This is a genomic window from Synechococcus sp. MIT S9220 (assembly GCF_014304815.1).
GTDB lineage: Bacteria > Cyanobacteriota > Cyanobacteriia > PCC-6307 > Cyanobiaceae > Synechococcus_C.
In genome coordinates, this window is record NZ_CP047958.1 from 669,112 (window position 1) to 777,620 (window position 108,509).

Genomic DNA, 108,509 nt, shown 5'->3' on the forward strand with positions numbered 1-108,509 from the left:
CTTCTTCAGTTTGGGATGAGCGCTCTTGAGGCTTTTTTGCATCAATTTCTAAGGCGCCTCCTGAAAGTTGAATTTTGCATCTGCGGGATCAACTGCAAATGCATCTGCTTCGTAGACTCGGCTTAGATTCTGCTTTGAAACGGTTTTCCCCTACGTTGATGTCTACATGACACGGAGGTTACAGCTGCAATTTGCCAAGCGTTAAAATCTTCCTGTTCAAACTATCTTGTTGCCAACAGGCTTACACCCCTATCCATGATTGTTCTGAAGATCTCCAACTCATCAGAGGTTGTGGCGTCCAAAGTTGGCAAGTTTCTGGAAGCGCTGACTCCTGACAACGTCGATCAGGCCGCTGTTGAAGACCAGGTCATCAAGAAGCTGGTGGAGAACCTTTCAGCTGAGGGGATCAAGGGTGAGATTGCCTCCGTTAACGGTGTTGATATAGAAGGAGCCGAACTCATTCTCCACAATGGGTTGAAAGTCCGGAAGCATGCCAGTTTCTGAGGTGAATCAGCTTCAGGATTCCGGCGTCGATCTGATCACCAGTCGTCGCAATCCTCTTGTTCGGCGTCTTCGCTCTCTGGCGGCGTCCTCAGGGCGTCAGCAGGACGGACATCTTCTGCTCGAAGGCACGCATCAACTGCAAGAGCTGCTGTCTTTGCCGCGTCGGCCGACCATGCCAATCAAGGTGATTGCGACGCCAGCCTGGCTGGACTCTCATGCGGATCTGATCGATCTCTCGGCGGCTGACATCGATCTGCAGCCGATGGCTGATGAAGCCCTCAGAGCAGCTCTCTCCACGGTCAACCCCGATGGGGTGGCCTGTCTCTGGCCTGTCGACCAGCTACCGGAGTCTGCAGAAGCCCCATCGTTTGTGTTGGCCCTTGATCGTGTGCAGGATCCCGGCAACGTCGGCACCTTGCTGCGCACCGCGCTGGCTGCCGATGTTGAGGAGGTCTGGCTTGCTGCAGGTGCTGACCCCTTGGCTCCGAAAGTGGTGCGCTCAGCCGTTGGAGCAGTGCTGCGACTACCGCTCAGACGGTTGGGGCCTACGGATGTGGTTGGTGTCGAGCAGTTGACCGACAAGCTCAGCGCAGCCCGTGATCGTGGTCTTCAGGTGGTGGCGGCGCTGGTGCCTGACTCAGGAACTGGGATGCCGGTGATTCCTTACTGGCAGCTGGACTGGTGCCGTCCCACCGTGTTGGTGCTCGGTAATGAGGCAGCAGGTCTTCATCCAGCCCTGCAGGCCTGCTGCAGCCATGGGGTCACGCTTCCCCACAGCAGTCAGGTTGAGTCTCTCAATGTCGCCTCAGCAGCCGTTCCTCTCCTTTTGGAACGTCGACGGGCGACAATGACGGCCTCCTTGCAGCTGTCCGGGTGAGCGACGCCAGTTTCGACTTCGATGTGATCGTGATCGGTGCCGGTTATGGCGGTTTCGATGCGGCCAAACATGCCGCTGATCACGGACTGAAGGTGGCGATCATCGAGTCTCGCGATATGGGCGGGACCTGCGTGAATCGTGGCTGTGTTCCGTCTAAAGCCCTGTTGGCAGCCTCCGGCCGGGTGCGAGAGCTTGCCGATGCCAAGCATCTCTCCAGCTTTGGTATCCACGCGGCACCTGTTCGCTTTGAGCGCCAAAAGATCGCTGATCACGCCAATGAACTGGTGGCCACGATCCGCAGCAACCTCACCAAGACGCTTGAGAGGGCTGGTGTCACGATCATCCGTGGTCAGGGACGCCTGGATGCCCCACAGAGGGTGGGAGTCCGTGAAATCAGCGGTGTCGACAGGGTTCTCTCGGCTCGTGATGTGATCCTCGCCACCGGTTCTGATCCCTTTGTTCCGCCTGGTATCGAGACGGATGGACGCAGTGTGTTTACCAGTGATGAGGCCGTGAACCTGGAATGGCTTCCACGCTGGATCGCCATCATCGGTAGTGGATACATCGGCCTGGAATTCGCCGATGTTTACACCGCGCTCGGATGTGAGGTGACCATGATTGAGGCCCTAGATCGGGTGATGCCCACCTTCGATCCAGATATCGCCAAGCTTGCTGCGCGCAAGCTGATCGACGGTCGTGACATCGATGCCCGTTCAGGCGTTCTGGCCAAGTCGATCAAGCCTGGTTCCCCCGCAGTGATCGAACTGGTTGATATGCAGACCCGTGAACCCGTTGAGACTCTGGAGGTTGATGCGGTGCTGGTTGCTACGGGCAGGGTGCCGAGCAGCAAAGGTCTCAACCTTGAGGCCTTGGGTGTTGAAACCAACCGCGGATTTGTGCCCATCGACGACGGCATGCGAGTGCTCTCTGGCGGTCAGCCCGTACCCCACCTCTGGGCTGTCGGCGATGTGACCGGCAAGCTGATGCTGGCCCATACCGCCGCTGCTCAGGGCACGGTGGCTGTCGACAATATCCTCGGCCACACCCGTGAGATCGACTACCGCAGTATTCCTGCAGCCACGTTTACGCACCCTGAAATCAGCTCAGTGGGGCTGAGCGAAGCCGATGCCAAGCAGCAGTCTGCTGATCAGGGGTTCGAGCTCGGCGTGGTTCGCAGCTATTTCAAGGCCAATTCCAAGGCTCTGGCTGAACTGGAAAGTGATGGCCTGATGAAATTGCTTTTTAACAAGGTCACTGGTGAGGTGCTTGGTGCCCATATCTATGGACTGCATGCCGCTGACCTGATTCAGGAGGTCTCCAATGCGGTGGCCCGTCGTCAGAGTGTGCGTCAGCTGGCCACCGAAGTGCACACTCATCCGACCCTCAGCGAAGTGGTTGAAGTGGCCTACAAGCAGGCTGCCGCTTCTCTCACCGCCGCTGCCTGATCACCTCCCACGTTTGCCGCTATGGAGTTTCGTCGCCGTCCACCCAATCCCAAGGTTCAGGTAGCTCATCTCGAATATGCCATCCCTCATGAGGAGAGTGAGCCCCGCAACATCCTCGAAAAGATCGTCTGGGAGAAAGACAAGGAAATTGAAGTCGCGCGTCAGCGCATGCCCTTGGCGCAGCTGAAAGCACGTGTTGCTGAACTCCCCAAGGCAAGAGATTTTCTGGCCACGTTGCGATCGGCACCTGTTCTGCCGGCTGTGATCGCTGAGGTTAAAAAGGCCAGTCCCAGTAAGGGTGTGATCCGTGAGGATTTCGATCCCGTTGCGATCGCACGTTCTTATGTGTCCGGTGGTGCCAGCTGCCTGTCCGTGTTGACGGACAAGACCTTTTTCCAGGGTGGTTTCGATGTGCTGGTCGCCGTCCGCGAGGCCGTGGATGTGCCTTTGCTCTGCAAAGACTTCATCCTCAGTCCACATCAGCTCTATCAGGCGCGTGCGGCCGGTGCTGATGCAGCACTGTTAATCGCTGGAATTCTTTCGGATCAGGATCTGTCGTATCTGCGCAAAGTAGCCGCGGCGATCGGACTCACGGTTCTGGTGGAAGTGCACGACGCGCAAGAACTGCAGCGGGTTCTGGCTCTTGGCGGTTTCCCATTGATTGGAGTCAACAACAGGGATCTCACCAGTTTTGAGACCGACCTCTCCACCACAGAGCAACTGGCCGAACAGTTTGCAGACGAACTCAAAGCCCAGGGCGCGCTGCTGGTGAGTGAGTCGGGTCTGTTCGCTCGAGCTGATCTCGATCGCGTTCAGGCCGCAGGTGCTGCTGCGGTGTTGGTAGGTGAAGCCTTGATGCGTCAGCAGGATGTGGAGCAGGGTCTGCGCACGTTGATGTCCGGCTGAGTCAGGTCCCTTCGCTGGACCGACCTGTCGGTGGGATCACAGCAGTCACTTCACCGATCACTTGCTCCAAGGCCACCTGCCCAAACTGGCGGCTGTCTGTGTTGGCTGTTGGATTATCGCCTCTGAGCTCTAGCCAGCCATCGTTCGACTGCCAGACGCGCTTTGTGATCACCAGATTGAGGTCGCTTGGGTGATGGCAGACCACAACGGTCCCCGGTGATGGCGATCTGCCGTCATGGGGCCGCAGCTTCACCAGCATCCGTTGCTTGGGTTGAAGAGCGGGGAGCATCGAGTCTCCCTCCACCTGGAACAGCCTGCGTCGCCCCAAAAAAAACAGCAGCAGATCCTTTAGACCCGCTGCTGGAAGTGGAGTGTTCACAGTGGTTCACCCAGTAGGTGATGCACTCTGGAGGCGGTGACCCAGGCGTCGTTGCGGCCTTTGGACTGCCAGAACATGCCATGGATTTTTTCAACGGCTGCCATCAGCTCCTCTGCCTTGCCCTGATCGATGTTGACCTTGCAGGCGCTGCAGAGTTTTGCTGCTTTCCAGAAGGTGTCGTGCAGGTCGGGGAACGTGGCGAGGTGATCGGGCTTGAAGTAGTCCGTCCAGAGGATCATCAGCTCTTTCTTGGCCTTGGTTGCTTCCTCTTCCTTGATCGCCACGTAGCGCGAAAACGTGTTGTTGTAATGCGCGAGAGCTGACGCGTCGCCTGCTGCAGGCGCTTCGATGGCCTTGAGCTTTTTGGTCATTGAGAGAACAGCTTCCGCTGCAACACGCGCTGAAGCAGGGTCGTAGACCCCACAAGGACCATCGCAGTGGGCTTGTGCTGCTTCAGCAGGTAGTGCGCGAAAGATGGCTGAGAGTGCCGAGCGGAACATGTGGGTTGATGGTCAACTGCCGTCCGCTCAGCCTAACTGGCGCTCAAGACTTGATGTCGAGCAGCTCGACATCAAAAATCAGCGTTGCGTTCGGCGGAATGACGCCGCCGGCCCCTCGGGTGCCGTAACCGAGCTCAGGTGGGATCACCAGCTTGCGCTTGCCTCCCACTTTCATGCCCTGGACACCTTCATCCCAACCTTTAATCACTTGGCCGCGTCCCAGGGGGAACGTGAAGGGCTTACCGCGGTCATAGCTGGCATCGAATTGTTTGCCGTTCTCGAGCGTTCCTCGGTAGTGCACCACAACGGTCTGACCGGCGACGGCTTCAGGGCCGCTGCCGACCTCGATGTCGGTGATGCGCAGGCCGCTGGCCAGGATCTGGGTTTTATCGGCGCTCATGGGGCCTCCGAGTGCCGAGGCGTCGGCTTGGTTGGAATCGGGGGCCATGGCGAAAAGAGTGGGATTGGTCTCATCGGGATCCAGTTCCATCGGACTGGATGCGCTGTTCAGACCAGCGGTCTGAACGATGGCAGCTTGCGCTGCCGGAGCTGCTGCGATCACGGTGGAAGGAGCCACGATCTGACTGACGAGAGCCACGATCAGGCAGGCCACGCAGACAGCAGAACTGATCAGAATGTCGCGCACTGGAGGTCCGTTCGTTCCTGCTGATTCTGGCAGGGCTCACTCCTGTCGATCGCGTTGGCGCAGCTGTTGCTCGAGTCGGTCGATACGACCGCGCAATTCATCGAGCTCCTTCTGGCTGGCGAGACCGAGATCTTGGAGCAAGTTGTCGCGGTTGCGTTCGAGGTTGCGCCCCATCTGCTGCTCCAGTTCCGGTGTTTCACCTCGCAAAGCCTTCAGCACGTCATCCACAAGTGCGGAGGCATGAGTTGCATCGAGGCGTCCACTGCTCACCCATTCCTGGGTCACGTAACGGAGACGGTCAGCCACCAGGGTGGTGGTTCCGAGACCTCGGAGCAACAGCTGCTGAAGAGGGTTGGCGGTCTCCATCGAGAATCGCAGTCAGTCTGAATTCAGGATGACGGCATCCAATGGTGCTGACCATGGGCAATGACCGATCCCTGTCCTTGCTCAGGGGACTGAGCGGAGGAGCTCTGGCAGGACTCGGCCTGTGTTTTTCAGGCCCGTGGTGGATGGTCCCTGCCCTGGCGTTGCTGTGGTCGGTCGTTCGATCACCTCTGGCTGCGGCGCTCTGGGCTGCAGTGGCGATTGCCATCAGCCATCGCTGGTTGATTGCCTTGCATCCGTTGACCTGGCTGGGAGTGCCGGCACCCCTGAGTCTTCCCCTTGCCCTGCTGGTCTGGTTGGCCTGTGTTCTGTCTGCAGCACTGCTTGTGGCGGGATGGAGTCTGTTGGCGCGCTGGCTGCCTGGTCGCGGCGGCTTTCTGCAGGCCTTGATTTTGTCCCTGGTCTGGGGCCTGAGCGAGACGCTTCTCGCCAGGGGGCCGCTCTTTTGGATTGGTGTTGGTGGCAGCGTTCTTCCAGCTGATCGCTGGCTTGCAGGTCTGGCCGGTTGGTTCGGTGCCGGAGGACTGGCCGTTGTTCAGCTGCTGCTGGGCTGGTGGCTCTGGCAGTTGTGGTGCGGGGTTCGCGTTGAAGCAGAGCAGCGCTGGCGGCTTCTGCGCTGGGGTGTTCTTGGCCTGGTGGTTGCCCATGGTCTTGGTGCCGTGGCCATCACGGGAGTTGCTCAGGGCACGAAGGACGACGAGGTGTTGCCAATGGCCCTGTGGCAAACGGCGATTCCCACCCGTGAGAAGTTCAGCGTTCGTCGACAGACAGAGCTGCCCTGGCGATTGCGTGAGGCCATGGAGAGCGCCGACCGAGACGGGGCCCAACTGCTGCTCGCTCCTGAGGGCACGCTCCCCGTGAAGTTTGGGCTGGAACATGGTGGCGGAATTCCCCTGATCAGTGGTGGCTTCCGTTTCGTGGCGGGCCAGCAGCGCAGCTCGCTCCTGCTGATGACATCAGAGACAACAGGGCCGTCCAGCAGCATCGATAAGCATCGCCTGGTGCCGCTGGGGGAATGGGCTCCCTCCTTGCCCGGTCTTGCCGGCTTGTCGGCAGTTGGAGGCCTGCAGTCCGGTGAGCCCTCCAGGCTCTGGAGCTGGGGCGGCCCACCCGCGGCGGTGGCCATCTGTTACGAGATCAGCAATGGAACCGCTCTGGCCGAGGCGGTGGCGAATGGCGCGCAATGGATCCTGGCAGCAGCCAATCTCGACCCTTATCCACTGCTCTTGCAGCGGCAGTTCCTGGCACTGGCACAACTGCGCAGCCTGGAGACCGCCCGGCCCCTCGTTTCGGTTGCCAATACAGGCCCCACGGCTCTGATTGCCGATCGCGGACTCGTTGAGGCAAAACTGCCTGCCATGCTCCCGGGGCTGCTGCCGGTTCGGGTGGAATCAGTGCAAGGCATGACCCTGTATGCGGTCTGGCGTGAGTGGCCGCTCTGGGTGATGGTCCTGGTCGCGTTCGGTGCTCTGCTTAAGACGAGGTCTGGATCAGGCCCCCTCCCAGCACGGACTCGCCTTCGTAGAACACCGCCGCCTGGCCAGGAGTGATCGAGAACTGAGGCTCGTCGAATCTCAGTCGGCAACGATGGGGACGTTGTCCAGCGATGTCGGCATCTGTGGCCTCGATGCAGGTGAGATCGGCCATCACCGGGCCGCTGCGGTAACGAACCTGCACTTCCACTCTGCGGCTGAAGCCTGCAGCCGGCGGTGCGATCGAGACCCAATTAATGGCTCCCACCTCACAACAGGCTCGACCTGCCTCAGCTCGGGGCGCCACCACCACACGATTCATCGCCGCATCCAGGCGCACGACATGCAGAGGTTCGCTCCATGCCACACCCAGTCCCTTGCGCTGGCCAATGGTGAAGTGCTCGATGCCATCGTGATGGCCCACAATCGTGCCGTCCTGAAGCACGATTTCTCCCTGTCGCGGTGGCAGATAGGCGTCGAGGAACGCACGCATGGAGCCGTGATGATCCGCAAGGCAGAGGTCCTGACTCTCCGGCTTCTCCGCAGTGCGCAGTCCATGGCGGCCCGCTTCCAGTCGGGTATCGGGTTTGGTGAGTTCGCCCAGTGGAAACACCACCCGGGAGAGCACATCCTGGTTGAGGTCGTAGAGGAAGTAGCTCTGATCCTTGCGGGTGTCCAGACCCCTTAAAAGTTTCCAGCGTCCTGTGGACTCATCCAGGCGTATGCGCGCGTAATGGCCGGTGGCAACCCGTTCAAGTCCCCGTTCCTGCCGTGCCCAGTCGAGCATCGGGCCGAATTTCACCGACCGGTTACAGCGCGAACAGGGCAGGGGTGTGATTCCAGCCTGATAGCCCTCGATCAAGCCTTCCACAATTTCGCGCGCGAAGTTGTCGCGCGAATCGACGATGTGATGGGGGACGCCCAGTTGCTCGCAGATTCCTGCCGCATCCACAAGGCCTTCGGCGCAACAGGCGCCTTTGCCGCTCATCAGCCAGAGCGTGAGCCCTTCAACCTCCCAGCCTGCCTCCACCATCAAGGCAGCGGTGAGAGAGCTGTCGACTCCACCAGATAGGCCCACCGCTACTCGGTGCTCACCTGGCCAGGTCTGCAGACGCTCCAGGGCCTGGGCACCGGCTGACGTGGCGGCAATGCTGGGCGTCGTTGCCGACATGGATGGGCGGGCATCAACGGGATTCTCTTTCCATAGTGAGGTGCCATGGGCCCCGGTAGTGATCTGGCCACCCGCTGATGCCGACCATCTCTTGGTCTCCGCTGATCAGATGCTCACTCTGGAGCGGCAGTGGCTGGCCAGCGGTCTGCCGGTTGCGGCTCTGATGGAAACGGTGGGCCAGCGCATGGCTGACTGGTTTCTGGCGCGTCGGCCATTACTGGATTCCGGCGTGCTTGTGCTGGTGGGACCAGGCCACAACGGCGGAGACGGGCTGGTGGTGGCTCGCAAGTTGCTGGAGGCAAATGTGGATGTGAGGGTTTGGGCGCCCTTACCTCTGCGTCAGCCCCTCACTGAGGAGCATTGGCGCCATTTGCTTTGGCTTGGCGCTGCTCCCTTGCAGTCGTCTCCTGACCCTGCTGAACAGGGGCTCTGGATCGAGGCACTCTTTGGTCTGGGTCAGAAACGGCCATTGCCTGGCGATCTGGCTGATCTGCTCCAACGCAGACAGTGTGAGGCGCCAGGGCGTTTGGTGAGCCTGGATCTTCCCGCGGGCCTGGACTCTGATTCTGGCTGCCCCATGCAAGGCGGCGCCGCGATTGCTGCGCACACTCTCTGCGTGGGATTGATCAAGCGTGGACTCATTCAGGACGCGGCTTTAGAGCATGTGGGCCACCTGCACCGCATTGATCTGGCTGTGCCTGTGCGGCTCACTGAGTCGCTGTCATCACCGGCGGAGCTGCGCCTGCGGGCTGATGATCTTGCTGGACTTCCGCGTCCACCGGAGTTGCCGGCGGCGATGAAATATCAGCGGGGGCGTTTGTTGCTCATTGCCGGCAGTGAGCGCTATCGAGGTGCAGCCCACCTGGCGCTGCGTGGCGCCCTGGCCTCTGGTGCCGGCAGTGTTGAGGCCTGTGTTCCCGAAAGCGTCGCAGAGCATCTCTGGCAGCAGGCGCCTGAGGTGGTTCTGAGGGCGGGTCTCTCGTCGGATCACCAAGGATCGCTGGAATGGGGAGAGGCTTTGGCGCCGTGTGATCTGGCTCGCCTGGATGCCGTCTTGCTCGGGCCGGGTCTGGGAATGGTGCAGGGGTGCTGGCAGCGATGGGCGGAGCCCCTGTTGGACTTCGCCGGCCTGCTGGTGATTGATGCTGATGGCCTCAATCAGCTAGCCGCTGCTGAGGGTGGTTGGCGCTGGTTGTTGAAACGCTCCGGACCGACCTGGATCACGCCCCACGGCAGTGAATTTGAGCGCTTGTTCCCTGAATGCCTGCAGGACTCTCCGCTGCAGAAGGCCGCGGCAGCGGCGGATTACTCGGGGGCCGTGGTGCTGCTGAAGGGTGCTCACAGCGTGATTGCTTCTCCTGGCGGCGACTTGAGGCAGCTCACAGACACTGATCCTCAGGTGGCTCGTACCGGCCTGGGTGATCTTCTGGCTGGTCACGCCACTGGCTGGGGTGCCCGCTGTCTGGCAGCTAAGGGAAACCTCAGTTTCGAAGACCTTGCCGCATCTGCCTTGATGCACGCCGTTGCAGCTCGGCGATGCGATCAAAGCAGTGGTGCAATGGCGATTTCAGATCAATTAGCGAGTCTCACGCGTTTCATGTTGCGATCTTGACTTGATCTGCAATTGAGGTTGACTTTTTTGCATTTTTTACACGATTCGCTGGGTTTTGTGTCGTTTTCCACGCACGAATCTGAAGGGTTGCTGAAAACACATCGCTGATCGTGAAATTCATAGGAAAGTCACTCAACGAAAATATTCTTCCCCATGGTCTCCGCGGCAGCAGGGGTTTCAGAAACCCAAAAACGACGAAGTAGCGATCCGATCAGTTGGTACCTCGCCACGATTGGCAGGATTCCATTGCTGACTCCAGCTGAGGAGATTGAGCTGGGCAATCAGGTGCAGCAACTGATGCAACTCACCGAGGATGGAACGATTTCATCTGACAGTGAGACGTTTTCAAACAAGCAGAAGCGCATGATCCGTGTGGGCCTGCGTGCCAAGCAGCGGATGATGAAAGCCAATCTGCGTTTGGTTGTCAGTGTTGCCAAGAAATATCAGGGAAAAGGTCTTGAACTCCTCGATCTGATTCAGGAGGGTTCCCTCGGCCTTGAGCGTGCTGTTGAGAAGTTTGACCCCACCCGTGGTTACAAATTTTCGACTTATGCCTTCTGGTGGATTCGCCAGAGCATGACGCGCGCCATTGCTTGTCAATCGCGCACCATCCGCTTGCCAGTGCATCTGAGTGAGCGCCTCACCACGATTCGCAAGGTGAGCCTTGATCTCGCCCACAAGCTCGGTGCGATGCCCAGTCGACTCGAGATTGCCGAGGCGATGGATATGCCGGTTGCAGAGCTCGATTCGCTGTTGAGGCAGTCGCTCACAACCAGCAGCCTGGATGCACCCGTGAATGGGGAGGAAGGTCGCAGCTTCCTGGGCGATCTCATTGCTGATGCTTCATTGGGAGAGCCGCTTGACAAGGTGGAGCAGCGGATTCATCACGAACAGCTCGGGCGCTGGATGAGTCATCTCAGTGATCAGGAGCAGCACGTTCTCACGCTGCGTTTCGGCTTGAACGGCCATGAGCGGCACACACTGGCCGAAATCGGTCGTCTGCTTGAGGTCTCGCGAGAGCGTGTTCGTCAGGTGGAGCTCAAGGCATTGCGCAAACTGCGTAACTTGACTCGCCGCGTTGCACCCAGCTTCTGATTGTTCAGAGGTGAGTAGCCCTTTGAATCGTTGAAACCACCACTCGTTTATCACGAGGTTTACAGCGCCCCGCTACCCAGTAGTCATCGGTTCCCGATGGCGAAGTTTCGCCAGCTCGACAGTTGTCTCAGGGAGACAGGGCTGGCCAGTGATGTTCAGATGCATCGACCACTTCCAGTTCCTCGTCGTTTGCTGGAACTGGTTCATGACCGTGACTATCACGAAGCGTTTGCCAGGGACCGGCTGGATCGTCAGGCTCAGCGGCGTATCGGACTCCCTGTCACCACGCCTTTAGTGCAGCGCACGTTTCTTGCCGTTGGCGGTTCGTTGCTGACTGCCCAACTGGCTTTGAAGCATGGTCTGGCCTGCCACCTCGCGGGTGGGACGCACCACGCCTTTCCTGCTTACGGCAGTGGGTTCTGCATCTTCAATGATCTGGCGATCTGTGCGCGCACGTTGCTGGAGCAGGAAGGCCTCACGCAGATCATGGTGGTGGATCTCGATGTGCACCAGGGCGATGCCACTGCGCTGATCTTTCAACACGAGCCACGGGTGTTCACCTTTTCAGCGCATGCTGCGTCTAATTTCCCTGCGCGTAAGCAGAGCAGCGATCTCGACCTGCCGATCAGCGATGGGGTGGAGGATCAGGAGTACCTCGCCTTGATTGGCGACCATCTGCCTGATCTGCTGGACCGGTTGAATCCGCAGATCGTGCTGTACAACGCCGGTGTTGATCCCCATCGCGATGATCGTCTGGGACGACTGGCCTTAACGGATGTCGGCCTGCTGCAAAGGGATCATCTGGTGTTGGATGCCTGTCTGCGCCGCAAGATTCCTGTGGCCACTGTGATTGGCGGTGGATACGACGCCATGACGCCCTTGGTGAAGCGGCACGCCCTGGTTTTCAGGGCGGCAGCTGATCAGGCCCGTTTGCATGGGCTCTGATCAGCTTGATGTCAGTCTTCAGCCCAGATGTACCGCGTCAGCTCAGATCCATCAGGTTCGGGTGCACTGAGGGCGAAGTCGACACAGTCCTGCACGATGCCATCGATTTCCTTCTCGATCGCCCGCAGGTCCTCGCTGCTGGTCAGGCCGGAGCCGACGAGGTCGCGTTCAAGCGCTTTGAGTGGATCGCGTTTGGCCCAGAACTGTTTTTCTTCTTCGGCACGCAGTTCATCAGGGTCAGCCAGTGAATGGCCTCGGAATCGGTAGGTCAGGCACTCCAAAACCGTTGGTCCTTCACCAGCCCGGGCCCGTTCAACGGCCCTCTGGGCGGCGGCCCGAACGGCCAGAACGTCCATGCCGTCGACCTCTTCTCCGGCCATGCCGAAAGCACCGGCCTTACGCCAGATCTCTGGATCGCTGGTGGCACGGTCGTGGGCCATGCCGATGGCCCATTTGTTGTTTTCGACCACAAAAATGATCGGCAGCTTCCAGAGCTGCGCCATGTTCAGGCACTCAAAGAACTGCCCGTTGTTGCAGGTGCCATCTCCGAAGAAGGCAGCTGTCACTGAATTGCTGCTGGGGTCACCAAGGGCATCCCGCTTGTAGCGGCTGGTGAATGCCGCGCCGAGGGCGACTGGAATGCCTTCGCCGATGAAGGCAAAACCGCCCAGCAGGTGGTGTTCTCTGGAGAACAGGTGCATCGAGCCACCGCGTCCTTTGCTGCAACCGGTTTCCTTGCCGAACAGTTCGCTCATCACCTCTCGGGCGGGAACGCCGGCACTCAGGGCATGAACGTGATCGCGATAGGTGCTGCAGAACCAGTCGTGTTGTCGCTTCATGGCACCGATCACACCAGTGCTCACAGCCTCCTGACCGTTGTAGAGGTGCACGAAGCCAAACATCTTGCCGCGGTAGTACATCTCCGCGCACTTGTCCTCGAAGCGACGGCCGAGGGTCATGTCGCGAAACAGAGCCAGGCCGGTTTCCTTGTCCACGGTGGCCCTTTGGGCTGTCACCAGGGTTGAGAGCCGCTCTGCATGGGCCCCAAGCAATGACTGTCCGTCGGCGGAGGAGGCGCTGCGTGACTCTGTGCCGATTGCGATGTCCTGACCCATGGCACCACCTGTTTGACCACAGACTTTAAGGGTCCATGGCGGATCGATGGGCAAAACCCCAGACACTGCCTACAGTCTGCAGCCAATAGCTGCAACGCTGGTGGACCTGCCCATCGACCATTTCCGTCTGCTGGGGGTTAGTCCGACGGCGGAACCTGAGGCCGTGTTACGCACACTTCAGTTGCGCCTGGATCGCTGTCCCGATCAGGGGTTCACCCATGAGTCGCTCAATCAAAGAGCTGAGCTGCTCCGCTTATCAGCAGACCTGCTCACGGACCCTGAACGCCGTGGCCAGTACGAAGCCACGCTGCTGGAACTCGGTCAGGACCATCCGGGCGACACGGCTGGTCTGGAACTGTCCTCCAACTTGGAGGTGGCCGGACTGATGCTCCTGTGGGAAGCGCATGCGCCCCATGAGGCTTTCCAGTTAGCCCGCCAGGCCTTGCAGCCGCCTCAAGCTCCTGCGCTGGGCAGTGGCAGGGAGTCGGATCTGGCCTTGCTGGCGGCTCTAGCAGTACGCGACGCTGCCGATCAGGACCAGGAGCAGCGCCGCTACGAGTCAGCGGCCAACCTTCTGCAAGAGGGGATGCAGCTGCTTCAGCGGATGGGCAAGCTTCCCGAGCAGAGGCAGGTGCTGGAAACCGATCTCTCCAGGCTTCGTCCATTCCGAATCCTGGATCTGCTCAGTCGTGATCTGGCTGAGCAATCGGCGCGTCATGAAGGATTGACGATGTTGGAGAGCTTCATCAGCGATCGTGGTGGACTCGAAGGTCGTGCTCTCGAGGGGCTGGAGACAGCTGATCTGCCCGCCGGCATGGATCAGGGAGCCTTTGAGTTGTTTTTTCAGCAGATTCGCCGCTTCCTGACTGTGCAGGAGCAGGTGGATCTGTACGGACGCCTGCAGGACGCCGGCTCCGCCGATGCGTCCTTCCTGGTGGTGATGGCTCTTGCTGCTGCAGGTTTTTCCCAGCGCAAGCCTGAACGGGTTCAGGACGCCCGCACCCGTTTGGAGGAACTGAGTCTTGATGGCCTCGACACCCAGCCGCTACTGGGATGTCTCGATCTGCTTCTTGGCGATGTGGATCGGGCCGAGCGTCATTTTGCAAGCAGTCCTGATCCTGCTCTCAAGACCTGGTTGACAGCGCATCCTGGCGATGCCTTGGCTGCGCTCTGTGACTACTGCCGCACTTGGCTCGGACGAGATGTGCTGCCCGGCTATCGGGATGTGGATGCCGAAGCCATTGATTTGGAGGCTTGGTTTGCTGATCGCGATGTGCAGGCTTACGTCGAGAGGTTGGAGCGTCAGGCGCAACCAAGGGACTGGTCTTTCGGCGACTTGTCTCCTCTGACGGTGGATCCCGATGGAACACTTCCGCTGCCTTTGCTGGATTCCGAGTCTCCAATCGATGCCCCAGAGGACAGCGACGATGCGCCTGGAGGAGGTTTCGTCTGGCCGTCATTGCCTCGCCCAACACTGCCGTCTATGCCGCAGTTGCAATTCCCGCAGTTGCAATGGCCGGAGTTGCCACAGCCCAGTCGTTCGACCTGGATCGGATCCGGGGTGTTCCTGGCTGTGGTGCTGGTGATCGGGGTTTTCAGCGTGGTTGGTCTTCGCCGCGATGCCGAGCAGCCCCAGCTGGCCGGTGAACCATCGATTGATGCACCCGTGGATCAGCTGCCTCCAGCTGGGCAACAGCCGGGCTCTGCTGACAACTCCACCGAAGCGTCCGAGCAGGAGCCTGCTTCAGCTGCTCAGTCTGACGCTGATCCCGTGCTGCGTTCCGAGCGTCCCTCCGAAGCCCAGCTGGAGGCCTTGCTGCAGGCCTGGCTGGATCGCAAAGCGATGGTTTTGCGCGGTGATGGCTCAGCGGACGAACGTCTCCAACCCATTGCCAGAACAAGGCTGATCAACCAGGTGCGCCAGCAGAGATCTGCTGATCAGTCAGAGGGTCTGACACAGAAGGTTGAGGCCACCATCGACTTTATGAGGGTCATCAGCCGAACTCCCCAGCGCATTGAGTTGCGTGCGGATGTCGACTACAGCGATCAAACGCTGAACGCAGCTGGAACGGTGGTGAACAGCACTGCGCCGAGATCGCTCAAAGTCACCTACATCCTGGGTCGAGATGAGGATGGCTGGCGGCTGCAGGCCTATGCACCGGTCTGATCGAGCGATCAGTGACGCGGACACGCAGATTGCACCGTCAGTCCCTGCCACTTTTACGATCAGAGAACTGAAACCGATGTCCGGCCGATGTTCGATGAGCTGTCAGCCCGCTTTGAAGACGCCGTCAAAGGGCTGAGAGGCCAGGATCAGATCAGCGAAACCAATGTGGAGGGCGCGCTCAAGGATGTGCGCCGCGCTCTGCTTGAGGCGGATGTGAGTCTGCCGGTTGTTAAAGATTTCGTCGCCGAGGTGCGGGAAAAGGCAGTGGGCGCCGAGGTGGTGCGCGGGGTCTCTCCAGACCAGAAGTTCATTCAGGTGGTGCACGACCAGCTGGTGGAGGTGATGGGCGGCGACAACGCCCCCCTGGCCAAGGCTGAGCAGGCTCCAACGGTGGTGCTGATGGCCGGTCTGCAGGGGGCTGGTAAGACCACGGCAACAGCGAAGCTCGGACTCCACCTCAAGGACCAGGGTCGACGGGCGCTGATGGTGGGTGCTGATGTGTATCGACCTGCCGCGATTGAGCAGCTGAAGACGCTCGGTGCGCAAATCGATGTCGAGGTGTTCAGTCTTGGTGCTGACGCCAAACCGGAAGACATTGCGGCGGCAGGTCTTGCCAAGGCCAGGGAAGAAGGTTTCGACACGCTTCTGGTCGACACCGCCGGTCGCCTCCAGATCGACACCGACATGATGGAGGAGATGGTCCGGATCCGAACGGCCGTGCAGCCGGATGAGGTGCTGCTGGTGGTGGATTCGATGATCGGTCAGGAAGCGGCCGATCTCACCAGGGCTTTTCACGACCAGGTGGGGATCACCGGAGCCGTGCTCACCAAGCTTGATGGCGATTCCCGTGGTGGTGCCGCTCTGTCGATCCGCAAGGTGAGCGGTCAACCGATCAAGTTCATCGGCACAGGGGAGAAGGTGGAGGCCTTGCAGCCGTTCCACCCTGAGCGGATGGCAAGCCGCATCCTCGGGATGGGCGATGTGCTCACCCTTGTGGAGAAGGCCCAGAAAGAGGTGGAGCTCGCCGATGTCGAGCAGATGCAGAAGAAGCTGCAAGAAGCCACCTTCGACTTCTCGGATTTCGTGAAGCAAATGCGCCTGATCAAGCGCATGGGATCGCTGGGGGGATTGATGAAGATGATCCCGGGCATGAACAAGATCGACGACGGCATGCTCAAGCAGGGAGAGCAGCAGCTCAAGAAGATCGAAGCGATGATCGGCTCAATGACGCAGCAGGAGAGGGAGAACCCCGACCTGCTCGCCAGCGAGCCCTCACGTCGTCGGCGCATTGCCCGTGGCAGTGGCCACCAGCCCCCCGATGTCGACAAGGTGCTGGCTGATTTTCAGAAGATGCGCGGTTTCATGCAGCAGATGTCCCAGGGGCAGATGCCTGGCATGGGCGGAATGCCTGGAATGGGTGGTATGCCTGGCATGGGCGGAATGCCCGGGATGGGTGGCATGCCTGGAATGCCAGGTGGCATGCCTTCACGTCGTGGCGGTGGTCCCCCGAGGCGGCAGCGACCGGTCAAGAAGAAGAAGGGCTTCGGAGAACTCTGACCGGCGGCAGGTTAAGTTGGTTGTTTGGCGCTTCTGTCAGCTGCGCCGAACAGTTCCAACCCACAGCCAGCGCCACGATGATCAAGCTCCGCCTGAAGCGGTTCGGTAAGAAGCGGGAAGCAAGCTTCCGCCTCGTGGCCTGCAACAGCACTTCGCGCCGTGATGGTCGTCCTCTGCAGGAGCTGGGGTATTACAACCCCCGCACCAAAGAGACCCGTCTTGATGCTGAAGCACTGCGTGAGCGTCTGAGCCAGGGCGCTCAGCCCACCGATGTTGTCCGCACCCTGCTTGAGAAGGGTGGTTTGATCGAGAAGAAGGTTCGTCCTGCAGAAGTGGTCGGTAAGGCCAAGCAGGCTCTCAAGCGTGAAGCTGATGCCAAGCAGGCGTCCAAGGATGCTGCTGAAGCCAAGGCCGCAGCTGAAGCTGAAGCTAAGGCTGCCGCTGAGGAATCTGCTGGCGATGACGCCGCTAGTGCTGAAGGCTGATCGACAGGATGTCCGAAGCAACCTCACCTGGTCGCTTCGTCTTTGATCTCCCGCACACGGAAGCCGCGCTTGCACTAGCAGGTGGACCTTCCTCTCAAACCCTGCGTCAACTCGAGGCTCTGACGGGGACCACTTTGGTTCTGCGTGGTCTTCAGCTCGAGATCAGTGGCCGGCCCAGTCAGCTTGAGCGCACAGCCGCTGTTGTTGAGCTGTTGCGCAAGTTTTGGGAAGAGGGTGAAACCATTTCACCTGTTGATCTTCAGACTGCGCTTCAGGCGCTAGATACTGGCCGTAACCATGAGCACGAAGCCATGGGTCAGCAGGTTCTGGCGCGCAATCAGCGCGGCAGTCTGCTGCGCCCGCGCACCCTGCGTCAGAAGGCGTATGTGGAGTCGATGGAGCGTCACGATCTCACTTTTGCGCTCGGTCCTGCCGGCACTGGTAAAACATTTTTGGCCACCGTTTTGGCCGTCCGCATGCTCACTGAGCGCAAGGTGGAGCGGCTGGTGCTGACCAGGCCTGCCGTTGAGGCGGGGGAGCGACTGGGGTTTTTGCCTGGTGATCTTCAGCAGAAAGTCGATCCCTATCTGCGACCGCTCTACGACGCCCTGCACATGTTGCTGGGCCAGGAGAAAACAGCAGCACTCCTTGAGAAGGGGGTGATTGAGGTGGCACCACTCGCCTATATGCGTGGCCGAACCCTGGCGGAATCCTTCGTGATCCTTGATGAGGCTCAGAACACCACGCCGGCACAGATGCGCATGGTGCTGACCCGTTTGGGAGAGCGTTCCCGCATGGTGGTGACTGGAGACATCACCCAGGTGGACCTGCCACCAGGCCAGCTCAGCGGTTTGGTGGAAGCGTCGGAGGTGCTGGATGGGGTCGACGGTGTGGCTGTCTGCCGTTTGACATCGGCTGATGTGGTCCGTCATCCGCTGGTGCAGCGCGTGGTGGATGCCTATGCACGGCGCGATAAGAGCCATCCGCGTCGCGATGCCAAACCGACGCGCCGTTCGATGGGGAGATCCGCACCGGGCTAAAAGCCACAACCTTGTTGTAGCTGGCAAGATGTAGCAAGTGATCTGGGGCAACATGCCAGCCAGCAGCAACTTTCAAAACGCCATCCGCGAGGCGCAATCCAGCGCTCTGGTAGGCCCCAACGTGGTGAACAAAGCCCTCCCTTACGTGGGGGGTGGCATGGTTTTGACGGCTCTAGGGGTTCTTGGCGGGCTCTCGATGCAGCCCATGCCTTCCCTGGGTCAGGCAGGCAGCCCTCTGTTTTTTCCTTTGTTCATTGCTGCCTTTATCGGAGAGATTGTTCTCTTCTTCATGGCAAGTAGTGCAGCGAACAATGCCAACAACGCCAAAGCACTGCCGTTGCTCGCCGCCTTCAGTTTGCTGACTGGCTTCACCCTCAGTGGAATTGTTGGACTTGCCTATCAAGTGGCGGGCATGGGTTCCATTGCCACTGCTGTGATCGCAACAGGCCTGACTTTTGTGATTGCTTCGGTTGTCGGCAAAAAAATGAGCGACAGCGTCGGGCAGGCTCTGTCCGGCGTGGTTGGTCTTGGCTTGATTGGCTTGATCATTGCCATGGTGGTGCAATTCATCGGTGGATTCTTTGCGCCGGAGATGTTCCAGCAAGGCACGTTCGAATTGATGATTGCCGGCTTTGGAACAGTCCTGTTTGTGGGCATGGCGTTCGTGGATTTCTACACAATGCCTCGCACTTACAACGACGATCAGTATTTGGCCGGTGCTCTGGGGATGTATCTGACCTACATCAACCTGTTCGTCTTCATCTTGCGCCTGATCATTGCTCTTCAGGGCGGCGGCCGCCGCGACTGATTTTGATCACTGATTTCCGCAAGGATGAGTTTCTTTGCAGACCAACCCCGGCAGTCGCCGGGGTTTTTTGATGGGCGAGATCAGATCTCAGGGTGTGACATTGATCGGACAATTGCAGAATCTTTCGCTGAATTGAGATCACTGCTGCTGTCCTTCAGGCATGCAACATCGCACTGCAGACGATCAACAGCGGGTTTTCACAATCCTGAGTCTTGCGATCACTGCCGCACTGGGTGGTTTCCTGTTCGGCTATGACACCGCGGTGATCAATGGTGCGGTGACCGCCATTGAGGCCACGTTTCAGACCTCTCCCTCTGCGCTGGGACTGACGGTGTCTTCGGCCCTGCTGGGGTCTGCAGCTGGAGCCTTGGGGGCCGGATGGCTGGCTGATCGTTTCGGACGTCGACCCAGCATGGTGCTCGCAGCCGTGCTGTTCATCCTCAGTGCCGTCGGTTCGGCTCTGTCGCCACGGCTGGTGGACCTGGTGGTCTGGCGAGTGGTTGGTGGAGTTGCCGTGGGCTTCGCCAGTGTGCTCGCTCCGGCCTATATCGCTGAGGTCTCTCCAGCGGCGATGCGCGGACGCACCGGATCTCTCCAGCAGCTGGCAATTGTGCTCGGCATCTTTATCTCGCTGCTGTTCAACTATCTGATCGTGTTGGTCACATCTGACCAGGAGCCCACATCGCTTGTGGGCCCGATGGCGGCCTGGCGCTGGATGTTGATGGCGGAGGTGGTTCCGGCTCTGCTGTATGGCTTTTTGGTTTTGAGGATTCCTGAAAGCCCTCGCTATTTGGTGCAGATCGGCGATCTGGATCAAGCCAGAGCAGTGATTCGCCGCACGATCGGTGAACCCACTCAAAAGGTGGTTGATCGCATTCAGGCCAGTCAACTCAAAGGTGGCGGCGGCTCGATTAGGGATCTGTTCAGCCGTCGATCCGGACTGCTGTCGATTGTGTGGACCGGCGTTCTGTTGGCGGTCTTCCAGCAGTTGGTTGGGATCAATGTGATCTTCTACTACTCCAGTGAGCTTTGGCAGTCGGTTGGCTTCAGCACGACCGACAGCCTCAGCGTCACCGTGGTCACCGCGGTGACAAATGTGGTGACCACGTTTCTGGCGATCGCCACCATTGACCGCCTCGGTCGACGGCCGCTGCTGCTGCTGGGGTCGGTGGTCATCACGGTCAGCTTGGGGTTGATGAGCTGGACGTTCTCTGGAGCCCCTCTCGTGGATGGAATGCCTCAGTTGACAGGAGTTCCATCCCTGGTCGCGCTGATTTCAGCCAATGTGTTCGTGTTTGCCTTTGGATTCTCCTGGGGACCTGTGATGTGGGTCCTGCTGGGTGAGATGTTCAACAACCGCATCAGAGCCATGGCGCTGGGGTTGTCGGCCACGGTGAACTGGCTGACCAACTTCCTGATTTCCACCACGTTCCCGATGCTGTTGAAATCTTCGGGTCCAGCGCTCGCCTACGGCCTCTATGCCACAGCCGGTGCCGTCTCGTTCTTCTTCGTGCTGTTTTTGGTGAAGGAAACCCGTGGCAAGGAACTGGAGGAGATGGCCTGAACCGAAGGCGTCCAGCCTGCGCGATCTCCAATAAAAAACCCCGGATCAATCCGAGGTATCGACATCGGTTGATCCCCATCACCCGGCCGATGGGGTTAACGGTACTCAGGATGCGACGAAAGTTGTCTCAACTTCAGATTGCCCTAATAGTGTTGCAAGCAGATGCTTCATGGTTCGTCACGCCAGATCTGGTGCGGGCTGTGATCAAGCGGGCTGTTTGGGTGTTTGTCTGGGATTACTCGGCAACGGCTTGCACGGCATCGCCGATGGCGCGCTTTTGGTGATCGTCATACCCCCAGCGTTCCAGAAAGGCCAGATCTTCGCCTCGACTGTGGTTAGCAGCTTCCAGCAGGACCTCCAGTCGGTCTTTGACGCGCTGAGAATCAAGCTGGCGCAGCAGTTCGGAACAGCGTTGATTCACGCGCTCTGATCCGGCGGCTTGCTCGTCGTCATTGTTGTTGCGGTGATGCACAGCCATGGCTGCGCTCATGGCCAGATTGCGGGCCGTGAGATCTACTACGCCGTCGCCCGCTTCGCGCAGTTTGATCAGTAGGGCATCCGGAAGCCTGTCCATCAGGGCGCTGTCTCCCGCAAGACTCACCACAAAGAAGCCCCTGGCGCCATCGCGGCTGGCCACGAGTGCTCCGACTCGGTCGGCCATGACTTCATCGCTGATTTCGTCCTGGTCCCATTGCTTCATCCAGCCGGCGGCGATCTCCATGGCTTCCTGGAAGCTCGGCTCTCGCTGGGTCATGAACGGCAACTGATTGGAATTCCAAGCCTATGGGCAGGGTGCAGTCTGCAGGCGATGCTGAAGGGATGGATGCAGCTTCAACGTCGTTGTCTGACGGCTACCGCTCGGGCTTTGTCGCCCTGATCGGACGCCCCAATGTGGGCAAGTCAACGCTGGTGAATCAACTGGTGGGCGACAAGGTGGCGATCACCTCTCCGGTGGCCCAGACCACACGCAATCGCCTCAGAGCGATTCTCACCACGCCAGCTGCTCAGCTGATCCTTGTTGATACTCCAGGCATTCACAAGCCGCATCACCTGCTGGGGGAGCGTCTGGTTCAGAGCGCGCGCTCTGCGATTGGGGAAGTGGATCAGGTGTTGCTGCTGCTCGAGGGCTGCGAACCGCCCGGCCGTGGTGACGCTTTCATCGTCAATCTTCTGCGTCAGCAGCGCTTACCGGTGCAGGTGGTGCTCAATAAATGGGACATGGTCCCGGTCGATCGCAAGCCCGAGGCTGATGCGGCCTATCGCGAACTGCTGGGGGAGACCGAATGGCCTCTGCACCATTGCTCAGCCCTGAACGGTGCCGGCTGCCCGGAGCTTGTGAGCGCAGTCAGTGCTCTGATGCCCGAAGGGCCTCAGCTGTATCCAGCCGAGATGGTGAGTGATCAGCCCGAAAAGCTGCTGATGGCTGAGTTGATTCGCGAACAGGTGCTGATGAATACCCGCGAAGAGGTGCCTCATAGCGTGGCGGTGAGCATCGATCGGGTGGAGGACATGCCGGCGAGGGGTAAAGGGAAAGCTCGCACCGCCGTTTTGGCCACCGTGCTGGTGGAGCGCAAGAGCCAGAAGGGCATCCTGATCGGCAAAGGCGGAGCCATGCTCAAGACCATCGGTCAAGGTGCTCGCCTGCAGATGCAGAACCTGATCGATGGTCCCGTGTATCTAGAGCTGTTTGTGAAGGTGGTGCCTGACTGGCGCAGTAAGCCTCAGCGACTGGCAGAGCTCGGCTATGCCGAAGAGCGCATCTGATGGATGGCCGAGCTGCTGGATCTGTTCCCTTCCCTGCGAAGATGGCTTGATGGATGAGACCGCTTTCCCTCCAGCTGATCTGAAGGCGTTCCTCGCACTGTGCGTGGGGTCCTGGATGAGCCTGCGCAGCCGCTTTGACCTCGGTGGCTCCGAGGATGACTGGCATACCAGTGACCGGGGTGAGGTGACCGTGAGCCTCAGTGATCAGGTCGCTGAGTCGGTCCTGTCGGTGCAGTCTGCGGATGGAGCCGCCAGCGAACTTCGCTTTGCCAGCGATGGTGATCTCGTGGTGATGGCTCAAGGGGAAGAGCGCAGCGGCCGCTGGCAGCTGCGTGACGATGCCAGCCTTGAACTGGAACTCAAAGATGGCGACTCGGCGGCCACCGTGCTGGAGCGCATCTGGTTCATTAAGCCCAATCTGCGCCTGCGCAGCACCACGGCCATCGCCACGGATGGAACCCCTCTTCAGGCGCGCTTTTGCTCCGAGATCCGGCGCGTGTCATCTCCTCAGGCCTGAGCTGTGACGCCCTATCGCCTGGATGTGATCAGCCTCGCGCCCCAGGCGTTTGCGCCGCTTGAGGAGCTTGGCGTGATCGGTAGAGCCTTCGCTGCTGGACGGGCCGAGCTGTATCTGCACAATCCTCGCGATCACGCCACGGATCGCTACCGCAAGGTTGACGATGAGCCCTATGGCGGTGGTGCGGGCATGGTTCTCAAGCCGGAGCCGGTGTTCGCTGCCTTCGAATCGATTCCGCTGAGCCCTAGGCGCAGGGTGCTGTTGATGACGCCTCAGGGCAGGCCTTTGGCACAGGCAGATCTTCAACGCTGGGCTGAGAATCATGACCAGTTGGTGCTGCTGTGCGGTCACTACGAAGGCTTTGACGAACGCATTCGCTCGCTGGCTGATGAGGAGGTGTCGCTTGGCGATTTCGTGCTCACCGGTGGGGAGCTGCCAGCCATGACGGTCATCAATGGCGTGGTGCGTTTATTACCCGGCACTGTGGGAACGGCGGCCTCGTTGGTGGAGGAAAGCCATAGCGACCTCTTGCTGGAACATCCGCATTACACCCGTCCTGCCGACTTTCGGGGGATGACCGTGCCTGATGTGCTGCGCAGCGGAGACCATGGCGCCATTGCCCGATGGCGCCAGCAGCAACGTGAACAGCGCACCGCTGATCGACGCCCTGATCTGCTGGATCGTTGGAACCGACGCTCCAACGCCGAGAATGACAGCGACGGCACGACCTGACCGCCAGCACCCATGAACCTCCGCATTGGCAATGGCTACGACACGCACCGGTTGGTGGAGGGGCGTCCATTGATCCTGGGTGGTCAGCGCCTGGAGCATCCCGATGGCCTGGGGCTGGATGGTCATAGCGATGCCGATGTGCTCGTCCATGCCGTGATGGATGCGCTGCTCGGAGCGCTGTCGCTCGGCGATATCGGCAAGTATTTCCCTCCCACTGATCCCCGCTGGAAGGGTGCTGACAGCTTGGTGTTGCTGGAGCAGGTCGTGGCCCTGGTGAACGATCGGGGTTGGCAGATTGTGAATGTGGATTCCGTTGTGATTGCCGAACGGCCCAAGCTCAAGCCACACATCGAGGCCATGCGCGGGGCGATTGCCCTGCGCATGGGTCTGGACCCCGATCAGGTGGGTGTGAAGGCGACCACGAACGAGCGGCTTGGTCCCGAGGGTCGGGAAGAGGGGATGTCATGCCATGCCGTCGCGCTGCTGACCAGGCCATGACCCTGCAGCAACTCAGCAGAGATCTCTTTACCGTGGTTGCTTCCTTTCTGGCGGCATTACTCCTGTTTTCCGGTCATCCCGATGTCAGCCTCGCCGCCTTTTCAGACCCCGATGGCAGCTACGACGTTGCCGTGATCGAGCATCTGCGGATCCAGGTTCCAAGTCAGGGTCGCAAAGCCTGGCTGGATGCGGAACGCGGGAGCTGGGAGCCCTGGCTGGCTGGTCAGGATGGGTTTATTGGTCGTGATCTGCTTTGGGATCCAGAGACCGAAGAAGGCACCTTGCTGATTCGCTGGAGCAGTCGTGAAGCCTGGAAAGAGATCCCGGAGCGTGAAGTGGAAGCCGTTCAGGAACGTTTTGAGCAGCTTGCCCGCCAAGCCACCGGTCAGAAAGAGGGCAATCCTTTCCCGCTGGTGTTTGAAGGCGAGTTGTTGCCGCCGTGACCGCTCAGGATTCACGCCTCGACCTCGAGCGTCGTCGTCGGCTTGGGATGGTCGAAGCCGTTTGGGGTGAACACAAGAGTGTTGATCAAATCGTGGCGATCCTGCTGGCGATGCAGGCTGCCGGTGAGCTCGCTCTGGTGACCAGGGTGGATGCAGACAAAGCGGCTGCGGTTCAGCAACGCTGGCCTGATGTTCAGGTTCATGGACAGGCGGCCTGTCTCACCCTCGGTGAACTTCCAGAGATTCGGCAAGCCGCGCAGGTGGCGGTGTTGAGTGGCGGGACCAGTGATCGTCGTGTGGCGGAGGAAGCATCTCTGGCTCTGAGCGTTCATGGGGTTTCCACCGCCTGCTTCCTGGATGTGGGGGTTGCTGGTCTTCACCGTCTGCTGGATGTGCTGCCAGAGCTCACAGCGATGTCGGTGCTGATTGCCTGTGCCGGTATGGAGGGCGCTCTGCCAACGGTGCTGGCCGGTCTGGTCCCTCAGCCGGTTATCGGTGTACCGGTGTCTGTGGGCTATGGGGTCAGCTCTGGAGGCCGGGCTGCACTCGATGGCATGCTCGCCAGCTGCGCTCCGGGACTCAGCGTCGTGAACATCGACAACGGCTATGGCGCTGCCATGGCTGCCCTGCGCATCCTCAAGGGTGCGGCTGTCTAGGCAGCAACGGTTGAACCGGTTCACTGGGGTCGAGGTCCAGCATCGTTTCCACCCAGAGACGCATCGACCGTGGCAGCCGGTTTTGCTCGTAGCGATGCAGCGCTTCAACCAACACGGTTGAGTTGACCCAATGAGGTGACCGAGCGCGCATCGTTGCTGAGCGACACGCGGAGGTTGGATGAAGCTCACCCTCTGAGCAAGAGGGGACAATTCAGGTTCCGGATTGTGATCGGTTGAGTGCTGGCAGCAGCTTCAATCAGAGGTGTTGGAGATTCGGATAAGCCGTGACCAGCTCATCGGCGCTGAGAACATCGCCAACGCCGTCTGGCTGCCAGATCACCTCAAGTGCCATCAGGTCGCTAGAGGCCGTGGAACCAAGGATGCGCAACGATTCCCGCAACTGTTCGCCGTTGTCGGCCTGTTTGAGCTTGACCACGCTGCGGCTGGCCACCAAAACGGTGACCACAATGAATTCACTGGTGGCGTCGGCATCACCGCGCGCCGTGAGGTCGCTGCCAGCCGATTGAACTCCACCCACATTGGTGGTCAGTTCTTCGCGCAATTTGCTGCGCTCTGTCATCGACAGTCGGTTGAAGGTGGATTCGGCCGCATTGAAGGGCACGCTGCCTGATTCCACGTTGGCGTAGACCCACAAATCGGGTTGACGCAGCAGTGCCAAGGTCGTGTCCTGCAGCACCCGCTGCAGACCACTGGAGTTGCTGGTGTCGGCGCTGTTGGCGAGTTGGCGTAGGTCGCTCTGCAGATCCTTGGCGCTGGCCAGCAAACCGATCTGGAGTTGCAGCAGAGACACCGGGCCCATCGCCATCTCACGGGGACGCTCGTAGCCGCCCATCGCCGGACTCCCAGCACCTGCCCCAGCGCCACGGAAGGCATTCACAAGCACTCCGACAAATGCCATCAGCACCATGAAGCCCAGGAGGCCGCCGCCACCGAATCCGAAGAACGGAATGATGAAGGGAAATCCAATGCCACCGCCGTAGCCGCGGTTGTAGCCGCCTCGCATGCCACCTCCCATCCCGCCGCCGCGGTAACCACCGGTGCGAGGCATGGAGGGTGCTCGGAAACTGCCGCCGCCGATTCGACCGCCTCGTGCCGCGTCACTCGGCAGCGGGTGGAAGACCAGCAGCCCCATCATCAGCACCGGCACCATCAGGCCGGAAAGCCAGCGTCGCAGCTGAACCAGGGCGGAACGATTCGGCAATTGGCCCAAAACGGCGTTGAAAACTGAGTGGATCCTAGGAACCCCCGCCAACGATGGTGACGATCTCGAGGCTGTCACCGTCCTTGACCTGCTGCTCGGCCCAGCGATCTGGGGTGAGGATCAGACCGTTGAATTCCACCACCACCAATTTGGGGTGATGGCCGAGCGCTTCAACCACTTGATCCAATCGTTTGACACCTGCTTTGAGCTGATGCTGTTCGCCGTTCACCGTGAGCTGCATGGGCTGAACCGAAGGAATGAAATCAAAGCGTCAATGATTGGCCCTCAGCTGAGCAGTTGCAGCAGTTGGCGACTGGCAGCAGCTGGGTCATCGGCTCCCATGATCGCGCTCACCACAGCCACACGCGATGCGCCCGCAGCCACAACATCTGAAACGTTGGCGCTGTTGATGCCGCCGATGGCGAACCAGGGCACCTTTGCTGAATGCTCGGCTTGTCGCACCCAATCCAGACCGGCTGGAGTCCGATCCGCCTTGGTGGCGGTGGCATAGACCGGCCCCACCCCCAGATAGTCCGCACCGTCCTGCTGAGCTTCCAGGAGTTGTTCGAGCCGATGGGTGCTGCGGCCGATCAGCTTGTCGGGCCCCATCAGCTGCCGAGCCTCTGCATGGGGGAGGTCTTCCTGGCCGAGATGCACCCCGTCAGCATTCACGAGCAAGGCCAGATCAATGCGGTCGTTGATGATCAGCAGTGCTTGGTGTGCCTCACACAGCTCGGCAAGCTGACGTGCTTCCTGCAGTCGCACTGCATCAGCTCCCTGCTTGCGCCGGTACTGCACGAGTGAGACGCCTGCTTGCAGCGCCAGTTCCACCTGATGGACCATCGCACCGCTTGCCTCGCTGTTCCCGGGATCGGTGATCAGGCAGAGGCGTGAGCGTTCCAGGCGCTGATGCCGTTGGTGCAGCCCGCAGGCCTCCAGGATGCGCACCTCATGGTCGTAAAGCGCATAACGAACGTTTGCAGCTGTCTGGGCCAGCTCGGAATCACCGGTGCGCGCGAATTCTTCAATCACCCGCAAGGCTTCTTGCACTCTGCTGGCATTGGCTTTCAACACCTGGGTGCTGTCGGTGCGGCTCTGCTGAGCGGGATGAGTGAGCCCCGCAGCGGTATCGGTCGCCGTGGAACGGGCTTGCCTGTAACAGTCCGCGTGCAGCTGTCCCAGCTGCTGTCGCCAGTCTTTGAGGGGGACCACCAGGTCTTGTCGGTCCAGCCCGAAGCGACACCAGTCCTCGATCACCCGCAGCCCCTCACGGGCGCGGTCGAGGTTGGCATCGATCAGCCTGGCAATACGCGTGTCAGTGCAAGGGGCGATGGGCATCCATTCCATGGCACTGTGGGCAGGATCTCATGTCTGGTGTGGCGATGGAGAACGGTGGATCAGAAAGCACGATGCACGTTTTGGTGTGGGGCATCGGTCTTCTCGGTGGCATCGGCGTTTTCATCGTGTGGGGCCTGACCAACGCCTATCCGGCGGTGTCCTGAAGCCGCGCTCTGGCCTGCTGAGCATCACGATTGATCTGGGCACTGAGTTCCTCCAGGCCTGAGAAACGCTGCTGGCCGCGCAGTCGTTCCACCGGCTCCACCCTCAGAATCCGGCCCACCAGTTCCCGGCGTGTGTCGAGCAGATGCACCTCCACCGCTGAAGGCGAGTCGGGATCGACGGTGGGTTGGGGCCCGAGATTCATCACGGCCGGAAGCGCAAGCGTCTCGTTGTCGACCCAGGCCCGCGCGGCATACACCCCCAGGCCAGGCAGGAATTTTCTGCCATCCACTTGCAGGTTGGCAGTGGGCCATCCCAGTTGCCTGCCAAGGCCGCGGCCTTGGACCACCTCGCCCTGGAAGCAGTAAGGCCGTTGCAGAAGGTCACTGGCTGTCGTGAGGTCGCCCTCAGAGAGGGCTTCACGGATGCGACTACTGCTCATGCGGCCCACCGGATCTTCCAGAATCGGCAGCACGCTCACCTTCACGCCAGCTGCCTCCGCCAGGCTGCGCAGCGTGTCGGCGCCACCTTCGCGACCACGCCCGAAGCGGAAGTTGGCGCCGATGGCGATGTGACGTGCCTGCAACGTGCCAATCAGAATCTGATCAACAAATTCAGCCGCACTGAACTGGGCCAGCTGGCGGTCGAAGGGCACCAGCACTAACTGCTGGATGCCAAGTGGTTCGAGCAAATGCAGCTTTTCGTCGGGGAGGTCCAGGCGAAGTCTTGGTTCGCCATGCAACACCTCGCGTGGGTGTGGCCAGAAGCTCACCACCGTGGGGATGCCGCCTGCAGGCTGTTGGCACACGGCTTCGATCACCCGCCGGTGTCCGGCATGCAGCCCATCAAAGCTGCCCAGCGCCAGGGCGGTGGGCATGCGGGCCTCCTCAGGGGAGCAGAGAGGAATCAACGGGCCGTGCACGGTGCAGTGGTTGATGGCAAGTTTGGACGACAGACCTCCTCGCCCGCATGGCTGATCGGCTCGACTTCCAGCTGCTGGCCCTTGGCCTGCGGCGCACTGCCTGGATCCGCTTCTGGATTCAGACCGCTCTCGGTGTGGTGGTGGTGGGGGTGCTGATGTTCAACAACATCGGCGGCAGCCTGTCCCGCAATGCTGATCGGGCCGTTGGGCTCAGTCCGGGCCTGTCGCTGACCACGCTCTCGTTTTTCGTGCTGTTGTTCAGCCTCTGGCAGGGATGGTTGATCGTGCGTCTCGGCCGTGCGCTCGATAGTGGCGCTCGCCCCAGTCGCGGTGAGGCCAGCCGTTTGCTCAAACGCGGAATCCTTGCCGACCTGCTGGGGTTGGTGTTCGCGTCGATCGGGTATCAGTCATTGGCCGGAGCCCTGTTTGTGCAGGCGTCTTCGCAGACCCCTGGCATCGCCATCGGCGGTGCGGGTGCTGCCGAAAACCTGGCGATCACGTCGCTGGAAATGCTCTCGGTGCTGAGCAACACCCAGGTGCTGTTCGCCCATCTGCTCGGCTTGCTGTTTTCGCTCTGGATGCTGCAGCGGATCTACCGGACCCGTTGACCATCAAGTTCAACCTGGGGCAGGCCACTCAGTGATCCACGCCAGAACAGTTCGGGTTGAATCGGTGTGAGCGAGGGGGAATTGGTTCCGATCTGGGCCACGTCCGTTGGCCAGTCGCGGGGACCATCTCCACCCGACTCCAGGTCTTCGACCACTTTCCCTGCCAGCCAGTAGTAGGAACGACCCTGAGGATCGGTTCGAGGACTGAACTGTTCCCTGTAACGACGCACCGACAGCCGTGTCCAGCGCATGGCTCCCATGGCCTCAGGTTTGCAGGGTGGCAGGTTCAGGTTGAGCAGCAGATTGTCGGGCCATCCCTGCCTCAGCGCGGATTCGGCCGTATCCATGGCGATCACAGCAGCCCCTTCGAATTCCCGCCACTTGAAGCAAGCACTGCTCACGGCCATGGCCGGACGGCATTCCAGGGTGCCTTCCATCGCCGCTGCAACGGTGCCGGAGCAGAACACATCGGTGCCGAGATTTGGGCCGTGATTGATGCCTGACAGCACCAGGTCTGGCGGCGTCTCCAGCAGTTCACAGATGGCCAGTTTCACGCAATCGGCAGGGGTCCCACTGCAGGCCCAGGCGGTGATGCCCTGGCCGAACAGCTGGTCGGCCCGCTCCGCTCGGATCGGTTGCTGAAGGGTGAGGCCATGGCCGGTTGCCGAGCGCTCCTTGTCGGGGCAGACCACGGCCACCTGATGGCCGCGGGCGGCGGCGGCTAGGGCCAGGGCTTTGATTCCATCGGCGAAGATGCCGTCGTCATTACTGATCAGAATCCGCAGCGGGGCCATGGGGTTGTGTACCTGTGGGGCGAACCTAGTCGTGATCACTGCTTACAGTCAGCTGTCGTGATGTCAAAGCCTTGAGCGCCACCGTCTCCCTGCAGCAGCTCACTGACCAGCTGGAAGCGCTTGAAGCTGAGGCTGCTGAAGCGATCTCTGCGGCCGTTGATGCCGATGCGCTGGAGCAGCTTCGGATTGGATTGCTCGGCAAAAAGGGGCGACTCTCCGGCGTGCTGGGGGCGATGGGCAAGTTGCCCGGTGATGAACGACCGCTGGTGGGGCAGCGCGCCAATGTGCTCAAAACCCAGGTACAGACACTTCTGAGTGATCGCCTGCAGGCGGTAAAGCAGGCGGCGATGGAAGCCCGAATCGCCTCTGAGACCCTGGATGTGACAGCGCCTGCCCAGGGAATTTTCATGGGCCATCGCCACCCTCTGATCACCACCACCGAGGAGATCGTTGATCTCTTCTGCGGTCTTGGGTACCAGGTTGAGGAGGGCCCTGAGGTGGAGACCGATCACCACAATTTCACTGCCTTGAACATCCCGCCGGACCATCCGGCACGGGACATGCAGGACACGTTCTATCTCAAAGACAATCTGCTGCTGCGTACACACACTTCACCGGTGCAAATACGCCATCTCGAGACCCATGCACCACCGGTGAGGATCGTGGCTCCAGGCCGTGTTTATCGCCGCGATGCAGTGGATGCCACCCATTCGCCGGTGTTTCATCAGGTGGAGGTGCTGGCGATCGATGAAGGGCTTGATTTCAGCCATCTGCGCGGCACGGTGATGGCATTCCTCAAGGCATTTTTCGGGGATCTGCCCGTGCGCTTCCGCGCCAGTTACTTCCCATTTACCGAGCCGTCAGCCGAAGTGGATGTGCAGTGGCGCGGCCGCTGGCTGGAAGTGATGGGCTGCGGCATGGTCGACCCAGCAGTGCTGGAGGGTCTGGGTTTGGATCCTGAGAGTTACAGCGGTTTTGCCGCCGGCTTGGGGGTGGAGCGGTTCTGCATGGTGCGCCATGGCATCGACGACATCCGCCGTCTTTACACCAGTGATCTGAGATTTTTGGAGCAGTTCTGAGCCGTTTGCTCTTGATGGTCTCTCTCGCCAAACAGCAGCTTCTGCGCAAGGTGAGTGAACCACTCTCAACATCGCGATCCTGTTCGCTCTCTGATCAAAAAGTCTCTGCGTGTGTGTCAGAGCCGGATCCTTCTCATAAAGTGAGAACGATGTTGCCTGCTGCGATCGGTGCCCCGTGTCGGACTGATCGTCAATGACGGCAAGCAGCTGGCGGTTGATACCGCGAGCACGATTCAGTCGCGTCTGGAGCGGGGCGGTCACGAGGTCATCCGCGCCAGCAGCTCAGGCGGGATGGTGGGTTTCGCCAATCCTGATCAGCACCTGCGCATGCTCGGGTACAACGCCTGCGTGCCGGAGGGGTTTGATCAATCGATGGTGCTGGCCATCGTGCTGGGTGGCGATGGCACGGTGTTGTCCGCAGCGCGTCAAACCGCTCCTGTGGGAGTGCCGATTCTCACCATCAATACAGGCCATCTCGGCTTCCTGGCCGAGGCCTATCTCGATGATCTGGATCATGCCCTGGAGCAGGTGCTCACCCAGCAGTGGACGATCGAAGAGCGGGCCAATCTGGTGGTGAGTGTGATGCGCGGCGATCAGCGTCGCTGGGAAGCGTTGTCACTCAATGAGATGGCGTTGCACCGAGAACCGCTCACAAGCATGTGTCACTTCGAGATCGCCATCGGACGCCATGCTCCGGTGGATATCTCCGCCGATGGGGTGATTCTGTCGACCCCAACGGGTTCCACGGCCTATGCCCTGAGTGCCGGTGGTCCGGTGATCACACCGGATTGTCCGGTGCTGCAGCTCACGCCGATCGCTCCCCATTCCCTGGCGTCCAGAGCGCTGGTGTTCAGTGATGCTGAGCCAGTCACTGTCTTTCCGGCCACACCGGAACGCCTGATGATGGTGGTGGATGGCTGTGCAGGTTGTTATGTGTGGCCGGAGGATCGCGTGTTGATTCGCCGCAGTGATCATCCCGTTCGCTTTGTGCGTCTCAGGGACCATGAGTTTTTCCAGGTTCTGCGCAACAAGCTGGGCTGGGGGCTGCCCCATGTGGCTAAACCCGACCGGCCATGACCGCTACGTATGGCTCCATGGCAGGCAGCGTTGATGATGCTGTTGTGTTGCTGGTTGGCGGCGAGGCAGCAGCACTGGCGGAACGCCTGAGGGCTTCGGGATACGCCCCGATCGACTGGACCGGTGGTGAGGAAAGCGGTCTGGCTGCTGGCTCCAATCGAGCTCCGGTTGCAGCGATCCTGGCCAGCGACCAGGGATCAACGGTTCTCGAGCTGCGCTCTTGTTTTGGTTCTCTGCCGATTCTGATCGGAGTGAGCGAAGACAGCATTGCCGCCCGAGAGTTGGTGTTGGCTTCTGGTGCAGATGATTTCTGGTTCACCCGCAGTGCACCAAGCGATTTGCTGCAGCGGTTGCGCTTGCATCTCTCGATTCAATCCCGTAGTTCATTAAGACCTCCGCTTCTGCAGCTCGCTGATCTCAGCGTGGATCTCAGTTGCAGGCAGGTGCGTCGAGGTGCGCGCTCACTGCTCCTCACGGCCAGAGAATATGCGCTGTTGGTGCTGCTGCTCGAGGAGCGGGGCAGGGTTGTCAGCAGAGAACGCATCCTTCGAGATGTCTGGAAGGATGAACAGGGTTCCTCCAGCAACGTGATCGAGGTGTATGTGCGTTATCTGCGCCAGAAACTCGAGGAAGATGGCGAGCCTCGTTTGATTCATACGATCCGCGGTCGTGGCTATTGCCTCAACGACGGGGTGCCGAGCCTGCGGTCGAGTTGATGGACCAGCCACCACTGCCTCCCCAGACCTTGCCGATCGAAGCGCGTTGGTGCCTTGACCAGCATCCTCAGCCTTGTATCGCTCTTGAGGTTGCTGACCAGCCTGATGAGCAGCAGCGGGGCTTGATGCAACGCCCAGCCCTGCCGCCGCTGCGAGGTATGTGGTTTCCGGCCCGACCCTCTCGGCCGATGCGTTTCTGGATGCTGCACACGCTCGCGCCTTTGGACATGCTGTTTATCCGTGACGGCAGGGTGCTCGATATCGCAGCCAATGTGCCGGTGTGCGCGGCATTGCCCTGTCCCTCTTACTGGGCTGACGCAGATGGCAATGGCCGCGCTGACTTTGTTGATGGCGTGATTGAGCTTGGTGCGGGGGAAGCTCTGCGCTTAGAGATTCAACCCGGTGATCCAGCCACAATTGAATCAAACGTTGCAAAATAACATCGTGGTTTTGAAGTCGACTTTTCAAAGCTGTGCAAAGTGATGAACTATGTGTTGCTCTGAATTGTTGATTGATGATTACTTGGTGAGGTGTTGATGATCTTGCTGATTGTTCTTCGCTTAAGCAGGATCCGATCAATCGCCTGTGCTTTTGTTTTTAGATTGTGCGGCTTTGGCCGTGCAAGGCTATGTTGAATTGATCAAGAGTCGTATAAAATGATCTCCTGTTATCTGCAGAAGCTTGTTGGTCAAGTCAGGTTAAAACCCAATGAAGAGTGGCTTCGACTCAAGGATGTGATTGAGTTTGGTGGTGATGCTGGATTAGAAGTCTGGCTCAAGGAAGTCGCATCTCTCGCCTCTGATCTTGAAAGTAATTTTGAATTTGCATCCAAAGGGAAGAAAACCAAGTATTGCCTCAAAAAAGTTCAAGCCCTTGAAGACCGCTATCGAAGACAGGCTGCTGCTTATAAAAAGGCAATCGATGTTGGCCTGATTCATGACAACAAGTTGCCAAGGCTTTACAGCTCAAATATGACCTGGCTGATCAATCGTTACGCGCTCTAGCGATGGTGTGCTTTGTCGATCGACACCTTGATTGATCGCAATTAAAGGCAGGACTGCTTCATGTGATCTGGTCTGTTGTGATAAATCATGCCAGCGAGGCTTGCCGTCCGAGCAAGTATCTGCCAAAGCGACAAAGTTATGACATCTCCTGTGTCATCCTTTTTCTACGAAGCAGATGATCGTTATTGTCGTGAAGTTGAGCAATGGTGGCAAGAAAGGATTCGATATTTGATCAGCAACGGTCAGGCTTATGACGCTGCAGCTCTCTTTGAGGATTTTGAGCTTGAGCGGAAATTGACCATTGTGAAGCCTGAGAGTGATGAAGTCAGGTGATTATTCCATGTTGAATGATTGATGATTCCGATTGAGATCGTTTGCGGGTCAGGGGATCTCTTCTGCTCCGCCATTGCAGAAGTTGACTGATCGGTTCATCAGCTCTGTAGGGCTTATGCCTTCGCGCCAACCTTTGAGCTGATGGAAGCGATTGTCCACGCAGTGATTCCACACCCTGGCTTGTTGAGTGATTGAGCCCATCTGAAGCAGGAACACGGCGCCACCCAAAGCAGCCAAGGTCTTGAAGACGGGCAGTTGGGGCATGGTCCCGGTCACGATCCCAATTTCCTTGCGTTCCACAGGCGTCCTTCACTGGTTTACCAGGCTGGCTCAGTGGCGGTCCAGCCGTACTCCTTGAGCTGGAACCACAGGGCAACAGCGTCCTCGTATCGCATGCTTCGTCGGCTCTTCAGAAGCGCCGCCTCGTCGCCTGGCATGGGTCTGCCGTTGTCAACAACCACTCCTGCGTTGAGTGCCCAGGCCTTTGGGTCTCTGCGAAATCTTGCATACCAGTATCCCTTTGGATCCTTCAGCCATCCATCCATCGCTCGACTTTGCCAGCACTGAGAACCAAGCCTAGTAGTGCATGCGTACTATGCCAAGTCGTTGCCGGCTATTCAGGGGTGTAGATGCGCCCTAGGAGGATCCTGGACGCCAATTTGACTCGAAAAGAATCAGTCCAGTGGCCTTTGTCAGCCATCGAGATGACCTCTTTGATGAAATGGGTGTTTGCCTCTCTCTTTGTCATCTCTGCTGCTGCAGCTCACATTCGTCTTACACGAGGTTCTGTTGCGTCTTCAAGGGCTAGATCTCAATGTTGTTCTTGTTGTGCTTTAAGGGGGCCTGTGCGGACTCATAGCAATCTTCCAAGGCCACGAAAAGATCCTTGTAGAGGTTAAACAGGGTTCAGAAGACAAAGAACTTCATCAACTCATCGTCGCTCTTTGATCCATGGCGGTTCTAGTCCTCGTTGGCTGAGCAAGCGATTCACTGAAAAGCTGAGTTGCCTTGTTAGTCCTTGGCTAACAGCGCAATTCAGCGGGTTTCATCCAAAGAATGCCTTGCATGTTCCGTCGTCTTTCAGCATTCACTGCAGCAACGCTCGCTGTCCTGCCAGGGGACTGTGCCTCCGGCTCGGCATTGATCGCAAGACGCGCTATGAAAGGGAGAATGCACAGATTCTGCGAATGGCTAAACAGCAAAAACCAGCTCCGAAGTGGTTGGTCTGGGAGAACTATCCAAATGTTCTGAACTATGTCATCGCAATATTGTTCATAGCATTCGCGGTCGTAGCGTTTGTCCCAAATGGTGTTGATTGGAGCTTCATCCCATTTCTAGTTCTTATGGCAGTCATCTTTATCAAAAGAGGGATCGATAAAAAGGCATGGGAGTTGGGAGACAAGTTAGTGATGCCTGTCCTTTGCTTCACCTTTGTCGTTGGTTTTATTGATGGGTTGATGACGAATGCTGGCGCTTCAACGCTTTGGTACAATGGAGGATTGGCAGCATTATGTGTCTCGCTAAGTGTTAATGAGCTTTACTTAAAGCCTAGGCGTTCTGCCTTGAAGGGAGAATTGGATCGGTAAAGCCATCAAGGATCTCAGAGCGCTTTTGCTGATGACAGTTTGCTTTCGGGTTTCGCATGCGTGTGTCTAGTAGGCGACAATATTAGCCGAATTATTTTGTATCAATGAAATTGTAGTGTATTAAGTTGTCGTGCCGTCTGGTGTCGTTGCTGGCACCATTCAATCTACAGAAGAGCGGCTAGAGCATGCAGCAAAATGCTGGCTTGATGCATCAGCTCTCAGGTTCATTCAGAGCCTTTTCAAACACTGAACCATCCACATCCACGCAATTCCCTTGTATATCAATCTCAGTTGAAATCATTCCAAATGCAATGGCTGAGACCTTGGATCTCAATTGACCTGCTGGTTGAAACTCAAGATTAATCTCTCCATTGGCTTCCAAAGCCTCGTTTTTATCGAGCATCTTTGCGCTTAGGACACCGCCAGAGATGGTTGCTTTATCCCACTTGTAATCTCGTTTGTTTGAAGAAGCTTTGTATGACATAAATCGATTGCCATTTTGATCGATTTTTAAGTAAACAGTCTCTGATTTGGTCTCGCCATCATTGAGAGTTTTTCCCGTGCTGATCTCGGTGGAAGTCAGCGTCATTTCATTATCGCATTTTAAATAAATAAACTTATCGGCGAGTACTGGAGACGCTGAAAGGAGCAGAGCGCCAAGTGCTAGGAGAGATTTCACGGATAGATGCTTTATTTCTAAACGCTAGCAATATCTCGAATTCGTACCAGTAAGGCTCTGCCTTCTTTTGCAGATTAACGCTGCCACTATATGTGCGCTGTTTTCATCCAAAGAATCCCTTGGATTGCAAAAACAGCCCGACGGCCAGCAGAGGACCGAATCCAGCGATCAGCAGCGTGATTTTCATCCGCAGGGGTGACACCTGCTTCTCCTTCTGCACCGGCATTGATCAAGATCGGAATTGCCTTGATTCTGCAGGTCAGCCTTGGGCTTTGGTGCCACTGAGAATGAAGACTGGGTTCATCGGTGCCAACCGGGTGCCATCAGCAAGAGGTTGGCCTCGATAGGCCTGTTGCTGACTGATCTGGATCGACCAGCTGGCGTTGTCCAGAAGTGGTCGCAACTCCGCCAGTGCTTCCACGTTGGCCATGGGAATCACCACCACCCCGCCCGGGTTCATGCGATCGATCACAGCCTGGAGCAGCTGAGCTCGTTGCCGACCGCCGCCGCCAAGCAGCACGCGATCAGGTGTCGGCATCTGATCAAGAACAGACAGGGCTTTGGCTTCGATCACATCTGCGGGCTTCACACCCAAGCGCCTGGCATTGGCTTGAATCAGCGTGCCGCCGCCGCTTCGTTGTTCCACCGCAAACAATTGCAGTTGCGGTCTCAGCCGCAAGGCTTCCAGGCCCACGCTGCCGGTGCCGGCTCCTAGATCCCAGAGAACTCCTTGTTGCGGCAGCCGGAGATCAGCCAGCAGCTGGATTCTCACTTCTCGCTTGGTCATCAGCCCAGGACGGTCCTGATGTTGCAGAAACAGGCCGTCGTCCAGTCCGAACAGGGGCAAAAGGTCTTGAGTCGGATCGCTGGGAGGCTCCGCCAACAGCACAACCAGGTGCAACGGATTGAGATCTGTGGGCACCGGCTTGGCTGAACTCAGGCATTGGACGCGCTCATCACCATGGCCCAGTGCTTCAAACAGCCAGAGCGCATAACTGGCCTCCAGCCCGCTGCTTCTGAGGATGCCTCGTACGTCGTCGACGCCGCCGCGGCTGGGATCCGTGAGTACAGCCAGGGCTGATGGGCGTTGCTGCAGCCGTTGGATCAGTGGAGCTGAATCGCGCCCATGCAGGCTGATCCATTCCGCGTTCTGCCAGGGCCTACCCAGCCGTGCAAAAGCCAGTTGCAGTGACGAAGGGCCGGGATGAAAGCGCAGATTCTCTCGCCCCAGGCGTTCGATCAGGACCCTGCCGACGCCGAACCAGAGCGGATCGCCACTGGCAAGCACCACGCCCCGTTGGTTGGAGTTGAGATCGCTCAGGCGTTTGCAGAGGCTGATCGGATCGTCGCTGTTGATGCACCTTGTTGAGCAGCGACCCTCTAGCCACTGCTGCAGTGTCGGTTGCATCCTTTGCGGTGCAGCGACTAGATCGGCTTGTCGCACCAAGGCCTGGAGGGCTTCAGGGAGTGAGGCAGGGGCACCGGCGTCGGTGCCGATCACATCAATCATGGTGTCATTCTCACTCCAGCACCAAGCTCTGGCCTAGGTGAGCGTCACAGGCCCAAGCTTTTGAGATCATTTCGCTGAGATCTGTCAGGTCCGTGTGATCTCTAATGGTGTTCTGTTATCTCGTGGTCTCCAGAACCACGAATCCGATCGTCAAAACAGCGTATTGCGGCTGATTTTTATGGTTTAGGGGAGCAAATACTCAATCACTTCTCCCAGATACATTTTGGGCTTCTAGCCAGCAACAATTGATCAGGGTTGACACAAAGTTGCCTGCATCATCGTCCCAGATTTTGTGGCGCAATGGATCTGAGATTAATTCAATTCCTGTCTGAATGTCGCGATGAAGAGCACGAAGCGATTGATCGTTGGTTGTCGCATGCTTTTCAGCCCGTCTCAACGACAATGGCAGCAGTGATCAGTGTTGCAAGGGGTACGACACGGCTGGCTGAGTTTCTGGGGACGACGGAATCTGCTGCCCGTCGTGCTTGATCTTTGATTATGTGATGAATGAAAGTTGATGACTTGATAGTTGTTTGCTGAGCCACGCCTCTGGAGGTTAATTGTGGCTCTATTCTTTGCATCAATCACTACTCGCGATCGATTCATCCAATTTGGGGGCAATGCCCTGAATCCTTAAGGTCATCATTTGCGATGGACCTCGAATGACCACGAGTCGGGTCGATCGGATTTCCAGCGTTCACTGGTGGTTGCCTCACAAGGATATTGGAGTGATGTTGAGACAAGCTCACTCCACGTTTAGTGATGATTTTCAGGGTGAAGAAATTCAAGACATGATGGAACAGTGGGTTGACAATGTCTGCCGACTGTCGGAAAGAGATATGCGTGATCTTCTCAGCCTGGTGAAAGAATTCACTCTGGATTAAAAGGATTTGTTGTGGCTCATCTTTGAAGTTCAATCAGAAGGAACAAAACGTTTGATGACTTCTCAAGTGAGGCCTTGTATGGCCGGGTCTGCAAGGCATTGCTAGTCAGTCCTTAGTACATACAACAACGGTCTGTGAGTAAGTCATTGAGCCAGGGAGCCTCTCTTCTTTTTGCTTCAGCGATGGGATGCGCTGCCTTGACGGGTCTCAACGGCAGAGCCGACACTTTCAGGCTGGCATCGAGTGGCCAGAGCTGCCCGCAAGCGGCGATTGAGCAGACCGCCACGGCGGTGACACCAGTTACCAAGGCCAACTATGCCTTTGCTGAAACTGAGGTGATCCTTGCTGACTACGTTCGCAAGATTGCCAAAGGCACCTGTAGTGATGGCGTGGGTGTTTTCCTTCACCAAAAGACTGCCATGGACCCTAAAGAGCGGTCCATCCTGCGCCCGAATTTCGACACGCTGTATTCCTTTGCGGTGCTGGATCTCAACAGTCCAGCCACTGTGGTGTTGCCCGACACCGATCGCTATCAGATTCTCGAGGTCGTGGACGATGAGCACTGGATTCCGCTGATCAGTGACAAGCCCGGGAGCTACAGCCTCACTCAAGACTCCATGGGCAGTCGTTATGTGTTTGCTTTCGTGAGAACTCAGGTGAACATGCAGGATCCTGAGGATCTCAAGAAAGCAGCGGCTGTGCAGGACCAGATCAAGCTTGAGCAGAGCGAGAAGGGGGCTTTTGTTGTGGGGCACAAGTACGACATGAAACAAATTCTGGCGTTGCGTGCTGACTACAACGCGCGACGGCAGCCGGAGGGGATCACCTCGGAAATGGCTTTTGGCAAGAAAGGTCAAATCAGCTCTGAGATGCGCAACTTCGGGGTTGCCATTGGCTGGGGTGGTCTTCCTAAGGAAGGCGCTGTTTATCCATTCCCCAAGGTTGTTGATTCGACAGAGCCTCAGACGCTGACTCTGAGAAACGTTCCGATTGATCCGCGGGCGTTCTGGTCAGTCACTGTTTACGATAAAGATGGGTTCTCTGTCGGAGAAAAATATAATATTAACAGTGCTTTTGCCAAGAAAAATGAGCAAGGCGACTATGTGATCCATCTCGGTGGCGATAAAAGCCAGGACAATTATCTCGATATTTATCCGGGCTGGAATGCCGCTATTCGCATCTACTCGCCAACGAAGGCTTACTTTGATGGTTCTTGGACTTCTCCTCAGTTTCAACCGGAAAAGTGATTGGAGTCGTAGGAGTTTGGGTTAGGTCTCTTTCTCAAGCTCCACGCTGTTTCGTCTGAGTTGGCTCCGGATTGTTCTCGGTGGAAATCAGTGGATTGAACGCGTGTGAGTGATGTCCGCACGCGTTTTTTGTGGCTGTTTGCAAGCGGCTGAAAAGCGGCGGAGATCTGCCTGATCCCATTTGGGCGAATTTCATTTGGCTGCGCAGTCGCATCGTTTGATTTTCTTTAAACAAAAAAAGAACGCTCCGTACGGCAGTCAATGAAAGGATTTGCGAGCAGTCTGCGCAAAAGGTCTTCCGCTGTTTTTCTTGCCTCAGCTTTCGCTGCCAGTTTGTGTGCGCCAGTTCTGGCGCAGAGCACGGCCAACACCTCCGGCCCTGTCCCCAAGGGTTACACCACGCCAATTCCTGCTGAGCTGTTCACGCCTGATCAGGTGGACACCAGTGCAGGCACGTTTCGCTTTTTCGACGGCATGCCGGATGCCGCCACGGTTGATGCCAGTTTTGACTACCTCAAATTCATCCGCGCTTATGAGACGTTTCTCACGCTGATGCCGGCTGCCAGCATCGAGATGATGCGTGTCGGTCATGCGCAGCAGGGGGTCGACGACTACACGAAGGTCATGTTGATGGCCCCGCTGAATTCCAACCCGCTCTTCCTGACAGGAAACACCGACACGGTGTACGGCTCCGCCTTCTTCAATCTGAAGGACACGGGGCCGATGGTGATTGAAATCCCAGCTGGCCTCGGTCCTGGCACGATCAATGACGCCTACTTCAGATTTGTGGCCGATACAGGTGCTCCCGGCCCAGATCGGGGCAAAGGCGGCAAGTATCTGATCCTGGGGCCCGACGATGCAGAGCCCGCGAACACCGAGGGATACTTCGTATTTCGTTCACCCAGTTACTCCAACTGGTTGATCATGCGTGCTTTTCTCGATGATCAAGGCAAGCCTGATCAGGCGGTTGCCAATTATGAAAACGGCGTACGTCTTTATCCCCTCTCGCGGAAAGACAACCCTCCGGCGATGACTTTTGTGCAAGGAGGCGATCTCGTCTTCAACACGGTGCATGCCAATAACTTCCACTTCTTCGAGGAGCTGAACACGGTGATTCAGCGTGAACCGGTCGATCTGTTTGACCCAGAACTGCTCGGACTGGCTTCGGCGATCGGACTTGAAAAAGGCAAACCTTTCAACCCCAGTGCTGAGGATCGCAGGATTCTCGAGGAAGCTGTGCAGGTGGGAGTTGCTTATGTGCGCTCCGACATGGGTAAGCCTCGGAATCGCGACGTCTACTTCTATGAGGACAAGCAGTGGTTCAGTCCTTTTGCCGGCGGAAGCCATGAATGGCTGATCGATGGCGGTAGGGGTGGCAGAAATCTTGATGCCAGAAGCAATTTTTTCTGGGGTTACACCGTCAACACTCCTGCCATGGTGCTGAAGATGGTCGGTGCCGGATCTCAGTACGGCGTTGTGGCCACTGATGCCGATGGCGTCTTTCTCGATGGCAGTAAGACCTACAAGTTCACGGTGGATGCCAACGTGCCTGCCAAGGATTTCTGGTCGATGGTGGTTTACGACCCCCAGACGCGTTCTGAATTGCAAACGCCCCAGATGCTGCCCAGCAAAAACAGCAAGCGCAACAAAGACATGGTGGTGAACGCCAATGGCAGCATTGATCTCTACTTCGGTCCCACTGCGCCGCAGGGCAAGGAAGCTAACTGGATTCAGACCATTCCCGGTAAGGGATGGTTTGGAATTTTCCGTTTTTACGGACCGCTGGAGCCTTGGTTCGACAAGACCTGGCAGCTCAACGACATTCAGCCTCTCGGTTGAGACCTGAACCCATCAACACCACGATTCATTCTCAACCATGACTCCTTTCACTCGTTTCCCTTCTGCTCTCCTTTCCGCATTGTTGCTTGCCTGCAGCGGTTCAGCCTTGCAGGCCGCTGACGTTGTTCCCAAGGGCTACAACACCACCATTCCTGAGGATGTGTTGACACCCAACAGGGTGCAGACCCGGATCGGTACGTTCAACTATTTCGATGGCTTCCCCGATGACGACACGATGGCCAAGGCCCGCCGTCAGGTGGATCTTGGCCGTGGTGTGCAGACCTTCCTGAACTTCATGCCGGCGGCATCGCTCGAGATGCTCTACGTGGGGCACCGTGATGGCTACGGCATGCAGGTGAACCGCGATATCGGCTTGTTTGAAGAGCTGATGAGTTCCCGGTCGCTCTGGTTGACCGGCAATACCGACACTGTTTACGCCACGGCATTCCTGGATCTCTCCAACGGTCCCATTGTGGTTGAGGTGCCAGCTGGCACAGGCCCCGGCACGGTGAACGATGCATTCTTCCGCTTTGTGGTGGACATGGGTGGCCCGGGACCAGACCGTGGTCAGGGCGGAAAATATCTGATTATCGGTCCAGGCCAGACCACTCCGGCCAACACCGATGGCTATTTCGTGGCCAATACTCCCAGCAAGATCAACTGGTTGATCCTGCGCGGTTTTCTCGATGATGAGGGCAAAACAGATACCGCCAGAAATGCCTTCAAGGGTGGGTTGAAGGTCTACCCCTACGCACTACGAGCCAATCCTCCAGCCAACAATTTCAAGAACCTCACGGACTGGGAGACCAACACGATCCATGCCAACAACTTCAAGTTCTATGAGGAGCTTGATGAGGTGATTCAACGGGAGCCTTCCGACCTGTTCTCTCCTGAACTGCTGGGTATGGCATCATCGATCGGGATTGAGAAAGGCAAGCCGTTCAACCCTTCACCGGAGCAGAAAGCGCTGCTCACCGAGGCCGTCGCCATCGGCAACGCCACGGCGCGTTCGATTCTGTTCGGCCCTAAAGATCCCAAGAACTTCATCTACCCCGGCAAGGCTGGGTACTGGCAGACCGGCTTCCCGGGCGGCAGTCATGAATATCTGGTGAACAAGGGCAACGGTGGTCGCGATATGGATGGCCGCACGTTGTTCTTCTATCTGGCAACGGTGAACACACCAGCCATGGCTCTGGAGATTCCAGGTGTGGGGTCCCAGTACGCCTTCAGCTCGAGAGACGGCAGTGGTGCTTATCTCAATGGCTCCAACACCTACAAACTCAATATTCCAGCGAATCCTCCGGCTCAGAAGTTCTGGTCGTTTGTGGTCTATGACCCTCAGACGCGTTCAATGCTGCAGACCGGCGACATGCCCTATCCCAGCAAGAACAACAAGCGCAACGCCGATATGGTGAAAAATGCTGATGGCAGCATTGATCTCTATTTCGGCCCGCAAGCACCGGCTGGGATGGAGGTCAACTGGGTGAAGACCGTGCCAGGCAAGGGATGGTTCGGCATTTTCCGTCTCTACGGCCCGGGGCAAGAGTGGTTTGACCGCACCTGGAAACTTGGCGATATCGAAAAGGTCTGATTTCGTCTCGACCTCACACACCCTGTTGATTGAATTCGGGCGGGTTCCTTCCGCCCGAGCTGATTCAGACAGACCATTGACTGATTTTTTGATTGTGACCATGACAACCGTTGATGTGGTGGTGATCGGTGGTGGCTTTGCCGGCGTGACCGCTGCCCGTGATCTGCGGAAGCGTGGATTGAACGTGCTGGTGCTCGAGGCGCGCGATCGTTTGGGTGGTCGCACCTGGAGTACCGATCGCAACGGATTTCACGTGGAGCTTGGCGGCACCTGGATTCACTGGACCCAACCCTTTGTGTGGGCCGAAAAGGAACGCTATTGCCTGGAGATTCAGGAAACGCCTGGCTGTGTCGCCGAGCGGGTGACAATGGCGAGGGTTGGCGCGGCTTTATTGAAGGCGCCATTTCCAGTGGATCCAAGACAGCAGTGGCTGTGGCCGCAAGCCTCAACCGATGAAATCCAGTGAGGCACGGCAGTGCTGATCAATCAAACAGCCAGCGCAGGCCGAAGTTGATACCGCTCTGAGCGGAGGTGTATCCATTACCGGATCCGCCCCCGGCATAGTCGAGCCCGAAATACTTGTAAGAAAGCGAGGCTTGCGCTGAATTGCCCAGGGCGTAAGCGATTCCTGCCTGTGCTGTTCCGGTGAGGTCCCGTTCTCCTGCCAATCCGAAACCACCGGCATCGAGATAAGCAAAAGCCTGCCAGTCTTCGCTGATGGCATAGGTGGCGAGCATGCCGATCAGTGGTTGGACCCAGGTGTTAGCCCAGGTATCACTTGCTGAATTTTCAAATTCCTTGGTTTGTGTTCTGCTGAAATTTTTTCCATTGGCGGAAAGTGTGGTATCTCCTTCAACATCAAGAGTTGTAGTCATCCAACCATCAATGAATCTGGCACCAACGAAGCCGACAAAACTAGTACTTCCTTGTTTCATCTTTGGCTTTTGAATGGCTCCAGCGCGGTAACGAACTGCCAGATCATAAATAAATTGGCTTGTCTCTACAGTGGCATCAATTTTTCCTTTGGAATTCACTTTGATCCGATCAGAGGTAATCCCAAGTTTCTTTCGGAGTGGATTGGTCGTTTTCCAGCTCACCGCATTGTCTGATTGATAAGCAGCGCCATAGTTGACCCCTGAGTAGATACCGAAACGTCCATATTCGGCAGATGCTTTAAAGGTTAATCCCATTCTGGTGCTCGCCAAGACATCCGCTAGGGATGAATGTGCATCCACTGGATTGCCGCCGTTCAGTTGGGTTGTTGTATTGGTTGAGAGGGGTGCAAAGGCATACAAGTCAAGATAAACGCGCCAGGAATCTTCCTCGTCTTGTTCGTCTTCGCTTTCAGAAGCACTTTCGTTGGATTGGCTCAGGATCAAGGGTTCCATCACACCCGCAGCGTCGGAGTCGTTCCCTTCGTTGATCTCAGCATTCAGAATTTGTGGCTCAGATTGATCGGCTGAATCAGCTCCGCCGACTTGGGCTTGGCTGTTGTTTTTAGCCAGTGCAGCAACGTCTGAGTGGTCGATTTGAATCTCAATAGACTTGTCCTGAGGTTGTGCTACGGCCTCCGCGCATAGGGCGCTTAGTGGTGTAAGGAGTGCGAGGGGTAGATAACGAACCACGAAGACAATGGAGACTGGCCGAACCGTAGGAGCATGATTGAAGTCGTGCAGCTTGATCTGATCCCAATCGTGCGGATTTTTTGAGAACAGTCTTGGCCTAATTGCGAAAAGGTATTTAATATCGCATGTTTTTAAATTTGCTGATGGGCTCGCTTTTTCGTCAAAGTTTTCGTTTCATCGGCTTGTGGAGCTTTGCCGCCCTTCTGCTCCCCTTGGCTGTTGAAGCGCGAGAACCGTCGGAGTTTTTAGTTGATGAGAACGTTGAATTTGATTTCACGCCGCTCGTCTTAGGCGACTTTGCACAGGCACCAGCTAGCTCACAAGAGCCTGGTACTGACAATCAGCCGGTCACGGTGACTCCTGGTGAATCAGCCTCTGCAGAGGATGCCTCGTTGGCGAAAGCGGCGCAGAACCCGATTGCAAGTTTGATCAGTCTGCCGATTCAGTGGAATAGCACTCCGAGCAGCCAATGGGCTCCGAATGTTATTGATCCGGATGCCAAGCACAATCAGACTCAGAATGTTGTCAACGTGCAACCCGTTGTTCCCTTCAAGGTAAGTGAAGGGCTAACGCTGGTGACCCGAACGATTGTTCCGTTCATCTCTCAGCCATCGGCTCGTGGCACCAGCATCCAGGGCTTGGGTGACATCAATCCTTCGGTCTTTTTTGTGCCGACTTTGAAGGGAAATTTCACCGTCGGGGTGGGTCCAACATTGATTATTCCCTCTGCAACCGATTCAGGGCTGGGCTCGGGACGCTGGAGTGCTGGTCCTACAGGGGTTCTGGTTTACAGCAAAGGAAAAGTTGTTGCCGGTGGTTTGATTAATAATGTTTGGTCATTCGCCGGTGGTGGTAAAAAAGATGTCAATACGATGTTGATTCAGCCGTTTTTGAATTACAACCTTCCCAAGGGGTGGTACCTCACAAGTTCTCCAATTATTACCGCCAATTGGATGAATGAAGACAATAAAGGTTGGATGGTTCCAGTTGGTGCTGGTGTTGGACGTGTTTTTAAACTTGGAACTCAGCCCATCAATGCTTCCCTCAGCGCTTATTACAATCTTGTCAAGCCTGAGATTTCTGGTGAAACGCTTGCCGGAGACTGGACATTCCGGCTTCAGGCCCAATTCCTGTTCCCGACAGGGGGCTGAATCAGTCTGAAAGACTTGATTCCCTCCTGGTGAAGCACCTTGCTTAAGTCGTTTTGACTCAAGCAAGGTGCTTTTTCTTTGAAGACGTTTCATGTCTGCTCACAAATTGTGATCTTTGCAGCTCTCTCATCTTCGCTTCAATACCCTGAATTCATTGATTAATTGATTGATTCATTGACATGGCTGACCGACGCGATCAGATGATCACGATCCCTGCAGGTAACTATTCGATTGGATCTGATTCTTTTTATCCGGAGGAGGCCCCAGTTCGTTCAATTGAGATCCGCTCATTCTTGATCGATGCCGCTCCGGTGACCAATGCCGAGTTTGCGCGTTTCGTCTCGGAGACCGGCTACGTCACCGTTTCGGAAAAGCCACCCGATCCTGTGCTGTATCCGAATCTTCCACCGGACCAGCAGAATCCAGAGTCGGCGGTGTTCATTCCGCCTCCGCCTTCGGTCGATCGCAATCAACCGATGTCTTGGTGGGCCTTGATTGAGGGAGCCGATTGGAAGCATCCCCAGGGGCCTGATTCAGGAATCGACGACTTGATGGATCACCCTGTGGTGCATCTCGCCTACGACGATGTGCTGGCCTATGCCCAGTGGGTCGGCAAACGTCTGCCGACCGCTGAAGAGTGGGAGGTGGCTGCCAGAGGTGGTCTGGAGGAGCAGAACTACTCCTGGGGTGAAGAGATGACGCCCGATGGTCAGTGGCTGGCCAATGTTTGGCAGGGGCAGTTCCCCTGGACAAACGAACAAACGGATGGATGGTTCTGGACGTCTCCCGTGGGGACATTCCCGCCCAACGGCTATGGACTGATCGACATGTGCGGCAATGTGTGGGAGTGGACCTCCACATTGTTCCCCGTTGCCAAGGGTGAACAGGAGCGGAGGATCATCAAGGGCGGATCATTTCTGTGCGCCGAGAACTATTGCCATCGCTTCAGGCCGGCAGCCTTGATGGGGCAGACCACCGACACGGCAACCTGCCATATGGGCTTCCGTTGTGCGGCTGATTCAGCCTGAGATATGGGCGAACTGGTCACGAACCATCAGTCCGCCAAGAACTATGTGAATAAGGGCACCGGTCCAGACCGCAGCCCCGCCTGATAGCTGCTGAGAGCTCAGGGTGATGAGCAGCACTGCGGCGCTGCAGTTGTAAAGCAGCAGCCCCCGTTTTGCGGGTAACGCACAGGGGGATTCCCAGCAGGCCACGCCAAGTCCGAGCAGCGCCAGGCCATAGAGCTGCATGAGACGTTCGGCTGCGGCAGAGGATTCTGCGTTGAACAGCAAGGGCATCACCACAGAAGGCAGCAACAGCAGAGTGATGCCTGTGATCAGTTCAATGGCACTGGCTAAGCGGTAAAGCGTGGAGCGAGTAGGCAAGGCATTCTCCTCAAGCAGCTCTCATTCAGAAAGCTAGGTCTGCTGTTCGGCTCGGACCGGATGGTTGGTCCCAATTGGGCAGATCTAAGCAATGTCTCATTCGCCAGTCAGCACCTGCAGCTAGCAGAAGGTGATGTCTCTTATCCCTTGGCCTTGTTGAGAATCATGCCTCTTGAGAGGGTCCTCTAACCGGCAGTGCCTGCTGAGTTGAATGCGAGGCCTTCCTTGGCCCGTACGTCTGTTCACTTCTTCATTCGCTTTATCAGCATGCTTGATCAAGTCAATGTGTCCAAGCTGATCCGCCATCTCGCTGTGGGTAGTGGATTGCTGTTGCTCGCAAGCCTTTCCACCTCCTGTACGGATCAGAAGCAGGCCTTGGGTGGAAACCTGGATCGGACCAATTTGCCGATTGCCGAGCCAAAGCCTGAAAAGGTCACCAAGGCTCTCCCTTCTGAGGTCCCATTGCCTCCACAGTTTGAGGTGACGGCACCCAAGGATGCCCCCAATGTGGTGATCATTCTTCTCGATGATGTGGGTTTTGCCGCACCCTCTGCCTTTGGCGGTGCGGTGAACATGCCGACGGCGGAAAAGCTGGCTGATAATGGCCTGCGCTACAACAAATTCCACACCACAGCTCTCTGTGCGCCGACCAGGGCGGCTTTGAAATCCGGACGCAATCACCACAAGGTGAATATGGGCTCGATCCCAGAGATCGCAACCGGTTATGCGGGTAATTCCACCGTGGTGCCGGATTATGCCCAGCCGGTTGCTGAGATTCTCCGATTGAACGGCTACAACACTGGTGCCTTCGGCAAGTGGCATGAAACGCCAGGCAGGGAGACCACGGCAGCCGGCCCCCAGACCCGTTGGCCAACGCGCCAGGGATTCGAGAAGTTCTACGGCTTTGTTGGGGCGGAAGACAACATGTGGGATCCAACGATCCACGATGGTGTCACCGTTGTGGATGCACCGAAGAAAGAGGGGTATCACTTCACTGCAGACATGACCGATCAGGCGATCGGTTGGATGCGGCAGCAGAAATCGATCAAACCGGATAAACCATTTTTCATCTATTACTCATCCGCCGGTTCTCACTCCCCTCACCATGTGAGCAAGGAATGGATTGCCAAATACAAAGGCAAGTTCGACGAAGGCTGGGATGTTCTGCGCGAGCGCAATCTTCAGAATCAGATCAAGGCAGGGATTGTTCCTGAAGGCACTCAGATGGCCAAGGCGCCAGACAGCATTCCCAAATGGGACAGCCTCACGCCACAACAACAGAAAATCTATGCACGTCAGGCCGAAGTTTTTGCTGCCTTCACGGAGTATTCAGATTATGAAGCTGGCCGTTTGATCCAGGCGATTGAGGATCTTGGCGAGCTTGATAACACGTTGGTGATTTATATCACTGGTGATAATGGCGCCAGCCCCGAAGGGGATAGAACTGGTCAGTGGAATTGGAACCACTACCTCAATGGCGTTGCAGAAACGCCTGACGAACAGGAGGCCAAGCTTGAGGAGTGGGGTGGTCCCACCACCTATCCCATGTATCACATGGGCTGGGCGATCGCCTTCAATTCACCCTTTGCTCTCTCCAAGCAAGTCGCAGGTGATTTCGGTGGAACACGCAACGGTACGGTGATTCATTGGCCGAAACGCATTCAACAAGGTGGTGGTCTACGCACACAGTTCTCGCATGTGAATGATGTGGCCCCAACAATTCTTGAGGCGGCCAATCTGCCGATGCCCAACACAATCAATGGCATTGATCAGATCCCAATGCAAGGAACCAGTCTGATTTATACCTTTGACAATCCAGACGCCAAAGAAAAGCACAATACGCAGTATTTTGAGATTATTGGTAATCGAGGCATCTATCACAACGGCTGGATGGCGCGCACAACAGTGATGTATCCCTGGATGGCGCCGAAAAGAATGAATCCGGTTGCTGCAGATTCTGGTTGGCAGCTGTTTGACACAACCAAGGATTTCAGCCTCTCGAATGATCTCGCCGATCAGGAACCGGACCGCCTTGTTGCCATGAAGAAGAAGTTCATGGAAGAGGCCATTGCAAATCAGGTGTTGCCGCTGGATGATCGTCTGCTCGAGCGTCTTGTTCCTTCTGTTGCTGGTCGGCCGACACTTTTGGGTGATCGGACGTCCATGGATTTGTATCCCTATGCCTGGAACATGGTCGAGGACTCGATCCTCAACGTGAAGAACACCTCCAGCAGCATTACGGCTCAGTTGGATGTGAAGCCAGGCCAGAAAGAGAATGGAGTGATCTTCTCCCAGGGCGGTCGCTTTGGTGGTTGGTCTCTGTATGTGGAGAACAATGTGCCTGCTTACACCTACAACTACATGGGTAAGTTGTATACTTTCACCAGCAATCAGTCTTTGCCAGTCGGCCAATCTCAGCTTCGTTTTGAGATCGACTACGACGGTGGCGGTGTTGGTAAAGGTGCCGATGTGCGGATGAAGATCAATGATCAAGTGGTTGCACTTGGTCGCATTGATCAGACCATCGCGTCTCGATTCTCCATTGATGAAGGCGCTGATGTTGGTCTCGATCGTGGCTCGGCGGTCACGGTCAAGACGATTGGTCCTCGTCGTTACAGCGCCTATGGCGGACTGATTGACAAGGTCACTCTTGAGATTTACCCCAAGGAGACGGATGCCAAGAAGAGCTGATTGAATTGATTCATCAGCTTTTGGATGTTGATGTTGCTCTTCGGAGCAGCATCACCTTTTTTGATGCGCTTTGGATTGGATTAATGCGGTTGATTGCGTTGGTAGGTTTTCAAGCGATGACTGATCCAACCAGGTCCAACCAGGCCGAGAATGATGATGGTTAGTGATGTGGTGAGCCTGCTGGAGAGTGTGCGTGCTTCTTCAAGGCCATTGAATACAAAAGCAATCGCTACTAAAACACCAAACACTCCGGTGAATGTTCCGCTGAGCGACCTGAGCAGGTCTCCGATTGATCGGCCTTCAACAGCGTCGGGGGTGATGCCCACACGACGACCAGCAAACACGCCCGTGATTCCCAGTAAGACGACAAGGCATAGTCGTTCCCAAGGTGAGTGTGCAGCTGCTGCCGCACTTCCTTGCTGCATCTCGTTCACCATCGAGGCCGCTGTTCCAAGAAAACTTCCTGAGCAGAGCCCGATACTTCCCCACCATTGCGCTGGTGTTTTCAAGCGATTGCGTAGTCGGCTCAGCAAAATCAAAACGATGCAGCTGACCGTGACGTCTGCGAGCAGCGGTATGTTCAGATTGATGGCGTAGCCGACTACAGCTCCCAGCAGCAAGGAAGCCACGTCGGCTCCGTTGCGAGGATTCTGTTTCAGCAAATGCTCCTGATCAGATGGGGTTTTCATAGATTCGGTCTAAGCGTCTCCTGTGATCTGTTCCTGGCTTGCACTGGCCTGGCGCCATTTCATGAACGGTGCTGTACCCACTGCCGTCACGACGACGTACCCCACCGCTGCAGCTTTGAGGTCAATCGCGTTAGGAGCCATGCCTTGAATGATGAGCAGGGCAAGACCTGGATTACGCATAGAAACCACCAAAGGAAGTGTGCTGCGTTCGTCGTGGTCGTCACCTGCAATGACATATCCCAGCCCAATGCCGATCCAGGTGAGGACGAACATCAGCAAGGCTCCTCTGAGGTTGCCAATCAACATCGGCGTCACCTTCGGCAACGCCAAGATCAGGATCAGGGCCAGCAGTACCAGCAAGAGGATGCTCGCGCCTTTCTGAAACACCGGATTCCAGCGCTCAGACCATTCCGCACACCAGCGCCGCAATGACACGCCCACAAGCAGCGGAATCAGTTGCACGGTGAAGACCTGGAAGGCAACGTCCTTCGAGGCAACGCTCCAGATGGTCTCCCCCGCTTCCAATGGCAGCTGAGTGACCCATAACGGCACACTGATAATGGCGGCACAGGCAGACCAGAACTGCAATCGTGTTGCCAGCTCTGGATTTTCCGCCAACTTCCTGCTCTTCAGAGCGATCATCGGCGCGCTCGGACAGATCGCCATCAGCATCACCGCTGTTGTGATGGCAGGAGACAGACCTTGGCCGAGTGGGGTTCGCAGCAGCAGCAAAGCCGCCAGTGGCAAGACCACGCAGGTTGCCAACAAGACGCGCAAGATCAGTGCTGGTCTGTGTTTCAGCAAGTTGAACTGCAGACTGGGCAGATTCAGGCCCAGAGACACCATGATGAAAAACAGGGCCAGAGAAATCAGGATTGACATCAGACCAGAGGAAGATTCGGAAGTGGACTGGAAAGGGCTTGGAGCTCAGATAAAGCCAGACAGCAGCAGCAGAAAGGCAATTACACCAATCACCAGCACAGCTGTTGCGGTGGCAATCGAGAGCGATGGCTCATCGCGGTAGAGGTACTGGTCATTGCGCAAGCGCACCAGTTCACGTTTGTGCTGCCTTATGGCAATCAGCAAAGTGAAAATGCCCACCCCGATGAATCCCATCGACATCAGCTGCACGCCGACGTCGTTACCGCTGTTGGCCTCGCCTCCAGCATCGCGGATGGCGCTGAGGATTTTGTCGAGACCGAATCCAAAACTGATCAGAGCCAGGGCTGTTCGGATCCAGGCCAGGGTTGTGCGCTCCGCCGCGGCGCGATTTCGGGTTTTGGCCAGCTCCGTATTGGTATTGCTCATCCGTGTGGAAGGGCTGACCGCTGTCGACAGCGTAGAAATCGCTATAGATGACGTCATCCTGAACTGCTCCCAATCGTGCTTGATTGCAGCGTTTTGCTGTTGAGCAACTGGTGATCGTTGTCTTTGCCATTCACAATCACCCCAAACTGCAAGCAATCATTGATGGAATGGTCTGAACATCTGCTGACGCATTCAGCCGAAGCATTGCGCTTGATTCTTGAGTACCTGTCCGTGCTTTCTGTTGCGGTTGGCTTGATTGCGGTATTCAGTCGCGGCGGGCCTTTGCGTCTAAGGGCCATTCCACCGCATCTCATGCGGCGGGGACCACTGACTGCAGCACGCCTGACCTTCGGTGGATGGGTGGCTCTGGCGCTGGAGTTTCAGCTGGGTGCTGATGTGGTCCAAACCACCATCAGCCGCGAACCATCGGCGTTGATTCAGCTGGGAGCAGTGGCATTGGTGCGCACATTCCTGAATTACTTTTTGAGCTTGGAGCTCAAAGAAAAAGAGCAGACTCCTTAAGAAATCTGCTCCAGAGATAAGGGTTCGTGCCAATGATTTTGGCCAACTGACTTGTTAGAGGTACTCCACATTCATGGTGTGGATTGTGCCGTCGAACTTGAACGGCGCACGCTCGCGGTACTCCATTGAAACCGGAGATCCCAGTGCCTGGCCAACATCAAGGCAATCATTGGCCGTGAAGATCAAAGCTGCTGGTCTTGGCACAATGCCCTCGATCAGCAGATTGCCATTGAGGGTGCACTTGATTGACAGTGGTCCCCTTGGGTTGTCGTCAGTGTGTTGGGTCAGGATTTCCAGTTGGTGTCGCCCTGCCGCAAGTGGCTCAGAGGAACGCAGCTTGACGCGTTCAATGATGAACAGGTTGTATTCATAGGTGAGAATCCCCTGATCCATGAACACCGTGAGGCCGCCCGAATTAGCACCAAGCTTGTAAAGCACGCCACTGGCATTCTCCGGGATTTCCATGTCAATCAAGACCTTGTTGTCGAGCGCGCCGAGACGTGGTGCACAGGGCTCTGGAATTCTGGTGATGGTGCCCGGTAATTCCCACGATGTTGCTTCCGGTGCCACCTTCATCTCGGGGTGGAAGATGATGGTCCAGAGGCCGCCGCCAATCGGAAGATTTTTGTATTTGGCCGATTCCACCAGGAACAGATTTTTGAGCATCTGCAATTTTTCGGGATGCTGATCTGCGATGTTCCTGCTCTGACTCCAATCCTCCTCGAGGTTGTAGAGCTCCCAGTCGTCGGTGTCGGGGGACCAGGTGAGGATGTCGGGGTCGACTCCCTGCACCCAGGGCAGGCGAGGTCCTACGGCACCAGCGATCCAGCCATCGTGGTAAACGGAGCGTGACCCAAAGATGTCGAAGAACTGGGTCTTCAGCTGGCCAGGAGCATCAGGGGCATTGAAGGCATAGGCAAAACTGGTGCCGTGCACGGGATCCTGCGTGACACCGTTGACCATCTTGGGTGGAGTGATTCCCACCAGCTCGTAGATTGTTGGCACCAGATCGTTGCAGTGGTGGAACTGGGCGCGAGGCTTGGGATCAGGCTTGATTCCCTTGGGCCACTTAATGGCCATCGGGTTGCGGGTGCCTCCGAAGTAAGCCCCCATCAATTTCAGACCTTGATACGGCGTGCTGCCGGCCCAGGCCCAGCCTGCGTGATACATGTTGTCGACCAGCGGGGAGCCAATGGCATCTAGTCCGCCGAGGTCATCGAGCACCTTGATGTGCTCGTCGATCTCCGTGGCAATGGCGTTCTGAGCAAGCAGCTCAGAGATGGTGCCATCCTGGCCTTCTCCAGAGGAGCCATTGTCACCCCAGATGTAGACCACCAGGGTGTTTTCCTCATAGCCGAGCCGTTTAACTTCGGAGAGGATTCGACCAACCTGATGATCAGTGTGCTCAGCAAAGCCAGCCAGCACTTCCATCAGACGCGACTGGAAGGGCTTCTGGTGATCAGGAATGGAGTCCCAAGCTGCCATCCGCGGGTGGCGTGGTGTGAGCTGGGCGTTCTCCGGAATCCAGCCTTTAGCTTTGGCGTTCTTGAAGGCGCGTTCGCGGTAGGCATCCCAGCCATCGTCGAACTTGCCCTTGTATTTATCGGCCCACTCTTTGTTCACATGGTGAGGACCATGCAGGGCTCCGGAGGCCCAATACATGTAGAAGGGCTTATCGGGGCGGAGGGCCTTGTGGGTCTGCAGCCAGTTGATGGCGTCGTCAGCCAGGTCTTCACTGATGTGGTAGCCCTCCTCTGGGCTGCTCGGTGGCATCACCACTGTGGTGTTGCGCACCAGATGCGGCTCATATTGGGAAGCTTCACCTGCCAGGAAGCCATAAAAGTATTCGAATCCCAGGCCGGTTGGCCAGTTGTCGAAAGGGCCAGCAGCAGTGATTTCCGTGGCTGGTGTGTTGTGCCACTTGCCCCACGCCGCTGTTGCGTAGCCGTAGTTGCGCAGAACATCGGCTTGCAGTGCACAGCTTTTTGGAATCTTGCCTGAATAGCCATCCCAGTCGTTGGCTAATTCACAAATCTGGCCATTGCCCACAAAGGTGTGATTGCGACCAGTCAACAGAGATGCTCGTGTCGGTGAACACATCGCTGTGGTGTGGAAGCGATTGAAACCCACGCCCGCGTCTTTCACAGCCTGAAGATTCGGCGTGTGCACATCACCACCAAGACAATCCGGCAGCGCAGGGCCGGCATCGTCAATCAGTACAACAAGAATGTTGGGTGCATCGTCCGGAAGGTACTTGGGAGCAGGAAGTGGACTGTATGTTGATTCCTGCATCGTCGTTCCAGCCTTACTTCCCGACGGCCTGGAGGGAAACGGCAGGATTGAACCATCAATGTGTTGGCTAATGCTCATGGAAGAAAGGGGTGCAGTATCAGTGCCATCCTTCCGTTGGTAGCCAACATGCTTTCGCCAGCCATTGGTTTGCTGGTCAGGTGCGCACAAATGGGACCTGAAACAATTGCTACTGGTTCGCTGATTTCAACCAGGTTTCACTTGGGCTTTCAGCAAAAACTTGCTGATATGCCTTGGCAAAATGTCCACGGCTTTGAAATTTGTAGTGCTGGGCGATTTCAGTGATCGTCCTGAAGTTTTTTTCTGCACGTGCATTTGGCGAGCGCAGAATCCAATTCACTTGCTCGAGTCGCACCCTTTTCATCATCTCCATCGGACCCATGCCAAATGATTCCTTGGTCCCTTGGATCAAAGTTCGCCTAGATGAGAAGAGGGATTCACTGATTTGGTCAAGATTGAAGTCTTGCTCTGAATTCTTGAAGCCCCAAGCTACGAACTCTCTAACGAGTCTTTGTCTGGGTGAGGGATTATAGGGTAAATACATATGCTCTTCTTTGTTGGAGATTGCATCTAAGAACGATCTGTAAAGGTGATTTGTTGTCTGTCTGCGTTGTTGGCATGTGGCGGGCTGGTGCTCGAGAAAATATTGAAATCTTTGGCGAAATTGCGCATGCACTGAAGGAGAGACTTGCATTGCATTGTTCGTTTTCAGATGATCAATGAGATCTTCTGAGTCCCAATGTCTTAGAAATGCATTGAAGTGAGTGGTTGATAAGACCGCCAGATAAGTTGTGGTGTGGGCTGAGAGTTGAAAATGTGCTTCGATCTGCCCTTGGCGAAAGCCATTGAGGGAATATGTCGCGATCGGAATATTGAACAGCCGATGCTCGTCGGCTAATCCTGTGGCCTCGAAGCAAAAACTCATGCAGTCGGGACCCCTCTCTCCATTCAGCAGTAAGTGTTGATTGGTTGTCAGCTCAATAAGAACAATGCTGCCGAGGTTGGCGACCTTGAATCGCCCCTGCAGCCGCCCATGGCTGAGTTGAACGGCGTCAAAGGATTTGCCGATCAGCTTGAACAGTTGCTTGAGCTCGCTGGCGGAGTGGAAGGGTGAGTCCATGCTCTGTTGTGACTGGGCGTCCGCTGCCAGCTGGCTGGAATGTCCAGTGGTGGCAGAGGTCTTGGTCACAGAAGGTCTCAGAAGAAATGCACGATATGTGTTTTTCCGCCACTTAGCATAAATTTTTAAAAAGAACGCGCATCAATTGTGAAAATCCAGCGCTGCGTCGACCGGCAGGTGGCAGGTGGGTGTATCCCACCTGCCACCTTGGTTGCAGCTCTGGCCATGACCCGGCCTGCACCCAATCGATTGTTTCGAGGCCTGCAGCTTTGTTTGGGTGGTTTTTTGCTTCAGCCCTTCGCCTGGTTGCAGTCTCTGATTTGGGGCCGAGCTTTGACACGCCTTGAGCTGCCTGACGACCCTGTGATCGTGATCGGTCACTGGCGCAGTGGCACCACCTATCTGCATCAGTTGATGGCGGCGGACCCCGGCGCAGCCACGGCCAGGAACGCTCTCACTGTGGCTCCGCAGGCTGCTCTTGTGCTGAAGCCATTGATCATTGCTGTTCTCAATCGCTTGATGACAGCGACACGTCCGATCGATGCAGTGCCTTGGAGCGCTCTGGATCCGCAGGAAGATGAAATTGGTTTAGCTCGGCTCACCATGGATTCCCACATGGCTGGAGTGGCTTTCCCGCAGGATTACCTCAGGCATTTCCAGCGATGCACGTTATCAACCACCCGAGAATTTCAGCGGCAGCTGCTTCACTTCACTCGGATCACGTGGTTGCATGATGGCGACAGCAAGCATCACTTGTTGATCAAAAATCCAGCGCATTCAGCGCGGGTGCCCTTGTTGTTAAAGCTGTTCCCCAAGGCACGTTTTGTCTTGATGAAACGAGACCCTGCCGATGCAGTCCGTTCTCTGACGTTGGTGAAGCAGAAACTGGCGGATCTCATCGGCCTGCAGCCGGCTCCTGATCAGCAGCGGCAGGTGGAGGAAACGGCAATGGCGCACCGTTTGTTGCTTGAAGCGTTTGAATCAGCGCGACCCATGATTCCTGCCGGTCAGCTGGTGGAAGTGGACTACGCCGATCTGGTTCGATCACCAACGGCCACTGTTGCGAGGATCTATCGGGACCTCTCCATTGAGGGTTGGGATCAAGCTTGTGATGCTATCCAAGCCCGAGTAGATCGAGCGCAAACCTACAACGCTTGTCCGGTGCAGTTGGAGCCCCAGGCCGAGAGGCGTTTGCAGGAGCTGATGGCACCCGCAAACCCCTCAACCATCGACTAAGCCTTATCCACCAAAGGCCACCTGACAGGCTGCATTGAGTAGCTGGGCTTCGTTGCCGTTGTTGGGCGTTCCACCGTTGATGGTTCCTTGCCGGCAATCGGCATAGAACCTTGCTGTGGAGTCGCCGTCATCGGCTTCGAACGTCACTGTGTCACCGGTGGCGGTGACGCTGGGGTAATAGAGGGAGTACTCCGAGTCGGGCACAACGATGTAACTCACCTCGTTGCTCTGGGCAGTATTGACCAGGCTGTTGATCACTCCGAAGGTCGCCATGGTTGCCACACCCCATGCCGCTGCCCGACCTGGGTACCAACCCCAGTTGTTGTAGTAGGAGCCGCCGTACCAACCGCTGTTCCAAGGGCGGTTGTTGTACCAGTTGTTTCCGCTGTACCAACCGTTGCCGAAGCGATCCCAGTTGTTGATGGCATCGCGACGTGTATCAGAGCGGGTATTGACCCGATCGGTGCGGTTGTTCTGGCGTGAGTTGACGCGGTCGGTGCGATTGTTCTGGCGATTGGCGCTGTTGTTCCGCACTTGGTCCTGGCGGTCACTCCTGTTGCTCTGCCTGTTCCCTTGGCGGTTGGAGCTGTTAGTGCGTGCCTGACCTTGGCGGTTGCTCAGCGTGGTCTGCCTGGTGCTCTGACGACTGCTCGAACGGCTACCTGAGTGACTGCCGCTGTAGTTGCTGAATCCAGTGCGGCCACCACTTCTGGAGCTGCTACGGGAACTGCTGCGTGAGCCGCGTGAACTGCTGCGTGAGCCGCTGCCACCGCCGCGGCGTTGTGCCAGATGGATGTCCTCAATGGAGCTAGGTGTGACTGCTGATTCAGTCCCGATGGCGGCCAGACTTGCCGCCGGTTGCAGTGCGAGAACCAGACCCAGCAGGCCGGCGAGACGACGTCTGGAGGATCGGCGAGTGTTGATTGTCATTGCCTGATGGCCTCCTTCAGTCGATCACAGCCGTTGTCGAAACACGCCACATCCACGCGGCCATTCGCAGCGAAGACCATGCCCACCTTGGTGCGGCCTTGCATGGCATCACCGCTGCCCACCAACACGTCAGCGAGATATTTGGTGTTTTTCACGCAGAAGGCTTGGTTGTTGAAACAGAGCTCCTCTGCTTTGAAATCGATCGTGGCGTTCTTGACCGAGCTCCATGGTGTCGTGTTGCTGGCTCGGCCTTCGATACGCACATAGGGATCATCGATCACGCGATAACTCACGGTCTGAGATCCAAAGGTGTGGACGTATTCAGTGGTGTCGTCGACATCGGATGCCACGACAGTGCAGGAGTGGGTTTGACCTGCGCTTCTGCAGGTGGTTTCCAGGGTGTAAAGCTCCTGGGCCACCGCTGCGGATGCGCTGAGGCTGCCGAGCAAGACCGTCAGGCCCGTCAGCACCCTGCAGCGAAAGAAGCTGTGCATGGGTGTAGGGGGTCGCGGAGGATTGCAATCCTCCATTTCGACACCATGACCATGAATGGCTCGCTAGGCCGTGGTTCTGCCTGATCGGGATCAGGTCGGCTGTTCAGAGGTACCTTGGCGTTAATGAATCGTCCTTCTGTTGTGCTCCGCCCCGTCGTTGTTGCGTTGGTGCTTTTGCTCTCGTCTGCCGGTTCTGTTCATGCCCTGGAGGACTGCAGCCTGATCAAGAGGCTGATGAACACACTCGGTGCCTCAATGGCCAGCAATCGGATCTTGATTGCTTCCTCGCAACAGACGGGTGACAACAAAGCCCAGGCCGAGCAAGCGAGTGAATTGCTGTCGCGTCAGACCAGCAATTACAGGGATTTAAGGGAGGACTATGAACGCAACCGGTGTGGACTTGACTAGGAATGATGCACAGGCAGAGCGCCGTCAGCGACTGCATGAGCTGCTGCTTGCCCTGATCGCTCGCCACGAGGACATTGAGCTGATGGATGCCGACGGACCCTCCGGCTTCACCAGCTCTGGCGCGGGTGAGGGCCCAGCGGAAGCAGCACGCTGGTTGGACCGCAACCGGCGTGTGCTGCAGCACTATCAATCACTGGTGCGCACGGCAGTGACCCTCGACGCCTTGCTGGATGCTGAGCAGGTTCTTCCCTCCCGGGAGATTTAGCCGCCACCCTGCTGTGGCTATTCCGGCATGTTCCCTCTGGTGATGAGCGCAGACCGTTCAGGTCTGGCAGGCTGGGTCGACTCTCTGCCTCTGCATGGCTCGGTTTGGACTGACTGCTCTGCGTTCGCTGCTGCGCCGTAGTCCCCGTTCTGAAGCCTGGTGTGCTCCGCAAGCCAGCTGGAGCAGGCCCTTTGGGCTGACCTGGGATCAGCCCTACACGGTCCGTTATGCCAGCAATCTCGACGACGGTCCCAACCACGGCATGCCGCTGGGTGGCTTCGGGGCTGGCTGCATCGGTCGGGCTCCCGATGGCAATATCAACCTCTGGCATCTCGATGGCGGTGAGCACTGGTTCGGAGTGCTTCCCGACTGTCAGTTCGCTTTGTTTGAAGACAACGGCAGCAGCCGGCGCGCCCATGCCCTGGCGGTGAAGCCGCAGGCTGATGCCTCCAGACCGGAGGCGGCTGATCCACTTCAGGCCTGGGACTGGTACCCCGCAAGCACGCAGGAGCGCAGCACGGGAACCTACGCCGCCCGCTATCCGCTCAGTTGGACGCATTACGACGGCGTTTATGACGCCGATGTGCGTTGTGAAGCCTTCAGCCCGATTCTTCCTGGCGATTACCAGCGCACCAGCTACCCCGTGGCGGTGTTCGTTTGGACCTTGCGCAACCCCACCAAGAAGCCGCTCAATCTTTCGCTGATGCTGAGCTGGCGCAACAGCTGCGGTTGGTTCACCAACACCGATGCCTCGGCTGAAGTGCATTTCCGCGATGACGGCAGCCCTGAGCACAACTACGCCCCGGCGATCGGACATACAGAGGGGCAGCGCAACCGCTATGTCGACGATGGAACGTTGCGGGGACTGCTGCTGGAGGGCAATGTCTCCGCTCCGATTGCTGAAGGCGATGGGCAGTGGTGCATTGCAACAGTCGAGCAACCTGCTGTGAGCATTCAACGCTGCAGCCGCTGGAACCCTTCAGGTGATGGCAGTGAGCTGTGGAACAGCTTCAGCGACGACGGTTCGATCCCCAACAGCAACAACGATCGCCGCAGTGGCAGCGATGATCCATTGAGTGCCGCCCTGGCGGTTCGCTGTCAGCTCGCTCCCGGGGAGATCATCGAGATCCCTGTGGTGATCAGCTGGGATCTACCGGTAACGGCATTCGCAACCGGCAGTCAAGCTCTGCGCCGTTACACCGATTTCTTTGGCACTGGTGGTAACCAGGCTGCGGCGATTGCCGCCGAAGCACTGCGCGACTGGAAGCAGTGGAGGGAGCAGATCGAAGCCTGGCAGCAGCCGGTGCTGCAGCGCAGTGAGTTGCCCGAGCCGTTAAGGATGGCACTGTTCAATGAGCTCTACGACCTCTGCAGTGGAGGCAGCCTCTGGAGTGCGGCATCACCGGAGGATCCCCACGGTCGTTTCGGCGTACTGGAGTGCCTCGACTACGCCTGGTATGAAAGCTTGGACGTGCGCCTCTATGGCTCCTTTGCCTTGCTGCAGCTCTGGCCGGAGCTGGATAAATCGGTGTTGCGTAGCTTCGCGCGTGCCATCCCTGCGGCCGATGCAACTCAGCGACCGATTGGTTGGTATTTCACCCAGGGCAAGGGCCGGGTGGAAGCTGATCGCAAGGTGAAGGGCGCAACCCCGCATGATCTCGGCGCTCCCAATGAGCAGCCCTGGGATGCCACCAACTACACCGCCTACCAAGACTGCAACCTCTGGAAGGATCTCGGCAGCGATTTCGTGTTGCAGGTGTGGCGCACCTACAAGCTGGCCCCCAGCGGCGAAGATCTGAGTTTTCTGGCGGAGTGCTGGCCAGCTGCCGTTGAAGCGCTGCGCTACCTGAAAACCTTTGATGTGAACAATGATGGTCTGCCGGATAACGGCGGAGCGCCGGATCAGACCTTCGACGATTGGCCTTTGAAAGGTGTGAGTGCCTATTGCGGTGCACTCTGGATCGCTGCTTTGGAGGCGGCGTTGGCGATCGCCCAGACGCTGCAGCTCAAAACCGGATTGGAGACCTCCTCCGAGCAGCACGAGTTCGGCTGCTGGTTGGAGCAATCACGCAGCAATTTCGACAAGCTGCTTTGGAACGGCGAGTTCTACGACATTGATGCCGAGAGTGGCACGCCGGTTGTGATGGCGGATCAGCTCTGCGGTGATTTCTATGCCCGCTTGCTCGGGCTGGAGCCTGTGGTGAGCGAAGCCAACAGCCGCAGCACCCTCAAAGCGGTGAAAGACGCCTGCTTTGAAAAATTCGAAGGCGGAACGTTGGGTATGGCTAATGGTCTGCGCCGTGATGGCACACCACTGGACCCCAATGGCACCCATCCGCTTGAGGTGTGGACTGGCATCAACTTCGGCATCGCCAGCTATTTCCAGCTGATGGGCGAAGCGCATACAGCGGAAGCAATTTGCTCAGCGGTGGTGAACCAGGTGTACTCGGGTGGGCTGCAGTTCCGCACGCCCGAAGCGATCACTGCTGTGAACACCTTCCGCGCTTGCCATTACCTCAGGGCGATGGCGATCTGGGGGCTCTGGGCGACCCAAACTAATTGGGAATTGATTCCCGGTTCAGAAAAAATCTAGATGGTGGAAGTGATATTGGTGAAAAAAAACTGATCTAGTGATTCGTCTTTCAATATTTTATTGTTCGACCAGGTATCGCCACGTGGTGATCCCAAAAGTGCGAACTCTTTCCAAGGACCGCTTTAAGCCTTCACTAGCAGTTGATCTTTTTAGGCTTATCGTTAGGATTTTCAATAGCCTTTCTAGAACAAGTGAATAAGACCGTCACCGTAAATACTGCCAGCCTGTCGCTTGGGTTGGTGCTGTCTTTTGCTGGTTGTTTAAGTCTAAGCGCAAAAGCGGCCAACTATTTTCAAATTATTGAATATGATGGTAAAGAGTATTGTGTTAAGAGTGGAACTGGTTCTTATTATTTTGCCGGCACTAATGTCGATGCTGCGAACTTAAACCCGCCAAATAATACGACAAATGGACGTGCTCTATATTCTGAAGTAATACCAACCAACACTGCTACAAACAATAAAGGCACTCAGGGAGCAGTTACTAATAAAAATCATTGGAGCGCTGCCAGTTCAGCCGTGTCGCCATGGGGGTTCGCGGAGTATCAAACTGGCAATAAGAATAAGTTTGCTCAATCTGTTTCCGAGCAAATACCAAATCTAAGGGTCGCTAGTGGCGTTGGGGGCTCAAATAGATTGAGAGGTTATTTTGAAGGCATATATCAAGATCACGTTAGCGATAACCTGGTAAAAGAATACAAAGTAAAAAATACCGCTTTTGTTGTTGGGATGAGCAACTGCGTTGATGATGAAGGCTCAGATGATATCGGAGAAATAATCGTTGAATTAAATTCTGAAGATCCCAGTCTGGTGGATGCTTTGATGGATAAGCTTGCTGGCTCTAGCGTGGCTGAGCGACGAGAACTCTTGGGTGATGCCACTAGTTCATTGCTGATTCCCCGAAATGTAATTGCTGCAGGAGGATTGGTTACGCAGGCCTTCAGTAATGATCTCGCTGACACAATTCTGGAACGTTTGCCGACTCGTTCTCTTGTGGAAGTTGACGAGGTTGTTGTTGAGACTGAAGAAGTGGAAGAGGAGAATGATCCTTCTGTTGAGCCAGTACGCGGACTGTGGATGAAGGATGGTGAGCTTGATGATCAAGAGGCTTCGGCTTACTTGGATGATACTTTGATTGCCTCTACTGAGCGATTGGAGGTCGGAGGAATCAGCTATGTTGAAGATGCGGATCCAAGAAGTGTTTTTCTTGATGACGGGATGCGGGCCTGGGTGAGAAGTTTTGCTGGCAGTATGTCTCCGTTCAGAACCGGCGGTCTTGAAAAGAACGGTATTTATTATCCCGGCGTTTACAACGATTTTTATTCAACCCATGGCGGGGTTATTGTGGGTGTTGATGCCCCTGTAGCCGATAAGTTGCAATTGGGTGTTTTTGGTCATTACGGCAGAATCTCACTCAATCAGTTTGCTGGTGAAAATACCGGTAAAGGTTCTTGGAATCCATCAGGCTTGGGTGGAGGTTTTTCAGCCTCTTATGTAGATCAAGGTTTTTACGTGCAAGGGCTTTTTGGAGCGACTGCATTTTCAGGAGACAACAAGCGACAGGTTTTTCTTTCTGGAGTGATTGATGAGACCTATACAGCAACAAAGAATACGACGTCTTTTGTCGGCGCTTTGCGTGTGGGCGCTCCCTTGATGTGGGGTAACGCCATTGTTGAGCCACAGTTGACGATAATATGGAATGGCAATAACGACTCTGCATACACAGAAAAAGGGCGCTATGACGCGTTGGCGTTGAAGCTTGATTCTTATTCAGACAATTTTCTGCGTACATCTCTCGGTTCCAAATTTGCCTGGCCGATTGCCTACGATAATGGCAATATGTTTACCCCTTCAGTGCGCGTTGCTTGGTTGGCAGATTGGAACACTGGTAATGGCGATGTTTCTTACAAGCGTGCCAATACAGACAACCCAGTCACAGCAAAAATTCCATCCAATCAAGAGATGGAAAACGGAGTTTTGCTTGAGGCAGGAGTTGATTATTCGATTTTCAGCAGTGAATCATCTTCTTGGATGATTTATGGCAAAGGTGGAGCCAAGATTTGGTTCAATAAATCACCGGACTGGCGCGCCAGTGGAGGATTGACCTTCCGCTTCTGACTCAAGCTAAGTAGGGACTGAAAGCACAACAGTTTCTCATCAGGCGAGCGATTTGATAGCCGATTTGGATTCGGTATTAGCTATTGCCCAGATGTTGCAGCTCAAAACCAGAGCAGCTCTAAACCAGATTGGAGACTTCTGCTGAGAAGAATGAGTTCAGCGGCTGGTTGGAGCAATCGCACATCAATTTGTGGATCAGCTGAGATCAATGTGCAGTGATTTGCTGAGCGGTAGCGTTTTGTGATCGCTCTGGTTGGTGTCTGCCAGTTCAAGGTTGAAAAACAATGCAGACGGGGCTTCGAAGAGGGGGCCCGCATGCCAGGTGCCCAGGTGCAACTTGATGCCCTCGCAGGGATTCACTTTTAACAACCATGCGGCTGAGGCATCGAGCACGGGCCCTTGGGTCTCCGGTGCTGCCAACAGCATCCAGAACGGCCGGCCTTCGGCAGAGCTCAGGCATTGTGTCGCTTGCTTGTGGCATGTCATCGCTGTGATCGGTTGCGGGCGACGTCGAATGCGCATCACGTAGTAACGCAGCTGGCCTGGGCCGAATCTCAGCTCAGCATCCTGGTCACCAGTTGGGGTCATGTCGTCGACTTCACGCAGGCCTGTGCCGCAGGCTTCAAGCCGCGGATCCAGCAAGCACGCCGCTTTGAGTGGTTCATGACTAATCATGGACACACCATCCATGCTCTGTTCATGCTCGCGCTGCGCCGTTTGTTCTGCACTTTGCTGGTTGCCGTGATGCTGCTGCTGCTCACCCCGGCAGCGGCCAGTGCACAGGTGCATGAGCATCAAGATGAAAATGGTGCTCCGATGCTGCGCAGCCTGGAAAGCTTGCGAGATCTCGATTATCAGAGTTGGCAGGCTGTGGCCTATCGGGTAGGCAAGCCGGGTAATCCAGTGGTGCTGCGCATTGTTGGCTACCCGGGCAAGATGCGCCTCGATCACCCCACGTCATTGTTGGTGCAGGCCGGCGTGAAGGAATGGCAGCTCGACGACATCACCCTTGATAACCCTGTTCTGGCCAGCGACGGCCGCGAGGCAGCTGTGGAATTTGCCCTTGATCCATTGCTGAATGACCTCACCAACAAGCGACCGTTACGCCTCTTCTTGCCCGGTGTGTTCAATGAAATGCCCGTGCCTCCCTACGTGGTGGCTGAGTGGCGTGATGTGCAGACCGAGCCGCTGAGCTGATGGCGGGTCTGGCCCAACCGGAGCAGCGTTGGATTCCCTGGATGCGCCGGGCTCTACAGCTGGCGGCTCTGGCGGAAGGCCGCACAAGTCCCAACCCGCTGGTGGGAGCGGTTGTGCTGGATTCAGACGGCCGCTTGGTGGGTGAAGGTTTCCATGCGCGCGCCGGTCAGCCCCATGCCGAACCTGGAGCCCTCAAGCAGGCTGGCGAAGCCGCCCGTGGCGGCACGATCGTGGTCACGCTCGAGCCCTGCTGTCACCAGGGCAGAACACCTCCTTGCACTGAGGCGATCCTTGCCGCTGGCATCCAGCGGGTTGTGGTGGCGCTCACTGACCCTGATCCGCGCGTAGCCGGTGGTGGCTTGCAACGTCTGCGTGATGCCGGTTTGGAGGTGATCAGCGGAATCCTGGAGTCAGAAGCCGCCCATCAGAACCGGGCCTTTGTGCATCGGGTGTGCACGGGTCGTCCCTGGGGGGTGCTCAAGTGGGCGATGAGCCTGGATGGGCGCACGGCGCTGCCGAATGGCGCCAGTCAGTGGATCAGTGGTCCGCCGGCGCGGGCCTGGGTGCATCAACTCAGAGCGCAGTGCGACGCGGTGATCGTGGGTGGTGGCACCGTGCGTGCCGACGATCCGCTGCTCACCAGCCGAGGTCGCCGCACGCCCGAACCGCTGCGAGTTGTGCTCAGCCGCAGTCTTGATTTACCTGAGGCCGCACAGCTGTGGCAGCAGGATGTTGCTTCCACCTTGGTGGTCCACGCATTCTCCGAAACGGTGGAGCCCCAGGCCAACAGATTGGCTGCTTTGCAAGCTCAGGGGGTGGAGCTGCAGAGCCTCGATCGCAGTGAGCCTGAATTCCTGCTGAATGAACTTGCACGCCGTGGTTGCAATCGGGTGCTGTGGGAATGCGGTCCGGGTCTGGCGTCAGCGGCGTTGCAACAGGGTTGTGTGCAAGAGATTGCCGCCGTGATTGCTCCCAAGCTGCTGGGTGGAGAGTTGGCGCGAACGCCTCTAGGCGATCTGGGCTTCACGGCGATGGATCAGGTGCTGAGTTTGAACTGTGAGCCAGGGCTGAGCCTGGGTCACGACCTGCTGCTGAAAGCGCAACTCAGTTCTTGCGCAGCTCCGAACTGAACCGGCCGATCAGGATTCCCATCACCACAGCCAGATACAGCTGGCCCACCACTCCTGTGCTGACCGCCAGCATGCGAGCTAAAGGGTGAACCGGAGTGATGTCGCCGAATCCCAGTGTCGTGAGACAGATGAACGCGAAATAGTTGATCTGCGCAAATGCTGGAGTGAAATGCAGCACGCTGGAATTGCCCACCACATCGACCCCTGGAAGGGCGACTGGCTCGAAGCTGCCGGGCTGAATCGTTTCGACACCACTCATCACCAAACCAGAGGTCAGCCCAAGCAGGAGGTAACCAGCGGCTGCTCCCATGAGCACTTGTGTGTTCACGCGTTGTTCGCTGGCCAGTCGTTTCACGAGGCGTACCACGCTCCAGCCCACCAGCAGGCTCCAGCTCACCACCAGTGGGATGGCACTGAGGCGCCAGTGAACAGGCGTCAATAACCACCAAAGCTGAGTGAGCAGCGCAATGACCCCCAGCGCCTGATACATCCGGTCGTGCAGTCTCAGCACGTGTTTGCGCAGCATCACCAGCTGGGTGAGCAGCAGCGCGATCAAGGCATAACCCAGGTTGCCTAGCCAGGTGATGCGAGGGAAGGCGAAGCTCGCCATCACCAGTAGGCAGAGCAGCAGTAACAACTGATAGATCGCTTCCTTTCTCTGAGTGCGACCGCGTTCCGATTCCACTGTGATTGATTCGCTTACGACGAGGATGCCGAGGTTTGCAGGCACAGGCGAGCATCAGCGCAATGATGCGTCGTTCGGTTCTCCGCCATCGCGCTGCGACCAGGCTTGGGATCTCGGCTTTAGCCTGACCGCAGCACAGGACGTGATTTATGCCGATCCGCGAGGACGACAACCGCCCCAACCGCCGCTTTGGAATCCTCAACCTGGTGCTGATCGGTTTTGGAGTGTTGCTGCTGATTAGCAGCTTCATTCCCAATCAGGGCATGCAGCAGGTTCCACGCGTGCCTTACTCCCTGTTTATTGATCAGGTGAACGACGGTGCTGTGAAGCGCGCTTACATCACTCAGGATCAGATTCGTTACGAGCTCTCTGAAGCCGAAGAGGGAGCGCCGTCGGTGCTGGCTACGACGCCGATCTTTGACATGGATCTGCCTCAGCGCCTGGAGACCAAGGGCGTTGAGTTCGCCGCGGCACCGCCGAAGAAGCCCAATATTTTCACCACGATTCTCAGCTGGGTGGTTCCCCCGCTGATTTTCATCCTCGTGCTCCAGTTCTTTGCACGCCGCTCCATGGGAGGTGGTGGAGCCCAGGGAGCCCTGAATTTCACCAAGAGCAAGGCCAAGGTCTACGTGCCCGACGAGCAGTCGCGGGTCACCTTTGCCGATGTGGCCGGTGTTGATGAGGCCAAGGACGAACTGGCTGAGATCGTTGATTTCCTCAAGTCGTCGGATCGCTACACCGAGATCGGTGCCCGGATTCCCAAAGGTGTGCTCTTGGTTGGCCCTCCCGGAACTGGTAAGACGCTGCTTTCCAAAGCAGTCGCTGGAGAGGCGGGTGTGCCCTTCTTCATCATCAGCGGTTCGGAATTCGTTGAGCTGTTCGTTGGTGCTGGTGCCGCTCGCGTCCGCGATTTGTTTGAGCAGGCCAAGAAGAACGCTCCTTGCATCATTTTCATCGACGAATTGGATGCCATCGGTAAAAGCCGTTCCGGCTCGATGGGTGTTGTGGGCGGCAACGATGAGCGGGAGCAAACCCTCAACCAGCTGCTCACCGAGATGGATGGCTTTGCCTCCAAGGACAAGCCGGTGATCGTGTTGGCAGCCACCAACCAACCGGAAGTGTTGGACGCCGCTCTGCTGCGTCCCGGCCGCTTCGATCGCCAGGTGCTGGTGGATCGTCCCGATCTCTCTGGCCGTAAGACCATCCTGGAGATCTACGCCAAGAAAGTGAAGCTGGCCGACGAGGTCGATCTCGACCGTATTGCTCAGGCCACCAGTGGCTTTGCCGGGGCAGACCTCGCCAACCTCGTGAACGAGGCCGCACTCTTGGCTGCCCGTGCCATGCGCACCAAGGTGGAGCAGCAGGATCTCGGTGAGGCGATTGAACGCGTCGTTGCCGGTCTGGAGAAGAAGAGCCGTGTCCTCCAGGACGATGAAAAGAAGGTGGTGGCCTATCACGAGGTGGGTCACGCCATCGTCGGTCACCTGATGCCTGGTGGCAGCAAGGTGGCCAAGATCTCGATCGTGCCCCGTGGCATGAGTGCACTGGGCTACACATTGCAGCTCCCCACCGAAGAACGCTTCCTCAACTCCAGGGAAGAACTCCAAGGCCAGATCGCCACACTGCTGGGTGGTCGCTCAGCCGAGGAGGTGGTGTTCGGAAAGGTCACCACCGGTGCATCCAACGATCTGCAGCGAGCCACAGACATCGCCGAGCAGATGGTGGGCACCTACGGCATGAGTGAAACCCTCGGACCATTGGCCTACGACAAGCAGGGAGGTGGGCGTTTCCTTGGCGGCAACAACAACCCTCGCCGCACAGTCAGTGATGCCACGGCTCAGGCCATCGACAAAGAAGTGCGAGCTCTTGTCGACACCGCCCATGATCAGGCCCTCACGATCCTGCGTCAGAACATGGCTCTGCTGGAGACCATCTCTCAGAAGATTCTCGAGAAGGAAGTGATTGAAGGCGACGAGCTCAAAGAGATGCTTGATGCCAGCGTCATGCCTGAGGCAATTGCCGCCTGAGGCTTGACGGATTCACTGTTTGTCCCCGATAACGTTCCTTTGAAGTCAGTCCATGACGTCCGCCACCACCAGCGTTGCTGCCGTCCTCTCAGCATTGAGCGGCAAAGACTTCTTGTCGTCGGCGGATACCACAGCTGAGCAGACAACGGCACTGCTCGAGCTGGCAAGTCAGCTCAAGAGTGGTGACCGCCGGATTGATCTCGGCAACCGCGTGCTGGGCCTGATCTTCACCAAAGCCTCCACTCGGACGCGTGTGAGTTTCCAGGTGGCGATGGCCAGGCTTGGCGGCCAGACCGTCGACCTCAATCCTCAGGTCACCCAGCTGGGCCGCGGTGAGCCCTTGGAAGACACCGCCAGAGTGCTGAGTCGCTTCTGCGATGTGCTTGCGGTGCGCACCTATGCCCAGCAAGAACTTGCCGATTACGCCTACTGGGCCTCGATTCCGGTAATCAACGCTCTCACCGATCTGGAGCATCCTTGCCAGGCCCTGGCCGACTTTCTCACCATGCAGGAAGCGTTTGGCGAGCTTCAAGGTCAGACGTTGACTTACGTGGGCGATGGCAACAACGTGGCCCACTCCTTGATGCTCTGTGGCGCTCTGTTGGGCGTCAATGTGCGCATCGCCTGCCCTGATGGATTTGAGCCACTACCAGGCGTGCTTGACCAAGCCCGTTCCCTCGCTGTTGGCGGTGCTGAAATCAGTGTTAGCAGTGATGCTGCTGCTGCTGTTGCCGGTGCGCAGGCGCTTTACACCGATGTCTGGGCTTCCATGGGCCAAGAACAGGAGCAACTCGAACGCCAACAGGCTTTCCAGGGGTTCTGCGTGAATGAAGAGCTCTTGGCCAAAGCCGACTCGCGCGCCATCGTGTTGCACTGCCTGCCTGCCCATCGCGGTGAAGAGATCAGTGCGGAGGTGATGGAGGGCTCCGCCAGCCGGATCTTTGATCAGGCGGAAAATCGCTTGCATGCCCAACAAGCTTTGCTGGCTGCCTTGCTAGGCGGTCTCTGATCACCGCATCAACGAAGTGACTTAGGTCAATAACAAATAACAGAGGCTGGTTTGCTCCAGCCTCTGTTTAATCTTGCTCGAATGTGATCGTCTTAAAAAAAGACCACAGTCATCAGGATCTAGTCCTCAATCAATCAGCTGAAGAAGTTCAGAAGACCCGAGAAATCGATTCCTTTGGTGGATTCGTTGAACCCCCAAACCTGCTGGATGATTCCTTTTCCGGTGACGGCTTCAACGGCAAGACCGATGATCAGGCCCAACATGGCTGCGCGACCGTTGAGCTTTTCGCTGAAAACCTTTTGAGGATCAGGGGTGTTGGGGGATGAAGACGTCATGACAGGACAAATGTTTTGCAGATGTTAACGAAAGTAACGAAGTGTTGACGAACGTTGCCTGGTGCTTTGTCTGCAACATTTGATGCCTTGTAGTGCTGGCGGAGGAGGTCAGCCCCGGAGCCTGGGAGCATGCGCTGGCCCCAGCGTCCATCACTGAAAAAGTTCAAGACGACGGCTCCCTGGGATGGAATTAAGTCAGTTGATGTCGTCGCGTGATGGAAAGCACAAACAGGAGCTGACATGCCCTCTGGTCGTGGTTATCACGCCAGTGTTGCGAAACAACTTTGACTGTGATCTGTACGGCTTCGGCCCAGTCAATCGGCACAGAAATTGCAGACGGCAAGCGCCTGCCCTATCGAGCACCGGCTTGTTCTTTGCGAGCCCTCGACTACGACGAGTCGCAAATGAAAGAAAGCGATCACATCAGGCGTGAACAGCAGTCGGAGTTGATCTACGACTGTTGATCAAGTCAATTCACGATGCGCACCTGCTCAGAGCAGCCACCATCCCAGTAGCAGGCCGATGATCAGGCCCTTGAGCCAGACCAGGGCTGCCATCTGATAGTTGCTGAGGCCAAGTTTTTTCTGAATCCAGTTAAATGCCTGCTCATCTGCGAAGAAGACGGCACGAATAGGACGGACAATCCATTCCATGGAGAGACTCTCGTTCGTCCCATCGTCATTGCTGGCATCGAGGTGCGGCAAGTGATGGTCTTGAGTCGTCACGCCATAGCTGCCTGTGAAGGCGGAGCGGAGTTCTGATCAGGCTGGTGCAGCTTTCTTGAAGTGGCTGGTTTGCTCTGCCAGTGATCAAATTCATTGCACTGCTGGGCTTCACCGCTCTGTCACGACTTCCTTGTGCTCCCAGGAGAGGAACGTCATGACGTCGTGGAATGGTCCTGATCGGGCAGGTTTTGAACTTGATGTCTGCGTTGCCCTGTTGTTGGCTGTTGAACAACAGCACTAGTTCTGGTGTGTTTGAGGCTTATTTCCGTGTTTTCTCTAGATATGGTGCTTATAGGGAGTTTGAAGCTGGCTATTGAGAACCGTTCTTGCAGTTACAAACTCAAGCACCAGCACTGAGCACTCGTTAGACATCAAGTCCGCTGAACAATCAACTGATGACGGACGGTTGGCTCAAGGATCCACAAAAGTTCTGGGCTGTGAGGTTTCACAGGGAGCCGCAAAGTGGCCATAAAGATGTTCGTGTTCTCGTCGATCACGGCAGGAAGTTGTCTCGGGATCAGCCTGCACTGTTGAAGTCGCGTCGCAACATGCGCTATGAGGATGCGATTTCGTTGTACAAGGAGCTGCAGCACATTGGCTGGACTCATTGTGAAGCGGTTTGGTGATCGTTCTTGTTGAGTGAGTGTCGTCAGAACTTTCGTTCCGTCTTTAGCGATTCCTGTGCTGATCTCACTCCAGTACCAGTTTCTGGACCGTTGCGTAGTCAAGAGATTTTGACGCTCTTTTGAAGTATTTGCTGATCTTCCAGTTGAGGACGCTGGCTGCAATATTAAATCCTTTGTTGTATTGATGGCATTTGCATTGGATGATTAAGTGGCCCATCTGAGTGCCGTTATTAACGACTTTAAAATCAACTGCTTCGATATCCCCTATTCTTTCGTTTTTTTGTATTTTGCTGAATTGCAGTAAGTAGTCCAGGCCGGAATTTGCCATCTCAAGTTGTCAATTGCTTGAAGCCTAATCTCGATTTTGTGTTGCCGCGCAGAGCTCGCTGATTTGATGATTCACGAGGTCAGTCTTTAATTAAGCACTTCGATCTCCACGGCTGTCTTGCCGTCGTCGTCAACGTCGAGTGCTGTGGCTGAGCCGTGGGCAAGGTCAATCACTGTGCCTGGCTTGAACGGTTTGCGGTCATTGATGACAACCGTCACGCTTTTGTTGTTGTCGAGGCGCGTGACTTTGACTTTGGTTCCCATCGGCAGGCTGCTGTGGGCTGCTGTCATCGTTCCTTTTTTGAGAACCTCACCGCTCGTGGTCTTGTTGCCGTAGAGCCCTGGCCCGTACCAGGAGGCCTGGCCCTGCACGGCCTCGGATGTTGGCTTGTTGTCTGTTGGCGCACTCTCTGAAGGCACGGCTTGGTCGTTGCCGGCTTTGTCTGTTACAGCTTCTTTGCCGCAGCCAATGGCGCTGAAGATCAGCAGGATTGAGGCGAGCTTGATCAGTCGTTGCATGAATGACATCTGCAGCTGATAACCCTTTGTTGGAGATAGCAAGGCTGATCGCCTCTGTCATCGCTGCTTTTGGCCCTGGGAGTGATGTCGTTGGTTCTGCTGATGGAGCCTGATGGGTTCGCCAGAATCCTGGCAATGCACCGGTGCCGCTGAGTTGATCGCAGCTTCTCCTGAACCTTTCTCCATGCAGGGTGGGCCAATCACCGTTGTTCTCTTGCATGGCTACACCGGGGCCCCAGCGGAGCTGTTTCTATTGGCTGAGGCGTTGCATGCCCAGGGCTTTGGTGTGGAAGCGCCTCTGCTTGTCGGCCATGGAACCTGCCTTGAGGATTTGATGCCTGTTCAACCCCACCAGTGGTTGGAGCAGGTTGATGGCGTCGTTGACCGACTTCTAGATCAAGGCCAACGCGTTGTCGTTGCTGGCTTGTCTTTGGGTTCAATCCTCGCGATTCAGGCCGGAATGCGGCGTCCGCGTGTTGAAGCTGTGATTGCTTATTCCCCACCGATTGTGAGTGGCGATCCTCGAGCCCTGATTGCGCCGCTTTTGTCTCTACTGTTACCTTCGGTGCCTCGTCCTGCCGACGATTTCGTCGATCCTGCAACAGCTGAGCGTCTTTGGAAGTATCCGCGTTGGCCCAGTCGCTGCAGCGTGCGCGTGTTGGGTCTCATTGCCGCCACAAGGAGGCAGTTGGGGAATCTGCATCAACCCTTGCTGGTGATGGCCAGCACGCTCGACAACGTGATCACGCGTCGAGGTGTGGAGTTACTTCAGCAGCGAGCCAGATCTGAACGTGTGGAGGTGCACTGGTTGGAGGGCAGTGGCCACGTGATTACCGCAGATGCTGAGTGGAAAACGGTGGCTGATCAAACCCTGATTTTTTTGAAAGACCTTTAGTGTCAACGCACTCCAAATTTCACCAATGGACCAGCAGGAACGAGACAATTGGCAAAAGGTTCTCGACTCCCTAGAAGCCGCCGGCGACACCGAAAGTGCCTTCTACGTTCGTGCTCGAGCCATTTGTAGTGGTGATCCCGATCCGATGCTCACTTGGGAGGCTGGATCTTGAGCATCGATCCTCTTCAGCAAGGCCTGGAGCAGTCGTTTGAAACAGAACGATGGGGGCGGCTCATTCGTGATTGCGACGACATCGAAACTCTCAGGCAAACAGCTCTTTCTTTGCTGCAGCAAGTCACGCAAATGAAGGTCGCCAGTACCTGGATGGCATCGAGAGCTTCGGAGTCTGAAAACGCCAAGTTGGAAATCTTGGCGAAACTGATCAAGGAACGATCCGAGCGCCCTCAGGAGCAGACAGAACAGTGAGCAACCTGGTTCGATTGAGCACCCTCGCCCTGGCCCTTGCGCTTGGGAGTGCAGCTGCGAACGCTGAAGACTGGTCACCGTCTCCAGAACCGCCGTTCTGGTCGCAAACCCGCCAGACGCTCCAGGCTTCGGGTCAATTAACTCAGCGAACCTGGTTGTTTATGGAAGCGATGGATTCACCAAGCCTGAAAGCTGGCGAATACCTCAGTAATCCTGTGCGGACGTCACTCGGTGTGGAATTCGATGCTGCAGTGCTCATGCAGCGACAGGGGCAGGACGCCTGGAAGGTGCGCGAATTGCGAATGAGAGCACTCTGTAATCAGCAAAGGTTGCAGCGCAGTAGCGCTCAGGGTCAATGGCTTGATTACGTCGGGCGGCAAGACACTTCGGTAAAGGTTCATTGGATTTGCTCGTTGCAAGCACCTGACTGAGCTCTTGCCATCTTGAGTAATGACCGGTACACATGTATTGACGAACATATGAATTGCCGGTGTCTGCTGGATCCCCCGAGCCGCTCACAACTGCTCAGCAAGAGCTCTACGACTGGCTTGCCGACTACATCAGTTGCAACCATCACAGCCCCTCGATTCGTCAGATGATGCAGGCCATGGGCCTGCGTTCACCAGCCCCTGTTCAGAGTCGTTTGCGCCATCTTCAGCAGAAAGGTTGGATCACCTGGCAGGAGGGTCAGGCGCGCACCCTTCAGTTGCTGGGAGGAATTGCTTCGGGTATCCCGGTACTTGGGGCTGTTGCGGCAGGTGGTCTGGTTGAGACCTTTGATGACGTTCAAGATCGATTGGATCTTGCTCCTGTTCTTGAAACCCGTGGTTTGTTCGCGCTCACGGTGAATGGTGACTCCATGGTGGATGCCCATATCGCTGACGGTGATGTGGTCCTGATGGAACCAGTCGTCGATGCTGCTCGTCTGCGCCAAGGAACGATCGTTAGTGCTTTGGTTCCGGGCAGTGGAACTACGCTGAAACATTTTCATTGCGACGGGCTCACGGTTCGGCTGGAAGCCGCGAACCCTGCCTACGAGCCGATCGAGTTGCCTGCTGATCAGGTGCAGGTTCAAGGGAAACTCGCAGCCGTATGGCGACAGATGTAGGCACGGGTTTCCTGGAGGGTTCGCAGCGGCCGTTGCCGTTGTAAGCTTCGACACGACAAAGGCAGGTTCTACACCTCGTCTGCGTTTTTGGGGCCATAGCTCAGCTGGTAGAGCACCTGCATGGCATGCAGGGGGTCAGGAGTTCGAGTCTCCTTGGCTCCATTGATTGAATCCCAGTCACTGAAAGAGTTGTGGCGGAATCTGCCCTCAACTATTGGGGCGAGATTCATGTACTTGGTGTGAACTCTGGTGTGATTCTGGATCTGCTCGTGCTGCTCCCAGCAGCTAAGTGCTTGCGCCAGCTGTCAGTAGCTCGTATGTTCTAGTCAACGTTGCGAGTGGCTAGCCGTTACTGGCACCACTCCTGTCCTTCCGACAGCACGATTCCATCCTTGTGGTGGTCTAACGGCGATTCAACGGTTTCCGCCTTTGTAAGTAATTGGCGTGCGCAAGAACCGTCTCGCATCACCACCGAAGACCATTATCAATGGTCAGTACGTTTTCGTTTCCGCGAAACGTGGTCCTGAAGAACTTCCTGTTGAAGTGATTGAAGACTTGTTGACCACTGACAACGCGTCCGTGGATGACAAGTGGCAAGGGGAGTTACGCCCCTGTGATCGCATTTGGCAGAAGTATCAGGAGCGTGGTGGCAGGGAAGGACGCTGGATGTTTAGGAACGTCAGTACGACGTTGCCTAATGGCATCACCGTTCACACTCGCGGTGAACGGTACTGGGGTGTTGAACCGAATCCGTTTGACGCCCTAACGGAACCTCATTTGCGCGCGGCATTGAAAGCAAAGGGATACCTCTAAGGAATCCTTTCGATGAACTTGCCAACACGAGCAGCGGCCGCGGCTTTGGGTCGTTCGCCTGATTATTTGAAGCGTCTACGAGAAAGCCACGGTGGCTTTCTGGAACAGGGTGTTCATTACTGGCTTGGACACAGCTCCAATGCACCGATCACTTGGGACATTGATGCAGTGCAAGAGGCGATCGCCAAACGCGGCATGCAAGTTCGCGCTCGCAGAGGGGCCGGTTGAGCAGTGAGACATCTCATTAAAGATCTAAAGCTGTGCGTTGAAGCGAAAAAGCGGCTGCTGAAGCCAGCCGAGTTATGTGAGCTTTGGCGAAATGCCTCTTGTCGGCTCGCCTTCAATGAGCTGACTCAGGAGGTTGAGCTAGATGGCAGACATCTGCCGATTGCGGACATTGACGAGGCGTACATCGGTCTGTCTGAGGTTGGTTATGAGGCCAATCCCAAAACAGCTGCTGACACGGTTCTGAAGGTTGCACGGGAAGATTGTTATCACCCCGTGCAGAGGTATTTCGAGGACCTCGAACAGGACGAGTCAATTCGACCTGTAGACCTATCGACTTTCTCGGCGGATTACTTCGGGACTTCAGACCCGCTGTATGACGCGATGTGGGCTGCGGCTTTGCGAGGAGCTGTCTGGAGGGTGTTTGAACCAGGGTGTCAGTTCGACTTTGTTCTGACCTTGAAAGGGGCTCAGGGCATCCGTAAAAGCTCAAGTTTTCAAGCGCTCCTGCCCGACCCCGATTGGTTTACCTCATCCACGCATGACCAGCCGAAAGACATGACAGTGGCACTGCATCGTGTCTTGATTACGGAGCTTGCAGAGTTGGAAAACATCACCGGTAAAAGATCCACAGGGGCTCTCAAAAACCACATCACCACGAGGACAGATCTTTGTCGTGTGCCTTACGGGAGGTCTTATGAGCGCCTGAAGAGGCGTTCAATCATGGTCGCCTCAGTTAATGGCGATGAGTTTCTTCGGGATCACACAGGCGACCGTCGCTTTTGGGTCATTGATCTTGGTCGCCATGTCGTTGATACACAAAGGTTGAGCCTTGATCGGGACCGTATCTGGAAGGCCGCCCTTGCCCAATACAGAGCGGGGGATCGGCCTTGCCTGCAGTTTGCTCAGCAGGCTCTTAGTGATCGACGAAATGAAGCCTTCCGCGGCGAGAACGTCTACCTCTCAGCGGTGGAGGAGAGATGCCTCGGGAAGCTCAAGGCTCGTTCTTGTGGTTTTGACACTCGCTACGCCATCACTGAGTCAGGTGTCTGCGAAGGTCGTCCAATCGGCCAAAGCGACATGCGGCAGATGGCTAAATGCCTAAGAGAGTTGGGCTTTGCCCAGGATCGCAATCCCACCAAGGATTCAGTTACAGGTCGGACTCGAAAATGGCGCTGGCCTGGCACAGACAACACAGATGCCGTTAAGGCAACCTGTGTCGTTTCAACTGAGTCAACGTAAGGATTTGAGCTGATCAGCACTCAGCACAGTTATTTAGACAATTGTGCTGAGCTTTTTCTTGATGAGTAGTGGTCACCTTGATTTTTTGATGTGTTTGTGTGCTGAATTTGGCTTGGCGTTATGCGATGACTACGGCGTGATGAAAACAAAAGCCTGATGTTGATTGCTGCCCTTGCCTCTGTCTTCATTGCCTGCTGCTACGACGGCGACACCTGCACAACCAGCGCTGGTGAGCAGGTCCGGCTGGCCTGTATCGACACACCAGAACTGCTGGGTAAACGGGCCGACCCTGTTCCTGCCAAAGCAGCACGGGACTACCTGCGGGCGCTTGTCGTTGGAAAGGACGTGGGCATAAGGCGCCTTACCAAAGATCGTTATGGCCGCACGGTTGCTGAGCTGTTTGTAGATGGCTCAAACGTGCAACAGCAACTGGTCGCTGCTGGCCATGCAGACATCTATTGGAAGTACGCGCACCAATGCGGGTGGACAAGGTGATTTAGTCCTTTTGGGGGATTTGCTCCCAAATCACCTGCCGTGATGCTGACCACTGCAGGCAAACAAAAACCCCACTCGTGAGAGCGGGGCATTGCGTTGAAACATCGTGGCTCAGAAGGGGCAGCCGTCACCTCCGCTAAGAGGGCTGAGCATTTGACCAGGGTTAGCGCCGATCTTTTCTGTCATGAAGGTTGTACAACCAGGACTAACCTGACCGCCGACTTCGAGAACAGGGTTCAGTGATTCTCCGAAGCTGTTCATCCCAGCGGCTGGTTCGAAGGTTCCAGTCATGAAGCTCGTGCCACCAGGATCAGCAGTGCCGCTGAAGTTCTCCCTCATGCCGAGCTGTGCGTCATTTGGATCAAATTCCAGAGCCAGTCGATCTTCAAACGATGTGCCACTGCCGCTTGTCCAGATTTTCGTTGGACGACCTTCACCGGTGATGGCGTCGCCGCCCTTGATGTCGCCGAGCTTCATAAAGCCATCCACATCCTCATCGACATAAGCATTGGCCTTGCTGGCGATCTTTGCTGTCAGCCAACTCGAACCATTACCGCCATCAGCAGCAGTCCAGTCGATGTTCTCCCTCATATCGAACACCGCATCGTTGGTGTCGTAGTCACCAACAGATCTGTCTTCAAAGGATGTGGCACTGCCATTTGTCCAGACATTCTTTGGACGACCTTCACCGGTCAGGGAATCGCCGCCTCGATCTGGCATGAAGTGGTCATCGCCAATGATCACGCTGCCTTTGGTATCGATGTCTTGAGGCTTGAAGACACCGTTGCCACTGAGGGGACCCAGGATTTGTGGATCGCCGTCGCCAAAGGTCTCTGACAGAGAGTCAACAGGCCGCATGGAATCGGGGTTGATCAGATCAGTCCGGAACTGCGGATGAATGACAACCTTGCTGGCTTCTTGGAACTGCGGATGAATAATGCTGGTGCTTTCGTCTTTTTGAGGCCTGAAGTTGGTCGTTTCGTTCAAGGCATTGAAGGTGCCGGTCAGGTCATCAATGGGCTGACCGGAGAAGCGGGTGCTGCCGTAGTTCGAATAGTGAGGCATTGATCTGAAGGCGGTGGAGGGTTGTTCCCTCTCGATGGACACACCATCTCCGGATTCAGCGTCTGACTGGATGACCCATCTCAACCAGGGCTGTGATGTTGGTCACAGGGTCTTTCGATCGGATCGGGGAGGTTGAATGCAACCCAGAAAAAGCCCATGGAACCAATCACCGCCACCATCGTGATCGTTGCTCTTGTGGCACTGGCTTGCTGAGTTTCACCACCTGGGCTGACAGCGTTTCCAGCCACCTGACTTCTGCATGTTTTCCCAGGCTTCGTTTGCTTCGATGCAGGACGCGATCGCATAACCCCATGACCGCCTGCTTGTGGTGCAGCACTGGCCCGGGGTTTGGACGCCTCGGGCTTTTTCGCAGCGATGAGCCGAGCAACCCGAACGGGGGGAGGCAAGCGTCCGGCAGACCACTTAAGCGGGTGATGCGTGATCAGCTCAGCTGGTGCATTCTGAATACATCGGAGGGAGGACCTCCATAAATACATCAAGCAAATGAAACTTGCTGCTTTCGTCACTGCAGCTGCTTTTATCGGCGGTTCTTCCTTAATCGCAGTTCCTGCTGAGGCCAGGAATGAATCAATAGTTGCTTACGATCCAGTTGTGACATGTGAAGCAAACTATCGCCAAGCCCCATACGACATGAAATGTTGGTCAGAAAAGCTTGGCAAAGAAATAACAATTGGCGAATTCGTGGCAGCGATTAAATCAGGCCGCGTAACTCGCTAGCTCTACCTGCTATTCACGACTAACACCTTCCATCAAGGGGTTCAATGAAATTATTTTCGTCAATTACTGCAGTGTTAGCCATTGGTAGTCTGACAATTTATACTCCAAATTCTTTCGCTCGTTTTCAAGACTCACAAATCGGGTGCAGGGCTTGGGACCCAAATGACACTTATGTAAACGTTCGACGATCCCCCAACGGCGCGCTAGTGAAATCAGTTGGCAACGGAACATCCTTTACGAAAGGCAATGGAAAGTCAGAACCGATTTCAGCGAGAGCAAATGATTCCCAAGGCAGAGAGTGGATCCTTTTCAATAGTCACGGATGGGTTTTAGGATCTTTACTTAGTTGTGACTTGATTAATTATTCGAAACCACTAGCACATCAAATAAAGTTGGCGATGTCCCTGCGGTAACTTAACACCAATCACGCCCCGTCAAGTGTGGTGTTTTTTATTGCCCTGGGAAACTAGCGATCATCAAGGCATTAAAAACCCGGCCTAAAAGCTGGAGAAAGATTAAGAAAAACACGATATTGGCCAACAATATTTGCTTATCATTTTTGCAATATGGAAATTTTACGAACCAATGAGATCTTCTTGAATACCAGTAGTGATCTTCTTTCTGGCTAATCCTCAGATTTTCAAAACGAATGAAAATCTTTGTTTCCACTCTTTTAGTTCCAACCCTTCCAAGGATCCCGTCTTTCCATCGATAATCATCAATCGGAGCCTGCCCACTCTTTGTGCCGGATCTCCATGTTTGAGCTATTGAATACATCTGTGAACTCCAACCAACCCATTGATTCTCAAATCTAGGGCTTGAGTTGCATTGGTCTTTGTTGATGGCAGTCAGCAACTCGGAAGGATGTGCGTCACCAGATCAGCGTTGACCCAGCGGATCACGTCTGAATCCACATCAGTGATCTGGAACAGGTTGTGGACGCTTGGGTCACGGGCAGCTCCCCCGCAGTGGATCACCTGCCCCATCCACCATTCCTTGTCCTGCTTCTCACCGGTCAGGTAATCGTGTTTGACGATCACCGTCATGCCTGGAGCGACATCCAAAAAGATGGGCCGTTCTGACTCTGGTGAGTTGTAGACCCCATGGTCAACAGACACGATTAACTGGTACTGGTGTATTAAGCTAGCCCGTGATCATCGCAGTGGCCTTTTCAGTTCAGCGATGGTGAAAAATTTAGAGGTATATTTTCATAGTTCACCCCAAAAAGATGAGACTCTTTTCTCCCATAGCTCTCCTGTCGATTGCAGGAATATCACTTTTTACAGCAAAAATGGTCAGTGCTAGGCCACATCTTTACTTAGACACTTTTACTCATGGTCAAAGTTATCAAGAGTGCATTGCTAATGCAAAAAAAGTATTACGGGATTATGGTTTTGATGATTTAGAGGAAGATGAGATGCCAAATCGTCGAGTATCAGAGGTGACCGGTTATCACAAAGACGAACCATTGACGGCGGCTATCGAATGTGATCAAAAGCTAGGAACAACCTCTATGGCGGTAAGTGGTCTAGATAGTCAAGTTACGTACAGCATGTATAAAGCTTTGTACAAAGCTCAATGGTAAAAAGTCAAAGCATTGAGGTTGTTGTCGGTATTTGTATGTAATTCGCTAAAGCTCCGAAGCGGAAAAGTGGCGGTTGTTGATTAGTTGTTGTCGATCTCCCGACAAGACAACCTCACACGACCCATTCCCCGCCAAGTGCGGGGTTTTTTATTGCATTGATGTGGACTACCTAAACGGGGGTGGCCGTCGGGTGGAAGCGTTGCCCGCCTGACTTCTGCATGGTCTCCCAGGCTTCGATGGCGTTGTGGCGCAGGTATCACTTATTCCCAGATTTACGCATCGACCGGATCTTTTGCTCAAGAGTCACCATCGCCAGGTTCAATCTGCCGGATAAGGCAAACCAGCAGGCAAGCCCAGTAATGGCAATTGCTGCGACACCCCAAAACAAGAGTCCAGCTCCTGCGATGAAGAAATCACGCTTGCATGCCTCAAAGTCAGGTCCTGGCTTACATGCAGGCTCTATTGGTCTAAATCCTTGATCACGCCTTGCGCCGCCGTAGGAACTTGGCAAGCCTCAATCAACTGCTGCTATCAGGACTAGCCAAAGTCATCGACTAAGTCACTACCTGGGCTGACAAGGTTTCCAGCCACCTGTTTTCAGCATCATTTCCCATGCCTCGATGTCGTTGTTCCTGAGCATGCGCCTGACGACTGGTTGACCACCACCCCGTAGCGGTCTGGTCTCGACGATGACCCACCGAGCATGAGCAATCGGTCACTTCGAGTAGCCCCTGATCAAACAGAGTTTGTAAGCCGAGAACTGAGCCCGGTTTGGTGGCCACTCTTCGCCGTACTGGATGGAGGCGATGCCTCGGTTGATGTTGTCGTCTCCCCAGCCGCCTCCAGCTTTCTGTGCGATGGGGCAGAGAAGTTTCAGGGCCTGTTGACGGGCTTCCAAATCAGGAATCGACTCTGGGGAAGGACCGGGAGAAGGTTCCGCGTTGACGTGACAGTTGGCGCCGAGAGCCAGAAGGACTGCTGCGAAAACCTTCATTGCCGTGGAGGTGTCTGATGGGTCAATTGTCAGTCAGCCGACACCGTTCTTTGGTGCGTGTAGATCGACGAGTATTGGGGCGGGCTTTAAGAACAGATGAAATGCTCTTTCGAGAGAGGTTTAAACCATAGTTGAACCGCACAAACCAGCCAGGCTTGAATCCATGAAACACGTTGCCTTGGGATTGATTTGCATTCTCACCACTGCAATGCCCGCCATTGCTTGGGAACCTGGCGATGACTGGCGGGATGACCAATGCGAATCGGTTATCGATGGAGCCGACAGGGTTGCCAATGTCTGCAGAGGTGTTTACGGGAGGGGAGAAGTTTTTTTGGGGATTTATTGGAATGACGGCGCTGAAGTTGTAGGCCCCTGCAACGCAACTGAAAGCTGGCCTATGGAGTACCGCGGGTTATCACGTGCCGATGCTTATGACTGGCTCGTTGGGTATTGCGGTTGGTGAGCATTGAGTTGTGGCCAAGTAAGGATCATGCATCAGTTCAGCTTGATGCCAGGGAGTTGCAGTGGTGCGCTCAGTTGCTCTTTTCCCTTGGCAATAAGCGCACCCGGTGAAAGCACAGCCAAAAGCACGAAAGGTGTTCGCGTCCTGCATAGAAGCTAACGACTGAGCGTGGCGACAGCAATATGGGAATAACGCGGAGCTATTGATGGTGAATGCCAGTCTGAACTGGGCCTCAATCTGGGGGCTGCTGCTCATGGCCCTCTGGGTTCCTGCCCTCGTGGTGTCGTTGCGACGCTTCGATGTGTCGATGGATCGGGGGCAACCGCGCGAGTCGCTTCAGGGGCTCGGGTTGGCCTGGCTTCTGGTCACCCTGGCCGGACGCTGCATCGCCCTACCGCTTGTGGGATCGATCATGTTTTTTCAGGGGTGGCGGTTGGATCCGATCCTGCAATTCGGATTGACCCTGCTCGTGTGGGGCACCATCGTTGAGTCGATCCCCTCCATTCGTGCGGACCACCGAGCGTTACAGCAACGCTCGGCAGAAGATGCTCAGCAATCAAGTCGACAGCGTGCTCTGGAGCTTCGCCTTCGCGATCGTGTGTGGCCCTGGGTGTTTGCACATGCAGTTCTGCCTTTTGCTGGCATCTATTACGCAATCACCCGGCGCACAATCACACCTTTGCTGTGGGATGCCGTCGCACGATTTGTCGTGCTGCTGATCACGATTGGCGTTGCCTTAATGACTGCCCAGTTGTTTCCATATAAACCTGAGTCATTGGTCTTCGGTTTCGGTGGACTGTCAGATGCCGAGACGGTGAACGTCTGGATTCAAGTGGCTGTGAACTTGGTGTTGATGGTGGCCAATGTGCTCGCTTGTCTTCTGCCTGTGAGGGCTGCCATCCGCCGCACGCAGGCAGATGCGCGTCGCCGTTTGGAAGCCCGCGGTTGACCACGTGTTCTACAGCTCGCTGGAGTTAGTCACACAAACCCCGGGCCTTCTCTCAAGCTTTTGGGTCCCATTTGGCAAAAAAAATCGTGGGTCGTTCGTGCGCGCACTTTTCCTGTAGCGCCAGCGAATCATTGGTTGATCATCTAATTGAGATTATGGCCGTCTTAAATCTGAGTAATGCCAGTTCCCACCTTGGGTTTCGCTCATGCGTGACATTGCGACGAATGCACCGTGATGGCCAATTAGATGACTACTTACGGGATGGAGTGGACAAAAGGGGCATTTATATAGAGACAGACCCTGATGGTCTGCCGTCATTGCAAAGGCACGTGCAGAACCACACTCGATTCAATGCAGCGTCACCGCTATGGCGAAGGCTGGAGCCGTTGAGTGATGAAGCGCTGGAGGAAGCGATGGCACCAATCAATCGATGGATTGAAAGCCGTTAATAACTCTGCCAAGCACGGGGCTTTTTATTGCCCTAGAGCCTCAGCGTCACTGCTTTCCGCAAGGCTGGCTCCCATTCAAATGAAGGATTCGGGCTGTTCTTATCTGTCTTGACAAATACGTTTTAAATGTGGGTCATCAGGATACTTTGTACTGGCTGTTCTCCATGCGCTCCAATGCCATGGTCCCCAATTTCCTTGATCACTTTTTTGGCGCATATAGTGTCTCCATCCTCCGCTGCCATCTCGACAATTCCATAGATATTGACGCTTTGTGATTTCCAAATATTCGTAACGAGGCAAGCCCTTTTCGGACACTCTATCTGTAATTACGATGTCACCTTTTCTTGATACAACATGGTCGTAAACGCATACATCCTCGAAACAAAATTCGTCTTTTATAAATTCTTTGGGAGTATCATTTCGCCAATAATGTGGGGCAGCGGATCCAGGCATCGTCCCTAGCCGTTCGTCTGCTGCGAGCACAGGGCTGCCGATGGCGAGGAGCGTCAGAGCTAGGAGGAGTCGTTTCATCCCACCAGTGTGGCCTCGGTCAGTCCTAGGGGGCTGTATGGATTGAAAGCCGTTGATGCTGCTGCCATTCTTTGCGAATGGAACCAAGCTCAGCTGAAAAGGAGATCAACCGCATTGAGAGGGAGCTTGATGCGGCTAACCCACCATCACCAACCCCCCTGTAAAGCGGGGGGTTGGTGATGAAGGAAAGCCAGGGCCCGGGCGCGGGAATGGCAACAGATCACTTGATGCTGTTCTTGTTACTGCCATTTTGCTGCTTGTTGTCGCAGCAGCACTGGTGTTCGCAGGCCAGATGAGCCAAGACCAACGAAATCAGCTGACGGCTGGTTCTATTGGTGGCGCTGTGGGCTTGTTAATGGGTTACGGCGTTGGAAAGTTCAGGCCCTAGTCAGTCGCTGGAAGGATGTGAGTTACCAGATCTGCATTGACCCAGCGGATCACAACAAAAAAAGGGGGGTGATCTCCATCACTCCCCAACCCTCATCATTGCCACCCGTTAAGCGGCCTGATCACAGTAAAAATTGATGCCTGCTCACCGTGAGTGGCGATGCATTTTCCGAATTCTTTCCATTAAGAAGGGGGGATGGCGGTGTCCCCCCGAAGGCCTTGAGACCGTTTCCGGAAGCCTCTGGCCTTGCGCCATTTTTAACTTCTGTGTATCTCTTGGAACATAAGTGGAACTACCTGTCTTCAGCAGTCCGGAATCACATGGGTGACCAGGTCTGCATTGACCTAGCGGATCACACCTGAATCCACATCAGCGATCTGGAACTGGTTGTGGATCTTCGGATCACGTGCAGCGCCGTTGCAGTGGATGACATGCCCTAGCCACGAATCCTTAGGTCACCACTGATTCTGGAAGATCTTCATGTCAACTACGCCCACCATTTGATGGACAGGATTTGGCCCTGCTGGAATCGCCGTCACTGAAAATGTATAGAAGCCTTGAGGTGGATTCACTCCTGCTTGAAAAGCGATGGTTACGGTGTCTCCAGGCTTCACCACAGATGAAAATTTGACCTCGACTGAGCGGGCGTCATCGCTGAATTTCGCCTCGACGTCAAGTGACCTGCCTTGATGACGCGGAGTTCCTATAAATGCTTGAACAGGGACGGCTCCATATGAGAAAGCGTTCTGACCCTGGATCTGTTCAAGATTGATACCTCCCAGATCTGCACCTGCACCCTTTGGGAATTCCAGGGTTAAGTAATAAACGGCAGCACCTTGAAAGGCATACCAGCTGTAGTTAGTCAGTTTCGCCTTTGTAGGCACAGCCACAAAACTAGTTTGAGTATTGATCTCGACAGCTTTCACGGATGATGCACTGATCAGCGCAGCTGCAATAAAGGTTGTACCCAGAAGACGCATCGGAAGTGGGTTGATTAGTGGATCTTTGTTGAGGTGTGCAGAACCCTGGATCACTGCCAAGGGCTTGAGGGTGGTTCATGCAGATCTGCACGAGGTCGGCACCGACAACTCACAGAAGGTAATCAAAAACCCCACTCGTGAGAGCGGGGCATTGAGGTGTGAGGGGCAGATCATCAACGGCAACTCAGCTGAGACCATCCGCGCATAGTTCACAGCAGAAGGCTTTGCCATGATGAGTTGGTTATTCGGATTACTCATGAAGCGAGTTGCATTTACTCTTGTCATGCTCTTGGCAATACCTTTTGACGCAAGAGAGATTCATGCTCACGATGGACATGGTGCGGAGAAACTAGGTGTCAGCATTACAGAGCTAGTTAACTCATCAAAAGAATGGAATGGACAAGCACTCCCTAATTACCCAGCTGGTCAGGCTGAAATCAAAGTCTTGAGAATTAAGATTCCCTCGGGCGTGACCCTTCCATGGCACTACCACCCCGTGATCAACTCAGCAGTGATCCTTAAAGGCCGTTTAGAGCTTTATACAAAAGACGGGATGACGAAGTCATTTGGAGCAGGAGAAGCTCTGATCGAAGTGGTAAACACAGCTCATGCGGGAAAAGCAGTTGGCCCGGATGATGTTGACCTGGTGGTTTTCTATGCTGGGAGTAAAGGAATGCCAACAACGGTCTTATCTAAATAATCGCCAAACTTTGCATAGTCATAATTGAGATAGTCAGCATCGGGAGCGATGCGTCGAGTGACCAGGGGATCCTCTCTGATCAGCCTCAATACATCAGGAATTGGTTCAGTAGCTGGCGGAACCACTGGTGCATCGCCAACGTTGGATCACTTACTAAACCTCAAAAAGGAGGTCGCCGTCGATAACGGTGATGTTGCAACGTGCGCCTTCCTCACGAACTCGAAGGTCGAGTCGGTTCTTGGAGAGCTCAAGGACTCGCAAAGCCAATACCTGCTCAGCCCTTATGGAGCTGAACTTGGTCGTTCCCAGATTGCGGGGAGGCGTTTCGAGCTCAGCAATAACGTCCCCTCAGACCTCTCCAAGGGCACTGGATCCAATCTGTCCGCTGTTATCTACGGGAACTTCAACGATTTACTGATCGGCCTATATGGCACGACTGAGATCCTTGTAGACTCCTTCCCCGACTTCGCTAAAGGCACGACATCTGTTCGGGTGCTGCAGAGCATCGATATTGCTGTCCGCCATGCTGAGTCGTTTGCCTCCATGCAGGACGCGATCGCATAACCGCGTGACCGCCTGCTTGCGGTTTGCTGCTGCCAGAGTGGATGCTGACTTATTGGGCTTTTGTGTGCACAATGACGATAGACAAGCTTTCCCGATGAAATTTTTATTTATTTTTTTCATCCTTTTGCCAGCTTGGTTTGGATCAGCTAACGCAAATGAAAGCAAGCGCCCATACTCAAGATGGCAAGATTATAATTATACTTTTAAGGGTAGAGATGTTAATAGATGTGTTAACAAAGCATTTAAGTATTTGGTTGTCAGTGGATTTGACGAGGATGCGGATAGTAGTGTTAACGAGAAGGGGACTTACGGTTATGCATATGGTTGGACTTCTGACTTAAGCGCTCAGGCCACAATTATCTGTGATATGGATGATAGCGAATCTGTGCTAAAGCTAGTGTACTCTGCCAAGGCTTATAAAGAGAAAGATTCTTTATGGAAAGTGCTCAAATCTGGAAAATGGTAGATTCGACAACTTGTGTCTATTGGTGCTGCTTAATTGCATAACTGCGTTTCCACCCGCCTGTCTTCTGCATCGTTTCCCGGGCCAGGTATACCTTCAGCTGATATTTAAGGATCGCCTGAGACGCCTAGGGATGCAATCAATGCAATAATTGAACCAATCAGCAACCCCGCTAAGTTAGCGATAAAATCAGTCCATTCACCATAGCGATTTACATAAGGCTGAATAACTTCTATTGCGCCGCTGTATATTGCAAAGAATAGAATTATGTATCTCCAGCCATTCGGTCTGCGCAAGGCTGTCGGGAATGCAAGTAATGCGTAGGCAATTAAATGGTGCGTTTTGTCAGACCCGGCCACTTCAGGTAATTCTTCATTTGGTGATAGGGATAAAAAGCTAACCGAAAGTAAGAGCAGTACGCTAAGAAAAAACCAATATTTGCCAACTAGACTTATAGCTTTTGACAAAGCAATTACTCCTTGCTTGCTTGTTTAATTATCACCTAACGTGCAAGTTCCATCATTGACTTGCTCGCTTTCCTCACCAGAAGACGTTTTGCATCGTTTCCCATGCCTCAATGGCGTTGTGTCTGAGCATCCGTCTGATGACTGGCTGACCATTACGCCGTAGCGGTCTGGTCTCAACAAAAACCCACTGCGCGTGTGTCGTTGGATTCGCGTTGGTGAAGCTGCAGACCTTGCCTTCCTGATCGTTCCGCAACCAGCCGACACCGTTCTTCGGTGCATGGCGATCAACAAGTAGTCGGTCCTTGTTTACCTTGACTGCAAAAGCTAATTTATGGGAACTACAATCCCTATGTATTTTCAATTTCATTGAATAAATTCTCTGCCTTCTTTTGCATAGGCGCATTATTTGTGCTGATAAATATGGATGCTAACAGGAGTGGATACGCTCAAAACGAGAGCTGGATAAAAAAAGATATTCTTTTAAGTTGCTTGCAGCAGGCTAAAAAAGAAGGAATATCCTGGAATTATCTAGCCTATGTACAGAATGGCAGGGCCCACTTGTTAACCGAGAGAGTTCGCGGTGGTGATGTTTTTATGTGCGAGGTCAATGGAAATCATGCATCTCCAGATTATAATTAAGGAATCACTACCTGAGTACTGTCATGAAGATCCAGGCGCCGCGAGGGCTTATGCGAGGCATCAAAGCCAGAAGCAAGAGCACAAAGCGCGACGGAATAAGTGCCTGAGAGAGATGCCGAATAGCTTCAACAATACATTGCTTGTTCTGTCCTTGGCATGTATAGGTACGACCTCGTGCTCCCTCCTTGAAGATTACCCGCAGAATCCACTTATCCAGAAAACATCTTCCGAGCCGTACAAAGAATGCGACGAACTCGCTAGTAATATTCTTCAGATTTCATACGATAGTGCAGGAGAAAATGGGGGGAGATTTACAAATTTCATCACACGGTCTATAGATAGAGCTGCGATTCTTTATCAATTAAATGACAAAAGAGAATTTGAAGTCATATCAGATGACGAATCAGTCGCTTTAGCTGTCTATGGCTCTGGTTTCATGGGCATGCTTGCCATTTCTGCCTCCCGGGAAGCCTCAAAAAATTCAGGAATAACTATTAGTAAGTTCATTGGAGACACAGTCTTACCAAAAAATTATGATCCCAGAAAGACCCTTGAAACGAATGAAAGCCTCGTCTGCAAAGTAAATTTCATGACCCTAGGCTCTGAAGAGCCTGGCTTCTACCGAATTAGCGAAGACAATGAAGAGTATTATTATAAAGAAACCGAATAAATCTCCTGCTAGTTAGATTCTGCAAATTCTAAATTTTACGGTAATATGCACTCTTGCAGCCAAAAGTGCCTCTATAAGCATTATTTTGATCTCCCTTTAAATACCTTCAGTATCTGAGAAATAAACGAGTCAAGAGGGTCAGTGACGAGCAGGTGAAAGTCCACAAAGCTTGTCGAGTTGAGCGACTGCACCGACGACAGCGCCTGGATTGTTTTGGGATAAGCCCAGACGAGCGCTCTCCATCAACAGATGAATGCCTTGAGCGACAAGGTCGCTCCGTTGAATATTCGCCTGATCGATGTCCTCCCTGATCAGTGCATATGCCTGCTGAACAGTCCTTTGTGCAGTCCTGCGGCTAACTCCCTTGGCCTTTGCCAGGTACGCCACCCCGTAACGGCCTGGTCTCGCAACAACCCAGTTGGCATGTGCCGTTGGTTTGGAGTTGATGCAGCTTGTTGATGCTTATGTTGCAAACCGCTGACTTGAGCATTTTTGCTACCTAGTCAGGCGCCGCGGGTTGTTTATGTTTCGCGGGTTCTCAGATCTGAAGGTCCCCTTTCGACAGCATTAAGTCCTGCGCTTGAAGCAGTCGGAAACGCCAATCAATGACTGACCTCACACTCAGCATTTCCGCTGCATTGCGCGATGCGCAGCTACAGCGTCTGGAAGCGGCTCTAGCTTCAAAAGCTGTGGCCAAGACCAACACCGTCAAAGACAAGGGAAAGCCTGCACGCGACTGATCGTTGACTGTCGCTCTAAACCCCTGATCAGAAAGGCATATTGAGTTCATCCAGCTCTTGCTTGTGACCTCAATAGTTTTTTTTGTGGAGACACTGCTCTTAATCCTGCTTGGCTTGGCACTTTCCTGGGTTCTGGCCAGGATCATCGTCTTAATAAGTGACCGAAGCAGGCGTTCTTGGCGGTCGCATGAAGATTGACTCGTTCCTGTCTTGATGTGAGGTGCCGCTACCAGACTGCTTTTCAGCCCTCAGCAGGACGATTCATTTTGTAGATACTCAGGACCAGGCAGGCGGAAGAAAAGCTGACGAATAGAACAAGAAGGTTCTCGCTTGTCATGAAGGAGCAGTGAGTACAAATACTCTCCCGGAAAAATAATCTGTCCGCAAGGTGTTGCATCATCCACAACCTGGGATTGCATCTCTTTCACTCATCTGACTTCTGCATGGTTTCCCATGCCGCGATGGCGTTGTGGTTAATTACTGAACTTCATCTGGCGATTTGCAATCGCCAATCAGGCTGTGGGTCGTATTCAGTAGTGAGTTGTTTCTTGCGGCCAGCTCTAGCGGATCTAGTGTCCAATAGCCATTAACTCCCCGTCGCTCTATGCATGAGGTTTTGCTGATTGCTCAATTGCTTGCTTACGACGATGGAGGCTTCCAGAGCTGGGTTGATAGTCGTCCTCCAGAAGAGCTTTGCGAGCTGTACATGTCAGGAACGATCGACGACACCATGCTTCCTGGTGGGCGGGCGACAGACCCTTGTCAGACCGTAGATGATGCCTCGCGCTTTATACCCAAATAAAGCCACATCACCCTTGGGTTGATATCGCCCCCAGCCGCCTGACTTCTGCATGGCCTGCCATGTCTCAATCTCGTTGTGCCTATTCATGCTCCTGTAGGCCTGAGGCACAGATGGGTTGGACCGATCCCGCGATGGACAAAGGCGACACCATGTACGGACTTGCTTTCTTTTGATGTTGCGTTCGCTATCCGCAATGGCATTGGTCATTTGTTTAGGTGTTGTCTTGCTTTTGACTGCTTGCTCGAATGACGGCATTGCGTTGTCGAATCGCGCTGTTGATCGAGAAGCGGGCTTGATAGAGCTGGGCACCATGGATCAAGCTCCTGACATAGATCAAGAATCAATCAATTTTGATCGCTTGTAGTCAACCAATAAGTCGGAGTCAGCCGTCACCATTCTTCGGTGCATTTTGATCAAGTAGCGGATGGACCTTGTTTGGTATGCCCACGCGATGTCAATCACCGGACTGAAACCGTTTGGGATGAACTCGTTTTGACGACCGTAAGGAGCACTTTTAATTATCTTTATTAAATTTACGTCCATAAACTCTACAACTTTATTGGTTTTTGCTTAAAGATCCAGGATTGTTTTTAAAGTCCGTATATAGATTCCAATAAACTATACAAGTGATTTTATCATCTCTTCATGCCGCAACTGTCAACGGAATAAACTGGCTTCCAGCAAAATTGTCTTTGATAGTAGGAGCCTCGAAGGAGGGAAGGCCGACCAATAGAGCAGTATTTGCAGGAGTATCTAAACCTTGTGATTTTCTAATTGATTGATGATCAATCACGCCTTCTGCAAGAATTCTCAAAGAAACATTAAAGAAAGGTTGCTGGAACTGGAGCCTCGTCTGGCGTCATAGTTCTGACGATCGGGGATGCCACGCCTTGTCTTCAAGGGTTTTGTTGATCTCATAAGGTTTTTCAAAATCAGGACAGGAAGCCCTCAGAGTTCTGAGTCGATCTGAAGTTGCCGATCCAGCTTTCCGCTGAGCATCACATGTTCAATTGAATGGTCCTTGTTGGGGTCAAAGCAACTCAGGCATCAACTCTGAGACATTGGGCATCGGATCTGGCTTGCCATCAGCAATGGCTCGGGCACGCAAGTAAAACCAGCTGCTGGTGTCTCCATTCGTTTCCATCTTCTCAGCGATGGCTTTCCAGTTGTTGATTTCGGCTTGATCCATAAGGTTGATCGCTCAAGCCAATGTTGGGTAACCGGTCGACGTCTCTGTGACATTTTCAGGTCGTAATGACCGGCATCTCAATGAGTGCTGGGGTTCACGACACTAGTAGCGATCAGATTGGTCGGTAGACCAAGCGCAATAGCTGGATCGTCAATGCCATATGGCAACAGCTGAGGCTGCACTTTCGTGCTTTCTGCTACAAACGCCTATGAGGGTTCAATCGTTTGCAAGTGTTGATTCTGTCGATCAAGGATCAGATCGAGCTCACGCTCTTTGCGAGAACTGTTGACTTTCGCTTCAACCTCTTGAGCAAGATGCACAAGGTGGCTATTTAACTTGCGAAGACTGGCTGCTGATCGTCTTGTCATGAAAAGGCGTGCTTCTTCTTCTTGAAAAATAAATGGGACGAAACCTTGGTAAAGACACACTTAATTCAATTTAAAAAGCAAGTACGTTATGTATGTCCCCGTACCTTATTGAGTCAGATTTTAGTCGTAGTTGATACTAAAGCCAATGATTGAGGCAAGGGGTAAGTGTCGTTTGCTGGTTGGACAATGTCATCATTGGTGTATTTGATCCCAAAATAAATCCAGATTTTTGTTGGTGGATGGGTCGAGTTGGCAGATGCTTCAAGCAGCCCATCAGTATCAAATGGCTACATTCACCGTCACGATGATCACGGATGCGGGTGAGCATGCCTTCGCCTGTGATGACGATCAATACATCCTCGATGCTGCAGAGGAGGCAGGCGTTGATCTTCCTTACTCATGTAAGGCAGGCGCATGTTCAACCTGTGCAGGCAAGGTTTCAGAGGGCACTCTCGATCAAAGTGATCAGAGCTTTCTCGATGACGAACAGATGGAGGAGGGCTTCAGCCTTCTTTGTGTCGCTTACCCGAGGAGCGATTGCAAAATTCAGGCTGAAGCAGAAGAACTCCTCGCTTAAGACAGCACAATTGTCTTGAGTTGGGGTTGCCATATCGCTCAGTGATTCGGTCGATGGAGTACGGCGTTGTCATCCGTAGTCATCAAGAGCTCTAACTTGATGGAATGACTCGTCTCCATCTTTTTTCACTCTGCTGCTCCCTAGCCGTCTTATCGCTGCGAGGGCTTCATACGTTTGCTCAAACGAACGAACGACTCTTACAAGAGCGACTGATCAGTCCGGCCGTGTACGAGCTTCTCAATCGTCGTGGTGCTACAACCCGGGTACAGCGCATTGAGGTGATGCAAGAAGCTTGTGCAGCGCGTCAATTGCCTCCCAGTGATTGCGAACCGCTCAGGGGAAGGAGCAGGTTGTATGACGACTGAGTGAGTTTGAGCTTGGCTGCTCGGCTAAGGCATAGTCCCGTTCTCTCAGCTCCTGTCGCGTTCGATGTTCAGTTGGATGTTGCAGGCTCGCTCAACAGCGTCTGGTCGATCTGCAGAACTGATCGTCCGTCTGCAGCCACAAGAATTCTTGTCATCACGGCAGGAGAACCAGAGGACTGTTCCCAACCAGGAGCGCCGCCAGGAATCTTGAATTCAAATCCTTCAGGCCCAGCGTGAACCAGGCAGGGATTATTCGATGCACTTTCATACATGCAGATACCAGAGCGATAAATTCTTAGGCCGCCATTTCTTCTGGTCGCAGCACCTCGTGCAAGATTGATTGCTCGTCGTGCGGCAAATGGATCGTTGCGAATATATCGATTCACGACTTCTGGATCGGTAGACGTTTCAGCGTATGGGCTTGGCCCGCTGCTGATGCCCGGATCGGGCGACGTGCTCCTGGGTTCCGTCGGGGTGATGCGTTCACAACTCACCTCAGATGTACTGAGGTCAATCAAACTTGCCGCGACAGGGCGACGCGTCTCCCTGTCGAAGCATTGATAGTTCATGGCATCGCTCCGCGCGCTCTGAAATGTCGTGATCAGCAAAGTGGCCGATCCCAAGCAAAGGCTCAGTCGCTGTATTGAAACCCTGGAAGTTGTTCTGTTCAAAACGTCGTGAGTTTGAGATGTTCTGGTCTCGTGTCGTGGCCATGTTGTCAGTTCCATTGCTGTTGGCCAGCGCGATGGTCGTTTGGCAATGCAATCGTGGATCCCCGCAGCTTGTTGATCTCAGAAACACTCAGGATCAATGTCAGCTTCTGGATTCAGTTTGAGAACCATCCATAGCAGCATCGCGATACAGGCTTTGTCATCGGCCCCGTAGTCGTATTTCCAGTCGTTCACCATTGCGGTCAGCTCATGCTGTGCATGAGTGATGAATTCATCAGTCCATTCCATGGTCCCCTCTCTGGTGATCTGGCCTCAGCCTTAAGGATTGGAGGAGTCTTCGACGTCGACTCTGTTCGTGGCTGGTCTGGGTGGTGCATTGAGTTGATTCACCTCATGCCGCAGGGTCATGAGGTGATCCATGAGGAGCGGACCTCTAAACCACAGGCAATGCTTCAGGCCTTCGCTCAGCTCCTCCTTCGGATCGGCGGCCATCAGCCCTCCTCCAGCGACACCAGTTACCTGTGTGTCATTTTATACAGTGGTTAGCGATGGGGTCTTTCGCCGATCTGCCCCACTGTTGATCAGTGCCAGCGTCGAGCTCTGGACGTCCAGGCAAGTGCTGGAGGTTCACATCTCCATCGAGGTGTCTTTCACACAAGGCATGGGGGCTCGCTCCGCACCTCCGGCCACTCCTTCCCAGTAGGAAGCTGGTTTGACCACCACCAGTGCCAACACACCGGCCACACTCAGCATCAGCAGCAGACCAATGGCTCGTAAGAGCTGATGGGTGATGTCGTCTGGGTGATGTTCAGTCCGGGCCATGGGAATGCATCGGTTGAGCCAATTCTGGCCATCACTCTGGGTAAAGCCAGTCAACGCACCGGTGGGTGGCACCTACGCCAACCCACCATTTGCATGTTTTTCCAGGCCTCCACTGCGTTGTGCCGGAGCATGCGTCTCTGGCTCTGCGGAACCGGAGGATTCGGCCTCACCCAGCGATACGTGCTCAAGATGACCCACTGGCCATGAGCCGTGGGGTTGTCATTGCTGAACCTCACCAGCAGCTGCGCATCACCATTCACCAGCCAGCCTTCCCCTCCGGGCTTCGGTGGGGATTCATGAGTGGCGCGATAGCGATTCGGCATCGGTGGAGTCTGGCGCTCATCCGGTTTGATCCGTGTACGAGGAAGGCCTCATGTGAGCTCAACTCGGCGGTTGATCAGCTGTTGATCGTCAATCTTGCGTCTTGGAACGTCTTGGCTGCCATGTGCTCCTCTGCGTTGGAGCTGATTGCTCGATCGCTGCACTTCGATTTCAGAACCTTTTCTCAAGTTCAATGAGTCAGGTCAACAAGATCATTGGCGTTTTGGATCTAAGGATGGCCTTTCCTCATGTTGCTGAGGGTTGCCTTCAAACTCTCGCAAGGCTTTGAAAAGAGCATTGAAGTAGGGAAAGATCCAGACGACGATTCCGAAAATCGTCCCCCAGGCAATCCAGGTTCCCAAGAGGGCTGTCAAGCCCAACCCAGGGTTTCCCTCATAGAAATGATTGAGAGCCAGAGGCCAACCAAAAGCCAGCAACGCGATTTTGACCAGTGCGCTTTTTTCTGACTTTTCCATCAAGTGCGGGAAGAGATCCTTCGTTCTAGCAACTGTCGACATCCGAGCCGTCGGCCTTTGGACTTCGAGGTTGCAAGTATGAGGGTTGGGATTATCTGTTGTGACAATGTTCAGATCATCGAGGATTGACCTGCTTGTTAGGAGTTGATGCGTCGCCGCTTTAAAGATTAAACATTTTCCTGCAGTCGCGTAAAGTGATGACGCATTGAACATCTTTTGACTGTGTATTGAACACCCGATATGTTTTGCCTGTGGCCATGCACTTTGTGCGGGCGCTGACAAAAGCTTTGAACTCTGTTTTGTATTGAATTTCTGGGACCCAAACTTCCCTCTCAGAAGATGTGTCGTTCAATCGTTCGATGGTATACACGAATCGTCGGCAGATGATTCATCTTTGCTGCCAACGAAGCAAATAGGTGAAATTCACAGCTTCTTGTTGGGATCATCGATCCAAGTTCTATCAAGTGAGTTCAAGCTCTGTGCGAGAGGCCATCAAAAGATGGTCACTCTGTGGCTGCCAACTGGATACTTCTCCAAATTCTTTGAGAACACTCTCCTTGCTATCACTGGCCTGGTACGACGCCAGCTCGGTTAAAGCGATCAATTGATCATGCTTCTGCCCGCTGTTCTAACGCTGATGCTGAAGTGCTATCCAATCCGTGACAGAGCTCAAGGCAAGGGCTGATGAATGGATCAGACCGTCTTCAGCGCTCTTTGGGCTTCCGCTCAAGATCCTCGTGGCAAGTCAACTTGCAAAGGCAGCCTTCTGTGACGACTGCCTCTCATTGGCGCTACTAAAGCCCCTGTGATTGCCGAATTACCCATGTACTTGCTGCTTGCTGTTGCTGCCAAGCCATCAAAAGATCTTTGGCAATCGAACGAAGCTGCTGTACATCTTTGGAGTTGTCGATCTCTCTGGAGAATTTTTCGATTTCAAACTTTTGGCCCAGAGTCAAAGCAATTGGTTCCATAAGAGCTTTTGGCTTGGCATGCAGAAGTTACCCCAGATGTTTCTGAACAGCAAATCTCAAACGTAGTCATTGCAACCATTTCGAGGGATTGATGCTCGAGTGAATACATTGTGTTGATTACAAAGCGTTGCCTGAATCAGCTGATGACTGCCATCCGATCTGCTGAATCACTTAAAAAGGGTTATCCCCACTGATTTCAATGCATCTCTCCTGGCAAAAACATCTAGAATTGTCCAGGATCGTATCGAATGCTGCAGACAAAGATAGTGGAACTGGTCTTGCTCTGATGGGAATAGCACTCACGATTCTTGCCAAGGATCTATTGATGCATGAGACTCGGTCTTCAGTGACCACGACCTGGCGAGAAATCGGTCTTAGCTAACCAATCATGCAGACTCATCGTCTGATCAATATGCGTACGATTCAAATTTGAAAAGACGTCGTCAAGGCAAAGCCTCACCTATTGGCAAGCTCCATGCTAGCTAGCCTGGGCATAGCTGTAAAAGATTCGATCTTGGCGATATTGCGACTTCATTAATAATCTTTGGTCGACAAATAAAATGCAACGAAGAGGAATGCAAGCAAGACAAGAGGTTCCATGGAGCTTTGCCTGAACCCGGTGACGATGTCAGTTGATTCACAATGAATCCGTCACCGATGAAACTTTTTCAAGGGGGCCTGAATGTCCACAATCAAAAAGGCCGGATTTCTCCGGCCTTAACCCCTCTGTTGGCAAGGATTACTCCCGTGAACTTCTGCTTTTCATCGGGCAGACGGGCTGAGGCTGAGGCATCGGACAGGTTGGTTCTTGTTGTTGACTCATCAGAGGCATCGATAGAAGTTGACCCGACCCCTTTGAAACGCAACTAGCAGAACTTTCAATAGGTAGAAACTCTGCATAGCCTTTTGATCACATCCTTCGCTTATTCAGCGTTCGCAGATGCTTGGATTCCTGGCCACATCGCCGCAAACTCTGAGTCGGAGACAACTGGTGTGACCTCAAATTTGATCCCGAAGCCTTTGATCCAAGGCGCCAGATGGGCCCAGACTTTGCTGATGTCACTCGCCACCGCAATGGCCATTCCTCTGCCAGCGATGGGATCACATACGCGATACCTCAGTTCAAAACCTTCAAATTTGTCGCCTGGACCTCCTGCATTGATGTACTCAGCAAACGAGGGGCAAGCCTCCCATGAGCCCGCAACTGTTGGGAAGTTCCAGACAATCAGATAGTGCTGCACGAGTTGGACGCAAAGGCAATCCTTCGTAGCAGAAACCAGAGTTTTTTAGCGTCGCGCTTGATTCATTGCTCAGTCAAACCCAGAAGATCCTTGAAATCAACTTCTGCTACCCAACGATAGTTGATACTAGTTTTTCAGAGTTTCAATCAGAAATCAATAGAGATGCTTGCTTTGAGGACATTGAATATTGGATTGATTCAAGAACAAACTGAACAGCTACGGCTGCAATGCCGAGGATCAGAATAAGCTCGAGATTTTGCCTTGAGAGCTGTGCTGTTGCAGACGAGAAGATGATGAACCCTAGGGCGCCGATTGATGTAGCAGCGGACCATGCGCGACGTTGTGCATCTTCGTCGCAAAGTTGCCCGAGCCTGTCGAGTGTAAGCGTCCCCGTCATCATATCCCAGACTCCAATCAGGAAAATAGAACTCGATAGCATGAAGAGATCTTCCGACAGCCCAAAAAGAATGATGCCCAAGAGTCCAACGCTGGAGATGACAGGTAGAAATAACCTGGTTGTCAGTTTTGAGGACGCTAATGTTGGAATTAATCCGCCGATCATCAATCCGATCCCGAATAGGCTGTCCACGCTGCTTGACATCATCGGGGTTAGGCCGATTTTTTTGATTGCAACCAAGGGCTCGTAAAGAATCGCAGGCACCTGTCCAACTTGCATTAGTGCAAAACCCAAGATAATGATTGGTATGAGTCCATTGAGCTTTTGGCGATTTGTGCATCCATGGTCATCTTGTTGCTGACCTGAGTCAGCCGCCGAATCGGTTGCTTGCACTCGTTGATTTCTGGTCGCCAACTTAAACGTCGGCAGGCTGAGCACCACGGTCAACACTGCGAGAATGTTCCAGGCTGAGGGTGCAGATGTTGGCGAGAACAAACCGATGGCAATTGCTCCGAATAACGACCCAATACCGCCTCCACACATGATCAGTCCAGTTGCTTTTCTCCTCCACTGGGATGGGACTCGTTCAAGTGCAAGCGTCGGCAGGCCAGAGACAAGATGCGCAGCCCCCCATCCACAAAGCAGCCTGAGGATGGATTGACTGGTGAAATGAATGAATCGTCCTTCCAAAATAATGGAAGCGATGATCACGATGATTGCGATGCGTATAGATCTGATCGATGCCTCACGACTTTTCGTATAGGCCTGTTGAATACAGCCGGCCAGATAGCCGAACATATTGATAGCAGCGAGCTTGCCAATGTCTTCAAGATCAATCCATTCTGCATCTGCCATCAAGTTGCCGATGATGCCAAAATCAAATCGGACCAGGCCAAGTGCGATGGCAATTCCACAGCATCCTCCAAGGAGATCAAGCCACCAATGATCCCAATTGAGTGTGATGAGTTTTTGATTCATACTGCTCAAATAGGGATCTCGAGGTCAAACTTGCCATGGCCAACAGTCATTGTCTCTTGCTATTTCATTGATCAGTCTTCTGTTGAGTTTGTCCAGTACAAATCTTCGTGGCTGACTAGCTTCGTTTGACCTTTTTTCATCGCAACTTGGCGATGCCCTGAGTGATTAGCTGGATGTTGGCTCTGATCCAGATGTCGAAGTCTGATCGATGGATGCCTTCTCAATGGCATTCGGCAGGCGTAGGCCCGTGCTGTCCTGAAGTTGGCGCAGCAAGGTGGCGATTGAGAGGTTCATCTGTCCATCGCGTTCTCCAATCAGGGAAACTTCCTCCACTTCGATGGGTTGCACCGTGTCGCTCAGCATGGTGAGCAGTGGCTCTAGCTTCTGCAGCAAGAACAGACGTTTCGCATCGGAGCCAGACCGTTTGAGTGAGGTCACGAGTTCTTGTAGGCCTTCGGCTTGCGATCGTCCTTGTTCAACGATGGAAGCTGCTGCACCTTTGGCATCCGCCATCATCGTTTCGCATTCGGATTCTGCGGGTGCGATTACATCGGCTTCGAGCTGCTGCATCACCTGTTTGATCCGTTCTTCCTGCACCGGTAATTCAGCTTCGGCCCGAGCCAGTTCCGCTCCAACCTGTGCATCCACTTCGGCGACCAGAGCATCACGGCGAGTTAAAGCATCTTTAATGCGTTTCTGAGCATTGGCTGTGGCGATGGCGAGTTCTTTGTCGAGACGACGCAGTGAGGTGATGCGTGCATTTTCAGCTTGCTTGACGGCCGATTGAGATGTGGCCTCTGCTTCTGCAATTCGGGAGTCTCGCTTCAGTTCCACCAATTGTTTGCGGCCTATTGAATCCAGGTAGCGCACATCATCTGAGATGTTTTGGATCTGGAGAGTGTCGAGGACGAGGCCCAGCTTCTGGAGATCATCCTCGGCCTCTTCCAGCAAAGTCCTGGCAAAGGTGATCTTGTCTTCGTTGAGCTGTTCTGGAGTGAGGCTCGCCATTACACCACGCAGATTTCCCTCCAGGGTTTCTTTGGCAATGTGGCGAATGTCATCCTGACTTTTGCCGATCAGACGTTCGATCGCGTTATGGATTCCAGGCTCATCACCGGAAATTTTGATGTTGGCAACTCCGGCGACATTCAGTGGGATCCCTCCTTTGGAGTAGGCGTTCTCCACGCGCAACTCGATGATCATGTTGCTGAGGTCGAGACGCATCACCTCTTCCAGAACAGGAATGCGTAGAGCACTGCCACCTCGTACGGTGCGATAGCCCACTTTGCGCCCATCTCCGGTTGTTTTGCCTAAGCCCGCAAAGATCAGTACCTCGCTGGGCTGACAGATGTAATAGAGCTGCCGCAGAAGCACGACAAAGGCCCATAGGCCTGCGGCTCCAGTAAGACCAACTGCAAAAAACATCACTTCACTCCAGTTGAGGACAAGGTGCCGAGCAGATCAACGCCAAGGATGTCCTTGACTTGCTCGAAGAATTGACGAACCACTTTGTGGTTTAAGGCCACCAGGCTGGCCAGGCTCGATGCGTCATTGCCATCGAGAGCAGTGATGCGTTTGAGCTGCAGCTGCGCAGGCAGCCGGGTTGCTTGCTCAAGCACCATCTCGATCTGTTGCAGTAGGAAGACAAGCTCAGCTGTGCTGCCGGCGTCTTCCCAGACCTGAGTCAGCATGTCGTTGACAAGGGCGCTGGCTTTGACATCCTCTGCAGTCGCTGCGGCCTGACCACGAGCCCGTAGCTCCTGGGCTTTTTGTTGAGCCTTGGATGGAAGAATCGCCTCAGCTTTCAGGCGTAAACGCTCGAGCTCAGCACGCACCTTTTGCAATTGTTGTTCGGCCCGAGCTCTGGCTTCCAGTTCGGCGGCTTCAGTTCGCTCTTCTTCCGAGCGGGCCTGTTTTTCCATTTGAGCCACCTGGGTTCGAACGTCGTTGTCCTTCTCAAGGACAACGGTGTCGGCTTCAGTGCGTACCACCTCAGCCACTTCCTCCATCTCGGCTTCAATGCGTTCGGCTTGGCCGATGGCCTCTGCTTCAGCGATTTCAGCGTCTCGCACGATCTGGGCCACGCGTCTTCGGCTGATCGAATTGAGATAGTCGACGTCGTCGTAGACACTCTGAATTTTCAGGGTGTCGAGCTGCAGTCCCAGCCTGCGCAGGTCTTCGCCGACATCATCAGCGATTTGTTCCGCGAAACGCAGACGGTCTTCATTGACCTGCTCCGGGGTGAGCTGCGCCAACACACTGCGGAGGTTGCCCTCCAGATTCTCTTTGGCGACCTGCACGATCTCCTTGTTATCACGACCGAGAAATCGTTCGATCGCGTTGTTACGGACCTCTGGATCCGTGCTGACTTTCACATTGGCGATCGCCTGAATATTGAGAGGAGTTCCGCCCTTGGAGTAGGCGTTGTTCACCTCGACCAGCACGGGCAGCAAGGTCACGTCCATCCGCCTGGCTGTTTCAAGAATCGGTTTCACAAAGGTGCAACCGCCATTGGCAACAACGCGGTAGCCCTTGATGCCCTGATTGCCCTGATTGGATTTGGAGCCGGTCACCACCAGCATCTCATTGGGTCTGCAGATGCGAATCATCCAGCGGCTGATCAGGGTGAGCGCAACGATCACTACAAAGACGCTGGAACCGATCGTCACCACTGCCGCGGCAGGGTTACTGCTGGGTTGTCGTTGGGCAAGAACCGGCGCCGGTTCTGTTGCCAGGCTGTGGTGCATGCATGGGATGGCGGCTGTCCTTCCCTAGCCACGCCTGATTTAGCTGACCATGTCCAGAGCATCCACAATCAACGTGGTGCCCTCGCAACGCAAAATCACCACGTGCTGGCCCCGGTCCAACTGACCGCAGACACTGCGTGCTGCTCGTCGCACCAAGCTGCCGCGCACCGATGTCTCCACAAAGCCCCGTTGACTCTCACTCAGCGGCAAGGTCACTTTGGCTTCCAGTCCGATCAGATCTCCTGCGAGCACGACCGTGTTGGCGTCACGTCTGGCTAGAAAACGCAATGCAAGCGAAGCACACCATCCCAGGCTGACTCCCAACATCAACGCGATGGGCAGATTGAAGCTGGAGGACGCTGTTCCTTCAAACAGTTGCAGCAGCAGACCGCAGAGACCAAACCCGGCCAGCGAAAACGACCAGAACGATGTGCTGAACAGAACAGCCGGGTTGCCACCTTCAGCAATCCCCGTAGCAACTTCACCATCAAGGACGCTGTCTGATTCACCAGCAATCGAGAGTGTGATCAAGATTCCGCCTGCGATCAGGCAGACGAGATAGGTCCAGGTCATCGCTATCGACTGGAAGAAGTCTCATCATGAGTGTGTGCCCTGTTTGACAACAGCAAGTTGTTGCTCATTTCAGGATGTTTTTTGTTGTCGTCCCCCCTGGCCAGCGCACAGCAAAGCCCCGCGTTGAGCGAGGCTTTGGGTTGTAGTGAGTTGGATCAGCCTTCGAGCTTGGCGGGCTTGGCGTCACCTTCTCTGAGCTCAGCGTCGATGATCATCACGGCAGCAGGGTTGCCTGCGGCGAACTTGACGCGACCCAGCAGATAAGCGGCTTCGTGCTCAGAAAGGCGCTGATCATCAACGATGGGATCAAGGAACACCGAGGTGCGGCGGTCGAGATCCTGTTCAGCGGTGCCGTAGAGCTGCAGAACGGAAGCGGTGACATCAGCTTCCATGCGGAAGACATTGGCGATCACCTGCTCGACATCAGGCCATTGCTGACGAGGCGGTTCAACGGTGTCGAGAACAGGCCGTTGACCTCTGGAGATCAGGTAATCGGCGAACTTGGCAGCGTGTTGCTCTTCCTGTTTGGCCTCATCTCGGAGATGCTCGGCAAAGCCGACCAGCTCGCGTTCAGCAAACCAGATGGCAGCAGCGAAATAGGCAGCAGCGGACTGACGCTCAAGGTTGAGGTGAGCCTGCATGAGATCGAGCATCTCGGAGGACATGGGCTCGGCCATGGCCCGTCCTGCAGGACCGACGGGAATGGTGATGGTGGCTTGAGCGGTAGCTGAATTTGTCATGTCGAACCTCTTGGAGGGATGAATCAGTTCTACATCACAAAAGAGCGAAAGATAAGGGTAAAAACCGAACATTAAGGGATCAAAATATGCTTTTGAGAATCACATTCAGTAGTTGTAAATATGCACTTGAGAATCACAGTCAGGAGTGCAAATCTGCTGATGAGAATCAGTTTCGTTTGTTTGGGGCGATGGAGATGCGTTGGCGGGTCTAGAAGCGCATGGGTCTCAGAGAGCCTTCGTTTCAGCAATGCATCAAGACACGCATGCTTGCCTGCCCTCTGAATCATTTCCGCTTCATGGAGGTTCAGGCGCTACTTGTTCATCGCAATAACAACAGTCTGTGTATCTTTTGTTCGCAAAGAATCGCTCGAATGTGTAGCGAACCCATGAAAAGTTTGCTGATATTTACATGGGTTGGCTTAAGTGATAAGGAACACATGATTCAAATGATTCAAGCTGGTATTGCAAGTCGCGGTAAGTCCTTTCTTGCTGCGATAGTTTTGGCTTTGTTTGTTTTTGGTGTGATTCAGATGCTCACCCGCACTTGAGCGTCAACGTTCTTCTTTGATTGTTCAGCCTGTGTGGGTTTGAAGGATTGGGCGATCGACCTGCTCTTGGAGTTGTTGTCAATCCAGGAGGGTGTCAGCAGTTGCATTCTGATGAGTCCGTCAGCGCACTGGCGGGGCACATCGACGCCAACCAACTTTGACCATGTGCTTCCAGGTTTCACTGGCGTTTTGGTTGGTGAGCTTCCGTCTGGACTGAGGAACCGGCGGATGTGGGCGAACCCAAATGTATGTTCTCAACTCTATCCACTGCCCATGGTTTGTTAATGAATCGGGCTTGAATTGCACAACCAGTTGTTGGTCGCCATTCACAAGCCAAGCTTCTCCCCCAGGCTTGTCAAATGCATCAAACGGGCTTGGACTACGGTTCAACATGGACAGGAGTCTGACTTTGTTTGCTTCTCAGCTGTCGTTGAATGTCATCAACTCAGCACGTTTGGGATCAAGTGTCGTCAAAGTCGATCCTGACTTGTGCGCATGGTTGATCGATCGAATCCGCTGCGGTTTCGAGCTATGAAGGGTGGTACGCCAAATCAGAGATGGAAGCCCTCCTGTTGAGTGCCCTTTTGATGGTTGCTGTCGATGGGCCTGACACTCCCTCTGAACTCAGCCAAGACATTCAAAACGGAATCTTGGTTGAGGACTCCAGTCCAAGCTCATCCGCGTGGAGCGGTGGTCCAGAGGTCAACATGTGGACTGGTGGTGGGAATCAGGCTGCCGATGACCTGTTGGATCAGCGCCAGCCTGTGGGCAAGTGACCAATGCATTGAGGGTCAATTGGTGGAGTGCGATTGGATTGCTTATTTCATCACGTTTCATGTAATATGATTGAATCATAAAATCTATCGTGCTGGATAATTTTCGAATCGATTGTTGCTGTAATGCCTCAAAGACATTGAGGCTGGTGATGTATTAAGTGCTTCAACAATAGTCTGTTGCATCTGTCTTTATTGGCGTTTAAGGAGCGCCCTGATTGATCAAAGTAGACTGTTGGGATTGGCTTTCAAAGGTTTTATGGAGTATGAGAATTGGCGCTGACTCTGTAGAAGCGATCGGCTAAAGAGAGCTTAGAGATCTTGGTGGCCAGTGACAAATGAAGTGCTTGACTTTGGTGATTTAATCGGAGCGGTTATTGTTCTTCTAGGAGTTCTGGTCATCATGCTGTGGCCCCGTTGAATTCCGTCAAGACAGTCTTTTTCGCTGGTTTTCGCTGTTGATGAATTGATTCAATATTTTTGACTTGGCTTTTTATATTTCATTGCCTCAGGGTTGTATCGCTAGAGCTTGTGATCAAGGTCAATCGCTTAAGGATCGACTTGGTGGCGTCTTGATCCCATTTGTGCACGCCATAAATCAACCATTTCTCTTGCACGTGCATGTGCGGAGAGATCAGTGCTGCTCAAGCCATCGCGGTATTTTTGGTCGAGAAGCTGATCTAGCCAGTCAAGAGCAGCTTCATCGAGATGCCATTCCGTGGGGTATTGACTCATCTGTGTTGATGCTTTCAGAGCTTTGATGCTTGTTGCCGATATCCATTGTGACGCTTTCGCTCTGCCCGCAAAGCCTTCGCGAAATATGGATGTTTTGTGGTGTTGTCAGCTCGTTGATCGCTAGCTTTGGGTCTATCTGTCGAGATATTCCTGGATCAAGTCTTTGACAGCATCTTCTGACTGCCTTTTTTTGAAGTCCTCAAGCGATTCGATATTCATGATTTGCAAATCAAAGAGAAGCTCGATCACGGCTCCACCATTGCATTCTTCACTGGAGTACTCTTGAGATGAATGAAGTATTTTTGCTAGATGTTTGCTTAAATCACTTTCCATTGTTGTGGCTTTTTCAAGATTCTATCTTCCCGCCGCACTGCGTCGTTTGAACTGTTGTTGTTTTGGTTGAGCAAAATTGGTATTGATGTCAGTCATGATCGACTTGATGGATGCGAGTTGTTAACTGGAGCACTCGCTCGTGCAACGCTCTTCTGCCCACATCTTGTTTTAGCGGACAAGCCATGAAGGCTTGTCCTTCTTGACCTTCACCAGATTTTCGGGAGTAGAGACTGTCCGGCTGCTACTTCGATCGCGATTGCGACGACAAAGCCGATCATCGCCAGTCGACCATTCCAGGTTTCGCCGTCGACCCAGGTTTGCATTCCAAAGGTCTCTTCCATTGCGGTTTTGGTATCAGCTTGCTGATCTGCCATCTTGTTTACGTAACTTCATCTATTTTTGCAACGACGTCCGTCGCTCGGCGCTGCAAATAGCACATTCTCGTGATGCGCATGGCAGTGAGGGCATGTCTCAGGATTTCAGCCTGTTCTGTTCGTTGTCGTGTCGCTGGCCACCCTTCTGGCCGCAATCACTTGTTATGCAGCTGACCTAACAGCCTCGCCGCCAACCCCCTTGAGATCCGCCGCTGCACGAGCAGATCGCAGATCCAGTCGAAGAGTGGTATGGAGTCCGTATTGGCCAGTCGTTGCTCCAGTGCTCTGAGCTCAGACACGTTCCTGCAGCCTCTTAAGGCATCGATCAAGGTGTCTTCTTTGGGTTGTTGGATCAGCACCTGTGTTGAGTTCAATCCATGCAACGGCAGCTGTCTTTGTCATGGCATCACTTGGGTGCTGTTGTCACGTCTTGTTCGTCAGCGCTCACCCATTGATCCATCACTTGAATCGTTCAGCAGGCCTAGTGCCTGCATGACTTGCAGGCGTATCCCGCCGAGCCGACTCCAGGCACGCAGTGCTTCGTCTTTGGATTTGTAGGGACGCCAGTCATCTTCCTTGATCCGCCTTTGAAGATGTTGTGCCACTCTCTCCGCGACTCTGGCATCGCTCGCTGCTTTCAGATTCAAGGTCTGACCGTTGAGGGGCCGTTCAGAGGTCATGGTCTGAGCCAACTCCAACCATTCTGTTGAACCCGGTTTGGATTGGAGGCAGGCATTGCAGTGTTGGCCTCATTTAATCTTGTTTGAGGAGTCCATTGTCGTCTCATGGAACCCTTGGATTGCCTGTCGTTGAGCTTGTTCGCTCTTGGAGTTGCTGCTACGGCAACCGTGTTTGTCGTGTCATTTCGCCAGGTCGACCGATCCGAGAAGGAACGTTCACAGGTCAATCGGATGCGTGGGCGCCTCAATAGGCTTCTGCAGCAACGTTCCTGATCGTTTGGCGTGCTGCTTCTGCTTGTGACCGGTGGTTTCTTAGCGCTTCTCCTGCTGACGCAATATTTCGTGCGCCGCTCGATGGATGACGAGCAGGACAGCTGATCGTCAACGTCTGGCAATGCCTCTGCCGTTGCCAATTAGGCCTGCATCAATCAATAGGCCGATCACAACAATCAGCAGTCCACTGAACGATTGCACTCCTCCGAACGACATCGTTGCCCAGCACACGCCAAGTGTCGTGGTTGGCAACAACACAAGACCCAAAACCGGAAGGATCGGATTTGGGATTGCCAGGGCTGAGAAGGGACCAAGGACAACATCAGGACTGAACAGCCACAACAGAACCAAAATGAGGCGGGGTGTGATCAGTCCAAGTGCTGCAAGAAGACACATCAGCCCGCACCCACCAAAGCAGGCCAGATTTCCCCTTCTGGATTCATGGCAGCAGATTGGCTTCTGCTTTCTTGTAGCAAGCTGTTTTCAAGCTGTCTCAGTCGACAGCGGACGAAATGCTGTTTCGCGCGTGAAGGCGCATGCCGTGATCAGGGTGCACAGTCCGCTCATGGCGACCCATGCCCCTGGCAACACTGGGTTACCGGTCTGTGCAATCAACCAGGTTGCAATCAAGGGAGTTGTTCCGCCGAAATAACCTTCTGCAATGTT

Annotated in this window: 130 protein-coding genes, 1 tRNA gene and 1 pseudogene (1 of these 132 running past the window's edge); 71 read left to right on the forward strand and 61 right to left on the reverse strand. The window is 55.0% G+C overall.

Annotated features, from left to right (window positions below; all coding sequences use genetic code 11):
• Positions 1-255 precede the first annotated feature (255 nt).
• Genes SynMITS9220_RS03405 through trpC form a run of 4 tightly spaced genes read left to right on the forward strand, consistent with a single transcriptional unit; the run spans position 256 to position 3,732 of the window.
• A complete protein-coding gene (locus tag SynMITS9220_RS03405) occupies positions 256-504 on the forward strand; it encodes a hypothetical protein (protein ID WP_186990727.1) in 249 nt (82 codons plus the stop codon).
• A complete protein-coding gene (locus tag SynMITS9220_RS03410; RefSeq protein ID WP_186990729.1) occupies positions 491-1,381 on the forward strand; it encodes an RNA methyltransferase in 891 nt (296 codons plus the stop codon). Before SynMITS9220_RS03405 ends, SynMITS9220_RS03410 begins: the two co-directional genes overlap by 14 nt.
• Positions 1,378-2,826: a dihydrolipoyl dehydrogenase gene (gene lpdA, locus SynMITS9220_RS03415; protein ID WP_186990731.1), complete on the forward strand. Its 1,449-nt coding sequence runs from the start codon at positions 1,378-1,380 to the stop codon at positions 2,824-2,826. Before SynMITS9220_RS03410 ends, lpdA begins: the two co-directional genes overlap by 4 nt.
• 21 nt (positions 2,827-2,847) lie before the next feature.
• Positions 2,848-3,732 (forward strand): indole-3-glycerol phosphate synthase TrpC, encoded by an 885-nt coding sequence (gene trpC, locus SynMITS9220_RS03420; RefSeq protein ID WP_186990733.1) that lies wholly within the window; start codon positions 2,848-2,850, stop codon positions 3,730-3,732.
• A gap of 1 nt (position 3,733) precedes the next feature.
• Here trpC and sodX read toward each other — a convergent pair whose 3' ends face one another.
• The 4 genes from sodX to SynMITS9220_RS03440 are packed head-to-tail and all read right to left on the reverse strand — an operon-like array spanning position 3,734 to position 5,623.
• Positions 3,734-4,111 (reverse strand): nickel-type superoxide dismutase maturation protease, encoded by a 378-nt coding sequence (sodX, locus tag SynMITS9220_RS03425; RefSeq protein ID WP_255483204.1) that lies wholly within the window; start codon positions 4,109-4,111, stop codon positions 3,734-3,736.
• On the reverse strand, positions 4,108-4,611 hold the full coding sequence (gene sodN, locus SynMITS9220_RS03430; RefSeq protein ID WP_186990735.1) for a superoxide dismutase, Ni: 504 nt from the start codon (positions 4,609-4,611) through the stop codon (positions 4,108-4,110). Before sodN ends, sodX begins: the two co-directional genes overlap by 4 nt.
• A gap of 43 nt (positions 4,612-4,654) precedes the next feature.
• Positions 4,655-5,257 carry an FKBP-type peptidyl-prolyl cis-trans isomerase gene (locus SynMITS9220_RS03435; protein WP_186990737.1) on the reverse strand — a complete coding sequence of 201 codons (603 nt, stop codon included), beginning with the start codon at positions 5,255-5,257 and terminating at the stop codon, positions 4,655-4,657.
• A gap of 36 nt (positions 5,258-5,293) precedes the next feature.
• Positions 5,294-5,623 (reverse strand): phasin family protein, encoded by a 330-nt coding sequence (locus tag SynMITS9220_RS03440; RefSeq protein ID WP_066906872.1) that lies wholly within the window; start codon positions 5,621-5,623, stop codon positions 5,294-5,296.
• 53 nt (positions 5,624-5,676) lie between these two features.
• Between SynMITS9220_RS03440 and SynMITS9220_RS03445 the strand changes: the two genes are divergently transcribed.
• On the forward strand, positions 5,677-7,191 hold the full coding sequence (locus tag SynMITS9220_RS03445; protein ID WP_186991819.1) for an apolipoprotein N-acyltransferase: 1,515 nt from the start codon (positions 5,677-5,679) through the stop codon (positions 7,189-7,191).
• On the opposite strand, the gene mnmA is transcribed toward SynMITS9220_RS03445, so the two are convergent.
• Entirely contained in the window at positions 7,115-8,284 is a 1,170-nt protein-coding gene (mnmA, locus tag SynMITS9220_RS03450; protein ID WP_186990739.1) for a tRNA 2-thiouridine(34) synthase MnmA, read from the reverse strand. The genes SynMITS9220_RS03445 and mnmA overlap by 77 nt on opposite strands.
• Between mnmA and SynMITS9220_RS03455 the strand changes: the two genes are divergently transcribed.
• The 3 genes from SynMITS9220_RS03455 (at position 8,262) to SynMITS9220_RS03465 (ending at position 11,936) form a co-directional block, all read left to right on the forward strand.
• Positions 8,262-9,896, forward strand: coding sequence for an NAD(P)H-hydrate dehydratase (locus SynMITS9220_RS03455; protein ID WP_370594389.1), 1,635 nt, complete (start codon positions 8,262-8,264; stop codon positions 9,894-9,896). The genes mnmA and SynMITS9220_RS03455 overlap by 23 nt on opposite strands.
• A gap of 153 nt (positions 9,897-10,049) precedes the next feature.
• Positions 10,050-10,991 carry an RpoD/SigA family RNA polymerase sigma factor gene (locus tag SynMITS9220_RS03460; protein WP_067094243.1) on the forward strand — a complete coding sequence of 314 codons (942 nt, stop codon included), beginning with the start codon at positions 10,050-10,052 and terminating at the stop codon, positions 10,989-10,991.
• 30 nt (positions 10,992-11,021) lie between these two features.
• Positions 11,022-11,936, forward strand: coding sequence for a histone deacetylase (locus tag SynMITS9220_RS03465; protein ID WP_186990742.1), 915 nt, complete (start codon positions 11,022-11,024; stop codon positions 11,934-11,936).
• Positions 11,937-11,947: 11 nt separating this feature from the next.
• Here the strand turns inward: SynMITS9220_RS03465 and pdhA are convergent, their stop codons facing one another.
• The gene (gene pdhA, locus SynMITS9220_RS03470; RefSeq protein ID WP_186990744.1) at positions 11,948-13,051 is read right to left on the reverse strand and encodes a pyruvate dehydrogenase (acetyl-transferring) E1 component subunit alpha; all 1,104 of its coding nucleotides are present in this window, start codon (positions 13,049-13,051) and stop codon (positions 11,948-11,950) included.
• A 46-nt stretch (positions 13,052-13,097) separates the two neighbouring features.
• Here pdhA and SynMITS9220_RS03475 point away from each other — a divergent pair, with 46 nt between their 5' ends.
• The 6 genes from SynMITS9220_RS03475 to SynMITS9220_RS03500 all read left to right on the forward strand — a co-directional run bounded on the left by SynMITS9220_RS03475 (position 13,098) and on the right by SynMITS9220_RS03500 (position 20,672).
• Entirely contained in the window at positions 13,098-15,218 is a 2,121-nt protein-coding gene (locus tag SynMITS9220_RS03475) for an ARC6/PARC6 family protein (protein ID WP_186990745.1), read from the forward strand.
• A gap of 87 nt (positions 15,219-15,305) precedes the next feature.
• Positions 15,306-16,775, forward strand: a complete 1,470-nt coding sequence (gene ffh / locus SynMITS9220_RS03480; RefSeq protein ID WP_186990747.1) for a signal recognition particle protein — start codon at positions 15,306-15,308, stop codon at positions 16,773-16,775.
• A gap of 77 nt (positions 16,776-16,852) precedes the next feature.
• On the forward strand, positions 16,853-17,260 hold the full coding sequence (gene rpsP, locus SynMITS9220_RS03485) for a 30S ribosomal protein S16 (RefSeq protein WP_067094519.1): 408 nt from the start codon (positions 16,853-16,855) through the stop codon (positions 17,258-17,260).
• An 8-nt stretch (positions 17,261-17,268) separates the two neighbouring features.
• A complete protein-coding gene (locus tag SynMITS9220_RS03490) occupies positions 17,269-18,300 on the forward strand; it encodes a PhoH family protein (protein ID WP_186990749.1) in 1,032 nt (343 codons plus the stop codon).
• A 52-nt stretch (positions 18,301-18,352) separates the two neighbouring features.
• Positions 18,353-19,108 (forward strand): Bax inhibitor-1 family protein, encoded by a 756-nt coding sequence (locus SynMITS9220_RS03495; protein ID WP_115125277.1) that lies wholly within the window; start codon positions 18,353-18,355, stop codon positions 19,106-19,108.
• 160 nt (positions 19,109-19,268) lie between these two features.
• Entirely contained in the window at positions 19,269-20,672 is a 1,404-nt protein-coding gene (locus SynMITS9220_RS03500) for a sugar porter family MFS transporter (RefSeq protein ID WP_186990751.1), read from the forward strand.
• 235 nt (positions 20,673-20,907) lie between these two features.
• Here SynMITS9220_RS03500 and SynMITS9220_RS03505 read toward each other — a convergent pair whose 3' ends face one another.
• Positions 20,908-21,426 carry a hypothetical protein gene (locus SynMITS9220_RS03505; RefSeq protein ID WP_186990753.1) on the reverse strand — a complete coding sequence of 173 codons (519 nt, stop codon included), beginning with the start codon at positions 21,424-21,426 and terminating at the stop codon, positions 20,908-20,910.
• A 65-nt stretch (positions 21,427-21,491) separates the two neighbouring features.
• Between SynMITS9220_RS03505 and era the strand changes: the two genes are divergently transcribed.
• From era to larB, 6 genes are read left to right on the forward strand one after another with little or no spacing between them, the layout of a single operon-like run.
• Positions 21,492-22,436, forward strand: coding sequence for a GTPase Era (era, locus tag SynMITS9220_RS03510; RefSeq protein WP_186990755.1), 945 nt, complete (start codon positions 21,492-21,494; stop codon positions 22,434-22,436).
• Entirely contained in the window at positions 22,417-22,953 is a 537-nt protein-coding gene (locus SynMITS9220_RS03515) for a phycobiliprotein lyase (protein ID WP_370594360.1), read from the forward strand. The genes era and SynMITS9220_RS03515 overlap by 20 nt, the downstream gene beginning before the upstream one ends.
• Before the next feature lie 3 nt (positions 22,954-22,956).
• Positions 22,957-23,685 (forward strand): tRNA (guanosine(37)-N1)-methyltransferase TrmD, encoded by a 729-nt coding sequence (gene trmD / locus SynMITS9220_RS03520; RefSeq protein ID WP_186990757.1) that lies wholly within the window; start codon positions 22,957-22,959, stop codon positions 23,683-23,685.
• 12 nt (positions 23,686-23,697) lie between these two features.
• Positions 23,698-24,183 carry a 2-C-methyl-D-erythritol 2,4-cyclodiphosphate synthase gene (gene ispF, locus SynMITS9220_RS03525; protein ID WP_115125280.1) on the forward strand — a complete coding sequence of 162 codons (486 nt, stop codon included), beginning with the start codon at positions 23,698-23,700 and terminating at the stop codon, positions 24,181-24,183.
• Entirely contained in the window at positions 24,150-24,626 is a 477-nt protein-coding gene (locus SynMITS9220_RS03530; protein ID WP_370594361.1) for a TIGR03792 family protein, read from the forward strand. Before ispF ends, SynMITS9220_RS03530 begins: the two co-directional genes overlap by 34 nt.
• The gene (gene larB / locus SynMITS9220_RS03535) at positions 24,623-25,282 is read left to right on the forward strand and encodes a nickel pincer cofactor biosynthesis protein LarB (protein WP_186990759.1); all 660 of its coding nucleotides are present in this window, start codon (positions 24,623-24,625) and stop codon (positions 25,280-25,282) included. The genes SynMITS9220_RS03530 and larB overlap by 4 nt, the downstream gene beginning before the upstream one ends.
• Here larB and SynMITS9220_RS03540 read toward each other — a convergent pair.
• The 4 genes from SynMITS9220_RS03540 to SynMITS9220_RS03555 form a co-directional block, all read right to left on the reverse strand.
• Positions 25,263-25,433 (reverse strand): hypothetical protein, encoded by a 171-nt coding sequence (locus SynMITS9220_RS03540; protein WP_170951755.1) that lies wholly within the window; start codon positions 25,431-25,433, stop codon positions 25,263-25,265. The two genes, larB and SynMITS9220_RS03540, sit on opposite strands and share 20 nt — an antisense overlap.
• A gap of 105 nt (positions 25,434-25,538) precedes the next feature.
• Positions 25,539-26,513 carry a DUF1517 domain-containing protein gene (locus tag SynMITS9220_RS03545; RefSeq protein ID WP_369818435.1) on the reverse strand — a complete coding sequence of 325 codons (975 nt, stop codon included), beginning with the start codon at positions 26,511-26,513 and terminating at the stop codon, positions 25,539-25,541.
• A gap of 25 nt (positions 26,514-26,538) precedes the next feature.
• Complete coding sequence (thiS, locus tag SynMITS9220_RS03550) at positions 26,539-26,745, reverse strand: sulfur carrier protein ThiS (RefSeq protein WP_186990761.1); 207 nt, start codon at positions 26,743-26,745, stop codon at positions 26,539-26,541.
• A 44-nt stretch (positions 26,746-26,789) separates the two neighbouring features.
• Complete coding sequence (locus SynMITS9220_RS03555) at positions 26,790-27,851, reverse strand: thiamine phosphate synthase (protein WP_186990763.1); 1,062 nt, start codon at positions 27,849-27,851, stop codon at positions 26,790-26,792.
• Positions 27,852-27,871: 20 nt separating this feature from the next.
• Here SynMITS9220_RS03555 and SynMITS9220_RS13300 point away from each other — a divergent pair, with 20 nt between their 5' ends.
• Positions 27,872-28,006 carry a hypothetical protein gene (locus SynMITS9220_RS13300; protein WP_255355638.1) on the forward strand — a complete coding sequence of 45 codons (135 nt, stop codon included), beginning with the start codon at positions 27,872-27,874 and terminating at the stop codon, positions 28,004-28,006.
• Here the strand turns inward: SynMITS9220_RS13300 and SynMITS9220_RS03560 are convergent.
• Complete coding sequence (locus SynMITS9220_RS03560) at positions 27,988-28,914, reverse strand: bifunctional riboflavin kinase/FAD synthetase (RefSeq protein WP_115125385.1); 927 nt, start codon at positions 28,912-28,914, stop codon at positions 27,988-27,990. The two genes, SynMITS9220_RS13300 and SynMITS9220_RS03560, sit on opposite strands and share 19 nt — an antisense overlap.
• A gap of 59 nt (positions 28,915-28,973) precedes the next feature.
• Between SynMITS9220_RS03560 and SynMITS9220_RS03565 the strand changes: the two genes are divergently transcribed.
• Entirely contained in the window at positions 28,974-29,534 is a 561-nt protein-coding gene (locus tag SynMITS9220_RS03565) for a DUF3611 family protein (RefSeq protein WP_186990765.1), read from the forward strand.
• On the opposite strand, the gene surE is transcribed toward SynMITS9220_RS03565, so the two are convergent.
• Positions 29,519-30,328, reverse strand: coding sequence for a 5'/3'-nucleotidase SurE (surE, locus tag SynMITS9220_RS03570; RefSeq protein WP_115125284.1), 810 nt, complete (start codon positions 30,326-30,328; stop codon positions 29,519-29,521). The genes SynMITS9220_RS03565 and surE overlap by 16 nt on opposite strands.
• A gap of 71 nt (positions 30,329-30,399) precedes the next feature.
• On the opposite strand from surE, the gene pheS reads away from it, so the two are divergent.
• From pheS to SynMITS9220_RS03600, 6 genes are all read left to right on the forward strand, one after another.
• The gene (gene pheS / locus SynMITS9220_RS03575) at positions 30,400-31,407 is read left to right on the forward strand and encodes a phenylalanine--tRNA ligase subunit alpha (protein WP_186990767.1); all 1,008 of its coding nucleotides are present in this window, start codon (positions 30,400-30,402) and stop codon (positions 31,405-31,407) included.
• 168 nt (positions 31,408-31,575) lie between these two features.
• Positions 31,576-32,484: an NAD(+) kinase gene (locus tag SynMITS9220_RS03580; RefSeq protein ID WP_186990769.1), complete on the forward strand. Its 909-nt coding sequence runs from the start codon at positions 31,576-31,578 to the stop codon at positions 32,482-32,484.
• Entirely contained in the window at positions 32,481-33,200 is a 720-nt protein-coding gene (locus tag SynMITS9220_RS03585; RefSeq protein WP_186990772.1) for a response regulator transcription factor, read from the forward strand. The genes SynMITS9220_RS03580 and SynMITS9220_RS03585 overlap by 4 nt, the downstream gene beginning before the upstream one ends.
• A complete protein-coding gene (locus SynMITS9220_RS03590; protein ID WP_186990774.1) occupies positions 33,200-33,640 on the forward strand; it encodes a DUF192 domain-containing protein in 441 nt (146 codons plus the stop codon). The genes SynMITS9220_RS03585 and SynMITS9220_RS03590 overlap by 1 nt, the downstream gene beginning before the upstream one ends.
• Positions 33,641-33,856: 216 nt before the next feature.
• The gene (locus tag SynMITS9220_RS03595; RefSeq protein ID WP_186990776.1) at positions 33,857-34,204 is read left to right on the forward strand and encodes a hypothetical protein; all 348 of its coding nucleotides are present in this window, start codon (positions 33,857-33,859) and stop codon (positions 34,202-34,204) included.
• A gap of 87 nt (positions 34,205-34,291) precedes the next feature.
• On the forward strand, positions 34,292-34,537 hold the full coding sequence (locus SynMITS9220_RS03600; protein ID WP_186990778.1) for a hypothetical protein: 246 nt from the start codon (positions 34,292-34,294) through the stop codon (positions 34,535-34,537).
• Positions 34,538-34,585: 48 nt separating this feature from the next.
• Here SynMITS9220_RS03600 and SynMITS9220_RS03605 read toward each other — a convergent pair whose 3' ends face one another.
• Together SynMITS9220_RS03605 and SynMITS9220_RS03610 are read right to left on the reverse strand one after the other, a co-directional pair.
• The gene (locus SynMITS9220_RS03605) at positions 34,586-34,801 is read right to left on the reverse strand and encodes a hypothetical protein (RefSeq protein WP_186990780.1); all 216 of its coding nucleotides are present in this window, start codon (positions 34,799-34,801) and stop codon (positions 34,586-34,588) included.
• Positions 34,802-34,854: 53 nt separating this feature from the next.
• Positions 34,855-35,082, reverse strand: coding sequence for a DUF1651 domain-containing protein (locus SynMITS9220_RS03610; RefSeq protein WP_186990784.1), 228 nt, complete (start codon positions 35,080-35,082; stop codon positions 34,855-34,857).
• Between the two features lie 642 nt (positions 35,083-35,724).
• Here SynMITS9220_RS03610 and SynMITS9220_RS03615 point away from each other — a divergent pair.
• Positions 35,725-36,123 (forward strand): hypothetical protein, encoded by a 399-nt coding sequence (locus tag SynMITS9220_RS03615; RefSeq protein WP_186990786.1) that lies wholly within the window; start codon positions 35,725-35,727, stop codon positions 36,121-36,123.
• Between the two features lie 211 nt (positions 36,124-36,334).
• Here SynMITS9220_RS03615 and SynMITS9220_RS03620 read toward each other — a convergent pair whose 3' ends face one another.
• From SynMITS9220_RS03620 to cbiE, 3 genes are all read right to left on the reverse strand, one after another.
• Positions 36,335-36,802, reverse strand: coding sequence for a hypothetical protein (locus SynMITS9220_RS03620; RefSeq protein ID WP_186990788.1), 468 nt, complete (start codon positions 36,800-36,802; stop codon positions 36,335-36,337).
• 103 nt (positions 36,803-36,905) lie between these two features.
• The gene (locus SynMITS9220_RS13305) at positions 36,906-37,028 is read right to left on the reverse strand and encodes a hypothetical protein (RefSeq protein WP_255355636.1); all 123 of its coding nucleotides are present in this window, start codon (positions 37,026-37,028) and stop codon (positions 36,906-36,908) included.
• Positions 37,029-37,061: 33 nt separating this feature from the next.
• Positions 37,062-38,312 carry a precorrin-6y C5,15-methyltransferase (decarboxylating) subunit CbiE gene (cbiE, locus tag SynMITS9220_RS03625; RefSeq protein ID WP_186990790.1) on the reverse strand — a complete coding sequence of 417 codons (1,251 nt, stop codon included), beginning with the start codon at positions 38,310-38,312 and terminating at the stop codon, positions 37,062-37,064.
• 1,066 nt (positions 38,313-39,378) lie between these two features.
• Here cbiE and SynMITS9220_RS03630 point away from each other — a divergent pair.
• The 4 genes from SynMITS9220_RS03630 to SynMITS9220_RS03645 all read left to right on the forward strand — a co-directional run bounded on the left by SynMITS9220_RS03630 (position 39,379) and on the right by SynMITS9220_RS03645 (position 44,339).
• The gene (locus SynMITS9220_RS03630) at positions 39,379-40,443 is read left to right on the forward strand and encodes a DUF1254 domain-containing protein (RefSeq protein ID WP_186990792.1); all 1,065 of its coding nucleotides are present in this window, start codon (positions 39,379-39,381) and stop codon (positions 40,441-40,443) included.
• 261 nt (positions 40,444-40,704) lie between these two features.
• A complete protein-coding gene (locus SynMITS9220_RS03635) occupies positions 40,705-42,282 on the forward strand; it encodes a DUF1254 domain-containing protein (protein WP_186990794.1) in 1,578 nt (525 codons plus the stop codon).
• Between the two features lie 37 nt (positions 42,283-42,319).
• Positions 42,320-43,873: a DUF1254 domain-containing protein gene (locus SynMITS9220_RS03640; protein ID WP_186990796.1), complete on the forward strand. Its 1,554-nt coding sequence runs from the start codon at positions 42,320-42,322 to the stop codon at positions 43,871-43,873.
• A 100-nt stretch (positions 43,874-43,973) separates the two neighbouring features.
• Positions 43,974-44,339 (forward strand): FAD-dependent oxidoreductase, encoded by a 366-nt coding sequence (locus SynMITS9220_RS03645; protein ID WP_255483205.1) that lies wholly within the window; start codon positions 43,974-43,976, stop codon positions 44,337-44,339.
• A gap of 16 nt (positions 44,340-44,355) precedes the next feature.
• Here the strand turns inward: SynMITS9220_RS03645 and SynMITS9220_RS03650 are convergent, their stop codons facing one another.
• Complete coding sequence (locus SynMITS9220_RS03650; RefSeq protein ID WP_255483206.1) at positions 44,356-45,498, reverse strand: hypothetical protein; 1,143 nt, start codon at positions 45,496-45,498, stop codon at positions 44,356-44,358.
• Between the two features lie 125 nt (positions 45,499-45,623).
• On the opposite strand from SynMITS9220_RS03650, the gene SynMITS9220_RS03655 reads away from it, so the two are divergent.
• Together SynMITS9220_RS03655 and SynMITS9220_RS03660 are read left to right on the forward strand one after the other, a co-directional pair.
• Positions 45,624-46,649 (forward strand): neuromedin U, encoded by a 1,026-nt coding sequence (locus SynMITS9220_RS03655; RefSeq protein WP_255483207.1) that lies wholly within the window; start codon positions 45,624-45,626, stop codon positions 46,647-46,649.
• Positions 46,650-46,828: 179 nt separating this feature from the next.
• Positions 46,829-47,677, forward strand: coding sequence for a formylglycine-generating enzyme family protein (locus tag SynMITS9220_RS03660; protein ID WP_186990798.1), 849 nt, complete (start codon positions 46,829-46,831; stop codon positions 47,675-47,677).
• Here SynMITS9220_RS03660 and SynMITS9220_RS03665 read toward each other — a convergent pair.
• Positions 47,669-48,037 (reverse strand): hypothetical protein, encoded by a 369-nt coding sequence (locus SynMITS9220_RS03665; protein ID WP_186990800.1) that lies wholly within the window; start codon positions 48,035-48,037, stop codon positions 47,669-47,671. The genes SynMITS9220_RS03660 and SynMITS9220_RS03665 overlap by 9 nt on opposite strands.
• 225 nt (positions 48,038-48,262) lie before the next feature.
• On the opposite strand from SynMITS9220_RS03665, the gene SynMITS9220_RS03670 reads away from it, so the two are divergent.
• A complete protein-coding gene (locus SynMITS9220_RS03670) occupies positions 48,263-50,728 on the forward strand; it encodes an arylsulfatase (RefSeq protein ID WP_255483208.1) in 2,466 nt (821 codons plus the stop codon).
• Between the two features lie 80 nt (positions 50,729-50,808).
• On the opposite strand, the gene SynMITS9220_RS03675 is transcribed toward SynMITS9220_RS03670, so the two are convergent.
• Genes SynMITS9220_RS03675 through SynMITS9220_RS03685 form a run of 3 tightly spaced genes read right to left on the reverse strand, consistent with a single transcriptional unit; the run spans position 50,809 to position 52,725 of the window.
• Positions 50,809-51,417 carry a hypothetical protein gene (locus SynMITS9220_RS03675; protein ID WP_186990802.1) on the reverse strand — a complete coding sequence of 203 codons (609 nt, stop codon included), beginning with the start codon at positions 51,415-51,417 and terminating at the stop codon, positions 50,809-50,811.
• A gap of 9 nt (positions 51,418-51,426) precedes the next feature.
• Complete coding sequence (locus tag SynMITS9220_RS03680) at positions 51,427-52,299, reverse strand: bile acid:sodium symporter family protein (protein WP_186990805.1); 873 nt, start codon at positions 52,297-52,299, stop codon at positions 51,427-51,429.
• A gap of 45 nt (positions 52,300-52,344) precedes the next feature.
• A complete protein-coding gene (locus SynMITS9220_RS03685; protein WP_186990807.1) occupies positions 52,345-52,725 on the reverse strand; it encodes a YidH family protein in 381 nt (126 codons plus the stop codon).
• 162 nt (positions 52,726-52,887) lie between these two features.
• On the opposite strand from SynMITS9220_RS03685, the gene SynMITS9220_RS03690 reads away from it, so the two are divergent.
• The gene (locus tag SynMITS9220_RS03690) at positions 52,888-53,247 is read left to right on the forward strand and encodes a DUF1622 domain-containing protein (protein WP_186990809.1); all 360 of its coding nucleotides are present in this window, start codon (positions 52,888-52,890) and stop codon (positions 53,245-53,247) included.
• A gap of 54 nt (positions 53,248-53,301) precedes the next feature.
• Here SynMITS9220_RS03690 and SynMITS9220_RS03695 read toward each other — a convergent pair whose 3' ends face one another.
• On the reverse strand, positions 53,302-55,617 hold the full coding sequence (locus SynMITS9220_RS03695) for an arylsulfatase (RefSeq protein WP_186990811.1): 2,316 nt from the start codon (positions 55,615-55,617) through the stop codon (positions 53,302-53,304).
• A 109-nt stretch (positions 55,618-55,726) separates the two neighbouring features.
• Entirely contained in the window at positions 55,727-56,746 is a 1,020-nt protein-coding gene (locus SynMITS9220_RS03700) for a helix-turn-helix domain-containing protein (protein ID WP_186990813.1), read from the reverse strand.
• 156 nt (positions 56,747-56,902) lie between these two features.
• Between SynMITS9220_RS03700 and SynMITS9220_RS03705 the strand changes: the two genes are divergently transcribed.
• Complete coding sequence (locus SynMITS9220_RS03705; RefSeq protein ID WP_186990815.1) at positions 56,903-57,913, forward strand: sulfotransferase; 1,011 nt, start codon at positions 56,903-56,905, stop codon at positions 57,911-57,913.
• A gap of 3 nt (positions 57,914-57,916) precedes the next feature.
• Here SynMITS9220_RS03705 and SynMITS9220_RS03710 read toward each other — a convergent pair whose 3' ends face one another.
• Both SynMITS9220_RS03710 and SynMITS9220_RS03715 read right to left on the reverse strand, forming a co-directional pair.
• Positions 57,917-58,843 (reverse strand): hypothetical protein, encoded by a 927-nt coding sequence (locus SynMITS9220_RS03710; protein ID WP_186990817.1) that lies wholly within the window; start codon positions 58,841-58,843, stop codon positions 57,917-57,919.
• Positions 58,840-59,337 (reverse strand): hypothetical protein, encoded by a 498-nt coding sequence (locus tag SynMITS9220_RS03715; RefSeq protein ID WP_186990819.1) that lies wholly within the window; start codon positions 59,335-59,337, stop codon positions 58,840-58,842. Before SynMITS9220_RS03715 ends, SynMITS9220_RS03710 begins: the two co-directional genes overlap by 4 nt.
• A gap of 123 nt (positions 59,338-59,460) precedes the next feature.
• Between SynMITS9220_RS03715 and SynMITS9220_RS03720 the strand changes: the two genes are divergently transcribed.
• From SynMITS9220_RS03720 to SynMITS9220_RS03735, 4 genes are all read left to right on the forward strand, one after another.
• On the forward strand, positions 59,461-59,745 hold the full coding sequence (locus SynMITS9220_RS03720) for a hypothetical protein (RefSeq protein ID WP_186990821.1): 285 nt from the start codon (positions 59,461-59,463) through the stop codon (positions 59,743-59,745).
• Complete coding sequence (locus SynMITS9220_RS03725) at positions 59,717-60,010, forward strand: hypothetical protein (RefSeq protein ID WP_186990823.1); 294 nt, start codon at positions 59,717-59,719, stop codon at positions 60,008-60,010. The genes SynMITS9220_RS03720 and SynMITS9220_RS03725 overlap by 29 nt, the downstream gene beginning before the upstream one ends.
• 94 nt (positions 60,011-60,104) lie before the next feature.
• Complete coding sequence (locus tag SynMITS9220_RS03730; protein ID WP_186990825.1) at positions 60,105-62,603, forward strand: GH116 family glycosyl hydrolase; 2,499 nt, start codon at positions 60,105-60,107, stop codon at positions 62,601-62,603.
• Between the two features lie 191 nt (positions 62,604-62,794).
• On the forward strand, positions 62,795-64,720 hold the full coding sequence (locus SynMITS9220_RS03735; protein WP_186990827.1) for an autotransporter outer membrane beta-barrel domain-containing protein: 1,926 nt from the start codon (positions 62,795-62,797) through the stop codon (positions 64,718-64,720).
• 195 nt (positions 64,721-64,915) lie between these two features.
• On the opposite strand, the gene SynMITS9220_RS03740 is transcribed toward SynMITS9220_RS03735, so the two are convergent.
• Entirely contained in the window at positions 64,916-65,395 is a 480-nt protein-coding gene (locus tag SynMITS9220_RS03740) for a hypothetical protein (RefSeq protein ID WP_186990828.1), read from the reverse strand.
• Positions 65,396-65,419: 24 nt separating this feature from the next.
• Here SynMITS9220_RS03740 and SynMITS9220_RS03745 point away from each other — a divergent pair, with 24 nt between their 5' ends.
• Both SynMITS9220_RS03745 and ribD read left to right on the forward strand, forming a co-directional pair.
• The gene (locus SynMITS9220_RS03745) at positions 65,420-65,917 is read left to right on the forward strand and encodes a DUF3122 domain-containing protein (protein WP_186990830.1); all 498 of its coding nucleotides are present in this window, start codon (positions 65,420-65,422) and stop codon (positions 65,915-65,917) included.
• A complete protein-coding gene (ribD, locus tag SynMITS9220_RS03750; protein ID WP_186990832.1) occupies positions 65,917-67,047 on the forward strand; it encodes a bifunctional diaminohydroxyphosphoribosylaminopyrimidine deaminase/5-amino-6-(5-phosphoribosylamino)uracil reductase RibD in 1,131 nt (376 codons plus the stop codon). Before SynMITS9220_RS03745 ends, ribD begins: the two co-directional genes overlap by 1 nt.
• On the opposite strand, the gene SynMITS9220_RS03755 is transcribed toward ribD, so the two are convergent.
• The gene (locus SynMITS9220_RS03755) at positions 67,022-67,777 is read right to left on the reverse strand and encodes a potassium channel family protein (RefSeq protein WP_370594362.1); all 756 of its coding nucleotides are present in this window, start codon (positions 67,775-67,777) and stop codon (positions 67,022-67,024) included. The genes ribD and SynMITS9220_RS03755 overlap by 26 nt on opposite strands.
• Before the next feature lie 104 nt (positions 67,778-67,881).
• On the opposite strand from SynMITS9220_RS03755, the gene ftsH reads away from it, so the two are divergent.
• Together ftsH and argF are read left to right on the forward strand one after the other, a co-directional pair.
• On the forward strand, positions 67,882-69,759 hold the full coding sequence (ftsH, locus tag SynMITS9220_RS03760) for an ATP-dependent zinc metalloprotease FtsH (RefSeq protein WP_186990835.1): 1,878 nt from the start codon (positions 67,882-67,884) through the stop codon (positions 69,757-69,759).
• 52 nt (positions 69,760-69,811) lie between these two features.
• Complete coding sequence (gene argF / locus SynMITS9220_RS03765; protein WP_186990837.1) at positions 69,812-70,768, forward strand: ornithine carbamoyltransferase; 957 nt, start codon at positions 69,812-69,814, stop codon at positions 70,766-70,768.
• Positions 70,769-70,902: 134 nt separating this feature from the next.
• Here argF and SynMITS9220_RS03770 read toward each other — a convergent pair whose 3' ends face one another.
• Positions 70,903-71,103: a hypothetical protein gene (locus SynMITS9220_RS03770; protein WP_255483209.1), complete on the reverse strand. Its 201-nt coding sequence runs from the start codon at positions 71,101-71,103 to the stop codon at positions 70,903-70,905.
• Between the two features lie 284 nt (positions 71,104-71,387).
• Between SynMITS9220_RS03770 and SynMITS9220_RS03775 the strand changes: the two genes are divergently transcribed.
• Positions 71,388-71,567 carry a hypothetical protein gene (locus SynMITS9220_RS03775; RefSeq protein ID WP_186992296.1) on the forward strand — a complete coding sequence of 60 codons (180 nt, stop codon included), beginning with the start codon at positions 71,388-71,390 and terminating at the stop codon, positions 71,565-71,567.
• 27 nt (positions 71,568-71,594) lie between these two features.
• Here the strand turns inward: SynMITS9220_RS03775 and SynMITS9220_RS03780 are convergent, their stop codons facing one another.
• Positions 71,595-71,828 (reverse strand): hypothetical protein, encoded by a 234-nt coding sequence (locus SynMITS9220_RS03780; RefSeq protein ID WP_186992298.1) that lies wholly within the window; start codon positions 71,826-71,828, stop codon positions 71,595-71,597.
• Positions 71,829-72,223: 395 nt separating this feature from the next.
• Here SynMITS9220_RS03780 and SynMITS9220_RS03785 point away from each other — a divergent pair, with 395 nt between their 5' ends.
• The gene (locus SynMITS9220_RS03785) at positions 72,224-72,454 is read left to right on the forward strand and encodes a DUF1651 domain-containing protein (protein ID WP_115125315.1); all 231 of its coding nucleotides are present in this window, start codon (positions 72,224-72,226) and stop codon (positions 72,452-72,454) included.
• A 64-nt stretch (positions 72,455-72,518) separates the two neighbouring features.
• Here SynMITS9220_RS03785 and SynMITS9220_RS03790 read toward each other — a convergent pair whose 3' ends face one another.
• A complete protein-coding gene (locus tag SynMITS9220_RS03790; protein WP_186990839.1) occupies positions 72,519-72,782 on the reverse strand; it encodes a hypothetical protein in 264 nt (87 codons plus the stop codon).
• 86 nt (positions 72,783-72,868) lie between these two features.
• Positions 72,869-73,300 carry a septal ring lytic transglycosylase RlpA family protein gene (locus tag SynMITS9220_RS03795; protein ID WP_186990841.1) on the reverse strand — a complete coding sequence of 144 codons (432 nt, stop codon included), beginning with the start codon at positions 73,298-73,300 and terminating at the stop codon, positions 72,869-72,871.
• A 112-nt stretch (positions 73,301-73,412) separates the two neighbouring features.
• Between SynMITS9220_RS03795 and SynMITS9220_RS03800 the strand changes: the two genes are divergently transcribed.
• The 10 genes from SynMITS9220_RS03800 (at position 73,413) to SynMITS9220_RS03845 (ending at position 78,504) form a co-directional block, all read left to right on the forward strand.
• The gene (locus tag SynMITS9220_RS03800) at positions 73,413-74,195 is read left to right on the forward strand and encodes a carboxylesterase (RefSeq protein WP_255483210.1); all 783 of its coding nucleotides are present in this window, start codon (positions 73,413-73,415) and stop codon (positions 74,193-74,195) included.
• 25 nt (positions 74,196-74,220) lie between these two features.
• Positions 74,221-74,367, forward strand: coding sequence for a hypothetical protein (locus tag SynMITS9220_RS03805; RefSeq protein WP_186990843.1), 147 nt, complete (start codon positions 74,221-74,223; stop codon positions 74,365-74,367).
• Entirely contained in the window at positions 74,364-74,621 is a 258-nt protein-coding gene (locus tag SynMITS9220_RS03810; protein ID WP_115125394.1) for a hypothetical protein, read from the forward strand. Before SynMITS9220_RS03805 ends, SynMITS9220_RS03810 begins: the two co-directional genes overlap by 4 nt.
• A 14-nt stretch (positions 74,622-74,635) precedes the next feature.
• Positions 74,636-75,052, forward strand: a complete 417-nt coding sequence (locus SynMITS9220_RS03815) for a hypothetical protein (protein WP_255483211.1) — start codon at positions 74,636-74,638, stop codon at positions 75,050-75,052.
• A gap of 53 nt (positions 75,053-75,105) precedes the next feature.
• Positions 75,106-75,729, forward strand: coding sequence for a transcriptional repressor LexA (lexA, locus tag SynMITS9220_RS03820; protein WP_186990845.1), 624 nt, complete (start codon positions 75,106-75,108; stop codon positions 75,727-75,729).
• Positions 75,730-75,818: 89 nt separating this feature from the next.
• A tRNA-Ala gene (locus SynMITS9220_RS03825) sits at positions 75,819-75,891 on the forward strand.
• 282 nt (positions 75,892-76,173) lie between these two features.
• Complete coding sequence (locus tag SynMITS9220_RS03830) at positions 76,174-76,542, forward strand: hypothetical protein (protein WP_186990848.1); 369 nt, start codon at positions 76,174-76,176, stop codon at positions 76,540-76,542.
• A 12-nt stretch (positions 76,543-76,554) separates the two neighbouring features.
• Positions 76,555-76,770 (forward strand): hypothetical protein, encoded by a 216-nt coding sequence (locus tag SynMITS9220_RS03835; protein WP_186990850.1) that lies wholly within the window; start codon positions 76,555-76,557, stop codon positions 76,768-76,770.
• Between the two features lie 3 nt (positions 76,771-76,773).
• A complete protein-coding gene (locus SynMITS9220_RS03840; RefSeq protein ID WP_186990852.1) occupies positions 76,774-78,009 on the forward strand; it encodes a VapE domain-containing protein in 1,236 nt (411 codons plus the stop codon).
• A gap of 156 nt (positions 78,010-78,165) precedes the next feature.
• A complete protein-coding gene (locus SynMITS9220_RS03845) occupies positions 78,166-78,504 on the forward strand; it encodes a thermonuclease family protein (protein WP_186990854.1) in 339 nt (112 codons plus the stop codon).
• Between the two features lie 111 nt (positions 78,505-78,615).
• Here SynMITS9220_RS03845 and SynMITS9220_RS03850 read toward each other — a convergent pair whose 3' ends face one another.
• Positions 78,616-79,569, reverse strand: coding sequence for a hypothetical protein (locus SynMITS9220_RS03850; RefSeq protein ID WP_186990856.1), 954 nt, complete (start codon positions 79,567-79,569; stop codon positions 78,616-78,618).
• Positions 79,570-79,649: 80 nt separating this feature from the next.
• On the reverse strand, positions 79,650-79,817 hold the full coding sequence (locus tag SynMITS9220_RS03855; protein WP_186990858.1) for a hypothetical protein: 168 nt from the start codon (positions 79,815-79,817) through the stop codon (positions 79,650-79,652).
• 256 nt (positions 79,818-80,073) lie between these two features.
• Between SynMITS9220_RS03855 and SynMITS9220_RS03860 the strand changes: the two genes are divergently transcribed.
• Entirely contained in the window at positions 80,074-80,307 is a 234-nt protein-coding gene (locus tag SynMITS9220_RS03860; RefSeq protein ID WP_186990860.1) for a hypothetical protein, read from the forward strand.
• A 450-nt stretch (positions 80,308-80,757) separates the two neighbouring features.
• Here SynMITS9220_RS03860 and SynMITS9220_RS03865 read toward each other — a convergent pair whose 3' ends face one another.
• Both SynMITS9220_RS03865 and SynMITS9220_RS03870 read right to left on the reverse strand, forming a co-directional pair.
• Positions 80,758-81,162: a hypothetical protein gene (locus SynMITS9220_RS03865; protein WP_186990862.1), complete on the reverse strand. Its 405-nt coding sequence runs from the start codon at positions 81,160-81,162 to the stop codon at positions 80,758-80,760.
• On the reverse strand, positions 81,156-81,425 hold the full coding sequence (locus SynMITS9220_RS03870; RefSeq protein ID WP_186990864.1) for a DUF3104 domain-containing protein: 270 nt from the start codon (positions 81,423-81,425) through the stop codon (positions 81,156-81,158). The genes SynMITS9220_RS03865 and SynMITS9220_RS03870 overlap by 7 nt, the downstream gene beginning before the upstream one ends.
• A gap of 110 nt (positions 81,426-81,535) precedes the next feature.
• Between SynMITS9220_RS03870 and SynMITS9220_RS03875 the strand changes: the two genes are divergently transcribed.
• A complete protein-coding gene (locus SynMITS9220_RS03875; RefSeq protein ID WP_186990866.1) occupies positions 81,536-81,892 on the forward strand; it encodes a hypothetical protein in 357 nt (118 codons plus the stop codon).
• 715 nt (positions 81,893-82,607) lie between these two features.
• On the opposite strand, the gene SynMITS9220_RS03880 is transcribed toward SynMITS9220_RS03875, so the two are convergent.
• Positions 82,608-82,886 (reverse strand): hypothetical protein, encoded by a 279-nt coding sequence (locus SynMITS9220_RS03880; protein WP_186990868.1) that lies wholly within the window; start codon positions 82,884-82,886, stop codon positions 82,608-82,610.
• A 163-nt stretch (positions 82,887-83,049) separates the two neighbouring features.
• Here SynMITS9220_RS03880 and SynMITS9220_RS03885 point away from each other — a divergent pair, with 163 nt between their 5' ends.
• The 3 genes from SynMITS9220_RS03885 (at position 83,050) to SynMITS9220_RS03895 (ending at position 84,747) form a co-directional block, all read left to right on the forward strand.
• The gene (locus SynMITS9220_RS03885) at positions 83,050-83,349 is read left to right on the forward strand and encodes a hypothetical protein (protein ID WP_186990871.1); all 300 of its coding nucleotides are present in this window, start codon (positions 83,050-83,052) and stop codon (positions 83,347-83,349) included.
• 205 nt (positions 83,350-83,554) lie between these two features.
• Entirely contained in the window at positions 83,555-84,298 is a 744-nt protein-coding gene (locus tag SynMITS9220_RS03890) for a hypothetical protein (RefSeq protein ID WP_186990873.1), read from the forward strand.
• A 209-nt stretch (positions 84,299-84,507) separates the two neighbouring features.
• Positions 84,508-84,747, forward strand: coding sequence for a hypothetical protein (locus SynMITS9220_RS03895; protein ID WP_186990875.1), 240 nt, complete (start codon positions 84,508-84,510; stop codon positions 84,745-84,747).
• A 1,263-nt stretch (positions 84,748-86,010) separates the two neighbouring features.
• Here SynMITS9220_RS03895 and SynMITS9220_RS03900 read toward each other — a convergent pair.
• Together SynMITS9220_RS03900 and SynMITS9220_RS03905 are read right to left on the reverse strand one after the other, a co-directional pair.
• Positions 86,011-86,109, reverse strand: a pseudogene (locus SynMITS9220_RS03900) (DUF3104 domain-containing protein); the annotation flags it as partial.
• Between the two features lie 12 nt (positions 86,110-86,121).
• Positions 86,122-86,700: a DUF2808 domain-containing protein gene (locus SynMITS9220_RS03905; RefSeq protein WP_255483271.1), complete on the reverse strand. Its 579-nt coding sequence runs from the start codon at positions 86,698-86,700 to the stop codon at positions 86,122-86,124.
• Positions 86,701-86,902: 202 nt separating this feature from the next.
• On the opposite strand from SynMITS9220_RS03905, the gene SynMITS9220_RS03910 reads away from it, so the two are divergent.
• The 3 genes from SynMITS9220_RS03910 to SynMITS9220_RS03920 are packed head-to-tail and all read left to right on the forward strand — an operon-like array spanning position 86,903 to position 88,376.
• Positions 86,903-87,346, forward strand: coding sequence for a cupin domain-containing protein (locus SynMITS9220_RS03910; RefSeq protein WP_186990877.1), 444 nt, complete (start codon positions 86,903-86,905; stop codon positions 87,344-87,346).
• A gap of 48 nt (positions 87,347-87,394) precedes the next feature.
• A complete protein-coding gene (locus SynMITS9220_RS03915) occupies positions 87,395-87,910 on the forward strand; it encodes a phage major capsid protein (protein WP_186990879.1) in 516 nt (171 codons plus the stop codon).
• A 4-nt stretch (positions 87,911-87,914) separates the two neighbouring features.
• A complete protein-coding gene (locus tag SynMITS9220_RS03920) occupies positions 87,915-88,376 on the forward strand; it encodes a hypothetical protein (protein ID WP_186990881.1) in 462 nt (153 codons plus the stop codon).
• Between the two features lie 104 nt (positions 88,377-88,480).
• Here SynMITS9220_RS03920 and SynMITS9220_RS03925 read toward each other — a convergent pair whose 3' ends face one another.
• Together SynMITS9220_RS03925 and SynMITS9220_RS03930 are read right to left on the reverse strand one after the other, a co-directional pair.
• Entirely contained in the window at positions 88,481-88,840 is a 360-nt protein-coding gene (locus SynMITS9220_RS03925) for a VanZ family protein (RefSeq protein WP_186990883.1), read from the reverse strand.
• 73 nt (positions 88,841-88,913) lie between these two features.
• Complete coding sequence (locus SynMITS9220_RS03930) at positions 88,914-89,243, reverse strand: DUF1651 domain-containing protein (RefSeq protein WP_370594364.1); 330 nt, start codon at positions 89,241-89,243, stop codon at positions 88,914-88,916.
• Between the two features lie 204 nt (positions 89,244-89,447).
• On the opposite strand from SynMITS9220_RS03930, the gene SynMITS9220_RS03935 reads away from it, so the two are divergent.
• Positions 89,448-90,149, forward strand: a complete 702-nt coding sequence (locus SynMITS9220_RS03935) for a hypothetical protein (RefSeq protein WP_186990887.1) — start codon at positions 89,448-89,450, stop codon at positions 90,147-90,149.
• Between the two features lie 605 nt (positions 90,150-90,754).
• Positions 90,755-90,889 (forward strand): hypothetical protein, encoded by a 135-nt coding sequence (locus SynMITS9220_RS13310; RefSeq protein WP_255483212.1) that lies wholly within the window; start codon positions 90,755-90,757, stop codon positions 90,887-90,889.
• A gap of 1,832 nt (positions 90,890-92,721) precedes the next feature.
• On the opposite strand, the gene SynMITS9220_RS03940 is transcribed toward SynMITS9220_RS13310, so the two are convergent.
• The gene (locus SynMITS9220_RS03940; RefSeq protein WP_186990889.1) at positions 92,722-92,880 is read right to left on the reverse strand and encodes a hypothetical protein; all 159 of its coding nucleotides are present in this window, start codon (positions 92,878-92,880) and stop codon (positions 92,722-92,724) included.
• Positions 92,881-93,531: 651 nt separating this feature from the next.
• On the opposite strand from SynMITS9220_RS03940, the gene SynMITS9220_RS03945 reads away from it, so the two are divergent.
• A complete protein-coding gene (locus SynMITS9220_RS03945; RefSeq protein WP_186990891.1) occupies positions 93,532-93,825 on the forward strand; it encodes a 2Fe-2S iron-sulfur cluster-binding protein in 294 nt (97 codons plus the stop codon).
• 433 nt (positions 93,826-94,258) lie between these two features.
• Here the strand turns inward: SynMITS9220_RS03945 and SynMITS9220_RS03950 are convergent, their stop codons facing one another.
• From SynMITS9220_RS03950 to SynMITS9220_RS04005, 12 genes are all read right to left on the reverse strand, one after another.
• Positions 94,259-94,813, reverse strand: a complete 555-nt coding sequence (locus SynMITS9220_RS03950; RefSeq protein WP_186990893.1) for a hypothetical protein — start codon at positions 94,811-94,813, stop codon at positions 94,259-94,261.
• Positions 94,814-94,981: 168 nt separating this feature from the next.
• Positions 94,982-95,149 carry a hypothetical protein gene (locus SynMITS9220_RS03955; protein ID WP_186990895.1) on the reverse strand — a complete coding sequence of 56 codons (168 nt, stop codon included), beginning with the start codon at positions 95,147-95,149 and terminating at the stop codon, positions 94,982-94,984.
• 30 nt (positions 95,150-95,179) lie between these two features.
• Complete coding sequence (locus SynMITS9220_RS03960) at positions 95,180-95,353, reverse strand: hypothetical protein (protein ID WP_186990897.1); 174 nt, start codon at positions 95,351-95,353, stop codon at positions 95,180-95,182.
• Positions 95,354-95,488: 135 nt separating this feature from the next.
• Positions 95,489-95,683, reverse strand: a complete 195-nt coding sequence (locus SynMITS9220_RS03965; protein ID WP_186990899.1) for a hypothetical protein — start codon at positions 95,681-95,683, stop codon at positions 95,489-95,491.
• Between the two features lie 50 nt (positions 95,684-95,733).
• Positions 95,734-96,006 carry a DUF1651 domain-containing protein gene (locus SynMITS9220_RS03970; RefSeq protein WP_115125398.1) on the reverse strand — a complete coding sequence of 91 codons (273 nt, stop codon included), beginning with the start codon at positions 96,004-96,006 and terminating at the stop codon, positions 95,734-95,736.
• Between the two features lie 210 nt (positions 96,007-96,216).
• Entirely contained in the window at positions 96,217-96,522 is a 306-nt protein-coding gene (locus SynMITS9220_RS03975; RefSeq protein WP_186990901.1) for a hypothetical protein, read from the reverse strand.
• Between the two features lie 1,852 nt (positions 96,523-98,374).
• On the reverse strand, positions 98,375-98,692 hold the full coding sequence (locus SynMITS9220_RS03980; RefSeq protein ID WP_067098965.1) for a DUF3303 domain-containing protein: 318 nt from the start codon (positions 98,690-98,692) through the stop codon (positions 98,375-98,377).
• A gap of 142 nt (positions 98,693-98,834) precedes the next feature.
• A complete protein-coding gene (locus tag SynMITS9220_RS03985) occupies positions 98,835-100,067 on the reverse strand; it encodes an MFS transporter (protein ID WP_186990903.1) in 1,233 nt (410 codons plus the stop codon).
• Between the two features lie 165 nt (positions 100,068-100,232).
• Positions 100,233-101,492, reverse strand: coding sequence for a flotillin family protein (locus SynMITS9220_RS03990; protein ID WP_186990905.1), 1,260 nt, complete (start codon positions 101,490-101,492; stop codon positions 100,233-100,235).
• Entirely contained in the window at positions 101,492-102,814 is a 1,323-nt protein-coding gene (locus SynMITS9220_RS03995; RefSeq protein ID WP_186990907.1) for a flotillin family protein, read from the reverse strand. Before SynMITS9220_RS03995 ends, SynMITS9220_RS03990 begins: the two co-directional genes overlap by 1 nt.
• A gap of 39 nt (positions 102,815-102,853) precedes the next feature.
• Positions 102,854-103,387, reverse strand: coding sequence for an NfeD family protein (locus SynMITS9220_RS04000; RefSeq protein ID WP_186990909.1), 534 nt, complete (start codon positions 103,385-103,387; stop codon positions 102,854-102,856).
• Positions 103,388-103,542: 155 nt separating this feature from the next.
• The gene (locus SynMITS9220_RS04005) at positions 103,543-104,127 is read right to left on the reverse strand and encodes a ferritin (protein WP_186990911.1); all 585 of its coding nucleotides are present in this window, start codon (positions 104,125-104,127) and stop codon (positions 103,543-103,545) included.
• Positions 104,128-104,423: 296 nt separating this feature from the next.
• Between SynMITS9220_RS04005 and SynMITS9220_RS04010 the strand changes: the two genes are divergently transcribed.
• Positions 104,424-104,675 carry a hypothetical protein gene (locus SynMITS9220_RS04010; protein ID WP_186990913.1) on the forward strand — a complete coding sequence of 84 codons (252 nt, stop codon included), beginning with the start codon at positions 104,424-104,426 and terminating at the stop codon, positions 104,673-104,675.
• Between the two features lie 120 nt (positions 104,676-104,795).
• Here SynMITS9220_RS04010 and SynMITS9220_RS04015 read toward each other — a convergent pair whose 3' ends face one another.
• Positions 104,796-105,068 carry a DUF1651 domain-containing protein gene (locus SynMITS9220_RS04015; RefSeq protein WP_186990915.1) on the reverse strand — a complete coding sequence of 91 codons (273 nt, stop codon included), beginning with the start codon at positions 105,066-105,068 and terminating at the stop codon, positions 104,796-104,798.
• A gap of 164 nt (positions 105,069-105,232) precedes the next feature.
• Here SynMITS9220_RS04015 and SynMITS9220_RS04020 point away from each other — a divergent pair, with 164 nt between their 5' ends.
• Positions 105,233-105,451 (forward strand): hypothetical protein, encoded by a 219-nt coding sequence (locus SynMITS9220_RS04020; protein WP_186990917.1) that lies wholly within the window; start codon positions 105,233-105,235, stop codon positions 105,449-105,451.
• Between the two features lie 1,271 nt (positions 105,452-106,722).
• Here SynMITS9220_RS04020 and SynMITS9220_RS04025 read toward each other — a convergent pair.
• The 5 genes from SynMITS9220_RS04025 to SynMITS9220_RS04045 form a co-directional block, all read right to left on the reverse strand.
• Positions 106,723-106,890, reverse strand: coding sequence for a high light inducible protein (locus SynMITS9220_RS04025; RefSeq protein ID WP_255483213.1), 168 nt, complete (start codon positions 106,888-106,890; stop codon positions 106,723-106,725).
• Positions 106,891-107,045: 155 nt separating this feature from the next.
• Entirely contained in the window at positions 107,046-107,264 is a 219-nt protein-coding gene (locus SynMITS9220_RS04030; protein ID WP_115125348.1) for a hypothetical protein, read from the reverse strand.
• 63 nt (positions 107,265-107,327) lie between these two features.
• Positions 107,328-107,570: a hypothetical protein gene (locus tag SynMITS9220_RS04035; RefSeq protein WP_186990919.1), complete on the reverse strand. Its 243-nt coding sequence runs from the start codon at positions 107,568-107,570 to the stop codon at positions 107,328-107,330.
• 381 nt (positions 107,571-107,951) lie between these two features.
• Complete coding sequence (locus SynMITS9220_RS04040; protein WP_186990921.1) at positions 107,952-108,239, reverse strand: hypothetical protein; 288 nt, start codon at positions 108,237-108,239, stop codon at positions 107,952-107,954.
• A gap of 87 nt (positions 108,240-108,326) precedes the next feature.
• On the reverse strand, positions 108,327-108,509 hold the 3' end of the coding sequence (locus SynMITS9220_RS04045) for an MFS transporter (RefSeq protein ID WP_186990922.1). The gene runs 1,092 nt beyond the window's last position; only the last 183 of its 1,275 coding nucleotides appear in the window; its start codon lies off the right edge, out of view — the gene reads right to left on this strand; the stop codon is at positions 108,327-108,329.

Bases quoted from the DNA above. Each gene is read 5' to 3' on its own strand.
- SynMITS9220_RS03565 (WP_186990765.1), top strand. From the start codon at position 28,974: ATGGCTGATCGGCTCGACTTCCAGCTGCTGGCCCTTGGCCTGCGGCGC.
- SynMITS9220_RS03945 (WP_186990891.1), top strand. From the start codon at position 93,532: ATGGCTACATTCACCGTCACGATGATCACGGATGCGGGTGAGCATGCC.
- ftsH (WP_186990835.1), top strand. From the start codon at position 67,882: ATGCCGATCCGCGAGGACGACAACCGCCCCAACCGCCGCTTTGGAATC.
- SynMITS9220_RS03490 (WP_186990749.1), top strand. From the start codon at position 17,269: ATGTCCGAAGCAACCTCACCTGGTCGCTTCGTCTTTGATCTCCCGCAC.
- SynMITS9220_RS04035 (WP_186990919.1), bottom strand. From the start codon at position 107,570: ATGACCTCTGAACGGCCCCTCAACGGTCAGACCTTGAATCTGAAAGCA.
- SynMITS9220_RS03605 (WP_186990780.1), bottom strand. From the start codon at position 34,801: ATGCCCCAACTGCCCGTCTTCAAGACCTTGGCTGCTTTGGGTGGCGCC.
- thiS (WP_186990761.1), bottom strand. From the start codon at position 26,745: ATGCAGCTCACGGTGAACGGCGAACAGCATCAGCTCAAAGCAGGTGTC.
- SynMITS9220_RS03690 (WP_186990809.1), top strand. From the start codon at position 52,888: ATGGAATGGTCTGAACATCTGCTGACGCATTCAGCCGAAGCATTGCGC.
- SynMITS9220_RS03930 (WP_370594364.1), bottom strand. From the start codon at position 89,243: ATGCGCCTATGCAAAAGAAGGCAGAGAATTTATTCAATGAAATTGAAA.
- SynMITS9220_RS03685 (WP_186990807.1), bottom strand. From the start codon at position 52,725: ATGAGCAATACCAATACGGAGCTGGCCAAAACCCGAAATCGCGCCGCG.
- SynMITS9220_RS03635 (WP_186990794.1), top strand. From the start codon at position 40,705: ATGAAAGGATTTGCGAGCAGTCTGCGCAAAAGGTCTTCCGCTGTTTTT.
- SynMITS9220_RS13300 (WP_255355638.1), top strand. From the start codon at position 27,872: ATGTCTGGTGTGGCGATGGAGAACGGTGGATCAGAAAGCACGATGCAC.
- SynMITS9220_RS13310 (WP_255483212.1), top strand. From the start codon at position 90,755: ATGACTGACCTCACACTCAGCATTTCCGCTGCATTGCGCGATGCGCAG.
- mnmA (WP_186990739.1), bottom strand. From the start codon at position 8,284: ATGTCGGCAACGACGCCCAGCATTGCCGCCACGTCAGCCGGTGCCCAG.
- SynMITS9220_RS03600 (WP_186990778.1), top strand. From the start codon at position 34,292: ATGCCAGCGAGGCTTGCCGTCCGAGCAAGTATCTGCCAAAGCGACAAA.
- SynMITS9220_RS03860 (WP_186990860.1), top strand. From the start codon at position 80,074: ATGAAACTTGCTGCTTTCGTCACTGCAGCTGCTTTTATCGGCGGTTCT.
- SynMITS9220_RS03960 (WP_186990897.1), bottom strand. From the start codon at position 95,353: ATGGCCGCCGATCCGAAGGAGGAGCTGAGCGAAGGCCTGAAGCATTGC.
- SynMITS9220_RS03935 (WP_186990887.1), top strand. From the start codon at position 89,448: ATGGAAATCATGCATCTCCAGATTATAATTAAGGAATCACTACCTGAG.
- SynMITS9220_RS03915 (WP_186990879.1), top strand. From the start codon at position 87,395: ATGCGTCGAGTGACCAGGGGATCCTCTCTGATCAGCCTCAATACATCA.
- SynMITS9220_RS03745 (WP_186990830.1), top strand. From the start codon at position 65,420: ATGCTCGCGCTGCGCCGTTTGTTCTGCACTTTGCTGGTTGCCGTGATG.
- SynMITS9220_RS03595 (WP_186990776.1), top strand. From the start codon at position 33,857: ATGATCTCCTGTTATCTGCAGAAGCTTGTTGGTCAAGTCAGGTTAAAA.
- SynMITS9220_RS03555 (WP_186990763.1), bottom strand. From the start codon at position 27,851: ATGGAATGGATGCCCATCGCCCCTTGCACTGACACGCGTATTGCCAGG.
- SynMITS9220_RS03845 (WP_186990854.1), top strand. From the start codon at position 78,166: ATGTTGATTGCTGCCCTTGCCTCTGTCTTCATTGCCTGCTGCTACGAC.
- SynMITS9220_RS03940 (WP_186990889.1), bottom strand. From the start codon at position 92,880: ATGGATCAAGCCGAAATCAACAACTGGAAAGCCATCGCTGAGAAGATG.
- SynMITS9220_RS03640 (WP_186990796.1), top strand. From the start codon at position 42,320: ATGACTCCTTTCACTCGTTTCCCTTCTGCTCTCCTTTCCGCATTGTTG.
- SynMITS9220_RS03730 (WP_186990825.1), top strand. From the start codon at position 60,105: ATGGCTCGGTTTGGACTGACTGCTCTGCGTTCGCTGCTGCGCCGTAGT.
- SynMITS9220_RS03975 (WP_186990901.1), bottom strand. From the start codon at position 96,522: ATGTCGACAGTTGCTAGAACGAAGGATCTCTTCCCGCACTTGATGGAA.
- SynMITS9220_RS04015 (WP_186990915.1), bottom strand. From the start codon at position 105,068: ATGTTGAACCGTAGTCCAAGCCCGTTTGATGCATTTGACAAGCCTGGG.
- SynMITS9220_RS03990 (WP_186990905.1), bottom strand. From the start codon at position 101,492: ATGTTTTTTGCAGTTGGTCTTACTGGAGCCGCAGGCCTATGGGCCTTT.
- SynMITS9220_RS03970 (WP_115125398.1), bottom strand. From the start codon at position 96,006: ATGCCGAATCGCTATCGCGCCACTCATGAATCCCCACCGAAGCCCGGA.
- SynMITS9220_RS03785 (WP_115125315.1), top strand. From the start codon at position 72,224: ATGACGGACGGTTGGCTCAAGGATCCACAAAAGTTCTGGGCTGTGAGG.
- SynMITS9220_RS03885 (WP_186990871.1), top strand. From the start codon at position 83,050: ATGAAACACGTTGCCTTGGGATTGATTTGCATTCTCACCACTGCAATG.
- SynMITS9220_RS03515 (WP_370594360.1), top strand. From the start codon at position 22,417: ATGCCGAAGAGCGCATCTGATGGATGGCCGAGCTGCTGGATCTGTTCC.
- SynMITS9220_RS03995 (WP_186990907.1), bottom strand. From the start codon at position 102,814: ATGCACCACAGCCTGGCAACAGAACCGGCGCCGGTTCTTGCCCAACGA.
- SynMITS9220_RS03675 (WP_186990802.1), bottom strand. From the start codon at position 51,417: ATGAAAACCCCATCTGATCAGGAGCATTTGCTGAAACAGAATCCTCGC.
- SynMITS9220_RS03805 (WP_186990843.1), top strand. From the start codon at position 74,221: ATGGACCAGCAGGAACGAGACAATTGGCAAAAGGTTCTCGACTCCCTA.
- SynMITS9220_RS03720 (WP_186990821.1), top strand. From the start codon at position 59,461: ATGAATCGTCCTTCTGTTGTGCTCCGCCCCGTCGTTGTTGCGTTGGTG.
- SynMITS9220_RS13305 (WP_255355636.1), bottom strand. From the start codon at position 37,028: ATGCCGGTGCAGAAGGAGAAGCAGGTGTCACCCCTGCGGATGAAAATC.
- SynMITS9220_RS03680 (WP_186990805.1), bottom strand. From the start codon at position 52,299: ATGTCAATCCTGATTTCTCTGGCCCTGTTTTTCATCATGGTGTCTCTG.
- SynMITS9220_RS03795 (WP_186990841.1), bottom strand. From the start codon at position 73,300: ATGCAACGACTGATCAAGCTCGCCTCAATCCTGCTGATCTTCAGCGCC.
- SynMITS9220_RS03610 (WP_186990784.1), bottom strand. From the start codon at position 35,082: ATGGATGGATGGCTGAAGGATCCAAAGGGATACTGGTATGCAAGATTT.
- SynMITS9220_RS03440 (WP_066906872.1), bottom strand. From the start codon at position 5,623: ATGGAGACCGCCAACCCTCTTCAGCAGCTGTTGCTCCGAGGTCTCGGA.
- SynMITS9220_RS03505 (WP_186990753.1), bottom strand. From the start codon at position 21,426: ATGACCCAGCGAGAGCCGAGCTTCCAGGAAGCCATGGAGATCGCCGCC.
- SynMITS9220_RS03455 (WP_370594389.1), top strand. From the start codon at position 8,262: ATGCTGGGCGTCGTTGCCGACATGGATGGGCGGGCATCAACGGGATTC.
- SynMITS9220_RS03445 (WP_186991819.1), top strand. From the start codon at position 5,677: ATGGGCAATGACCGATCCCTGTCCTTGCTCAGGGGACTGAGCGGAGGA.
- SynMITS9220_RS03630 (WP_186990792.1), top strand. From the start codon at position 39,379: ATGGGATGCGCTGCCTTGACGGGTCTCAACGGCAGAGCCGACACTTTC.
- ispF (WP_115125280.1), top strand. From the start codon at position 23,698: ATGAACCTCCGCATTGGCAATGGCTACGACACGCACCGGTTGGTGGAG.
- SynMITS9220_RS03655 (WP_255483207.1), top strand. From the start codon at position 45,624: ATGTTTTTAAATTTGCTGATGGGCTCGCTTTTTCGTCAAAGTTTTCGT.
- SynMITS9220_RS04025 (WP_255483213.1), bottom strand. From the start codon at position 106,890: ATGGCAGATCAGCAAGCTGATACCAAAACCGCAATGGAAGAGACCTTT.
- SynMITS9220_RS03410 (WP_186990729.1), top strand. From the start codon at position 491: ATGCCAGTTTCTGAGGTGAATCAGCTTCAGGATTCCGGCGTCGATCTG.
- SynMITS9220_RS03740 (WP_186990828.1), bottom strand. From the start codon at position 65,395: ATGATTAGTCATGAACCACTCAAAGCGGCGTGCTTGCTGGATCCGCGG.
- SynMITS9220_RS03460 (WP_067094243.1), top strand. From the start codon at position 10,050: ATGGTCTCCGCGGCAGCAGGGGTTTCAGAAACCCAAAAACGACGAAGT.
- SynMITS9220_RS03790 (WP_186990839.1), bottom strand. From the start codon at position 72,782: ATGGCAAATTCCGGCCTGGACTACTTACTGCAATTCAGCAAAATACAA.
- SynMITS9220_RS03695 (WP_186990811.1), bottom strand. From the start codon at position 55,617: ATGAGCATTAGCCAACACATTGATGGTTCAATCCTGCCGTTTCCCTCC.
- ffh (WP_186990747.1), top strand. From the start codon at position 15,306: ATGTTCGATGAGCTGTCAGCCCGCTTTGAAGACGCCGTCAAAGGGCTG.
- SynMITS9220_RS03475 (WP_186990745.1), top strand. From the start codon at position 13,098: ATGGGCAAAACCCCAGACACTGCCTACAGTCTGCAGCCAATAGCTGCA.
- cbiE (WP_186990790.1), bottom strand. From the start codon at position 38,312: ATGATTGATGTGATCGGCACCGACGCCGGTGCCCCTGCCTCACTCCCT.
- pdhA (WP_186990744.1), bottom strand. From the start codon at position 13,051: ATGGGTCAGGACATCGCAATCGGCACAGAGTCACGCAGCGCCTCCTCC.
- SynMITS9220_RS03890 (WP_186990873.1), top strand. From the start codon at position 83,555: ATGGTGAATGCCAGTCTGAACTGGGCCTCAATCTGGGGGCTGCTGCTC.
- SynMITS9220_RS03615 (WP_186990786.1), top strand. From the start codon at position 35,725: ATGGCTAAACAGCAAAAACCAGCTCCGAAGTGGTTGGTCTGGGAGAAC.
- ribD (WP_186990832.1), top strand. From the start codon at position 65,917: ATGGCGGGTCTGGCCCAACCGGAGCAGCGTTGGATTCCCTGGATGCGC.
- SynMITS9220_RS03500 (WP_186990751.1), top strand. From the start codon at position 19,269: ATGCAACATCGCACTGCAGACGATCAACAGCGGGTTTTCACAATCCTG.
- SynMITS9220_RS03800 (WP_255483210.1), top strand. From the start codon at position 73,413: ATGGGTTCGCCAGAATCCTGGCAATGCACCGGTGCCGCTGAGTTGATC.
- argF (WP_186990837.1), top strand. From the start codon at position 69,812: ATGACGTCCGCCACCACCAGCGTTGCTGCCGTCCTCTCAGCATTGAGC.
- SynMITS9220_RS03660 (WP_186990798.1), top strand. From the start codon at position 46,829: ATGGCTGACCGACGCGATCAGATGATCACGATCCCTGCAGGTAACTAT.
- SynMITS9220_RS03590 (WP_186990774.1), top strand. From the start codon at position 33,200: ATGGACCAGCCACCACTGCCTCCCCAGACCTTGCCGATCGAAGCGCGT.
- SynMITS9220_RS04005 (WP_186990911.1), bottom strand. From the start codon at position 104,127: ATGACAAATTCAGCTACCGCTCAAGCCACCATCACCATTCCCGTCGGT.
- SynMITS9220_RS03405 (WP_186990727.1), top strand. From the start codon at position 256: ATGATTGTTCTGAAGATCTCCAACTCATCAGAGGTTGTGGCGTCCAAA.
- SynMITS9220_RS03875 (WP_186990866.1), top strand. From the start codon at position 81,536: ATGAGACTCTTTTCTCCCATAGCTCTCCTGTCGATTGCAGGAATATCA.
- SynMITS9220_RS04020 (WP_186990917.1), top strand. From the start codon at position 105,233: ATGGAAGCCCTCCTGTTGAGTGCCCTTTTGATGGTTGCTGTCGATGGG.
- SynMITS9220_RS03540 (WP_170951755.1), bottom strand. From the start codon at position 25,433: ATGCGCGCTCGGTCACCTCATTGGGTCAACTCAACCGTGTTGGTTGAA.
- SynMITS9220_RS03530 (WP_370594361.1), top strand. From the start codon at position 24,150: ATGCCATGCCGTCGCGCTGCTGACCAGGCCATGACCCTGCAGCAACTC.
- SynMITS9220_RS04040 (WP_186990921.1), bottom strand. From the start codon at position 108,239: ATGTGTCTTCTTGCAGCACTTGGACTGATCACACCCCGCCTCATTTTG.
- SynMITS9220_RS03705 (WP_186990815.1), top strand. From the start codon at position 56,903: ATGACCCGGCCTGCACCCAATCGATTGTTTCGAGGCCTGCAGCTTTGT.
- SynMITS9220_RS03965 (WP_186990899.1), bottom strand. From the start codon at position 95,683: ATGGCCCGGACTGAACATCACCCAGACGACATCACCCATCAGCTCTTA.
- SynMITS9220_RS03495 (WP_115125277.1), top strand. From the start codon at position 18,353: ATGCCAGCCAGCAGCAACTTTCAAAACGCCATCCGCGAGGCGCAATCC.
- SynMITS9220_RS03835 (WP_186990850.1), top strand. From the start codon at position 76,555: ATGAACTTGCCAACACGAGCAGCGGCCGCGGCTTTGGGTCGTTCGCCT.
- surE (WP_115125284.1), bottom strand. From the start codon at position 30,328: ATGGCCCCGCTGCGGATTCTGATCAGTAATGACGACGGCATCTTCGCC.
- SynMITS9220_RS03710 (WP_186990817.1), bottom strand. From the start codon at position 58,843: ATGACAATCAACACTCGCCGATCCTCCAGACGTCGTCTCGCCGGCCTG.
- SynMITS9220_RS03725 (WP_186990823.1), top strand. From the start codon at position 59,717: ATGAACGCAACCGGTGTGGACTTGACTAGGAATGATGCACAGGCAGAG.
- SynMITS9220_RS03585 (WP_186990772.1), top strand. From the start codon at position 32,481: ATGACCGCTACGTATGGCTCCATGGCAGGCAGCGTTGATGATGCTGTT.
- rpsP (WP_067094519.1), top strand. From the start codon at position 16,853: ATGATCAAGCTCCGCCTGAAGCGGTTCGGTAAGAAGCGGGAAGCAAGC.
- sodN (WP_186990735.1), bottom strand. From the start codon at position 4,611: ATGTTCCGCTCGGCACTCTCAGCCATCTTTCGCGCACTACCTGCTGAA.
- SynMITS9220_RS04000 (WP_186990909.1), bottom strand. From the start codon at position 103,387: ATGACCTGGACCTATCTCGTCTGCCTGATCGCAGGCGGAATCTTGATC.
- SynMITS9220_RS03770 (WP_255483209.1), bottom strand. From the start codon at position 71,103: ATGACGTCTTCATCCCCCAACACCCCTGATCCTCAAAAGGTTTTCAGC.
- trpC (WP_186990733.1), top strand. From the start codon at position 2,848: ATGGAGTTTCGTCGCCGTCCACCCAATCCCAAGGTTCAGGTAGCTCAT.
- SynMITS9220_RS03955 (WP_186990895.1), bottom strand. From the start codon at position 95,149: ATGGAATGGACTGATGAATTCATCACTCATGCACAGCATGAGCTGACC.
- SynMITS9220_RS03715 (WP_186990819.1), bottom strand. From the start codon at position 59,337: ATGCACAGCTTCTTTCGCTGCAGGGTGCTGACGGGCCTGACGGTCTTG.
- SynMITS9220_RS03850 (WP_186990856.1), bottom strand. From the start codon at position 79,569: ATGCCTCACTATTCGAACTACGGCAGCACCCGCTTCTCCGGTCAGCCC.
- SynMITS9220_RS03645 (WP_255483205.1), top strand. From the start codon at position 43,974: ATGACAACCGTTGATGTGGTGGTGATCGGTGGTGGCTTTGCCGGCGTG.
- era (WP_186990755.1), top strand. From the start codon at position 21,492: ATGGATGCAGCTTCAACGTCGTTGTCTGACGGCTACCGCTCGGGCTTT.
- SynMITS9220_RS03910 (WP_186990877.1), top strand. From the start codon at position 86,903: ATGAAGCGAGTTGCATTTACTCTTGTCATGCTCTTGGCAATACCTTTT.
- SynMITS9220_RS03880 (WP_186990868.1), bottom strand. From the start codon at position 82,886: ATGAAGGTTTTCGCAGCAGTCCTTCTGGCTCTCGGCGCCAACTGTCAC.
- SynMITS9220_RS04010 (WP_186990913.1), top strand. From the start codon at position 104,424: ATGGAGGTTCAGGCGCTACTTGTTCATCGCAATAACAACAGTCTGTGT.
- SynMITS9220_RS03985 (WP_186990903.1), bottom strand. From the start codon at position 100,067: ATGAATCAAAAACTCATCACACTCAATTGGGATCATTGGTGGCTTGAT.